The organism is Pseudomonas sp. Tul2A7 (assembly GCF_054790505.1).
Genome location: NZ_CP186499.1, coordinates 5,476,075 through 5,591,417, shown reverse-complemented (window position 1 = coordinate 5,591,417; position 115,343 = coordinate 5,476,075). Strand labels below are relative to the sequence as shown.

The 115,343-nt window shown below is 59.3% G+C and carries 89 protein-coding genes, 2 tRNA genes and 2 pseudogenes (1 of these 93 running past the window's edge); 50 read left to right on the top strand and 43 right to left on the bottom strand.

Annotation, left to right across the window (positions count from 1 at the left end; genetic code table 11):
- From ACOYXJ_RS24915 to ACOYXJ_RS24900, 4 genes are all read left to right on the top strand, one after another.
- Positions 1–356, top strand: partial view of an autotransporter domain-containing protein gene (locus tag ACOYXJ_RS24915; protein WP_460372113.1) — the final stretch only. 2,722 nt of this gene lie to the left of the window's left edge; 356 of the gene's 3,078 nt are visible here — the last part of the coding sequence; its start codon lies beyond the left edge, outside the window; it ends in the stop codon at positions 354–356.
- Between the two features lie 57 nt (positions 357–413).
- Complete coding sequence (locus tag ACOYXJ_RS24910) at positions 414–2,102, top strand: polyurethane esterase (protein ID WP_460372111.1); 1,689 nt, start codon at positions 414–416, stop codon at positions 2,100–2,102.
- A gap of 199 nt (positions 2,103–2,301) precedes the next feature.
- Positions 2,302–4,155 (top strand): polyurethane esterase, encoded by a 1,854-nt coding sequence (locus tag ACOYXJ_RS24905; RefSeq protein WP_460372109.1) that lies wholly within the window; start codon positions 2,302–2,304, stop codon positions 4,153–4,155.
- Between the two features lie 241 nt (positions 4,156–4,396).
- Positions 4,397–4,771 carry a hypothetical protein gene (locus tag ACOYXJ_RS24900; RefSeq protein WP_460372107.1) on the top strand — a complete coding sequence of 125 codons (375 nt, stop codon included), beginning with the start codon at positions 4,397–4,399 and terminating at the stop codon, positions 4,769–4,771.
- Between the two features lie 123 nt (positions 4,772–4,894).
- Here the strand turns inward: ACOYXJ_RS24900 and ACOYXJ_RS24895 are convergent, their stop codons facing one another.
- Entirely contained in the window at positions 4,895–5,119 is a 225-nt protein-coding gene (locus ACOYXJ_RS24895; protein WP_095120841.1) for a YgdI/YgdR family lipoprotein, read from the bottom strand.
- A 194-nt stretch (positions 5,120–5,313) separates the two neighbouring features.
- Here ACOYXJ_RS24895 and ACOYXJ_RS24890 point away from each other — a divergent pair, with 194 nt between their 5' ends.
- From ACOYXJ_RS24890 to ACOYXJ_RS24875, 4 genes are all read left to right on the top strand, one after another.
- The gene (locus ACOYXJ_RS24890) at positions 5,314–6,966 is read left to right on the top strand and encodes a VRR-NUC domain-containing protein (RefSeq protein ID WP_460372105.1); all 1,653 of its coding nucleotides are present in this window, start codon (positions 5,314–5,316) and stop codon (positions 6,964–6,966) included.
- Positions 6,963–9,281: an ATP-dependent DNA helicase gene (locus tag ACOYXJ_RS24885; protein ID WP_460372104.1), complete on the top strand. Its 2,319-nt coding sequence runs from the start codon at positions 6,963–6,965 to the stop codon at positions 9,279–9,281. The genes ACOYXJ_RS24890 and ACOYXJ_RS24885 overlap by 4 nt, the downstream gene beginning before the upstream one ends.
- 5 nt (positions 9,282–9,286) lie before the next feature.
- Entirely contained in the window at positions 9,287–11,206 is a 1,920-nt protein-coding gene (locus tag ACOYXJ_RS24880; protein WP_460372102.1) for a hybrid sensor histidine kinase/response regulator, read from the top strand.
- 77 nt (positions 11,207–11,283) lie between these two features.
- On the top strand, positions 11,284–11,820 hold the full coding sequence (locus tag ACOYXJ_RS24875) for a hypothetical protein (RefSeq protein WP_016983364.1): 537 nt from the start codon (positions 11,284–11,286) through the stop codon (positions 11,818–11,820).
- A 391-nt stretch (positions 11,821–12,211) separates the two neighbouring features.
- On the opposite strand, the gene ACOYXJ_RS24870 is transcribed toward ACOYXJ_RS24875, so the two are convergent.
- The 4 genes from ACOYXJ_RS24870 to ACOYXJ_RS24855 form a co-directional block, all read right to left on the bottom strand.
- Positions 12,212–12,508 carry a hypothetical protein gene (locus ACOYXJ_RS24870; RefSeq protein ID WP_016984229.1) on the bottom strand — a complete coding sequence of 99 codons (297 nt, stop codon included), beginning with the start codon at positions 12,506–12,508 and terminating at the stop codon, positions 12,212–12,214.
- Positions 12,509–12,696: 188 nt separating this feature from the next.
- A complete protein-coding gene (locus ACOYXJ_RS24865) occupies positions 12,697–14,040 on the bottom strand; it encodes a cation:proton antiporter (RefSeq protein WP_460372099.1) in 1,344 nt (447 codons plus the stop codon).
- Positions 14,041–14,130: 90 nt separating this feature from the next.
- Positions 14,131–14,988 (bottom strand): glucose 1-dehydrogenase, encoded by an 858-nt coding sequence (locus tag ACOYXJ_RS24860; RefSeq protein ID WP_460372097.1) that lies wholly within the window; start codon positions 14,986–14,988, stop codon positions 14,131–14,133.
- 215 nt (positions 14,989–15,203) lie between these two features.
- Positions 15,204–16,358: a MalY/PatB family protein gene (locus ACOYXJ_RS24855; RefSeq protein ID WP_150793348.1), complete on the bottom strand. Its 1,155-nt coding sequence runs from the start codon at positions 16,356–16,358 to the stop codon at positions 15,204–15,206.
- A gap of 320 nt (positions 16,359–16,678) precedes the next feature.
- On the opposite strand from ACOYXJ_RS24855, the gene fdnG reads away from it, so the two are divergent.
- From fdnG to ACOYXJ_RS24820, 7 genes are all read left to right on the top strand, one after another.
- A complete protein-coding gene (gene fdnG / locus ACOYXJ_RS24850; protein WP_460372095.1) occupies positions 16,679–19,744 on the top strand; it encodes a formate dehydrogenase-N subunit alpha in 3,066 nt (1,021 codons plus the stop codon).
- Positions 19,745–20,680: a formate dehydrogenase subunit beta gene (fdxH, locus tag ACOYXJ_RS24845; RefSeq protein ID WP_134177464.1), complete on the top strand. Its 936-nt coding sequence runs from the start codon at positions 19,745–19,747 to the stop codon at positions 20,678–20,680. It abuts the gene before it with no gap.
- Entirely contained in the window at positions 20,677–21,342 is a 666-nt protein-coding gene (locus ACOYXJ_RS24840) for a formate dehydrogenase subunit gamma (protein WP_460372093.1), read from the top strand. The genes fdxH and ACOYXJ_RS24840 overlap by 4 nt, the downstream gene beginning before the upstream one ends.
- A 3-nt stretch (positions 21,343–21,345) precedes the next feature.
- On the top strand, positions 21,346–22,272 hold the full coding sequence (fdhE, locus tag ACOYXJ_RS24835; protein ID WP_460372091.1) for a formate dehydrogenase accessory protein FdhE: 927 nt from the start codon (positions 21,346–21,348) through the stop codon (positions 22,270–22,272).
- A 45-nt stretch (positions 22,273–22,317) separates the two neighbouring features.
- Positions 22,318–23,721 (top strand): L-seryl-tRNA(Sec) selenium transferase, encoded by a 1,404-nt coding sequence (selA, locus tag ACOYXJ_RS24830; protein WP_460373037.1) that lies wholly within the window; start codon positions 22,318–22,320, stop codon positions 23,719–23,721.
- Positions 23,718–25,634: a selenocysteine-specific translation elongation factor gene (gene selB, locus ACOYXJ_RS24825; RefSeq protein WP_460373035.1), complete on the top strand. Its 1,917-nt coding sequence runs from the start codon at positions 23,718–23,720 to the stop codon at positions 25,632–25,634. The genes selA and selB overlap by 4 nt, the downstream gene beginning before the upstream one ends.
- Positions 25,635–25,640: 6 nt before the next feature.
- Positions 25,641–25,736, top strand: a tRNA-Sec gene (locus ACOYXJ_RS24820).
- Positions 25,737–25,918: 182 nt separating this feature from the next.
- On the opposite strand, the gene ACOYXJ_RS24815 is transcribed toward ACOYXJ_RS24820, so the two are convergent.
- The 3 genes from ACOYXJ_RS24815 to ACOYXJ_RS24805 all read right to left on the bottom strand — a co-directional run bounded on the left by ACOYXJ_RS24815 (position 25,919) and on the right by ACOYXJ_RS24805 (position 31,236).
- Positions 25,919–26,278, bottom strand: coding sequence for a DUF6124 family protein (locus ACOYXJ_RS24815; protein ID WP_460372089.1), 360 nt, complete (start codon positions 26,276–26,278; stop codon positions 25,919–25,921).
- A 404-nt stretch (positions 26,279–26,682) separates the two neighbouring features.
- Positions 26,683–30,609 carry an Ig-like domain-containing protein gene (locus ACOYXJ_RS24810; protein WP_460372087.1) on the bottom strand — a complete coding sequence of 1,309 codons (3,927 nt, stop codon included), beginning with the start codon at positions 30,607–30,609 and terminating at the stop codon, positions 26,683–26,685.
- Positions 30,610–30,876: 267 nt separating this feature from the next.
- Positions 30,877–31,236, bottom strand: coding sequence for a DUF6124 family protein (locus ACOYXJ_RS24805; RefSeq protein ID WP_150795304.1), 360 nt, complete (start codon positions 31,234–31,236; stop codon positions 30,877–30,879).
- Between the two features lie 389 nt (positions 31,237–31,625).
- Between ACOYXJ_RS24805 and ACOYXJ_RS24800 the strand changes: the two are divergent.
- Positions 31,626–31,781, top strand: a pseudogene (locus tag ACOYXJ_RS24800) (SelB domain-containing protein); the annotation flags it as partial.
- Between the two features lie 6 nt (positions 31,782–31,787).
- Positions 31,788–31,883, top strand: a tRNA-Sec gene (locus ACOYXJ_RS24795).
- 144 nt (positions 31,884–32,027) lie between these two features.
- Here ACOYXJ_RS24795 and ACOYXJ_RS24790 read toward each other — a convergent pair.
- The 5 genes and pseudogenes from ACOYXJ_RS24790 to ACOYXJ_RS24770 form a co-directional block, all read right to left on the bottom strand.
- Positions 32,028–35,933, bottom strand: coding sequence for a hypothetical protein (locus tag ACOYXJ_RS24790; protein WP_460372085.1), 3,906 nt, complete (start codon positions 35,931–35,933; stop codon positions 32,028–32,030).
- Between the two features lie 289 nt (positions 35,934–36,222).
- Positions 36,223–36,330 (bottom strand): annotated as a pseudogene (locus ACOYXJ_RS24785) (DUF6124 family protein); the annotation flags it as partial.
- A 366-nt stretch (positions 36,331–36,696) separates the two neighbouring features.
- Positions 36,697–37,992 (bottom strand): OprD family porin, encoded by a 1,296-nt coding sequence (locus ACOYXJ_RS24780; protein ID WP_460372083.1) that lies wholly within the window; start codon positions 37,990–37,992, stop codon positions 36,697–36,699.
- Positions 37,993–38,391: 399 nt separating this feature from the next.
- Positions 38,392–40,095 (bottom strand): amidase, encoded by a 1,704-nt coding sequence (locus ACOYXJ_RS24775; protein WP_460372082.1) that lies wholly within the window; start codon positions 40,093–40,095, stop codon positions 38,392–38,394.
- A gap of 269 nt (positions 40,096–40,364) precedes the next feature.
- Positions 40,365–41,747, bottom strand: a complete 1,383-nt coding sequence (locus ACOYXJ_RS24770) for an aspartate aminotransferase family protein (protein ID WP_460372080.1) — start codon at positions 41,745–41,747, stop codon at positions 40,365–40,367.
- A gap of 158 nt (positions 41,748–41,905) precedes the next feature.
- Here ACOYXJ_RS24770 and ACOYXJ_RS24765 point away from each other — a divergent pair, with 158 nt between their 5' ends.
- Positions 41,906–42,511: a TetR/AcrR family transcriptional regulator gene (locus ACOYXJ_RS24765; RefSeq protein WP_460372078.1), complete on the top strand. Its 606-nt coding sequence runs from the start codon at positions 41,906–41,908 to the stop codon at positions 42,509–42,511.
- A gap of 80 nt (positions 42,512–42,591) precedes the next feature.
- Positions 42,592–46,188, top strand: coding sequence for an AAA domain-containing protein (locus ACOYXJ_RS24760; protein ID WP_460372076.1), 3,597 nt, complete (start codon positions 42,592–42,594; stop codon positions 46,186–46,188).
- A gap of 129 nt (positions 46,189–46,317) precedes the next feature.
- Here ACOYXJ_RS24760 and proP read toward each other — a convergent pair whose 3' ends face one another.
- The 3 genes from proP to ACOYXJ_RS24745 all read right to left on the bottom strand — a co-directional run bounded on the left by proP (position 46,318) and on the right by ACOYXJ_RS24745 (position 49,055).
- Positions 46,318–47,823, bottom strand: coding sequence for a glycine betaine/L-proline transporter ProP (gene proP, locus ACOYXJ_RS24755; protein WP_460372074.1), 1,506 nt, complete (start codon positions 47,821–47,823; stop codon positions 46,318–46,320).
- Between the two features lie 261 nt (positions 47,824–48,084).
- Positions 48,085–48,744, bottom strand: coding sequence for a DUF3313 domain-containing protein (locus ACOYXJ_RS24750; protein ID WP_460372072.1), 660 nt, complete (start codon positions 48,742–48,744; stop codon positions 48,085–48,087).
- The gene (locus ACOYXJ_RS24745) at positions 48,744–49,055 is read right to left on the bottom strand and encodes a hypothetical protein (protein ID WP_095118992.1); all 312 of its coding nucleotides are present in this window, start codon (positions 49,053–49,055) and stop codon (positions 48,744–48,746) included. Before ACOYXJ_RS24745 ends, ACOYXJ_RS24750 begins: the two co-directional genes overlap by 1 nt.
- 147 nt (positions 49,056–49,202) lie before the next feature.
- Here ACOYXJ_RS24745 and ACOYXJ_RS24740 point away from each other — a divergent pair, with 147 nt between their 5' ends.
- The 5 genes from ACOYXJ_RS24740 (at position 49,203) to ACOYXJ_RS24720 (ending at position 54,564) form a co-directional block, all read left to right on the top strand.
- A complete protein-coding gene (locus ACOYXJ_RS24740; protein WP_460372070.1) occupies positions 49,203–49,925 on the top strand; it encodes a response regulator in 723 nt (240 codons plus the stop codon).
- Positions 49,922–51,256 (top strand): ATP-binding protein, encoded by a 1,335-nt coding sequence (locus tag ACOYXJ_RS24735; RefSeq protein ID WP_460372069.1) that lies wholly within the window; start codon positions 49,922–49,924, stop codon positions 51,254–51,256. The genes ACOYXJ_RS24740 and ACOYXJ_RS24735 overlap by 4 nt, the downstream gene beginning before the upstream one ends.
- Before the next feature lie 68 nt (positions 51,257–51,324).
- Positions 51,325–52,614, top strand: a complete 1,290-nt coding sequence (locus ACOYXJ_RS24730) for an NAD(P)/FAD-dependent oxidoreductase (protein ID WP_460372067.1) — start codon at positions 51,325–51,327, stop codon at positions 52,612–52,614.
- Positions 52,615–52,639: 25 nt separating this feature from the next.
- Entirely contained in the window at positions 52,640–53,197 is a 558-nt protein-coding gene (locus ACOYXJ_RS24725; protein WP_460372065.1) for a helix-turn-helix domain-containing protein, read from the top strand.
- 20 nt (positions 53,198–53,217) lie between these two features.
- Positions 53,218–54,564 (top strand): glutamine synthetase family protein, encoded by a 1,347-nt coding sequence (locus tag ACOYXJ_RS24720; protein ID WP_460372063.1) that lies wholly within the window; start codon positions 53,218–53,220, stop codon positions 54,562–54,564.
- A gap of 11 nt (positions 54,565–54,575) precedes the next feature.
- Here ACOYXJ_RS24720 and ACOYXJ_RS24715 read toward each other — a convergent pair whose 3' ends face one another.
- The 3 genes from ACOYXJ_RS24715 to ACOYXJ_RS24705 all read right to left on the bottom strand — a co-directional run bounded on the left by ACOYXJ_RS24715 (position 54,576) and on the right by ACOYXJ_RS24705 (position 56,772).
- Entirely contained in the window at positions 54,576–55,493 is a 918-nt protein-coding gene (locus tag ACOYXJ_RS24715) for an AraC family transcriptional regulator (RefSeq protein ID WP_460373033.1), read from the bottom strand.
- 81 nt (positions 55,494–55,574) lie between these two features.
- The gene (locus tag ACOYXJ_RS24710; protein ID WP_460372061.1) at positions 55,575–55,832 is read right to left on the bottom strand and encodes an Atu4866 domain-containing protein; all 258 of its coding nucleotides are present in this window, start codon (positions 55,830–55,832) and stop codon (positions 55,575–55,577) included.
- 175 nt (positions 55,833–56,007) lie between these two features.
- Positions 56,008–56,772 (bottom strand): SDR family NAD(P)-dependent oxidoreductase, encoded by a 765-nt coding sequence (locus ACOYXJ_RS24705; RefSeq protein ID WP_460372060.1) that lies wholly within the window; start codon positions 56,770–56,772, stop codon positions 56,008–56,010.
- A 220-nt stretch (positions 56,773–56,992) separates the two neighbouring features.
- Here ACOYXJ_RS24705 and ACOYXJ_RS24700 point away from each other — a divergent pair, with 220 nt between their 5' ends.
- The 7 genes from ACOYXJ_RS24700 to ACOYXJ_RS24670 all read left to right on the top strand — a co-directional run bounded on the left by ACOYXJ_RS24700 (position 56,993) and on the right by ACOYXJ_RS24670 (position 68,254).
- A complete protein-coding gene (locus ACOYXJ_RS24700) occupies positions 56,993–57,937 on the top strand; it encodes a helix-turn-helix domain-containing protein (protein WP_460372058.1) in 945 nt (314 codons plus the stop codon).
- 181 nt (positions 57,938–58,118) lie between these two features.
- Positions 58,119–58,853: an SDR family oxidoreductase gene (locus ACOYXJ_RS24695; protein WP_460372056.1), complete on the top strand. Its 735-nt coding sequence runs from the start codon at positions 58,119–58,121 to the stop codon at positions 58,851–58,853.
- Between the two features lie 357 nt (positions 58,854–59,210).
- Positions 59,211–60,785 (top strand): phospholipase D-like domain-containing protein, encoded by a 1,575-nt coding sequence (locus ACOYXJ_RS24690; protein WP_460372054.1) that lies wholly within the window; start codon positions 59,211–59,213, stop codon positions 60,783–60,785.
- Positions 60,786–60,881: 96 nt separating this feature from the next.
- Entirely contained in the window at positions 60,882–61,268 is a 387-nt protein-coding gene (locus ACOYXJ_RS24685) for a YfeK family protein (RefSeq protein WP_150729253.1), read from the top strand.
- A gap of 250 nt (positions 61,269–61,518) precedes the next feature.
- On the top strand, positions 61,519–62,676 hold the full coding sequence (locus tag ACOYXJ_RS24680; RefSeq protein ID WP_150792897.1) for a response regulator: 1,158 nt from the start codon (positions 61,519–61,521) through the stop codon (positions 62,674–62,676).
- Between the two features lie 43 nt (positions 62,677–62,719).
- Positions 62,720–67,099: a response regulator gene (locus tag ACOYXJ_RS24675; protein ID WP_460372052.1), complete on the top strand. Its 4,380-nt coding sequence runs from the start codon at positions 62,720–62,722 to the stop codon at positions 67,097–67,099.
- Positions 67,100–67,891: 792 nt separating this feature from the next.
- Positions 67,892–68,254 (top strand): hypothetical protein, encoded by a 363-nt coding sequence (locus ACOYXJ_RS24670; RefSeq protein WP_460372051.1) that lies wholly within the window; start codon positions 67,892–67,894, stop codon positions 68,252–68,254.
- Between the two features lie 87 nt (positions 68,255–68,341).
- On the opposite strand, the gene alaE is transcribed toward ACOYXJ_RS24670, so the two are convergent.
- Positions 68,342–68,803: an L-alanine exporter AlaE gene (gene alaE, locus ACOYXJ_RS24665; protein ID WP_460372050.1), complete on the bottom strand. Its 462-nt coding sequence runs from the start codon at positions 68,801–68,803 to the stop codon at positions 68,342–68,344.
- A gap of 189 nt (positions 68,804–68,992) precedes the next feature.
- On the opposite strand from alaE, the gene ACOYXJ_RS24660 reads away from it, so the two are divergent.
- Positions 68,993–69,256, top strand: coding sequence for a hypothetical protein (locus ACOYXJ_RS24660; RefSeq protein WP_191622603.1), 264 nt, complete (start codon positions 68,993–68,995; stop codon positions 69,254–69,256).
- A 62-nt stretch (positions 69,257–69,318) separates the two neighbouring features.
- Here the strand turns inward: ACOYXJ_RS24660 and ACOYXJ_RS24655 are convergent, their stop codons facing one another.
- Positions 69,319–70,617, bottom strand: coding sequence for a carbohydrate porin (locus ACOYXJ_RS24655; protein ID WP_460372048.1), 1,299 nt, complete (start codon positions 70,615–70,617; stop codon positions 69,319–69,321).
- Positions 70,618–70,721: 104 nt separating this feature from the next.
- Positions 70,722–73,127 carry a glucose/quinate/shikimate family membrane-bound PQQ-dependent dehydrogenase gene (locus tag ACOYXJ_RS24650; RefSeq protein ID WP_460372046.1) on the bottom strand — a complete coding sequence of 802 codons (2,406 nt, stop codon included), beginning with the start codon at positions 73,125–73,127 and terminating at the stop codon, positions 70,722–70,724.
- A gap of 373 nt (positions 73,128–73,500) precedes the next feature.
- On the opposite strand from ACOYXJ_RS24650, the gene solA reads away from it, so the two are divergent.
- Positions 73,501–74,679 carry an N-methyl-L-tryptophan oxidase gene (solA, locus tag ACOYXJ_RS24645; protein WP_460372044.1) on the top strand — a complete coding sequence of 393 codons (1,179 nt, stop codon included), beginning with the start codon at positions 73,501–73,503 and terminating at the stop codon, positions 74,677–74,679.
- Positions 74,676–75,455 carry a MetQ/NlpA family ABC transporter substrate-binding protein gene (locus ACOYXJ_RS24640; RefSeq protein WP_460372042.1) on the top strand — a complete coding sequence of 260 codons (780 nt, stop codon included), beginning with the start codon at positions 74,676–74,678 and terminating at the stop codon, positions 75,453–75,455. The genes solA and ACOYXJ_RS24640 overlap by 4 nt, the downstream gene beginning before the upstream one ends.
- Positions 75,456–75,498: 43 nt before the next feature.
- On the opposite strand, the gene ACOYXJ_RS24635 is transcribed toward ACOYXJ_RS24640, so the two are convergent.
- The 8 genes from ACOYXJ_RS24635 to ACOYXJ_RS24600 form a co-directional block, all read right to left on the bottom strand.
- Positions 75,499–76,401 (bottom strand): bestrophin family protein, encoded by a 903-nt coding sequence (locus tag ACOYXJ_RS24635; RefSeq protein WP_095118968.1) that lies wholly within the window; start codon positions 76,399–76,401, stop codon positions 75,499–75,501.
- Positions 76,402–76,501: 100 nt separating this feature from the next.
- Positions 76,502–77,197, bottom strand: coding sequence for an acyltransferase family protein (locus tag ACOYXJ_RS24630; protein ID WP_460380854.1), 696 nt, complete (start codon positions 77,195–77,197; stop codon positions 76,502–76,504).
- Positions 77,198–77,406: 209 nt separating this feature from the next.
- On the bottom strand, positions 77,407–78,219 hold the full coding sequence (locus ACOYXJ_RS24625) for a DUF1206 domain-containing protein (protein ID WP_460372040.1): 813 nt from the start codon (positions 78,217–78,219) through the stop codon (positions 77,407–77,409).
- 167 nt (positions 78,220–78,386) lie between these two features.
- Positions 78,387–79,391, bottom strand: coding sequence for an XdhC family protein (locus tag ACOYXJ_RS24620; protein WP_460372038.1), 1,005 nt, complete (start codon positions 79,389–79,391; stop codon positions 78,387–78,389).
- Between the two features lie 12 nt (positions 79,392–79,403).
- Complete coding sequence (locus ACOYXJ_RS24615) at positions 79,404–80,756, bottom strand: c-type cytochrome (protein WP_460372036.1); 1,353 nt, start codon at positions 80,754–80,756, stop codon at positions 79,404–79,406.
- A gap of 17 nt (positions 80,757–80,773) precedes the next feature.
- Positions 80,774–83,026, bottom strand: coding sequence for a xanthine dehydrogenase family protein molybdopterin-binding subunit (locus ACOYXJ_RS24610; protein WP_460372034.1), 2,253 nt, complete (start codon positions 83,024–83,026; stop codon positions 80,774–80,776).
- Positions 83,026–83,481 (bottom strand): (2Fe-2S)-binding protein, encoded by a 456-nt coding sequence (locus tag ACOYXJ_RS24605; RefSeq protein WP_150792871.1) that lies wholly within the window; start codon positions 83,479–83,481, stop codon positions 83,026–83,028. Before ACOYXJ_RS24605 ends, ACOYXJ_RS24610 begins: the two co-directional genes overlap by 1 nt.
- 77 nt (positions 83,482–83,558) lie before the next feature.
- Positions 83,559–84,491 carry an AraC family transcriptional regulator gene (locus ACOYXJ_RS24600; protein WP_460372032.1) on the bottom strand — a complete coding sequence of 311 codons (933 nt, stop codon included), beginning with the start codon at positions 84,489–84,491 and terminating at the stop codon, positions 83,559–83,561.
- A gap of 229 nt (positions 84,492–84,720) precedes the next feature.
- Between ACOYXJ_RS24600 and ACOYXJ_RS24595 the strand changes: the two genes are divergently transcribed.
- Positions 84,721–85,965, top strand: a complete 1,245-nt coding sequence (locus ACOYXJ_RS24595; RefSeq protein WP_460372030.1) for an MFS transporter — start codon at positions 84,721–84,723, stop codon at positions 85,963–85,965.
- A 16-nt stretch (positions 85,966–85,981) separates the two neighbouring features.
- On the opposite strand, the gene ACOYXJ_RS24590 is transcribed toward ACOYXJ_RS24595, so the two are convergent.
- The 3 genes from ACOYXJ_RS24590 to ACOYXJ_RS24580 form a co-directional block, all read right to left on the bottom strand.
- On the bottom strand, positions 85,982–86,443 hold the full coding sequence (locus ACOYXJ_RS24590) for a hypothetical protein (RefSeq protein WP_150792868.1): 462 nt from the start codon (positions 86,441–86,443) through the stop codon (positions 85,982–85,984).
- 283 nt (positions 86,444–86,726) lie between these two features.
- Positions 86,727–87,482 (bottom strand): methyltransferase domain-containing protein, encoded by a 756-nt coding sequence (locus ACOYXJ_RS24585; protein WP_460372028.1) that lies wholly within the window; start codon positions 87,480–87,482, stop codon positions 86,727–86,729.
- A 148-nt stretch (positions 87,483–87,630) separates the two neighbouring features.
- Positions 87,631–88,305 carry a glutathione S-transferase family protein gene (locus ACOYXJ_RS24580; protein WP_460372027.1) on the bottom strand — a complete coding sequence of 225 codons (675 nt, stop codon included), beginning with the start codon at positions 88,303–88,305 and terminating at the stop codon, positions 87,631–87,633.
- Positions 88,306–88,454: 149 nt separating this feature from the next.
- Between ACOYXJ_RS24580 and ACOYXJ_RS24575 the strand changes: the two genes are divergently transcribed.
- A complete protein-coding gene (locus tag ACOYXJ_RS24575) occupies positions 88,455–89,462 on the top strand; it encodes an AraC family transcriptional regulator (RefSeq protein ID WP_460372025.1) in 1,008 nt (335 codons plus the stop codon).
- Positions 89,463–89,523: 61 nt separating this feature from the next.
- The gene (locus tag ACOYXJ_RS24570; protein WP_460372023.1) at positions 89,524–90,006 is read left to right on the top strand and encodes a GNAT family N-acetyltransferase; all 483 of its coding nucleotides are present in this window, start codon (positions 89,524–89,526) and stop codon (positions 90,004–90,006) included.
- Positions 90,007–90,156: 150 nt separating this feature from the next.
- Here ACOYXJ_RS24570 and ACOYXJ_RS24565 read toward each other — a convergent pair whose 3' ends face one another.
- On the bottom strand, positions 90,157–91,071 hold the full coding sequence (locus tag ACOYXJ_RS24565) for a LysR family transcriptional regulator (RefSeq protein WP_460372022.1): 915 nt from the start codon (positions 91,069–91,071) through the stop codon (positions 90,157–90,159).
- A gap of 150 nt (positions 91,072–91,221) precedes the next feature.
- On the opposite strand from ACOYXJ_RS24565, the gene ACOYXJ_RS24560 reads away from it, so the two are divergent.
- On the top strand, positions 91,222–92,232 hold the full coding sequence (locus tag ACOYXJ_RS24560; protein WP_460372020.1) for a zinc-dependent alcohol dehydrogenase family protein: 1,011 nt from the start codon (positions 91,222–91,224) through the stop codon (positions 92,230–92,232).
- A 129-nt stretch (positions 92,233–92,361) separates the two neighbouring features.
- Here ACOYXJ_RS24560 and ACOYXJ_RS24555 read toward each other — a convergent pair whose 3' ends face one another.
- Both ACOYXJ_RS24555 and ACOYXJ_RS24550 read right to left on the bottom strand, forming a co-directional pair.
- Positions 92,362–92,745, bottom strand: a complete 384-nt coding sequence (locus tag ACOYXJ_RS24555; protein WP_460372018.1) for a nuclear transport factor 2 family protein — start codon at positions 92,743–92,745, stop codon at positions 92,362–92,364.
- A 40-nt stretch (positions 92,746–92,785) separates the two neighbouring features.
- On the bottom strand, positions 92,786–93,766 hold the full coding sequence (locus ACOYXJ_RS24550) for an oxidoreductase (protein ID WP_460380852.1): 981 nt from the start codon (positions 93,764–93,766) through the stop codon (positions 92,786–92,788).
- Positions 93,767–93,807: 41 nt separating this feature from the next.
- Between ACOYXJ_RS24550 and ACOYXJ_RS24545 the strand changes: the two genes are divergently transcribed.
- Positions 93,808–94,014 (top strand): winged helix-turn-helix transcriptional regulator, encoded by a 207-nt coding sequence (locus ACOYXJ_RS24545; RefSeq protein ID WP_460372015.1) that lies wholly within the window; start codon positions 93,808–93,810, stop codon positions 94,012–94,014.
- Between the two features lie 152 nt (positions 94,015–94,166).
- On the opposite strand, the gene ACOYXJ_RS24540 is transcribed toward ACOYXJ_RS24545, so the two are convergent.
- A complete protein-coding gene (locus tag ACOYXJ_RS24540; RefSeq protein WP_460372014.1) occupies positions 94,167–95,129 on the bottom strand; it encodes an AraC family transcriptional regulator in 963 nt (320 codons plus the stop codon).
- A 67-nt stretch (positions 95,130–95,196) separates the two neighbouring features.
- Here ACOYXJ_RS24540 and ACOYXJ_RS24535 point away from each other — a divergent pair, with 67 nt between their 5' ends.
- Positions 95,197–96,054 carry a sterol desaturase family protein gene (locus tag ACOYXJ_RS24535; protein WP_150792858.1) on the top strand — a complete coding sequence of 286 codons (858 nt, stop codon included), beginning with the start codon at positions 95,197–95,199 and terminating at the stop codon, positions 96,052–96,054.
- The gene (locus ACOYXJ_RS24530; RefSeq protein ID WP_460372012.1) at positions 96,051–96,644 is read left to right on the top strand and encodes an NADPH-dependent FMN reductase; all 594 of its coding nucleotides are present in this window, start codon (positions 96,051–96,053) and stop codon (positions 96,642–96,644) included. Before ACOYXJ_RS24535 ends, ACOYXJ_RS24530 begins: the two co-directional genes overlap by 4 nt.
- 93 nt (positions 96,645–96,737) lie before the next feature.
- Here the strand turns inward: ACOYXJ_RS24530 and ACOYXJ_RS24525 are convergent, their stop codons facing one another.
- The gene (locus tag ACOYXJ_RS24525; RefSeq protein WP_191630850.1) at positions 96,738–97,640 is read right to left on the bottom strand and encodes a LysR family transcriptional regulator; all 903 of its coding nucleotides are present in this window, start codon (positions 97,638–97,640) and stop codon (positions 96,738–96,740) included.
- A gap of 122 nt (positions 97,641–97,762) precedes the next feature.
- Here ACOYXJ_RS24525 and ACOYXJ_RS24520 point away from each other — a divergent pair, with 122 nt between their 5' ends.
- Complete coding sequence (locus tag ACOYXJ_RS24520; protein WP_460372011.1) at positions 97,763–99,193, top strand: aldehyde dehydrogenase family protein; 1,431 nt, start codon at positions 97,763–97,765, stop codon at positions 99,191–99,193.
- A 71-nt stretch (positions 99,194–99,264) separates the two neighbouring features.
- Here the strand turns inward: ACOYXJ_RS24520 and ACOYXJ_RS24515 are convergent, their stop codons facing one another.
- On the bottom strand, positions 99,265–100,518 hold the full coding sequence (locus ACOYXJ_RS24515; RefSeq protein ID WP_460372009.1) for an MFS transporter: 1,254 nt from the start codon (positions 100,516–100,518) through the stop codon (positions 99,265–99,267).
- A gap of 87 nt (positions 100,519–100,605) precedes the next feature.
- The gene (locus ACOYXJ_RS24510; RefSeq protein WP_460372007.1) at positions 100,606–101,511 is read right to left on the bottom strand and encodes a LysR family transcriptional regulator; all 906 of its coding nucleotides are present in this window, start codon (positions 101,509–101,511) and stop codon (positions 100,606–100,608) included.
- Positions 101,512–101,605: 94 nt separating this feature from the next.
- Here ACOYXJ_RS24510 and ACOYXJ_RS24505 point away from each other — a divergent pair, with 94 nt between their 5' ends.
- On the top strand, positions 101,606–102,772 hold the full coding sequence (locus tag ACOYXJ_RS24505; protein WP_460372006.1) for an MFS transporter: 1,167 nt from the start codon (positions 101,606–101,608) through the stop codon (positions 102,770–102,772).
- 157 nt (positions 102,773–102,929) lie between these two features.
- On the opposite strand, the gene ACOYXJ_RS24500 is transcribed toward ACOYXJ_RS24505, so the two are convergent.
- Positions 102,930–103,385: a type II 3-dehydroquinate dehydratase gene (locus tag ACOYXJ_RS24500; RefSeq protein WP_460372004.1), complete on the bottom strand. Its 456-nt coding sequence runs from the start codon at positions 103,383–103,385 to the stop codon at positions 102,930–102,932.
- Between the two features lie 15 nt (positions 103,386–103,400).
- Complete coding sequence (locus ACOYXJ_RS24495) at positions 103,401–104,756, bottom strand: MFS transporter (RefSeq protein ID WP_460372002.1); 1,356 nt, start codon at positions 104,754–104,756, stop codon at positions 103,401–103,403.
- A 168-nt stretch (positions 104,757–104,924) separates the two neighbouring features.
- Here ACOYXJ_RS24495 and ACOYXJ_RS24490 point away from each other — a divergent pair, with 168 nt between their 5' ends.
- The 5 genes from ACOYXJ_RS24490 to ACOYXJ_RS24470 all read left to right on the top strand — a co-directional run bounded on the left by ACOYXJ_RS24490 (position 104,925) and on the right by ACOYXJ_RS24470 (position 112,300).
- Complete coding sequence (locus ACOYXJ_RS24490) at positions 104,925–105,809, top strand: LysR family transcriptional regulator (protein ID WP_150729229.1); 885 nt, start codon at positions 104,925–104,927, stop codon at positions 105,807–105,809.
- Between the two features lie 62 nt (positions 105,810–105,871).
- Positions 105,872–106,498 (top strand): TetR/AcrR family transcriptional regulator, encoded by a 627-nt coding sequence (locus ACOYXJ_RS24485; RefSeq protein ID WP_150792850.1) that lies wholly within the window; start codon positions 105,872–105,874, stop codon positions 106,496–106,498.
- Between the two features lie 198 nt (positions 106,499–106,696).
- A complete protein-coding gene (locus ACOYXJ_RS24480; RefSeq protein ID WP_460371999.1) occupies positions 106,697–107,968 on the top strand; it encodes an OmpP1/FadL family transporter in 1,272 nt (423 codons plus the stop codon).
- A gap of 136 nt (positions 107,969–108,104) precedes the next feature.
- Positions 108,105–109,214, top strand: a complete 1,110-nt coding sequence (locus ACOYXJ_RS24475) for an efflux RND transporter periplasmic adaptor subunit (protein ID WP_460371997.1) — start codon at positions 108,105–108,107, stop codon at positions 109,212–109,214.
- The gene (locus ACOYXJ_RS24470; protein ID WP_460371995.1) at positions 109,211–112,300 is read left to right on the top strand and encodes an efflux RND transporter permease subunit; all 3,090 of its coding nucleotides are present in this window, start codon (positions 109,211–109,213) and stop codon (positions 112,298–112,300) included. Before ACOYXJ_RS24475 ends, ACOYXJ_RS24470 begins: the two co-directional genes overlap by 4 nt.
- A gap of 39 nt (positions 112,301–112,339) precedes the next feature.
- Here the strand turns inward: ACOYXJ_RS24470 and ACOYXJ_RS24465 are convergent, their stop codons facing one another.
- The gene (locus ACOYXJ_RS24465; protein ID WP_122607364.1) at positions 112,340–113,254 is read right to left on the bottom strand and encodes a LysR family transcriptional regulator; all 915 of its coding nucleotides are present in this window, start codon (positions 113,252–113,254) and stop codon (positions 112,340–112,342) included.
- 214 nt (positions 113,255–113,468) lie between these two features.
- Here ACOYXJ_RS24465 and ACOYXJ_RS24460 point away from each other — a divergent pair, with 214 nt between their 5' ends.
- Positions 113,469–114,800, top strand: coding sequence for a nucleobase:cation symporter-2 family protein (locus ACOYXJ_RS24460; RefSeq protein WP_460371993.1), 1,332 nt, complete (start codon positions 113,469–113,471; stop codon positions 114,798–114,800).
- A 30-nt stretch (positions 114,801–114,830) separates the two neighbouring features.
- Positions 114,831–115,340 (top strand): nucleoside deaminase, encoded by a 510-nt coding sequence (locus tag ACOYXJ_RS24455; protein ID WP_460371991.1) that lies wholly within the window; start codon positions 114,831–114,833, stop codon positions 115,338–115,340.
- The last annotated feature ends 3 nt before the right edge of the window (positions 115,341–115,343 follow it).

Below are 115,343 nucleotides of genomic sequence, written 5' to 3'. Positions count from 1 at the left end.
ACGCCGCCGCGCTGAAGGGCGGTGAGGACAATCGCGATGTGGTGCTGTCGACCCTCGGCGTGCGCGCCAAACGCAGCTTCGCCTTGTCGGATCAGCATCAGTTGGAACTGGGCGCGAGCCTCGGTTGGCAGCACAACCTGAACAACGTCGATGCCGACAGCCATCTGGCCTTCGCCAATGGCAACAGCGCGTTCACCGTGCAGGGCGTGTCGATGGATCGCGATGCGGCGGTGGTCGGCGTGCGCGCAGGTCTAGCGCTCAATCGCGATGTGCGGGTGAACCTGGATTACAACGGCCTGATCGGCTCGAACGAGAAGGACCACGGTGTGGGCCTCACCCTCGACTGGCAGTTCTAAAGCGTACCGGCAGCTCTGCACAGAGCTGCCGGTTTTTGAAGGAAGAGAGAGCACAACATGGGACTGTTCGATTATAAAAATGCCGATGGCAAAGCCTTGTACAGCGACGCCATCGCACTGACGCTGTATGCCTACACGCCGACCGGCAAACCGTTGCCGGCCACCGCTTGGGCGCCGGTCACAGCGACGGCACTGGGTTATCAGGGCAAGGTCGGGCCGCAAGGCACGTTCTTTGGTGAGAAGGATGGCTTCACCAGTGCCGAGGCCGAAGTGCTCGGCAAATACGACGCTGCCGGCAAGTTGATCGGCATCGGCGTGGCCTTTCGTGGCACCGGTGGGCTGGGTTACAGCGATACTTTCGGCGACCTGAAAAACAACCTGCTGGCCGCCATCGGGCCTTCGGATTACGCGAGCAACTATGCGAAAAACGCCTTCGACAATCTGCTCAAGGCTGTCGCCGCGTTTGCCATTGCCAACGGCATCGCCGCCAAGGACGTGCTGCTCAGCGGCCACAGCCTCGGCGGGCTCGGCGTCAACAGCGTGGCCGAGTTGAGCGCGAGCAACTGGGGCGGCTTCTTCAAGGACGCCAACTACATCACCTTCGCCTCGCCGACCCAGAGCAGCACCGGCAATAACGTGCTGAACATCGGTTTCGAGAACGACCCGGTGTTCCGCGTGCTCGACGGCACCACGTTCAGCAGCGCGTCGATGGGCAAGCACGACAAGCCGCACGATTCGACCACCGACAACATCGTCAACTTCAACGACAACTACGCGTCCACCGCGCAGAACCTGGTGCCGTTCAGCATCGTCAACCCGCTGAACTGGTCGGCCCACAGCTCGCTGGGCTATGCCGATGGCTTGAATCGGGTGATCGATTCGACGTTCTACAACCTGACGCATAAAGACTCGACGATCATCGTCTCCAACCTGGAAGAAGCGTCCCGGGGCAAGACCTGGGTTGAAGATCTCGGCCGCAGCGGCGAGCCGCACACCGGCAGCACGTTCATCATCGGCACGCAGAGCATCGACTGGCTCAAGGGCGGCGCGGGTAACGACTTCCTTGAAGGCCTGGGCGGCGATGACCGTTTCCGTGATGACGGCGGCTACAACATCCTGCTCGGTGGCCAGGGCCACAACACCTTCGAACTGCAGAAACCGTTACAGAACTTCAGCTTCGCCAACGACGGTGACGGCACGCTTTACGTGCGCGATGCCTACGGCGGTATCAGCATGACCCGCGACATCGGCGCGCTGGTGAGCAAGGAGTCGGGTTCGTGGTGGGGCAGCAAGGAAATCACTTGGGGCGTCACGGCCAAGGGTTTGACCAATGGCAGCGAGCTGACCCAGTACAACCACTCGCTCAGCGGCGATGGCTACGGCAATGCGCTGAACGCCACGGCTGACGGTGACTGGCTGTTCGGCCTCGGTGGCGATGACAAGCTGATCAGCGACAAGGGGCATGTGACCTTCGTCGGTGGCGCCGGTAACGACGTGATGACCGCGGTGGGTGGCAACAACACCTTCCTGTTCAGCGGCGCGTTCGGTTTTGATGCCATCAACGGCTATCAGGGCAGCGACAAACTGGTGTTCATGGGCGTTGAAGGCGCGAGGCAGGGCTACGACTACAAGCAGCACGCGTCGCAGACCGGCAGCGATACCGTGCTGAAGATTGGCGACTATGCCGTGACCCTGATCGGGGTGGGAGTGGCTAACCTGTCGGACTCCAGTTTCATGTTCGCGTAGATCCAATGTGGGAGCGAGCCTGCTCGCGAATGCGTAGTGTCAGTTGAAGTACTCGTACCTGACGCACCGCTTTCGCGAGCAGGCTCGCTCCCACAGTAAAAACAGCAGTAAGTAGTACTGAAATGCTCCGGGGCGTCCCCGTGGGGCGCCCTGGCTGTGAGCTATCTCTAACAATTCCAACAAGAGAGAGGCAATAGCAATGGGTGTGTATGACTACAAGAACTTCGGCACAGCCGATTCCAAGGCGTTGTTCAGCGATGCCATGGCGATCACGCTGTATTCCTATCACAACCTCGATAACGGCTTTGCCGCCGGTTATCAGCACAACGGATTCGGCCTTGGCCTGCCCGCCACACTGGTCACGGCGCTGCTCGGCGGCACCGATTCGCAAGGGGTGATTCCCGGCATTCCGTGGAATCCCGACTCGGAAAAACTCGCCCTCGACGCCGTGAAACAGGCCGGCTGGACGCCCATCACCGCCTCGCAACTGGGCTACGACGGCAAGACCGACGCGCGGGGAACCTTCTTCGGCGAGAAGGCCGGTTACACCACTGCCCAAGTGGAAATCCTCGGCAAGTACGACACCCAAGGCCATCTCACCGAACTCGGCATTGCTTTTCGCGGCACCAGCGGCCCGCGGGAAAACCTGATTCTCGACTCCATCGGCGACGTGATCAATGACTTGCTCGCCGCCTTCGGCCCCAAGGATTACGCCAAGAACTACGTCGGCGAAGCCTTCGGCAATCTGCTCAATGATGTGGTGGCGTTTGCCAAGGCCAACGGCCTCAGCGGCAAGGACGTGCTGGTCAGCGGCCACAGCCTCGGCGGCCTGGCGGTCAACAGCATGGCCGATTTGAGCGGCGGCAAGTGGGGCGGTTTCTTCGCCGATTCCAACTACATCGCCTACGCCTCGCCAACCCAGAGCAGCACCGACAAAGTGCTCAACGTCGGCTACGAAAACGACCCGGTGTTCCGCGCCCTCGACGGCTCGACTTTCACCGCCGCGTCGGTCGGCGTGCACGATGCGCCGAAAGAGTCGGCCACCGACAACATCGTCAGTTTCAACGATCATTACGCCTCGACCGCGTGGAATCTGCTGCCGTACTCGATCCTCAACATTCCCACCTGGATCTCGCACTTGCCGACCGCGTATGGCGACGGCATGAACCGGGTGATCGACTCAAAATTCTACGACCTGACCAGCCGTGACTCGACGATCATCGTCGCCAACCTCTCGGACCCGGCGCGGGCCAACACCTGGGTGCAGGACCTCAACCGCAACGCCGAAACCCACAAGGGCAGCACGTTCATCATCGGCAGCGACGCCAATGACCTGATTCAGGGCGGCAGCGGCAACGATTATCTGGAAGGTCGCGCCGGCAACGACACCTTCCGCGACAGCGGTGGCTACAACGTCATCCTTGGCGGGCAGGGCAGCAACACCCTCGATCTGCAAAGCGCGGTGAAGAACTTCGACTTCGCCAACGACGGCGCCGGCAATCTCTACGTGCGCGACGCCAACGGCGCGATCAGCATCACTCGCGACATCGGCAGCATTGTCACCAAGGAACCGGGGTTTCTCTGGGGCCTGTTCAAGGACGATGTGACCCACAGCGTCACGGCCAGCGGTTTGAAGGTCGGCAACAACGTCACGGCGTACGAATCCAGCGTCAAAGGCACCGCTGGCGCCGACACGTTGAAGGCGCATTCGGGTGGCGATTGGTTGTTCGGGCTGGACGGTAACGATCACCTGATCGGTGGCACAGGCAATGACGTGTTTGTTGGCGGTGCCGGCAATGACCTGATGGAGTCGGGGGGCGGGTCGGATACGTTCTTGTTCAACGGTGCGTTTGGGCAGGATCGAGTAGTCGGTTACACGTCCAACGACAAACTGGTGTTTCTCGGCGTGCAGGGTGTTTTGCCGGCGGAGGACTTCCGTGCTCATGCCTCTTCAGTAGGACAGGATACGGTGCTGACGTTTGGCAACGATTCGGTGACGCTGGTCGGGGTGTCGCTCAATAGCCTGAGTGCTGACGGTGTTGTGATCGCCTGAGGTTGATGGGGTGCCGGTAAGGGCCCTTTCGCGAGCAAGCTCGCTCCCACACTGGATCTGTGTCGTTTGCAAATCCCCTGTGGGAGCGAGCCTGCTCGCGAAGAACGATAACTCGGTTTCAAAAGTGACTCGACAGCCATTCCCTGACTCAAACCCCTGCGAAAACAGGAAATGCGGCCTAAAGCCAGCACGTGCACACACGTTCTATAGCTAGCCGCCATTGAGTACAGGAGATTCAAACGTGAAAGGTTTCAAGGGGTATGTCGGGTTCGTTGCACTGGCGCTGTGTTCGGCCAATGTCCGGGCCGATCTGCCTCAAAGTTCGATTCTGAGCCGTTACGGCATCACCACCGACCAACTGCCGAGTCCGCCGAAAGCCGAGGCGGTCGAGCCGGTTGAAGAGAAAAGCCGCTTTCAGATTCAGCCCGAACAACCGTTCGTGACCCTGCGCCTGGGTGACGGCAAGCAGCCGCAAACTACCGGCAATCTGAGCATCGATCGCATGGCGCAGCAGGATCTGGACCGCTGCCGGCGTTTGCAGGGTGAAGTGGTCAAGCGCGGTGGCACGTACATGCCTTGCGACGGCAGCATTCCGGGCATGCCGACCTTCGAATAACACGTAATGATCGTTCCCACGCTCTGCGTGGGAATGCAGCCCGGGACGCTCCGCGTCCCATCCAGAGGCGAACGCGGAGCGTCCGTTGAGGCATTCCCACGCAGAGCGTGGGAACGAGCGAATCTAGTCTTCTTCGCGAACCGTGGCGACCTCGTCAGCGCGAACCTTCACCTTGGACCCGGAAATATCCTCGAACTCATAGAAGCCGTCCTTGGTTTTGGTTTTCGGCATGTCCTTGGTCAGATACTGGGTGCCGTTCTGCAGAGTGACCACCGTCGGGGTCGAGCAACCGGCCAGTGCCAGCGCGGCAACGACGGCGAAAGGGATGCCCAGTGACTTGATTTTCATACCCACCTCTAAATCCTCATTCGATGTGATGCCGAGCATTGTCGGCCTTCTAACGCGGTTGGTGCTATCTCCGTGAGAAAAGTTCGATAGCCCGGCGAAAAAATGCCATTGATCATTTTCCGTTTGCACCGGGCGGGCCGCAGCTGTTATCTGTACGCATAACCAGTACTCGCTCGCCATGGCCCAGAATTCCCGTGACTGCCAATCCCCTCGACGACCCGTTCTATTACCTTAACAACTTCCGGCAAGTCCTTGATTGGCTTGAGCTTCGCTATGCCGATGTGATGAGCGAAACGGAATACGCGTTCATCCGCGACTTCACGGCCTTGCCCCGTGCGAGTCAGGGTCTGCTGGTGCGGATGGTCATGCGCAAGGGCGTGCATTTTCGCGCTGGCAAACTCAATTACGTTGAAATCGGTGACATCGCCGAGGCCGCGCAACCTTTGCTGGAGCGTGGCTGGATCGACGAATACGCGCCGCTGGCCCTCGTCGAGTTGTTCGACGTGTTGCTCAAAGCCGAGCTTGTGCAGGCCTTCGGCGCCGCCATCGAACAGCCCAAGGGGCGCAAGGATGACTGGCTGCCGCTGTTGGCCGAGCAGTTCAGTGAATTGCGCAGCCTGCGCGACTGGGCGCCACTGCTCGATGACCGGCTGTTCAGCCTGACCATAATGGACCTGTGCGACCGCTTGCGGCTGATGTTCTTCGGCAACCTGTATCAGGACTGGTCGGAATTCGTCCTCGCCGATCTGGGCATCTTCACCTATGAAAAAGTCGAGTTCTGCGCGGACTCGCGAGGCCTGCGCCGCCGCGAAGACGTCGACGCCTGTCTGTTCCTGCACCACTGTCAATTGCGTTTCGAGGCCGGTGAGCCGCTGGAGACCATCGTCGAGCAGGTCAATGCCTTGCACTTCGACAATCCGTGGCTGCAACGCCGGCGCGGCAAGGTGTTGTTCCAGATCGGCCAGTATTGCGAGCGCATCAGCGAGTTTGCCCTGGCCCTGAGCATCTACCGCGACTGCGCCTATCCCGGCGCCCGCTTGCGCATGATTCGCGTGCTGGAACGCAGTGGCGAATACCCGTTGGCGCTGGAACTCGCCACGCTGGCAGAACAGGCGCCGGAAAGCGCCGCCGAGCAGCAAGGCCTGCAACGGATTCTGCCAAGGGTGCGGCGCAAGCTCGGCGGCCCGCCGCTCAAACGTGCAACCGCCAGGCCGGTCGAGCGTCTGGACCTGCACTTGCCGCGCAGTGATCCCGCGTTGTCCGTGGAGTATTACGTGCAGGCGCATCTGCACGATGATGACGGCCCGGTGCATTACGTGGAAAACAGCCTGATCAACTCGCTCTTCGGCCTGTTGTGCTGGCCGGCGATTTTCGCGCCATTGCCCGGCGCGTTCTTTCACCCGTTCCAGCGTGGCCCGGTGGATCTGCTCAACGAAGACTTTCAGCAACGCCGCGCCGAGCTGTTTCAAGCGTGCCTGAGCGAACTCGACGACGGTCGCTATGCGGCGACGATCCGCGAACGCTTCTTCGCCAAGTGGGGCATACAGTCGCCGTTCGTGTTCTGGGGCGCCTTGAATGAGCAACTGCTGGAACAGGCATTGGCCTGTCTGCCGGCCGAACACCTCAAACACTGGTTCAACCGTTTGCTGCTCGACATCAAGGCCAACCGCACCGGCATGCCCGACCTGATCCAGTTCTGGCCGCAGCACAAGACTTACCGAATGATTGAAGTGAAAGGCCCCGGCGATCGCTTGCAGGACAATCAATTGCGCTGGCTGGAGTTCTGCCATCAACACCAGATGCCGGTCGCCGTGTGTTACGTGCAATGGGCGGAGCAGAGCGCTTGAGCTACAGCATTGCCGTGCGCGCACTGTGCGAGTTCACCGCCAAGACCGGCGACCTCGACCTGCGCTTCACGCCATCGCCCACGGCGCTGGAAGGCATCGCCGGCCACCGCACCGTGGCTTCGCGACGCAGCGAAAAATACCAAAGCGAAGTGGCGCTGGAAGGCGAGTTCCGGCAATTGAAGGTCAAGGGCAGGGCGGACGGCTACGACCCGGCGCAAACCTGCCTGGAAGAAGTCAAAACCTACCGGGGTGACCTGAGCAAACAACCGGCCAATCATCGCCAGTTGCATTGGGCGCAGGCGAAAATCTACGGCTGGTTGATGTGCCGCAAACTCGAGCTTGAACAGATCAATCTGGCGCTGGTGTACTTCGATATCGTCAGCGAGAAAGAGACCTGTCTGGTCGAAGCGTTCAGCGCAGATGCGTTGAAAGCGTTTTTCGAGCAGCAATGCACGCTGTTCCTGCAATGGGCCGAACAGGAAATGGCCCATCGCGAGGCGCGCAATCTGGCGGCGCAACAACTGGCGTTTCCCCATGCTGACTTTCGTCCGGGTCAGCGGCATTTGGCCGAGTCGGTGTTCAAGGCTGTCAGCACCGGGCGCTGCCTGATGGCCCAGGCGCCGACCGGTATCGGCAAAACCCTCGGCACGCTGTTCCCGATGCTCAAGGCTCTGGCGCCGCAGCAACTGGACAAGGTGTTCTTCCTCACTGCCAAGACGCCGGGGCGCAAACTGGCGCTGGATGCCAGTCAGGTGTTGTTCGATCAGTCGCCAGCCTTGCCTTTGCGGGTGCTGGAAATGGTCGCCCGCGACAAGGCCTGCGAACACCCGGACAAAGCCTGCCACGGCGAATCCTGCCCGTTGGCCCAAGGTTTTTATGATCGCCTGCCGGCCGCGCGGGAAGCGGCCAGTCGAATCCGCTTGCTCGATCAAGCGGCCATGCGTGAGGTCGCCGCGCAACACGCGGTGTGCCCGTATTACCTGAGTCAGGAGATGGCCCGCTGGGTCGACGTGGTGATCGCCGACTACAACTATTACTTCGACTTCAGCGCCATGCTGTTCGGTCTCGCCCAGCTCAATCAGTGGAAAGTCGCGGTGCTGGCGGACGAGGCGCATAACCTCGTCGAACGTGGCCGACAGATGTACAGCGCCAATCTCGATCAATTCACTCTGGGCAGCGTGCGCAAAACCGCGCCCGCCGCGCTGAAAAACTCCCTGCAACGGATCAACCGTGAATGGAACGCGCTGCATGCACCGCAAGTGGCGGCGTATCAGGCTTACGACAAGGCCCCGGAAAAACTTCTGCAAGCGATCTCGCTGTGTTGCGCCGCCATTGGCGATTACCTCAATGACCATCCGCAAGGCCTCGACAGCGCCTTGCAGAATTTCTACTTCGACTTGCTGCAGTTCGCCCGGGTGGCGGAGCTGTACGACGAGCATTACCTGTTCGACATCAGCAAGCGCGACCTCGACCGTAAAAAGCCGCTGTCGCAGTTGTGCCTGCGCAACGTAGTGCCGGCCGCGTTCATTGGCCCGCGCCTGAAAGCGGCGCGTAGCAGCGTGCTGTTTTCCGCCACCCTCAGCCCGCGTCACTATTACGCCGATTTGCTCGGCACGCCCGCCGACACCGTGTGGATCGATGTCGAATCGCCGTTTTGCGCCGAGCAGTTGCAGGTGCAGATCGTCAGCCGCATTTCGACGCGCTTCAACCATCGTCAGGCTTCGCTGGAGCCGATCGTCGAATTGATCGCGCGGCAGTTCAGCGAGCGTCCGGGCAACTATCTGGCGTTTTTCAGCAGCTTCGATTACCTGCAACAAGTGGCGTCGTTACTCGCCGAGCGCCATCCGCACATCACCCTCTGGCAGCAATCGCGGGGGATGCTCGAAGGCGCACGGCAGGCTTTCCTCGATCAGTTCACCGCGCACAGCCAAGGCATCGGCTTTGCCGTGTTGGGCGGTGCGTTCGGTGAAGGCATCGATTTGCCCGGTGCGCGCTTGATCGGCGCGTTCATTGCCACGCTGGGGCTGGCGCAGTTCAATCCGGTCAACGAACAACTGAAGCTACGCATGGCGGCCATCTTCGGCGCCGGTTATGACTACACCTACCTTTACCCCGGCGTGCAGAAAGTGGTGCAAGCCGCCGGGCGGGTCATCCGTACCCGCGAGGATCGTGGCGTGGTGATGCTGATTGACGACCGCTTTGCCGAGAGCCGGATCAAACAGCTGCTGCCGCGCTGGTGGGCGATCAATCATGAGACGGCCGCTTCCCAATTCGCCGGATTGCCGCATACTTCTGCTCATGACAATGGCTGGTGAGTGTGATGAGCGAGAAAAACAAGACCGCGGCGATCGAAGAGATGCGTTTTCGTCTGCTGATCGATGCGGTGGTCGACTATGCGATCTACATGATCGATCCCAACGGCATCATCACCAGTTGGAACTCCGGCGCCAAACGCTTCAAGGGTTATGAGGAAGCGGAAATCCTCGGCGAACATTTCTCGCGTTTCTATACTGCTGACGACCGCGCCGCCGGCCTGCCGCAACGGGCGCTCGATACGGCGATCCGTGAAGGGCGCTTCGAAGGCGAAGGCTGGCGGGTGCGTAAGGACGGCACCAATTTCTGGTCGCACGTGGTGATCGATCCGATCATTGATCCCAACGGCAAATTGCTTGGTTTCGCCAAGATCACCCGCGACCTGACCGATCGCAAAATGGCCGAGGAAACCCTCAAGCAAAGCGAGCAGCAGTTCCGCTTGCTGGTGCAGGGCGTCACCGACTACGCCATCTACATGCTCAGCCCTGAAGGCCGGGTCAGCAACTGGAACCAGGGCGCCCAGCGGATCAAGGGTTATCTGCCGGAAGAAATCATCGGTCAGCATTTTTCGATCTTCTATACCCCCGAAGACCGCGAACTCGGCGAACCGCAACGGGCGCTGGAAATCGCCACCCGCGAGGGCCGCTTCGAGAACAAGAGCTGGCGCATGCGCAAGGACGGCACGCGGTTTCTCGCCCATGTGGTGGTTGATGCGATTCGTGGCGATACCGGCACTTTGCTCGGTTTTGCCAAGATCACCCGCGACATCACCGAAGCCCACCAGGCGCAGCAAGCGCTGGAGAAAACCCGGGAAGCGTTGTTCCAGGCGCAGAAGATGCAGGCCATCGGTCAGCTCAGCGGCGGCATCGCTCATGACTTCAATAACCTTTTGACGGTGATTCTCGGCAATCTGGAGATCGTGCAAAAACGCATGGGCGACGATGCGAAAATCAGCCGCCTGCTGGAAAACGCCACCCAAGGTGCATTGCGTGGTGTGTCACTGACTCAGCGTATGCTGGCATTTGCCCGCCGTCAGGAACTGAAAACAGAATCGGTGGATATTGCGCAACTGGTTCAGGGCATTACCGGGTTGCTGCGCAGTTCGCTGGGTCCGGGCATTCGCATCGATACGCGCTTTCCCGAGGATCTGGCGCCGGTGCTGGCGGACACCAATCAGCTGGAACTGGCGTTGCTCAACCTGGCAACCAACGCCCGCGACGCCATGCCCGACGGTGGCGCGGTGAGCATCACCGCTGAACCGCAAGTGGTGCTCGATCTGGGGCATTCTGATCTGCCGGCGGGGCGTTACGTCTGCCTCAGTGTGATCGATACCGGGGAGGGCATGGATGAGCACACGCTGGCGTCGGCCAGAGATCCGTTTTTCACCACCAAAGGCTTGGGCAAGGGCACCGGGCTGGGCTTGTCGATGGTCCACGGCTTCATTGAACAGCTCGGTGGCCGCTTCATTCTCAAGAGCGAAAAGGCCCAGGGCACCACGGCTGAGTTATGGATTCCGGTGGCGGTCGAGGGCACGGCCAGCAAGCCGCTGCTGCCACACGCCGAACCGGTGGTGGTGCCAAGGCTCAGCGTGCTGGTGGTGGATGACGACTCGCTGGTGTTGACCAGCACCAGCCTGTTGCTCGAAGACCTTGGCCATCGGGTGGTCAGTGCGACGTCCGGTGCGCAGGCGCTGGCGCTGTTCGATCAGGGCGAAGTCATCGACCTGATGATCACCGACATGGCCATGCCGCAGATGAGTGGCGCGCAATTGGCCCACGCAGTGCGTCTGCTCAAACCGGATCTGCCGATTATCCTGGCCACCGGTTACGCCGAACGTCTGGAGGGTTTTGCCGCGCAACTGCCACGGCTGCCCAAGCCGTTCACGCAGATGAATCTGGTGGCAATCATTGCTCAATCGATGAAATGAGGTGCCGGTCAATCCGGCTGAACTTGCGCGCCAACGGGGACTTCTAAACGTTTCCCCACTCTTGGAGCGTGCATCTTTTGTCTCGCATACTGACTGAGCCCACCGCTGAAGAAACCCTGACCGAACATGACGCCAAGATGTTCGGTTCACCCAAGGAACGGCTGGATTTCTATCGGCGGGAGATCCAGTACGAAACCAGCATCCTCGCCAACCGCACCGATGCCTATCTGGCGGCGCAGTCGTTTCTAGTGATTGCCTTTGCCTCGTGCATGGCCAATCTCAACCCGGAGTGGGGCAAGTTGTTCACGCTGGTGGTGCCGCCGTTTCTGGCGCTGCTCGGGTTGCTCAGCTCGCTGAATGCCTGGCCGGGGATTCGGGCGGCGTACGACATCATCGATCACTGGCATTTCAAGCAGAGCCACTTGCTGCACAGTGAGCCGCTGATGGGTTTGGCGTATGACGAATCGCCGCTGTTCAGTGAAATGGAGTCGAGCCACAAGGGGTATAGAAAGTCGCTGCTGTTTTCGGTACGCACGCCGTGGATCTTTGCGACGTTCTGGGTGTTGTTGGGGAGTTATGCGGTGTTTATTCAGGTGACCAATCCGGGGGGGTGATTGGTCTTCACGCAAAAGCCCGGCTCATGTAGCCGGGCTTTTTCATTCGCTTGGATTTTGTGGTGTCATTCAGATCGACCCCCCTCACCCCAACCCTCTCCCCCAATGGGGGCGAGGGGGTAGGGAGCAGATCTTCGTTGTATTCAAGATCTGCGTTCGGCTCAATATCTCAGGTCGGCGTATCCCGACCATTCAACCCGGTCAGTTCCCTCTCCCTCTGGGAGAGGGCTAGGGTGAGGGGCTGTCAGGGTTCACTCGAAAAGGAGCCGATCTCCGTTGTGTTCAGAATCTGCGTTCAACTCGGTATCTCAAGTCGGCGTACCTCAACCATTCACCGCGGTCAGTTCCCTCTCCCTTTGGGAGAGGGCTAGGGTGAGGGGGCTGTTCTGGCTCACTCCACGGTCTCAAGCTCTCGACGCAACGCCACCGAGTTTTGCGACGACATCGGGATCGGCGGGAAGTCTTCGTTCAACACGCACAGATGATCGATAGCATCTTCAAACATCGAGTCGGCTTTCTTGCGCAGCGCCCGGTAGTGCTCAAACTGTTCAATATCCATATCAGCCACGTCAAGCAGCGCATTGGCCGCTCGATTAAGCGTATGGGCGTTATCGAACAATTGACGATTGCGTTCCAGAGCCAGTGCTCTGCAAGCCTTGATTTGCGCCGGAGTCGAGCATTCTTTCATGACCGTAACCTTATTCTTCAAGGATTCCTTTAACAGGCTTAAACGCCGCAGTGGAACCGAACCTGCCGGGCCCCGCTGGACACATCCGGCGAGGGGTTATGCTTGTGACTGTGGGCAATTGACGAGGGATCCATTTTTTTAAAGAAAAAAATTCGATCAATCCTCTGAATAAATCCAAGAAACAAAAATCAGTTTTTTTGTTTTTTACGCTGTTCATAGCGAGCCAGGATCGGTTGCGTGCTGATGCCGTGAAGCAAAATGCTCAGCGCCACCACCGACAAGGTCAGGTCAGTGCACACGCTGGCCACGCTATCGGTCAGCCCATGATTCAAGGCATAAAACAGATAGAACAGGCTGCCGATCCCACGAATGCCGAACCAGCCGATCAACAGCCGTTGCCGTCCCTCCATCAGTGCACCCCACGGCATCAGTGCGACGCAGACCGGGCGGATCAGGCAGAACAACACGCCGCCCACCAGCAGCGCCCGCCAATCCCAGTGCGCCACCAGCACCACGCCGAGCAGGGTCACCAGAAACACTTCCATGGCGCGCTCGACCAGACTGCCGAACGACAACATATCGCCCATCATTATTCCTGCAGCCACCTGACTGCTTTCCAGCCGCTCGGTATCGCCGTGCACCGCGTGCTGCGGTTCGACGTTCTGATGGCCGACCACCGGTTGCACCAGATGCTCGGCAGGCGGTTGGCCGGCGCCGGTGGATTTGACTTCGACTTGCCGCAGGCCCAACCCGGCGGCGAATACCGACAGGAAGCCGTAACCGCCGATGGCTTCGGCAACGACATAGGCCAGGGCAATCAACGACAACGCCAGATAATCATTGGGGCTGAGCGTGCTGTCGTCATTGTGGATGCGCAACGAAAGGGTCACGCGCCCGATACCGCGGCCCATCCAGTAACCGGTAAGCAATCCGGCAGGCACTGCCCACAATAAGTTGCGCAACACCCAGCCTTGCCATTCGGCAGCACTGCCGTCGCCGTGCATCAACAGCAGACCGAGAATCACAAACGGAAAGGCAATCCCATCGTTCAACCCGGCCTCACCAGAGAGCCCGAAACGCACGCTGTCGACATCCCGCGCATCGTTGACCTGCACCAGCGCCGCCAGCACCGGGTCGGTCGGCGCCAGAATCGCGCCGATCAACAGCGACGGTCCCCACGGCAAGCGCAAGGCAAAATGCAGCAGCAAACAAACGCCAACGATGGTCAGCACCATCACTGGCCCGGCCAGACCAAAGGCGATCCGCCAACGCTTGTCGCGCAGGGGTAAACGCAATTTCAAACCGCAGACGAACAGGGAAAACAGCACCGCGACTTCCGTCAGGTGCTCCATCCACAGCGAGGCGTTTTCCAGTGACAGTTTCAGCAGATCAAGGCCGCTGGGGCCGATGCCGATCCCCAGCAACAAACACACGGCCGACGTCGTCACCGGCATCCAGCGCAGGTACGACGAGGTCAGTGCCAGGGTCAACAGCACGGCGCCGAGCACCGCCACCCACACGATAAAACTCATGATCTGCCGCCCTCAAGTGGTCGATGTGACGGCAATCGCACCGTGTTCAATGGGCCTTCAGTTTTACTGTAGGCGTTGGCGAAGGGGGCATCACAGCATCGGCTTACCGCCGGTCACGCCATAACGTTGGCCGGTGATGTAACTGGCTTCGTCCGAGGCCAGCAGCACGTAGATCGGTGCCACTTCCACCGGTTGGCCGGGGCGGCCGAGCGGGGTGTTGCCGCCGAAGTTCTGCACTTCTTCATCGGGCATGGTCGAGACGATCAGCGGCGTCCAGATCGGCCCAGGTGCCACGCAGTTCACGCGGATTTCCTTGGGCCCGAGCATCTGTGCCAGCCCGCCGGTGAAGTTGGCAATTGCGCCTTTGGTGGTGGCGTAGGCGAGCAGGGTCGGTTTGGGCATGTCCGAGTTGACCGAGCTGGTGTTGATGATCGACGAGCCGGCGCGCATGTGTTTGATCGCCGCCTGACACAGGCGGAAGATTGCGGTGATGTTGACGTCGAAGGTCATCACCCATTCGTCGTCGGGAATTTCTTCGAAAGTTTCGTGGGTCATCTGGAATGCGGCGTTGTTGACCAGCACGTCGATGCGGCCAAAGCGCTCGACGGTTTTGTCGACCAAGGCCTGACACTGGGCCTTTTGCGCAATATCGCCGGGCAGCAACAGGCACTGACGTCCGGCCTGTTCAACCCAGCGCGCGGTTTCCTTGGCATCTTCGTGCTCATTCAGATAGGCGACCGCAACGTCGGCGCCTTCACGGGCGAAGGCAATCGCCACGGCGCGGCCGATGCCGCTGTCGGCGCCGGTGATCAGGGCGATCTTGCCGGCCAGTCGCCCGGAGCCGACATAGCTTTGCTCGCCGCAATCGGGATAGGGCTCCATTTTGCGTTGCGAACCGGGAACGGCTTGGGCTTGTGCCGGGAAGGGTGGTTTTGGATAGTCGGTCATCGCGGGTCTCCGAGGTCTCATGGCTGGTATGGGCGGTTGACCCGGAGTGTCTGCCGTGAGTTCGATCGGATTTACGCCGCATTTCTGACTTGGAAATGCAAAACCCAATGTGGGAGCGAGCCTGCTCGCGAATGCGGTGTATCAGTCGCCATCATTCATTGAATGACAGACCGCTTTCGCGAGCAGGCTCGCTCCCACAGGGTTTAGGGGGGGGCTCAGGTGTTGCGTTGTGTCAGGGCGCGCTCCATGCGGGCGATGCCTTCTTCGAGCAACGAACGCGGACAGCCGAAGTTCAAGCGCACGAACTGCTGGTGTTGATCGCCGAAGTCGAGACCGGCGCTCAGCCCAACTTTGGCCTGCTCAAGAAAGAACTGCTGCGGATCGTCCAGATCCAGCGCCGAGCAATCCAGCCACGCCAGATAGGTGCCCTGCGGCACATTGATGGTCACGCCCGGCAAGCGGCTGCGCACCGCGTCAACCAGCCAGTCGCGGTTGGCCTGCAGGTAGGTTTTCAACTCGGTCAGCCATGGCCCGCCTTCGCTGTAGGCCACGCGGGTGGCTTCCATGCCCAGCGGGTTGACGCTGTCGACCATGCCGCACCGGGCGTGGTTGACGCGCTCACGCAGGGCCGCATCTTGAATGATCATGAACGAGGTCTTCAGGCCAGCGATGTTGTAGGCCTTGCTCGCCGACATCAGGGTGATCGTGCGCTTGGCAATTTCCGGGCTAAGGGAGGCGGTCGGAATGTGCACGCGACCGTCGAAGCACAGCTCGGCGTGGATTTCGTCGGAGATGATCCACGCGTCCTGCGCCGCACAGATGTCGGCCACGGCTTGCAGCTCGTCACGGTCGAACACTTTGCCGATCGGGTTGTGCGGGTTGCTCAGCAACAGTGCACCGCCACCGTTCAGCGACTCACGCAGTACGTCCAGCGGGGTGGCGTAGGTGCCGTCGGCTTGTGCGACGAACTCCAGCTCGACCTTGTTCAGCCCCCAATGGCCCGGCGCATGGCGCAGCGGCGGGTAGTTCGGAACTTGCACAACGACGTTCTGCTGTGGCTGTACCAGCGCTTTCAAAGCCATGTTGAAGCCTGATTCGACGCCCGGCAGGAAGATCAGCTCTTGCGGTTTGACCTTCCAGGAAAACTTGTTCCAGAGGTCGGCGACGATGGCTTCGCGCAGGTTCTCCTGAGGCACGCTGTAGCCCACCAACGGGTGCAGCAAACGTTGCTGTAAAGCCTCGATTACCACCGGTGGCGCGGCGAAATCCATATCAGCGACCCACATCGGCAACACATCGGCCGAATAGCGGCTCCACTTGGTGCTGCCGGTGTTGTGGCGGTCGAATAGCTGATCAAAATCGAAAGTCATGCGCGGTCTCGTGAAGGCGGGAATGGTCCTGCCGGCCATTCTAAGCGCAACGCGATTCCTGTGGGAGCTGGCTTGCCAGCGATAGCGGTAGATCAGCCACCAAAGATGTTGCCTGTGCCGCCGCCATCGCTGGCAAACCAGCTCCCACAAGGTTTTGTATCAAGTCGTGATATTGCCCGACAAACGGCCGACGGTCGGTTTTCACACAGATCATGTGGTCATTGTCTACAGTAAAAAAGTCGGCACACGTTTGCCGCAACCGTGATTGTCCAGATAAAACCCGGCACAAGTACCGGGTTCCACCTGATCAGGAGTGCACGATGGATCTCAGCCGTCGTCAGTTCTTCAAGGTCGCCGGTATCGGCCTTGCAGGCTCGAGCCTGGGCGCGTTGGGCATGGCCCCGACGCAGGCCTTCGCCGAGCAGGTGCGCCACTTCAAGCTTGCCCACACCCATGAAACCCGCAACACCTGCCCGTATTGCTCGGTCGGCTGCGGTTTGATCATGTACAGCCAGGGCGATACCGCGAAGAACGTAGCGCAAAGCATCATCCATATCGAGGGCGACGCCGACCACCCGGTCAACCGCGGCACCCTCTGCCCGAAAGGCGCAGGCCTGCTCGACTTCATTCACAGCCCCGGCCGTTTGCTCTACCCGCAAACCCGCAAACCGGGCAGCAGCGAATGGACGCGAATCAGTTGGGACGAAGCGCTCGACCGCATCGCCGACCTGATGAAAACCGACCGCGACGCCAACTTCATCGAAAAAAATGCCAACGGGCAAACGGTGAATCGCTGGCTGAGCACCGGTTTCCTCGCGGCATCGGCGGCGTCCAACGAAGCCGGTTACATCACCCAGAAGGTGATTCGCAGTCTCGGCATGCTGGGGTTCGATAACCAGGCGCGTGTCTGACACGGCCCGACGGTGGCAAGTCTTGCCCCGACGTACGGCCGTGGTGCCATGACCAATACCTGGACCGATATCGCCAACGCGAATCTGATCCTGGTGATGGGTGGCAACGCAGCAGAAGCGCATCCGTGCGGCTTCAAATGGGTGACCGAGGCCAAGGCGCATAACGCTGCGCGGCTGATCGTGGTTGATCCGCGTTTTACCCGGACCGCTTCGGTGGCCGACTACTATGCACCGATCCGCACCGGCACCGACATCGCCTTCATGGGCGGCTTGATCAATTACCTGCTGACCGAGGACAAGATCCAGCACGAGTACGTGCGCAACTACACCGACGTGTCGTTCATCGTCAAAGCAGGCTACGGCTTCGAAGACGGCATCTTCAGCGGCTACGACGTTGCCAAGCGCAGCTACACCGACAAGTCCGGCTGGGGTTACGAACTGGGCGAGGACGGTTTCGTCAGAGTCGATCCGACCCTGCAAGACCCGCGTTGCGTCTATCAATTGATGAAGCAGCATTACAGCCGCTACAACATCGACCTCGCCAGTCAGATCTGCGGCATGCCAGTCGACGCCATGCAGAAAATCTGGGAAGAAATCGCCACCTGCTCGATCCCGGGCAAGACCATGACGATTCTCTACGCCCTCGGCTGGACGCAGCACTCGATCGGCGCGCAGATCATCCGCAGCGCAGCGATGGTGCAATTGCTGCTGGGCAACGTCGGCATGCCCGGTGGCGGCGTCAACGCCTTGCGCGGTCACTCGAATATTCAGGGCCTGACTGATCTGGGCCTGCTTTCGAATGCGCTGCCGGGCTATCTGACCTTGGGTCAGGACAGCGAGCAGGACTACAACGCCTTCATCCACAAACGCACGCAAGTCCCGCTGCGCCCGGGGCAATTGTCCTATTGGCAGAACTACAGCAAATTCCACGTCAGCCTGATGAAGTCGTGGTACGGCGCCAACGCCACCGTCGAGAACAATTGGTGCTACGACCATTTGCCGAAACTCGACATTCCCAACTACGACGTTCTGAAAATGTTCGACCTGATGAGCCAGGGCAAGGTCAACGGCTATTTCTGCCAGGGCTTCAACCCGATCGCCGCGCTGCCGGACAAGAACCGCGTGATGGGCGCACTGGCCAAGCTGAAATGGCTGGTGGTGATGGACCCGCTCGCCACTGAAACCTCGGAGTTCTGGCACAACGTCGGGCCATACAACGATGTGAAAACCGACGAAATCCAGACCGAAGTCATTCGCCTGCCGACCACCTGTTTTGCCGAAGAGGACGGCTCGCTGGTCAACAGCAGTCGCTGGCTGCAATGGCACTGGAAGGGTGCCGACGGCCCCGGCGAAGCGCAGACCGACATCCGCATCATGAGCGAATTGTTCCTGCGCCTGCGCAGGCGCTATCAGGCCGAGGGCGGCAAATTCCCTGATCCGCTGCTGAAACTGACGTGGCCGTACAAGATCCCGGACGAGCCTTCGCCGGAAGAACTGGCCAAGGAAATCAACGGCAGCGCTGTGGCTGATTTCACCGATGCTGCAGGCGTTGCGGTCAAGGCCGGCTCGCAACTGGCCGGGTTTGGCTTGCTCAAGGATGACGGCAGCACCGCGTCTGGCTGCTGGATTTTCGCCGGCAGTTGGACCGAGGCCGGCAACCAGATGGCCCGGCGCGACAATAGCGATCCGTTCGGCATGCATCAGCATTTGGGCTGGGCATGGGCGTGGCCGGCCAACCGACGGATTCTCTACAACCGCGCTTCGGCGGACGTCGCCGGCAAACCGTGGGATCCGAAAAAACGTCTGGTGTGGTGGAACGGCAAGGCCTGGGGCGGCACCGATGTGCCGGACTACAAAGCCGATGTGCCGCCGGAAGCCGGGATGAACCCGTTCATCATGAACCCCGAAGGCGTCGCGCGATTCTTCGCCGTCGACAAGATGAACGAGGGGCCATTCCCCGAGCACTACGAGCCGTTCGAAACGCCGATCGGCATCAACCCGCTGCACCCGCAAAACAAGAAAGCCACCAGCAACCCGGCGGCGCGGATCTTCGATTCGGTCTGGGAAACCCTCGGCGAGGCCAAGGACTTCCCGTATGCCGGCACCAGTTACCGGCTCACCGAGCATTTCCACTTCTGGAGCAAGCACTGCAAGTTGAACGCGATTGCTCAACCCGAGCAGTTCGTCGAAATCGGTGAAGTGCTGGCGAAAGAGAAGGGCATTGCTGCCGGTGATCGCGTACGGGTCAGTTGCAAACGCGGCTTTATCGAAGCGGTGGCGGTGGTGACGAAAAGGATCCGGCCGTTGCAGGTCAACGGCCAGGTCGTGCATCAGATCGGCATCCCGCTGCACTGGGGATTCACCGGCCTGACGCGTCACGGTTATTTGACCAACACCCTGGTGCCGTTCCTCGGCGATGGCAATACACAGACCCCGGAATCCAAGTCATTCCTGGTCAACGTGGAGAAACTATAAATGGCCAGCCAAGACATCATTGCCCGCTCGGCCACCACCACGGTGCCGCCATCGGTGAGAAATCAGGAGGCAGTGGCCAAGCTGATCGACACCACCAAATGCATCGGCTGCAAGGCCTGCCAGGTTGCCTGCTCGGAATGGAACGAGCTGCGCGACGAGGTCGGCCACAACCACGGCACCTACGACAACCCGCAAGACCTGAGCGCCGAAACCTGGACGTTGATGCGCTTTACCGAGCACGAAACCGATGCTGGTAACCTCGAATGGCTGATCCGCAAGGACGGCTGCATGCACTGCGCCGAGCCGGGTTGTCTGGCGGCGTGCCCGAGCCCCGGCGCGATTATCAAGCACGCCAACGGCATCGTCGATTTCGATCAGGATCACTGCATCGGCTGCGGCTACTGCATCACCGGTTGCCCGTTCAACATTCCGCGCATTTCGCAAAAAGATCACAAGGCCTACAAATGCACCTTGTGCTCGGATCGCGTGGCGGTAGGGCTGGAACCGGCCTGCGTGAAAACCTGCCCGACCGGCGCCATTGTTTTCGGCACCAAGGAAGACATGAAGGAACACGCCGCCGAACGCATTGTTGACCTGAAAAGTCGTGGCTTTGAAAACGCCGGTCTGTATGACCCGGCTGGTGTTGGCGGCACGCACGTGATGTACGTGTTGCACCACGCCGACACGCCAACCATTTACGCCAACCTGCCGCAGGATCCGGCGATCAGTCCGTTAGTGGGCTTGTGGAAAGGCATCAGCAAACCGCTGGGCCTGCTGGCCATGGGCGCGGCGGTGCTGGCCGGGTTCTTCCATTACGTGCGTATTGGGCCGAACCGGGTTGAAGAGGACGAACATCCAACGCCACCCGACACCTCGGTGCACGTCGTCGATCCGGCAGTGCACACCTTCGATCCACGCGCGGAGGACCGGCCATGAGCAACAAGACGATCCTGCGTTACACCGCCAACCAGCGCACCAATCACTGGCTGGTGGCGATCCTGTTTTTCATGGCCGGACTGTCCGGGCTGGCGTTGTTTCATCCGTCGCTGTTCTGGCTGAGCAACCTGTTCGGCGGCGGGCCGTGGACGCGGATTCTGCATCCGTACATGGGCATCGCCATGTTCGTGTTGTTCCTTGGCTTGGTGTTCAGCTTCTGGCGCAGCAATTTCTTCATCGCCAATGACCGGCGGTGGCTGCGGCGGATCAACCGGGTGATGGTCAACGACGAGGAAAGCGTGCCGCCGGTAGGCAAATACAACGCCGGGCAGAAGCTGCTGTTCTGGACTTTACTCCTGTGCATGCTCGGTTTGCTGTTCACCGGGCTGGTGATCTGGCGCGCCTGGTTCAGTGCGTATTTCGGCATCACCGTGATCCGCTGGGCGATGCTCCTGCATGCGCTGGCCGGGTTTATTCTGGTGCTGAGCATCATCATTCACATCTACGCCGGGCTGTGGATCAAGGGCTCGGTGGACGCGATGATGCACGGCTGGGTCAGCCGCGCCTGGGCGAAGAAACACCATGAACTCTGGTATCGCGACATCACTTGCGATGAACGCCAACCGGACGTGCCGGAGCGACCGATCACCAAAAAGGGCTGACTTTTGCCAACCATTCTGGAACCTGGGGAAATCGAAGCGGCGGCCAGTTCGCCGCCGTTTCTGCATCTGCCGCCGCATAATCTATTTGCCCTGCGGGCCGCTCGACTGGAGCAATTGGCCGAGGGGCATGCGCTGGCAGAGTACCTGCGGCTGATTGCCGGATTGTGCCGGGTGCAGCAGCAGGTGTTTGACGATCCACCGCTGACAGCGCCGTTTGATCAGCAACGGATTGAAGCTTGTCAGCAGCATGGTTTGCCGCCGTTCGCGGCGGACACGTTGGTGCGTGAGGAGGGCTGGCAGGCTTACCTTGAAGCTTTGCTGCAACGTTATGAACCTGCTGAGCAACCTGCCGTCATTGATGCGGTGACGACGTTGCGGGTCGCCAGTTCCGGCCAGTTACGCGCGTGGGCGGTGGCGCTGGTCAGTGGCCAATACTCAATGGTGCCCGCGCAACTGGTGCCGTTTCTCGGTGCGGCGCTGCAAGTGGCGTGGAGTCATTGGTTGCTCAGCGCGCTGGATTTGAAACTTAAACCCGGCGACAGCCTCAGCCAATGTCCGGCCTGCGGTTCGCCGGCGATGGCCGGGGTCATCCGCCATCGCGGCAAGCACAACGGTTTGCGTTATCTGGTCTGCTCGCTGTGTGCCTGCGAATGGCATGTGGTGCGGGTCAAGTGCGTGTATTGCGAGTCGAGCAAGGGCCTGGATTATCTGAGCCTTGAGGATGATCGCCATGCTGCCAATCAGGCGCCGCTTAGGGCGGAGGTCTGCCCGGGCTGTAACAGTTATCTGAAACTGGTGTATCTGGAGAACGATGCCGATGCGGAGGCGTTGTCGGCGGATCTCGGCAGTTTGCTGCTCGACATGCGGCTGGCGCAGGACGGTTATCAGCGCTTGGCGCCGAATCTGTTACTGGCACCGGGAGACGAATGACAGCAGGGTCTACACTCTGGCCGAACGATCTGTTTCCAGGAGTGGCTGATGTCCCTGCGGTTACCTTCCATTGATGGTGTGTTGCGTCACCCGGCGTGTGGGCCTTTGCTTGAGCGTCACGGGCGTGAGTGTTTGCTGGCGGGTTTGCGTCATTTGCTTGATGAACTGCGCCCGAGCGTGTTGAACGGGCAATTGTCAGCCGTAGAAATCAGTCCCGAAGTGCTCGCCGGCCGCGTCGGTGAACGCCTGGCCCAGCAACAGCGCAGTAACGTGCGCCGAGTGTTCAACCTCACCGGCACGGTGCTGCACACCAACCTCGGTCGCGCCTTGTTGCCCGAAGAAGCCATCGAAGCTGTGCAGATGGCCGCGCGTTACCCACTCAATCTGGAATTCGATCTGGCCAGCGGCAAACGCGGCGATCGCGATGACCTGATCGAAGGCCTGATCCGCGAACTGACCGGTGCCGAAGCCGTCACCGTGGTCAACAACAATGCCGCCGCCGTGCTGCTGACGCTCAACAGTCTCGGCGCGCGCAAGGAAGGCATCATTTCCCGTGGCGAGCTGATCGAGATCGGCGGCGCCTTCCGCATCCCCGACATCATGGCCCGCGCCGGCGTACGTCTGCACGAAGTCGGCACGACCAATCGCACCCATGCCCGCGACTATGAAGCGGCGATCAACCCGCGCAGCGGTTTGATCATGCGCGTGCATGCGAGCAACTACAGCATCGAGGGTTTTACCGCCCGCGTGCCGACGTCTGAACTGGCCGAGTTGGCCCATCGACATGGCTTGCCGCTGCTGGAGGACCTGGGCAGTGGCAGTCTTTTGGACTTGACACGCTGGGGTTTGCCGACAGAGCCGACGGTGCGTCAGGCGCTGCTGGATGGCGCGGACATCGTCACCTTCAGCGGCGACAAATTGCTTGGCGGCCCGCAGGCGGGGTTGATCGTTGGGCGCAAAGAACTGATCGCGAAGATCAAGAAAAACCCGCTGAAACGCGCGCTGCGGGTGGACAAGTTGACCTTGGCGGCGCTGGAAGCAGTGCTGGGGTTGTATCGCGATCCGGATCGATTGGCTGAACGTTTGCCGAATCTGCGCCTGCTGACCCGCCCGCAAGCTGACATCTTCGCCCAGGCCTTACGTTTGCAGCCGTTCATGGCTGAGTTGTTGGGTGAGCGCTGGCAGGTCAGTGCAGTCGAGGCCTTGGGCATGATCGGCAGTGGCAGCCAACCGGTCGCGCGTTTGCCGAGTGCGGCGCTGTGTTGTCGCCCGCAAGTCTCCAAGCGCTTGCGCGGGCGTTGTCTATTGAATCTGGAAGCGGCGTTGCGCGCGTTGCAGATCCCGGTGCTCGGGCGCATCGACGACGATGCGCTGTGGCTGGATTTGCGTCAGCTCGACGATGAACCAGGGTGGCTCGCGCAATTGCCGCGCCTGCAGGTCGAGCCGTGATTGTCGGCACGGCGGGGCACATTGACCACGGCAAGACGTCGCTGCTGCAAGCCCTGACCGGACAAACCGGCGACCGCCGCCCGCAGGAACGCGAACGCGGCATGACCATCGACCTTGGCTATCTCTATGCCGAAATGCAACCGGGCGCGGGGCTGACCGGGTTTATCGACGTGCCCGGTCACGAGAAATTCACCCACAACATGCTCGCCGGCGAGCAAGGTATCGATCTGGTGTTGCTGGTGGTCGCGGCGGACGACGGCGTGATGCCGCAGACCCGTGAACATCTGGCGATTGTTGAATTGCTCGGCATTCCCCACGCCTTGGTGGCGATCACCAAATGCGACCGGGTTCAGGCGGGCAGGGTAGAAGAGGTGCAGCGCCAGATTCTCGATCTGCTGGAACCGGGGCCGTTTGCCCAAGCACCAATCTTCACGGCGTCGAGCGTGAGCGGGCAGGGTATCGATGAGTTGCGCCTGGCGTTGCTGCAAACGCAACGAGAAGTGCAGCAACGTAGTCGCGAAGGCGGATTTCGCCTGGCCATTGACCGCGCGTTCAGTGTTGCCGGCGCGGGAATCGTGGTCACCGGGACGGCGTTGTCGGGTGCGGTCGCTGTCGGCGACAAACTCACCCTCGGGCCTTGCGGGAAAACCGTACGAGTGCGCGGCTTGCATGCGCAGAATCAACCCGCCGAACACGCCTTCGCCGGGCAACGGGTGGCGTTGAACCTGAGCGGTGAACGCCTTGAACTGGCGCAGATTCATCGCGGCCATTGGTTGCTGAGCGAGTGGCTGCATGCGCCGACGCAACGGATCGACATTGAATTTCAACTGCTGCCCGGCGAACGCACCTTCGAACACTTTCACCCGGTGCACGTGCACCTTGGCACGCAAGATGTCATCGCCCGCGTGGCCTTGCTCGAAGGTCCACGGTTGAGTCCCGGCGAGCGCATGTTTGCGCAACTGCTGGTCAATGCGCCGGTGCATGCGGTGAAAGGTGATCGACTGATCTTGCGCGACCAAAGTGCGCAACGCACCCTCGGTGGCGGTCAGGTGCTCGATCCGTTCGCCCCGGCACGGCAACGCCGCAGCCCCGAACGTCTGGCGCAACTGCGCACCTTGGCTTCTGGCGAAGAACTCGAACAAGTCTTGCCCGTGCTGCTCAACTACAGCGCCGGCGGCCTCGATCCGCAACGGCTGGAGCGCCAATTCAATCGCCCGCGCTCAACCTGGTCGTTAGCGGAAAACGTGCGCCTGATCGACACCCGCCAAGGCCCGGTGCTGTTCAACGTGCAACGCTGGTCGCAACTGAAGTTCACCCTGCTGGAACAACTCGCGCAGTTTCATGAGCAGGAGCCCGACCAGATGGGCCCCGACCGTGATCGCCTGCGCCGCTTCAGCGGTCTGGCGCTGGAGCGCTCAACGTTTGTGAGTTTGCTGGATGAATTGCTAGCGGCCGGATCGATCCAGGCGAGCGGGCCATGGCTGCATTTGCCGGATCATCAGGTGCGTCTGAATGCCGAGGACGAAAGCCTCTGGCGGCAGTTGCAACCGCTGTTCGAAAACGCCGGATTCGACCCGCCGTGGGTGCGCGACGTCGCGAAAATGCTCGGCCAGGACGACGCCGTTGTACGCCTGCTGCTGCGTAAACTGGCGCGGCTCGGTCTGATGCACCAAGTGGTGCGCGATCTGTTCTTGAGTGACGTGCGATTGCGCCAAATGGCCGATGTCCTACTGAAACTCGCCAAGGAAAATCCGCAGATCCAGGTGACAACCTTCCGCGATGCGCTAGGCTTGGGACGCAAACGCTGTATTCAGTATCTGGAATATTTCGACCGCGTCGGCCTGACCCGACGCCTCGGCGAATCCCGCCAGATCCGCCCCGACAACGCGCTGGCCAACGCCGACGCCCAATGAGTTAAAGGAAGGCAATCGCGCCCGGTGGCGCGGCCGGGCTTCAAACCCGGTTGGGGACGGCATCCGTTCCCGGGCAGGTTCGACTCCGGCTGCCTTCCGCCAGTTTGCCAATTGCAGCCTTTGGCAGTTCCGACACCGGCCTATGCAGGACTGTCGACGGCTTGATCGTTCCCACGCTCTGCGTGGGAATGCAGCCTGGGACGCTCCGCGTCCCTTTCAAAGCCGAACGCGGAGCGTCCGTTGAGGCATTCCCACGCAGAGCGTGGGAACGATCTGTATCCCTGCTACTGCGGCAATTCCAGATTATCCATCACCCGATTCACCGCCAGTTCGCCGAGCATGATCAGCTGTGCAATCCCCAACAAAGTACGACGCTGCGACGCCGGTATGAGATGGGCGAGGTCATGGGCGATGGTTCTGGCTGAGGCAAGTGTTTCGCTGGCATCGGCCAGCAGTTCCTCGTTTTTGAATTCCGCGGTCACGGCGTACATCCGGCGGGTTTTGCGTGGCGGTGGGGTCGAGCCGGGTGGGCAGAGGTAGTGATCGAGGGCGCGGTCGGCGGCTTCGTGGAGTTTTTTTGAATCGAGGGATTCGTAGGGGGCGGTGAGGTCGATTTCGGGCGGGTTTGGCGTTGGTTTGATCATGGTGAAGCTCCTTGAGATGTGGAGCCGTCATTCCATCGCTGCTAAACGGATAGGGTGGCGGCTGTACGCGGGTTAGCAGACCAGGCTCAAGGATCCCGGCGCACCGAAGTGCCCCACGCAAAGCCGCCATAACGTAATGGCGATACTCGCGTGCCTTGAAAATTTCCGAGCTGCTAAACCCGATCGCTGATTCGTCAGCGACCGCACCACAATAGAACCCGACCCCAAGGCGCACAAGCCGGCGGATTCTGGCGTAGCTGTAGGCAATGGCGCAAGAATTTGTAGCCTTGAAGGCGTGTCTGAAGGTGTCCTTTAAACGCCCCTGTTTAGCGGAGGACGGGGGCAGGCCCGATAATTAAATCCGCCCCCCTTTTGATCGTCACTTTTTCAATAAATATTCCTTTTTAGTATTCCATTTTTATATTGTCAAAATACATGTTGCCGCTTCCCTGTATGATTATTTCTAATCGTTTTATGTTTGAGCCAGAGAAGATCGTATTCGTTTCGGTGTTTAGAGTTAGATCTTTAAAGTCTAGAAAATTATCTGCGGTATTGTAATAACTAATTCGAGCGGTTGCAGTGGTTGATACGACTAAGTCGTAAGTTATGCTTAGGCGCGAGCAAGGAGTACCAAGTGTTACCTGAACTTTTAATGTCGGTTCTGGGCCGGGAGATACTCCGCCGGCAAAAAAATATAATTGTTTGCTTGAACGTTCTATAATTTTTCCAATTGTCGATCCTTGAGGGTTCGTTATTTGCCACTTCAGCGTTGTTAATGTGGTTGGGTAGTTGGAGTTTTGAGGGATGTCTCCTAATGCGCATTTCTCAAAATCTTCAATGTCATAATTAATAACGTTAACTTTATATTGCTGCGAAGAGTCCCCGGCACCATACAGTGCTTTGGCTGTGAAGCTATGCGCGTCAATACTCAAGCCTGAAACCAGTCGTTCCCATTTGCCTGTAGTCGGATCGGCAGTCGCGTCACCCTTGGAGGTTCCACCGTCGAACACCCGGACACTCTGGCCCTTTGCGGCGCTGCCGCCCAGGGTGACGGCCGTTTCCAACGTGACCCCGCCGTCGGGGATTTCGACACCGCTGGGAGAGCCTTTGACCGACGTCAAAGTCGGAGCAGTGGCGGCGGTGACGGTCAGTGTTCTGGCGGCAGACACGGCGCCAGAGCCGTACAACGCCTTGGCGGTAAAGCTGTGTCCTGCCACAGTCAGGGCACTGACGAGCAACGTCCACACACCGGTTGTGGGATCTGCAGTTGCCGGACCCTTGGAGACAGCGCCGTCAAAGATTTCGACTTTCTGGCCTTTGGAGGCGACACCACTCAGGGTCACGGCGGTTTCTACGATGAAGCCGTTGTCGGGAATTTCGACGCCGCTTGGCGAGCCTTTGATTGAGTTCAGCGTCGGCACTACCACGGCGACGATGGTGTGTGGTCGAGCGGTGGAGGTTTGCTCCGAACCATACTTCGCCTTGGCGGTAAAGCTGTGCGTGGCGACGCTCAAGCCTGTAATGGTGTGTGTCCAGATGCCCGTTGACGTATCGGCAGTGGGTTGACCTTTGGGCGTTGTGTCGTCGAATACCTCGACTTCTTGACCCTTGGCGGCGGTGCCGGTCAGGATCACTCCCGTTTCCACAGAGGTCTCGTCGGGAGGAACTTCAACGCCACTCGGCGAGCCGTTGACCTTGGTAATTGCAGGCTTCACATCCTCCAGAGCCTTGACCTTGTATATCTTCACCGGCCCGACAATCGCATCCGCTTCGACCTGGCTCAAGGTCAGTGCCAGTTTGTAATGCAACTCCAGATCCGTGTCGTGCCCCAGATCCTTCAAATAACTGTAGGGGATGACCTGCTCGTATTTTCCCGCATTGATCCAGGTCTGATTGACCGAGGCACCGGGCACTCGCCATAACACTCGATTGTGCTCCGCCCCCTGAGAGGTTTTACCTTTAAGCTCCGCCCACACCGGCTGGCCATTTTTCATGAACGCCCATACCCCGGCGCGGAATGTGCCGCCCGCCGCGAGTTGGGTGACATCCAGTTCATTGCCTTGCGCCTGCACGATGCTGAGCTTGTCCAGCTCCGCAGCGGGCAACGGTGTAACCGTCACCGTGAGCGCTAGTGATGGGAATTTGTTGGTTCCCTGCGTCACTTCGTATTGAAGGGTGAAGGTTTTCGCCGTGTTGCCGATGTTGGCGGCAATCGCTTCCGGCGGGATCAGAAATTCAACGCTGCCACTGGCGACCCCCGGTTTGGGCGCGATGGTCGGAGAACCGGCGCCGGGCGTACCGGTCATGGTCAGTTGAATGCTGTGTTTGTCGCTCATGCCGGTGTAGGCCACGATTACCCGGCCGCCGGTTTGGGCATTGAGCGGTGCCAGAGTCGCAGTGGCGCCGCTGCCTATGGCTTGCGGCATCTGCGGGAGCGGCAAGGGGTTTTCCAGCGCCACCCCGACACTGAACTCCAGCGGATTGGCATAGCTGGGTTCACCCCCCGCCGCGCGTTTGATGAAATACGACGCCGTGACCGTGCCGCCTTCATTGCCCTTGATCAGCTCGGCCCCGATGGGGAAGGGCACCGGTTGGCCGGCGGTGAACTCGCTCAGCTTGATCGAGTCGCTGTCGGTGCCGGTTTTCGAGCCGACCCACTGTCTGAAGACCTCATCGCCCTTGACCGTGTTCAGATAAATCACGGTCAGGGTGGTGCCGTCGGTGTCGGCGGGCAGGACGCCGTTCACCACGCCGGCCACTTCCGGTTGCGGCAGTTCCAGGCGGGGTTCGCCGACTTGCAGGATGTCGGCGTGGATCGATTCGCGGATGGCGTGGGTGGCGTTGACCCGGTTCATCGTGCCGAGCAGCGAGTCTTCGATCAGCAGTTGGTAGTACAGCTCCAGTTTGCCGCCGTTGATGGGCGTCAGGTGCGCCGCACCGGGGACGTTGATGCGCAGCGGCTCTTTGGCCTCGATGTCGCCGTTGGTGATCGGGCGCAGCGGCAGGTCGGGCAGGTACGGGGTCAGTTCCGGGCGGGTGCCGAGCCAGAACAGCCTGATCGCCTGGCCGGCGGCGAAAGAGCTGTCGAAGGGGATTTCGATGCGCACCTGGCTCAGCGTCGGGTCGAGCGCACCTGACACGGCGTCCAGTGCCTTCGGGGCTTTGAGCCGTTGTACCTCGCCGATGGCGCTGATGAACTGGGTCCTGGCGCGCAGGTCGTCGGAAGCGTCGTGCTTTTTCAGGCGATAGGACAGCGCAATCTGGGTCTGGGCCAGTTGGCGCAGCACGGCGTTGGGCACAGTAATTTCGGGGATGCTGGGCACGCTGAGGAGGACTTTTGCCGGTAACTCAAGATTGATCGGTGCCCCTTCTTTCGGGGTGCCTTTGATCCGTACAAAAAGGGTGTCGCCGACCTCGAAGTCTTTTGGGGCTGGATGGGGGCGGTTCATGGCCACAACCTGCGCCGTGCCATCGGCCTCGCCGAGTTTGTCGACGTCCAGTTTGTTGTTCAGCGCCTCCTTGAGCAGCGGTGCGCCCAACAGGGTCGTGTCGAGCGCCACCACTACGCGTTGTTCGGCACTCCAGTCCTCGGAGCGGTTATCGACCACATCGTAAACTTCGAAGGCCACGGCCAGACCGGCGTCGCCGGAATCGCCGCCCTCCTTGATCGTGTCTTCGTCGATGTGCACGATGATCGGTGTCTGCCCCGTTGCCTGTTCCTCGGTCAGCGGATCACTGAGGACAAACATGCCGCCCCAGGTCACCTGAATCACGTCGCCGACGGCGGCATTTGGATAAGGCGCCGCGCCAGCGGTGCCGATGGTGATCGGCACGCCAGCGGCGACGTTGTCCTGATCGATGCCGCCGTCGAGGATTTCCCGGGGGATGCTCATGACCAGCCTCGAATGGCCGGGCTCGTCATTATCGTCATCGCCACCGGGGCGGGTGAGTTTGACCCGCACGTTCATCACTTCCGAAGGCTCGGGCGTCTGGTTCAGGCGGGTGACCGCGTAGGACACCGCAAACTGACCCTCGTCAATGCGTGAGGCGGGCACAAACATCTGCAGTTGGGTACCGACTTCACTGCGGTCGATGGTCTCCTGCAGCACCTGCTGGCCGGCGCCCCAATAAATCACCAGCTTGTCGCCCACGCCCATCGGGCTCCACGGCCCGGCGCGGCACAACAGGCCCTGACGTGGAAAGTTGTCTCGCGCGGCGGCCAGGTTGATGCCCCAGACCTTGGGCGTCTCGGACACTGGCCCGGTGCGGCCGGGGATGTCGAGTTCCTTGAAGATCAGGGGGGTGTTGTCGGGCTGTCGGGTGGTTGACATGGGGACTCCAGGGCGCATGGCGGTGGAGTGATTCAACGCTGGATGGGGGATTTGCGCACCTGTCAGATCTGACAGGTGCGCAGGGGTATCCGACGAGCGGTTTGCTTTTCCTGTTTGAGCGATGTGGGGGCTGTGAAGACGCCTTCGCGAGCAGGCTCGCTCCACAGGGATCGGTGTCGATCACCAGGCTGCGTTTACACCGCCGAACCTGTGGGACGGGTTTGCCCGCGAAGGCGTTAGCCGCCCCAACTCATTACTCAAGGCGCGCTACTGCGGCAATTCCAGATTATCCATCACCCGATTCACCGCCAGTTCGCCGAGCATGATCAGCTGTGCAATCCCCAACAAAGTACGACGCTGCGACGCCGGTATGAGGTGGGCGAAGTCATGGGCGATGGTTCTGGCTGAGGCGAGTGTTTCGCTGGCATCGGCCAGCAGTTCCTCGTTTTTGAAGTCCGCGGTCACGGCGTACATCCGGCGGGTTTTGCGTGGCGGTGGGGTCGAGCCGGGTGGGCAGAGGTAGTGATCGAGGGCGCGGTCGGCGGCTTCGTGGAGTTTTTTTGAATCGAGGGATTCGTAGGGGGAGGTGAGGTCGATTTCGGGTGGGTTGGGTGTTGGTTTGATCATCGGTAAAGCCTCTAGAGTAGTGAAGCTGCCACCGTTCGCTGCTAACGAAGGAGGTGGCGGCTGTACGCGGGTTAGCAGACCAGGACTCTAGAACCCGGCGCACCGAAGTGCCCCACGCAAAGCCGCCATAACGGCTACGGACTTTGTGCGTCTAGAGATAACCCGGGCTGCTAAACCCGATCGCTGAAGTAATCAGCGACCGGACCACAATAGAACCCGCCCCCAAGGCGCACAAGCCGGCGGATTCTGGCGTAGCTGTAGGCAATGGCGCAAGGATGTGTAGCCTGTAAGACGTGTCTGGAGGTGTCTTTTAAACACTCCAGTGTAAAAGACAAAAAGTCGGGCGATTATCTGGCTGCAAGCGTGGTCCGTCCCTGAGAGATTCGCAGATCCAGGTGACAACCTTCCACGATGCGCTAGGCTTGGGACGCAAACGCTGTATTCAGTACCTCGAATATTTCGAACGCGTCGGCCTGACCCGACGCCTCGGCGAATCCCGCCAGATCCGCCCCGACAACGCGCTGGTCAACGCCGATGCCCAATGAGATAAAGGGAGGCAATCGCGCCCGGTGGCGCGGCCGGGCTTCAAACCCGGTTGGGGACGGTATCCGTTCCCGGGCAGGTTCGACTCCGGCTGTCTTCCACCATCACTCAAAAATCAAAAGATCGCAGCCTCTCGGCAGCTCCTGTACCGATCCCTGTAGGAGCTGCCATAGGCTGCGATCTTTTGATTGTGAATGCCAGAGAAACGTAGTCTGGCCCGGTTTAGTTGGCCCGGTTTAGTTGCTTCGTTACACGTTGTTTGTGCAGAATATCCAGTTAATCAGGATACTTGAGAAGTGTAGGTTTTTTGCAGGGAAAAGCCTTATTTCCACGCTGTCGAATGATAATCCGCCCAGCAGTTTAATAGTAATCTCTCGCCAAAGACCTGCATCGCCATTGATATTGTACTGATGAACAAGCTCTGTCCCGTTGAAAAAGTCAATGCGTACCAGTACTCCTGTTATAGCTGGCGGGCCTTGATTTAATCTTGGCGACCAGCACAGGCAATGAAATTTGAGAAGTTTGAAGGTTCTTCCTTTAAACCCGATCACCATTTTTACCTCACCAACATTTGGAGAGGAGTTCATTAAGTCTCTCGCCAGCATGCTTGTTGTTCCGCTAATATTCACTCTTGTAACATTGATTTTTTCAAAATGGCGTGTTTCACCATCTCTATATTCTGTATTGGGGCCGAAGTTATCAACATAAAGATCTTTAGGAACAACGTTCAGGGTGCGTATGTTTGAATGAACTGTGCCGATGTGATATCGAGATTGAGCATACAAACGCCGTGCTCCCAGCGGCACGATGATCGGGTGCTCCCAGCTACCCGCCGCATCGGCGGTCGCCGTTCCTTTGAATTCCGCACTCGGCTCACTGCCCTCGAAAATATCCACTTGCTGGCCTTTGCTGGCGGTGCCTTGAAGTTTGAGCGTGGTACTTTCGGTCGTGTAGTCGTTAGGAATGTCTGCGCCTGTATCGTCCAGCACTTTGTCGAGCGTTGGAACAATGACTGCAGTGACGGTCAACGTCCTGACCGCCGACACCGGCTCCGTGCCATACAATGCCTTGGCCGTGAAGTTGTGGACTGTCAGGCTCAGGCCTTTCACTTCCAGTTCCCACTTGCCAGTGAAGCCACTCACCTGCGCTGTGCCTTTCGACGTCGCCCCATCAAAAATCTCGACATGCAGCCGTGACGTCGCGGTGCCGGTAAGCTTGATGTTGGGGTCGAGGGTAATGGTGTTATTGGGTATTTCCGCTCCTTTGGAGTCCTGCACCGAGGTAATAACAGGGGTCAGTACACTCGAATACGTGAATGTTCTGCCGACTGATTCCTGGCCGGACCCATAATCTGCTTTGACCTTGAACGTACGAGTCCCAATGGCGCTCAGCGTGATGGTATATGTCCAGGTGCCGGTGCCGTCGACCGGGTGTTTGCCCTTTGACGCGGCGCCTTCGAATATCTCGACCTGCTGATTGCGCGCGGCGGAACCGGTCAAGGTCACGACGGGATCGACCGTACCACCGCTGTGCACAATTTCTGCGTCTTTGGAGTCCTTCACCGAGGAAATGACCGGTTTCACATCTTCCACAGCCTTGATCGTATAGATACGCAATGGTGCCACCGTCGCCTCGTCCTCCACCTGACTCAGGTCCGACCCCACCTTGAAGGTCAGGGTCAGCGTACTGCCGTCTTTGAGATTGCGGACATCGCTCAATGCCAAAGGTGGTGCCGAATAATACCGCTGACTGATCCACGTCGGATTCACCGCTGCACCTGGAACTTTCCACAATAGTTTCAGGAAGGGTGAGCCATTATTGTTTGTGCCTTGCACCGCCAGCCATACCGGTTGGCCGCTTTTGATAAACGGCCAGTCGCCCATGCGACACTCCAGGTTGGTGGTCAGCGTGCTGACGTCCAGATGGGTGTCGTTACCGGCCTGAACAATCCAGGGCTTGGTGGTGAGGGCTCGTTGCGACAGCTTGAGGATCTTGAAGGGTTGATCCGGGCCGGGAGTTGACCTGCCCTCACGAATCAGTTCACAGCCGAGCACAATGTCCCGACCCAGGTTTGCCGTAATGAAGGCGATGTTCAGTGTGAAATCGGCGACGCCGTTGGCATCGGGCGCTTTGGCGGGCAGGGTCGGCGATCCATCCCCCGCGGCGCCTTTGACGATCAAACGAACAGTGTCGCCCGCGCGATGCCCTCGCACCTCGATCCGGCCGATGGCGCCACTTACGTTATCCATCGGATCGAAAACACCTTGCGTCGACTTCAACAGTTGCGGTGGCTTCAGCTCAAACGCCACCCCGACATCGAACTTCAACGGCTCGGCATAACTCGTCCCGCCGGCGGCGCGTTTGATCTCGTACCGGGCGATCACCGATCCGCCTTCATTGCCCTTGATCAGCTCGGCACCGATGGGGAAGGGCACCGGTTGGCCGGCGGTGAACTCGTTCAGCTTGATCGAGTCGGTATATTCGCCGGTGATCGAGCCGTGCCAGAACATGAAGACTTCATCGCCTTTGACCGTTTCGGTGTACGGCACCGTCAGGGTGGTGCCGGCGGTGTCGGCGGGCAGAACGCCGTCCACCACGCCGGCCACTTTCGGTTGCGGCAGTTCCAGGCGGGCCTCGCCGACTTGCAGGATCGCAGTGTGGATCGACTCGCGAATGGCGCGGGTGGCCTCGTACGTGTCCAGCGTGGCGAGCACCGTCTCGGCGATCAATTGCTGGTAGTAAAACTCGGCCTTGCCGCCGTTGACCGGGGCCAGGTGTTTGCCGTCGATGTTGTACAGCAGCGGTTGGGCCGCGACGATGTCGTTATGGGTGATGGGACGTGAAGGCAGGTCAGGCAGGTAGGGCTTGAGGCCTGGCGTGGTGCCGAGCATGAATATCTTGAGGACCTGGCCTTCGGCAAAGGATTTGTCGAAGGGGATTTTGACACGCACCTGGGGCAGTGCGGGATCCAGTGCTCCGGAGTTCTCGTCCAGCATTTTCGGCGCGGCCAGCCGTTGGACTTCGCCGATGGCGCTGATGAACTGGCCTTTGGAACGTAGATCAGGGGATGCGTCGGCCTTTTCCAAACGGTACGACAAGGTGATCTGCGACTTGGCCAACTGGCGCAGCACGGCGTTGGGAACCTTGTCGTCAGTAACGCTCGGCACGCTTTTCAACGCCGCGCCTTCTACTTCCAGATCAATCGGTGGCCCTTCGACCGGTGTGCCCTTGATCCTGATGTAGGGAATGTCACCGACCGTGAACTTGCTGGTATCCGTGGCGATGATTTGCACGGTGCCGTCGGCGTCGCCCAGCTTGTCGACGTCTAGCACGTTGTTTACCGTTTCCTTGAGCAACGGCGCCCCCAGCCGTGTTGCATCCACCGCCACCACGATGCGTTGCTCGGCACTCCAGTCCTCGGAGCGGTTAAAGACGCAGTCGTACACCTCGAAAACCACGGCCACGCCGGACGTTTCCGCATCACCGGCCTCACGGATGATCGCTTCCGTGATGGTGATGATGATCGGCGCCTTGCCTTCGGCCTGGTCCTGAGTCAGCGCAGTACTGAACACAAAGATGCCGCCCCAGCTGAGGCGACAGACATCGCCCGCCGCCGCGAAGGGGTAGGGCGGTGTGCCGTCGGCCTTGCCAATGCTGATCGGCACGCCAGCGGCGACGTTGTCCTTGTCGATGCCGCCTTCAACGATCTCCTTGGGAATCGTCATGATCAGCTTGGAATGCCCGCCATCATCGTTGTCGTCACGGCCGCCGGGGCGCGTGAGCTTGACCAGCACCTGCATGACTTCGGACGCTTGATCCGTGCCGCCCAAGGGCTTGACCACATAGGACACCGCAAAGCGGCCATCGACCATGTGCTGGGAAGGCACGAACATGCGCAACTGCGTGTTGACCTCGGTCGCGTCGACAGTTTCCACCCAGACGTTCTGCCCGGTGCCCCAGAAGATCGTCAACCTGTCGCCTTGCGCCATGTTGCCCCACGGCCCCGCCTGGCACAGCAGGCCGTTAAGGGGAAAGTTGCCCAGCGCGGCCGCGATGTTGATGCCCCAGATGTCGGGATCCTGCGATACCGGGTCTTTGCTGCGACCGGGGATGTTGAGTTCTGTGAGGGCGAGAGGCTGATCAGGCGTCGACATGGCATCGGCTCCGTGCGGGAAGGGAACGGAGTGATTGAACGGCTAAACGGCAAATTGCGCACCTGTCAGATCTGACAGGTGCACGGGGGTATCCGACGAGCGGTTGTTTGCTTTTTCTTGCTTGAGCGATGTGGGGGCTGTGACGACGCCTTCGCGAGCAGGCTCGCTCCCACAGGGATCGGTGTCGATCATCAGGCTGCGTTTACACCGCCGAACCTGTGGGAGCGGGCTTGCCCGCGAAGGCGTCAGCCGCCCCAACTCATTACTCGAGGCGTGTCACAGAGGCGCGCTACTGCGGCAACTCCAGATTATCCATCACCCGATTCACCGCCAGCTCACCGAGCATGATCAATTGCGCGATCCCCAACAGCGTCCTGCGCTGCGACGCGGGTCGCAGACCGGGACTCTAGAACCGGCAGACCCGAAGGTCTCCCACGTACAGCCGCCATAAACAAGCGGGTGTTGTGCGTCCAGAGATCGACGGGCTGCGAGACCCGATCGCTGATTTGTCAGCGACCGATCCACGATAGAGACCCGGCCCAAGGCGCACAAGCCGGCGGATTCTGGCGTAGCTGTGGGCAAAGGCGCAAGGATATGTAGCCTTCCAAACGACACGAAACCAGCGAATTTTCCTCATCCCCTGTGGAATGAGCCTGCTCGCGATAACGGTGTGTCAGTCAGCATGAATGTTGCGGAAAAGACGCTATCGCGAGCAGGCTCACGCCTACACGGGATAGCGTTTCAAATCGGGATAGGCGGTGGGTTAGAAACCAAGTGGGTACTGGATCACCACGTAAATCCGGTCAATGTCATCGCCGGCCTGCGCTTCATTGGCTCGGTGCGATACATGTGAGACCTGCACCGACAGATCCTTGGCCGCGCCCGACTGCACGACGTATTTCAAATCGATATCCCGTTCCCAGTGCTTGCCGCCGTCACCTTGCTGCGGCTGGTAACTGCCGCTGTCCGCATCAAACGGGTTATAGGCGCCGCCCTTGGGTGCGTGGGTGCCGTCGATGTGGCTGCCGCTGACGTAGCGGGTCATGAAGCTCAGGCCAGGGATGCCCAAGGCGCCGAGGTCGAGGTCGTAGCGCGCCTGCCAGGAGCGTTCGTTGGCGCCGTTGAAGTCGGCGTATTTGATCGAGTTGGCGAGGTAGATCGAGTCGCCACCGACGAAATCGAACGGTGTGTTGCCATTGATCTTTTGCCAGCCGAGCATTACTGCGTGGGGGCCGAAGGCGTATTTGCCGGACAGGCTGAACGCGGTGTTGTCGATGGCGCCGGCCAGCGCTCGGCCGGTGTCGCGGGTGTTATAAAGGTTGGCGTCGAGTAGCACGCCGGACTGCTTGAAGTGCAGGTTGCCGTAGTACTGTTGCCAGGTGTCGCTGAGGTCTGAGGCGTACAGCGCGCCGCCGACGGGGCTGTCGGTGAACAGGTCGGCACCGAGAAAACTGATCCCGCCGGCCTCGGTATTGGCGCCATACCCGTAGAAATCGCCTTTGCCGGATGAGCTGTCCTGATTTTTGAACGCGGTGAAATGCCCGGCTACCAGATTGACGTGGTCGAACTCGGCGCTGTTGAGCAGAAAACCTGTGGCGTACTCCGGTTGCAGGCGTTTGTCGGAGGTGTCGAATACCGGAGTTTCTACGGTCATTTCACCGAAGGCGAGGGTGGTGCGCGAGGCCTTCATCTTGAGCGCACCGCCGGCGCTGGAGTAGTCGTTTTCACTGCGGCCATCGCTGTCGACCGGCAGCAGCCCCGTCCCGGAATGCCCCTTGCCGCCGTCCAGTTTCAGTCCGGCAAAGGCGTGGGCATCAATGCCGAAACCGACTTTGCCGGGGGTGAAACCGGATGAGAAGGTGCCGATAAAGCCTTGAGCCCATTCCTGTTTGTAGCTTTTTCCGGACGCTGAGGGCGAGCGATAGTCGTTGCTCAGGTAGAAGTTGCGGCTGAGAATTTCGCTTTTGGCATCGTCGAAAAAACCGCTGGCGTGGGCAGTGGTGGTCAGACCGCAGAGCAGCGCGAGCAGGGTGAAGCGCGAGGGGGCGCGGTCGATCATGGTCAGTGGCCAGCGGCAATTAAGATGGCTGGGATGATCGCGGGAATGCAGGGCAGGGGATTGAGTGGATGTGCTGAATTTACGGGGCTACACAAAACCTGTGGGAGCGAGCTCGCTCCCACAGGGATTCAGGGGGGGCTCAAGATTAATGGCTACACACAAACCCTTGTAGGAGTGAGCCTGCTCGCGATAGCGGAGTGTCAGTCTGAATAAATGTGACTGACAGACCGCTATCGCGAGCAGGCTCACTCCTACAGGGATTTGTGTTGAATGAGGATTTTGTGGCGGAGCTGAAACCTGTGGGAGCTGGCTTGCCAGCGATGGCGGCGTGTCAGTCAAGTTTATTCAGGCTGACACACCGCCATCGCGAGCAGGCTCGCTCCTACAGTTTTAAGCGCGTTATGCCAGCGGCGGCGTGCGCGGCGGGATCTGGCGCTTGCTGCCGGTCGATTCAAACGCAGCGGCGAAACGCAGCAGGTTAGAGTCGTCGTAGGCGCGGCCGGCGAAGGTCAAGCCAACCGGCATGCCGATGTCGGCCATCACGCCCATCGGCACGGTGACGGTCGGCACGCCGAGGTGGCGGATCGCGAGGTTGCCGTTGGCCACCCAGATGCCGTTGCTCCACGCGATGTCGGCCGACTCAGGGTTTACATCGGCGTCCGCCGGGCCGACGTCAGCGACCGTCGGGAACAGCACGGCGTCGAGGCCCAGTTTGTCCATCCAGTCTTCGAGGTCGATGCGCCGGGTCTGTTCGAGGCCGCGCAGGCCGTCGGGCACGGTGCTGATTTCATTCCAAGGCGTGATGCCGCGCTCGGCCATGCGCACGTATTCATCCATGCCCGCGACCAGATCACCCTCACGGTTAGGCAGCGTACCCGGTTCGTGGGGGAAGATTTTCGGCCCGTCGACGTCGACCAAACGATTGAGTTTCGGGTCGCCGTTGGCTTGCAGGAAATCGTCGAACGCCCATGCGGTCAGGTCCCACAGTTCATGGTGAAGGAACTCTTTGGAGACCAGGCCCCGGGTGAACACAGTCGGCGCGCCGGGACGATCGCCTTCGCAGTTGGAGACCAGCGGGAAGTCGGTTTCGACGACTTCGGCGCCGGCGGCTTCGAGGGCCTGACGCGCCTGCTTCCACAGGTCAATCACGGACGCGCGGGTGTTGATGCGTTGGCCGGTCGGGCCACCGATGCCCGGGGCTTCGCTGGTGCCGGCTTCAGGGTCGGCATTGATAAACATGCGCGGCACGGCGAAACGCTTGCCGGCCAGCGCTTTGGCGTCGGCGGCCAGATCGGCGTAAGCGGCGGGGCGCACTTCGCTGACGCTCGGGATCGGCACCCACGGTTGCAGGCGCCACAGATCGCCACGGGTGTCCGGGTCTTCGGCGACGACGATGTCGAGGACTTCGAGCAGATCGGCCATGGTGCGTGCGTAAGGCACGACCACGTCCATGGTCGGGGTCAACGGCCAGTTGCCGCGCACCGAGATCACCCCGCGTGACGGCGTGTAGGCGCACAAACCATTGTTCGACGCCGGGCCACGCCCGCTTGACCAGGTTTCTTCCGCCAGACCGAACGCGGCGAAACTGGCGGCAGTGGCGGTGCCGGCACCGTTCGACGAACCGGATGCGAACGGCGCGGTCAGGTAGTCGGCGTTGTAAGGACTTTCGGCGCGACCGTAGACGCCGCGTTGCATGCCGCCGTTGGCCATCGGCGGCATGTTGGTCTTGCCCAGGCAGATCGCCCCGGCGGCGCGCAGGCGTTCGATGGTGAAGGCATCGCGATAGGCGACCAGATCGGCAAAAGCCGGGCTGCCGGACGCGGCGGTCAGGCCCTTGACCAGGTAACTGTCTTTGGCGGTGTAGGGAATGCCATCGAGCGGGCCGAGGGTTTTGCCTTTGGCACGGCGGGCATCGGAGGCGCGAGCTTCGTTCAGCGCTTCAGGGTTGCGTACGACCACGGCATTCAGCGCCGTTGGCGTGTCGGCGCCGTCGTAGGCATCGATGCGTGCGAGATACGCCTGCACCAGCTCGACTGAGGTGGTCTCGCCTGATTCAAGGGCGGCACGCAGTTGGGCAATGGAAACTTCGGTGACTTCGATCATGCGCTCACCGCTGTTTGAATTTGGGTGTTTTTCCTGGAATGGGTGTTCATATCGGTTCTCGTTGCACAGCTATAAGCGACAAGGTTAAGACTGGCGCCTATTTAACACCAAGCGGCGTGCGGAGTAATCGGCGGGATTGAATCTTGCCTGTTTTCAACCCGACTGACGCCATCGCGAGCAGGCTCACTCCTACAGGGGAACGCATTCCAAATGTGGGAGCGAGCCTGCTCGCGATAGCGGTATTCCGGCCGCCATATTCCTTCAGTCGATCACAAAACCCCGTACTCCCGCGCCGTCCGATCCACCGCAATCCGCGTCTTGTCGATCAGCTCATCCAGCTCCGTACGCGTAGCAGTCAACGCCGGCGCCATGATCATCCGCCCCAATGTCGAACGAATGATCAGCCCTTCCTCAAAACCAATCGTGCGGCAACGCCAGGCGATATCGTTTTCATTGGCAAAGCGCTTGCGCGTGGCCTTGTCTTCAGCGAACTGCAGCGCAGCCACCAGGCCAACCCCCTGAATCTCACCCACCAACGGGTGATTGCCGAACACTTCGCGCAAGCAATTCTGCAGATACGGGCCGGTGTCGGTTTTCACCTGAGTGACCACGCCTTCATCGCGCAAGGCTTTGAGGTTGGCGATCGCCACAGCGGCCGCGACCGGGTGGCCGGAGTAGGTCAGGCCGTGGGCAAACACGCCGCCTTTTTCTACCAACGCCTCGGCCATGCGCCGCGACAGAATCAAACCGCCCATGGGGATGTAACCCGAGGTCAGGCCCTTGGCGATCGACAGGGTATCGGGTTCAAAACCGAACGCCTGATGGGCGAACCATTCGCCGGTGCGGCCGAAACCGCCAATCACCTCGTCAGCACACAGCAACACATCGTATTGGCGGCAGATGCGCTGAATTTCCGGCCAATAAGTGGCCGGCGGAATGATCATGCCACCCGCGCCCTGGAAAGGTTCGGCGACGAACGCCGCGACCTTGTCGGCGCCCAGTTCGAGAATCTTGTCTTCCAGTTGCCGCGCGGCTTGCAGGCCGAACTCCTCCGGGCTGAGATTGCCTTCATGGGCGAACCAGTACGGCTCATCGATGTGCGCGACATCGGGGATGGTGCCGCCCATCTCGTGCATGAACTTCATCCCGCCCAGCGCCGTCGCCGCGAGGGTTGAGCCGTGATAGCCGTTCCAGCGGCCGATCATGATTTTCTTCTCGGGTTTGCCCATCACCTGCCAGAACTTGCGCACGGTGCGGATCAGCACTTCGTTGGCTTCGGAACCGGAGTTGGTGTAGATCGCGTGGCTGAAGTGCTTGGGCAACAGGCTGAAGAGCAATTCGGACAGCTCGATCACCGCCGGGTGAGTGGTGTGGAAGAACATGTTGTAGTAGGGCAGTTGTTCCAGCTGTGCGGCCGCGGCGGCGGCGAGATCCTTGCGTCCGTAGCCGAGGTTGGTGCACCACAGGCCGGACATACCGTCCAGATAACGCTTGCCGTCGTTGTCCCACAATGCCAGGCGATCGCCGCTGACCATCACTCGCGGGCCTTCCTCGTTTAGGGCCTTCTGATCAACGAATGCGTGGATGTGGTGAGCGGCGTCAGAGGCTTGGTAATCGCTGGTACTGCGGGTCGAATCGAATTCGGCGGACATGGCGGATCTCCAGAGCAAAAGGGCAAGTGAGTGCGTTCGTTGCAGCGCTGCATGGATAAAGTTTTGTCACCTAAAAATATTTTTGTAAAGAAAATATTTGTCGGTGAAAAAAGATCTCAGTACGCTGAGAGCCATTGGCAAGGATCATCAGAGGCAACATGAGCGGACTCAGAGAGCGGCAGAAGGAGCAGCGCAGGGAAGTGATCGCTACGGCGGCGCTGGAGCTGTTCAAAACCAATGGTTTCGCTGCGACAACGCTGGACCAGATCGCCGTGCAGGCCGGCGTGTCCGCGCCGACGGTAGTCAATTACTTCGGCGGCAAGCAGGAGATTCTCCTGGCGCTGCTCAAGCAACCGGACGAGCAGGCCATGCGCGAGGCGCGGGCCAATCTGGATGACGACAGCGATCCACTGGAAGCCTTGTGCGAGTTCGAAGGCCTGATGACCCATTACCAGTTGCAAGCGATGCCGGCTTCGCTGTGGCGTGAACTGGCGCCGTTTCTGTTCACCGGTGAACTGGCTCGGGCGCTGGACCCGTGGAACGCCGCGGTGATCGAGGAAACCAAGGCCTTGCTGGAACATTTTCAGCGCGTCGGCAAGATCCGCGAATCAATCGATATCGATGTCGCGGCGACGTTGTTCAACCAGTATGCGAATGTGGCGTTCATTCGCCTGGCCACTGAAGCGATGCCGGACAGGGAAGCGCATGCGCTGCACATGCGCAGTGTGTTGAGTCTGCTGTGTCACGGCATGTTGGTGAGTTGAGAAAGGGGCAGAGGTGCTATCAATAAGCCATTGCCGTAGAATGACCGCTGATTTTTTTCTGCTTCAATTTGGATGAGTCAATGCAAGGCAATCAGCAAGACAAGGATGTACTTCGCGGTTGGTGTGCTTTTGTCGAGGCGACCGGGCTCGCTAAAAGCCGGATTCAGGATGTGGAGCATGAGCAGGAGATCAGACTCCAAGGCAAAGACATCGAGGAAGATGCCAGCGGGTTCTTCATCTCGCTGTCCAGTGTGCAATCGGAGGCCTTGAGGGTTCGGTTTGCAAAAAGGGACGAAGAGGGACGATTGCAGACTGAACCGCTGCAGATCGGCTTTCCGCTGTTGCGAGTGATCGAAGGTTCCAAATCATTCTTCGTGCCGCTGTTTCGCTACTCAGTCCCGGACCATTGCCTGTCGACAACGGCGTTGCATCTGTGTGTACCGGTGAAGAAAGGCGCTGAAGTCGTTCCCAATATTGCAGCGTTCCGCCAGTACCTCGACATCGACATCGAGGAACTGGGAGCCGAGCGCCACATGATGAGCCTCGCCGCCGCCTGTTCCGGCAAACAGGGCGAGGACTTTGTCAGTGTGTTTCGAACCTTTCTGGCTTGGGTCAATCATCGACTTGCCGGTTTGAAACCTGATCGCGCCGATCTTTCCGACATTTTTCTGGAAAAGCACATTACTGCGCTGGTCTGTCCTGAGGTGAATACCGACTTCAACTCCAGGGAGCAACTCAAGGATTACAAGATCCTGCTTGAGCGGCCGGACGTCCGAACACCCTCGCTGCTCCAGCAATATATTCTGCAGCGCACGCTCACCACTGCAGCGACGCTTGAATTCACGCGTTTCCCCTACGGCCTGTTCGAACGCAAATATCCGTTGGGGCGAGGCCAGATGGCCACGCTGACACAGGTCTCCAGCGGTGCGCCGCTGGTGGCGGTGCAAGGCGCACCGGGCACTGGTAAAACCACCCTGTTCAAATCGCTGATCGCCAGCCAGCTTGTAGAGCGGGCGCTGGCCTGTATCGGTGGGGCAGACCGCAACCTGGGATTGGTGGTGACCTCCACTGCCAAGAAAGCCGTCGAGAATGTCATCGATGATTTTCGCGATGACCCGTCTCTCAAAGACCTCAAATGGTTGTATTTCCTCGGCGGTGACAAGAATCAAATCACTGACGAAGTCGAGCGCGTCAATGCACTGCTGGTGCAATTGAATGAGCAGACGTACGACAAAACCCGGCAGGGTTCGCTTGCCTCCCGGATAACAGCAATCCGACAGCTGATCGACGGGGTTTTCGCTCGTTTCCTCGTTCTGACTCGAACCCTTGATCAGGCGACAGCGGCATTGGCCGCCCCTTCACCCGAAGTGTTCCAGGCGCGCCTGGAAACACTCAAGCGTGAGGTGGTCGAGAAGGGCATCGCGCTGAAAATGCTCGCCGCGCGCGAGCAACCTGCGGAGTTAAGCGTCCTCTCGGCGCAGTGCAAACATGCCCTCGGCGAGGTCGCGGCACATAAAAACCGGCATGCTCAGGCGATGGAATGCTTGTCTCGACACTACAGCAGGCTGATTGATGCTCCGTTCGCCGAAACTGCCTATGAGGAATGGCTCGCCAGTACGCTCAGCGAGACGCTTGAACATCACTACGCCGACTATCCGACAGGATTGTTTGCGCCCTTGCTGGCCTGGATACAACGAAGCAAATACACGCGTGCGCGCAGTCATCTGCAAAGGTCATTTTCGGATGAGTTCTCTCGCTACCAGTTAGCGAGCCTGAGCGATGTCCAGTTCGCCGAGTTGGCGCGCAATCGCAGGGCGCTGTATCAACTCGGTACGACGCAAGAAACCCTGGAGATTTTGCGGTTGGGGCTGCCCGATACCGCGCACGAAGAGCAAATCAAAGCGCTGGCCATGGCCATCGAGCAACTTGTTCAGCGAACCCGCGATTGGGCCAGCTACAAAAAGGCTCATCATGATTTGCACAGTGAGTTCCCTGAAGGGGATTGGGTGGAAGTGCTGCGCAAACGCTTTATTGCGCAACAGCGGGAAATATTCGAATCCGCCGTCGACTACCTATGGCAAGAACTGCTTCGGCAAAAAGCCGCTCTCGCCCAGGTATTGCCCTTGTGGTGCAACCTGTTGAACGGGCAACTCGACAGCGGTTTCTACAAATGGAAGGACAAACTCGACGAGTTCTATCGACTGGTCAGTCTTGCCTATCCGGTGATGGCCTCGACATTGGCCTCGGTGCAGAAACTGGCCGGATACAAACTGGGCGATCTGAACGGTTTTGCTCCGTACGCGCTCAGTCTGGTAGATGAGGCCGGGATGATTTCGGCGGAATCGCTGGTGCCGCTATTGGCCCGCAGCCAACGGGCGATCGTGGTCGGTGACCCGATGCAAATCGAGCCGATTCGCGGATTGGGTAAAGCCACGGCGGACAAACTCAAGGCGCACTATTTCGCCGATAACACCCTGTACGAGGCGGTCTCACCGATGCTGGTCACCGCTTATCATCGCGCCGCTGGCACATTGAGTGGCTCTGTAACCGATATGGGCAACGGTATCGTTCTGGATGAACACAGACGGTGTCAGCCCGCCATTGCCGAGCTGTTCATGCAGATCGCCGGCTATCGGGGTGTACAGGTTTGCACCAGCGCCTCTGAAGCGCGTATTGGCGCCGCTTGTGACAGCATGGGCGGCTTCAACCTCATGTTTTATGGTGTACAGGGCCGCAGAGGCGCCATGCCCAACACCAATCAGGATGAAGTCGAGGCCATCGGGCTGTTATTGGACAAACTGGAAGCGGCCGGCTACGACCTGACTAAAGATGTCGGGATCATCACGCCGTATTCCAACCAGAAAAACCTGCTGATCAAAGCCTACGGTCAGCGAATGAAACAAAGTCAGGCGCTCAAGATCGGATCTGTCCATCAGTTCCAGGGCGTAGGTTTTGAAGTCATCATTTACTCGCCGGTTATTTTTCAGCGCACTGACCGGGACAACTTTCAAAACGGCAAACCCAATCTGCTGAATGTCGCGGTATCGAGGGCAAAACAGCAATTTATCGTGGTCGGTAACCAGCAGCGTCTGCTGGCTGCCGGGAAGTCGCTGAAAAAAATGGCAGAAGTGTGCTCGGCCTCCTTCTTTGTCAGCATGGAACACCAGAGCCCAACCTATGCGAGCGTTAATGCCAACGGCGTGAAGCATTATTTCGACTGTGATCACATCAGCGCATTCGACACATTGCTATCGGCGTCTCAGCGCTCCTTCACGGTGGTGGTGCCCTGGATTCGCCAGGGCATCAACCGCAATCACCCGCCGCTCAAACTGCTGCGCACCGCCCAGGAACGCGGGATCAAGGTCACTGTTTATTACGGCTATGACGGGCTGGGACAGAAAAATGCCGATGATGGCGACGCCGGTCTGATCATTGCGTATCAGCGTGAACTGGGCGCCGAATCTGTCGTGCGTTTACCGGAGGGAACCCACGAGAAAATCCTGCTGGTGGATGATCAGGTGGCAACGGTGGGGAGCTGGAACTGGCTGTCGCACAGCTACTATCAATACTGCGCGACGACCACCCACCGATCATTGGCGTTGCGTCGTGAAACCAGCGTCGAGTTGCGTGATCCAGCGCTGATAAGTGCTTTGAAACAAAGGCTGGGTCAGGCCTGAAATACAGGCTTGCCCCAGCATTGCCGTCGTTGTCCGGCAGGAGCTCCAGTGGTGGTTGTCGCGCCTGCCAAGACCGCAGCCGAACCTTGCGTGTGGGCGCAGGCATGACCGCTGTTCAGGCGGACAACGTCACTCTTTGATCCGCGGATGCTGCTGCACCAGCAACTTGCGCTTCTCCTCCAGTTCGGCAATTTCAGCATCGATGTCTTCGATCTTCTGCTCGATGTTGTCGTGATGCTCTTGCAGCAATTCTTTCGCCTCTTCCAGGTCAGACGCCGCCGGCGCGGCGCCACGCAATGGCTTGTTGGCGGTTTCCTTCATGGTCACACCGGTGACCAGACCGACCACGGCAATCACCATCAGGTAATACGCCGGCATGTACAGATCGTTGGTGCTCTCGACCAGCCACGCGACCACGGTCGGCGTCAGACCGGCAATCAGCACTGAAACGTTGAACGCTGCCGCCAGCGCGCTGTAGCGAATGTGCGTGGGGAACATCGCCGGCAGGGTGGAGGCCATGACGCCGATAAAGAAGTTCAGCAACACCGCCAGCATCAGCAGGCCGGCGAAGATCAAACCGATCTTGCCGCTGTTGATCAGCATGAACGCTGGAATCGCCAGAATGAACAAACCGATGCTGCCGACCACGATAAAAGGTTTGCGGCCAATCTTGTCGCTGACAAAGCCGATCAATGGCTGCACGAACAACATGCCGACCATGATCGCGATGATGATCAGCACGCCACGGTTTTCGCTGTAGTGCAGGTTGTGCGACAGGTAACTCGGCATGTAGGTGAGCAGCATGTAATAGGTGACGTTGGTCACTGCCACCACGCCGATGCAGGTCATCAGGCTGCGCCAGTGTTTGGTCGCGACCTCTTTGAACGAGACTTTCGGGCCACCGGCGAGGCCTTCGCGATCGCCTTGCTCAAGCTTTTCAACGTGCTGCTGGAACGCCGGGGTTTCTTCCAGCGCGTGACGCAAGTAGAGACCGATCATGCCCAGTGGCAAGGCGAGGAAGAACGGCAGGCGCCAGCCCCATTCCTCAAACTTCGCTTCGCCGAGCGTCGTCGAGATCAACACCACCACACCGGCACCGAGGACGAAACCGGCAATCGAGCCGAAATCCAGCCAACTGCCGAGGAAGCCGCGCTTGCGGTCCGGCGCATATTCAGCGACGAAGATTGACGCACCAGTGTATTCGCCACCGACCGAGAAACCCTGGGCCATTTTTGCCAGCAACAGCAGGATCGGCGCCCAGATGCCGATCGAGGCATAGGACGGAATCAGGCCGATGGCGAAGGTGCTGAGCGACATGATCACGATGGTCGCGGCGAGGACTTTCTGTCGTCCGTACTTGTCGCCCAAGGCGCCGAAGAACAAGCCGCCCAGCGGCCGGATCAGGAAGGGCACCGAGAACGTCGCCAGCGCGGCGATCATCTGTGTGCCGGGGTCGGCGCCGGGGAAAAACACTTTGCCGAGTACATAGGCGACGAAGCCGTAGACACCAAAGTCGAACCATTCCATGGCATTGCCCAGTGCGGCGGCGGTGATCGCCTTGCGCATCTTGGCGTCGTCGACAATGGTGATGTCGTTCAGGCCGATCGGCTTGACGGTTTTCTTGCGTGATTTCATCCGGGTCTTCTCTTTGCTGATCCATCGTACCGCGTAGATGCCATCTATTTGATGGCGCGTACTCTTTGGCTCAGATACATGAGGACACGAAATAATTCACTGCCCGGCGCTTTTTTTCCTGACACACCGGTGTAGGAACTGCCGAAGGCTGCGATTGATCGTTCCCACGCTGATCGTTCCCACGCTCTGCGTGGGAATGCAGCCGGGGACGCTCCGCGTCCCAAGATCAAAAGATCGCAGCCTTCGGCAGCTCATATGTGTTTACCGGCGAATGGCCGTATACGATTGCCGCAGGTCGCTAGCCCAGCCATCCAGCACGACTTTGACGTCATCGGCGGTCAGCACCTGCCTGTCGTTCTCCAGTGGCACCCCGGTGCCTTTGCGCACCACTTCGGCAATCACTTCACCGGTCGATCCGTCCTCGAACGACACTTCGGTGGCAACCTCGCTGTCCTGATCACGGATGCCGGTCGCCGTACTGACACCGGCAGCGACGAGGGTGACCGGCAGCCACTCATAAAAGCGCAAACCCTGAGTGCTGGTGGCCACTTGAGTGATAGCAGGGCGCACTATCAGGGTGTTCGGCCCGGGTTGATTGACCAGATGCATCACTTTGCTCAATTCCAGCCGCAGCGCCGCGTCGTAGTAGTCAGTCACGCCGGAAAGGGTGCTCAGCGGAATCCGTTGCGTCGGCTCGGCACTTGGGTAGAACTGACTCGGCGCCAGATAAACCTGCGTGTATCGACCCCGGGCGAGGGCCGGGCTGACCCACGCCAACACGGACTGACCGGACGGCGACTGGCGCTCGGTCAACACGCTGTAGTCATGCAGAAAGCCGCTGTGTTCCGGCGTTTTGTTGGTGCAGGCCGACAGGCTCAACGTGGTGACAATGGACAGCGACAGTGAACGAATACGCGACATCAAACGGCTTCCTTGTTTTGCGCCAGGTTGTCCGAGCATTCGATGTGCAATCGACCATGGGCCATGATCCAGTTCATGAGGTCAGCGGTGTTGACGCTGTGCACGTATTCCACCCAGTGCGCGTTGGTCGGGCTGAAATGCTCGAAGTAACGGCGCAGCACGACTGTGCTTTGATCAGGGGAAACCCCCATGCACGATTCCTGAAACACCACCGGTGTGTCCGGGCCGAGCGCTGCGGTGCGCTGGCTTAGAATCAACGGCCGATTACCGTTGTGCTGCGTGATGCCCGGTTTGCTGTTCAATACCTTCATGCCAATCCCCCCGTTGGAAATAGCTGCAGAGTGCCCGCGCGGTTTTGCCAGAGAATGTCCGCTTGATGTCTGGCACGTAGAAATGTTGCTCGATTGAAATAAATGACCCGGGCGGCAAAATGGCTTTAGATTGGCTTTTTTTGGTGCATGGATCCTGTGACTGTGAGCAGACTGCTGTTCGTCGACGACGACGTGGAAATCCTCGCGCTGCTGAAGAAGTTCTTCGTGCAGCACGCCTATGAAGTCGACGTGGCGCCGCACGGCGAAGCCATGTGGGCGGCGATCGCGCAGAACCGTCCGGACACGATCATTCTTGATCTGATGATGCCCGGCGAAAGCGGCCTGAGCCTGTGCCAGAAGGTGCGCGCGCAGTTGGGCATTCCGATCATCATGCTCACCGCCATGGCCGAGCTCAGTGATCGCATTGTCGGGCTGGAACTGGGCGCGGACGATTACCTGACCAAGCCTTTTGCCCCGCAGGAACTGCTCGCACGGGTGCGTGCCTTGCAGCGTCGCGCCGGTGAACAGCGCAGTCCGGTCGAGCCTTCACGCCCGGTGATCGGCTTCGCCGGTTGGCATCTGGACATCACCTGTCGCGAATTGCGCTCACCGGAAAACGTGATGATTCCGCTGTCCGGCGGCGAGTTCGATTTGCTCGTGGTGTTCCTCGATCACCCGCAGCGCATCCTTACTCGCGAGCAATTGATCGACCTGACCCACGGCCATGGCCATGACGCCTTCGATCGCAGCATCGATGTGCAGGTCAGTCGCCTGCGGCGCAAGATCGAACCCGACAGCAAGCGCCCGGACCTGATTCGTACGGTGCGCAACGGCGGCTATCTGTTCACCGCCAAGGTCACTCGCTCGTGATCCGCCGACTGTGGCGCGGCGACACGCTGCGCCGGCACATCGCCCTGACCATCGTGGCAGCGATGGTCGCTTCGCTGGCGTTGAATGCGCTGTTCGTGCAAGTCGCCGGCATCTGGGCGCGACCACCGATTGAACGCACCGGCCTGCTCGAGCAGATTGCCGCGACATCCCGGGTGATCGAGGCAGCCCCGGCCAACCTGCGCCCGCAACTGGCCGCCGCCGCAAGTAGCGCTATGCTGCAGGTGTCGTGGCAAGCGCAGCGCGCGGATTTCGATCTGCCCAATGACGGGCTTCGCCTGCCAGCCAGCAGGGTGCCGGTGCTGCAGCAACTGCTGGGCATTGATCGAAAAATCGAGGTGTTCAGCCCGGGCGACTGGCCGAACGGCAGTCCCCTGGCGCATTACGCCGCCGTCGTGCAATTGGTCGATGGCAGCTGGTTGTCATTTATCCCGCCGGAGCGCAGTTGGGGTCTGGAATTTGGCGTGCGTATCGCGATCGTCATCGCCTTGGGACTGATTGCCACATTGCTGGTTGCCTGGGTCGCCACCCGGCAACTGGCCAACCCGTTGCAGCGTTTCACGCGGGCCGCCAGACGTTTCGGCACGGATCTGCGCGCGCCGCCGATCAAGCTCGAAGGCCCTGACGAAATTCGCCAGGCGATCATCGCCTTCAACACCATGCAGGCGCAGATTCAGCATTTCATCGCCGAGCGCACGCACATGCTCGCGTCAATTTCCCACGACCTGCGTGCACCGCTGACACGCATGCGCTTGCGCAGCGAATTCATGGAAGACCTCGATCATCAGGGCAAACTGATTCGCGACGTTGAAGAGATGCAGTCGATGATCAACGCTGCGTTGGCGTTCTTCCGCGAAGACACCCACCGCGAGCAGACCACCGCGTTCGATCTGTCGGAGCTGTTGCAGACCATCGTTGACGATTACCGTGATCAACACCTGCACGTCGACTTCGAAGGCCCGGCGCACCTGGTGTACGAAGGTCGACCACTGGGGATCAAACGGGTGATCGTCAATTTGCTGGAGAATGCGCTGAAGTATGCGCAGCATCCGGGCATTACATTGAAGTGTGATGAGTATTCGATCTGCATCGAGATCCGCGACGACGGCCCGGGTATTCCCGAGGCGGCGCTTGAGCAGGTTTTCGATCCGTTCTTTCGCCTCGAAGCTTCGCGCAATCGCGATACCGGGGGCGTTGGTCTGGGGCTTTCAGCGGCGCGGGCGATTGTGCGAGAGCAGGGCGGAGAACTGACGTTGAGCAATCGTAGCGGCCAAGGGCTGCTGGCGCGGGTCGAATTGCCGCGTAACGGATAGTTGCTGGCGTGAAATTTATTCTGTAGATTTTCATGAAATTATAAAAAGATAATTTCATTAGGTCGCGAATGTTCCTGCAATCCAGCCAGCACGTCGACAGCTATTACGCCCAAAGTTGCGCCGATATTCTGAGCCATCGGCCGGCGCTGGAAGGCGAACATGATGCCGACGTGGTGATCATCGGCGCCGGTTTCAGTGGTCTGCACACGGCGTTGCGTCTGGCCTTGGCGGGTAAACGCGTGGTGGTGCTGGAAGCCAGTCGCGTGGCGTGGGCCGCGTCGGGGCGTAACGGCGGACAGGCGATTCTCGGCTGGTCGTGCGACATGCCGCCGCTGGAAGCTGCGTTGGGTCAGGAGCGGGCGAAACGCTTGTGGGACGGCATGCGGTGGGCCGCTGGGGAATTGCGTGAATTGCCGGGTCGTCACGGTTTCGATATCGATTATCGCCCTGGGCACCTGTGGACCTCGGTGATGCCACGGCGCGTCAGCCTGCTCAGGGAATGGCAACACGAGGCCAGCCACAAGTGGGGCCACGATGTGTTGCAGTTCATTCCTTGTGAACAACTGCCGGAATGGGTGGCCACTGACCGCTATCAGGCCGGGCTTTACGACCCTGAGGGCGCGCACCTCAATCCACTGAAACTGGCGCTGGGCCTGGCGGATGCCATCGAGCGAGCCGGCGGGCGTATCCATGAGCAAAGCAAAGCGTTGAGTTATCAGGAGGAGGGTGACGGTTTCCGCGTCAACACCGAGCGCGGCTCGGTGCGCGCCGATGTGTTGGTGCTGGCGTGCAACGCTTATCTCGATGAACTCGACCCGCAACTGTCCAGCTGCATTCTGCCGGTGGGCACGCACCAGGTGGCGACCGCTCCGCTCACGCCTGAGTTGGCCACTGCGCTGTTGCCGCGCAATGTCTGCGTGACCGACAACCAGTTCGTCCTCGATTACTTCCGTCGCACGCCGGATAACCGTTTGTTGTTCGGCGGCGGCTGCACCTATCTCGGTGGCATGCCCAAGGACATCGCGGCGGCAACACGGCCGTTTCTCGAGCGGGTGTTCCCGCAGCTCAAAGGCGTCGGCATCGAGTTTGCCTGGGGCGGGCATATAGACCTGACGATGAACCGCACACCCGATGTCGGCGGCGCGGACAACCGTTATTGGCTGCAAGGCTATTCGGGCCACGGCGTTCTGCCGACATTGGCCGCCGCGCGTGCGGTGTCCGATGCGATTCTCGGCGACGCGGATGAACTGGCGTTGTATCAGGGCCTGAGCAATGGCCGTTTCCCCGGTGGCAAGCATTTTGCGGCACCGCTGGAAGCCATCGGCAAGGCCTGGTACCGACTGCGCGACAGCATTTGATGAGATTTATTTCGGAATCGCGACCATGAACAAGCAAGAAGAAATCGCCGCGCTGGCGATCCTTATCCACGACCTGCGCAAGCACAAGAAGTGGACCCTGAAGGAACTGGCCGACAAGATCGGCCGTTCAGTCGGCTTCCTGTCGCAGGTCGAGCGCGGCTTGTCGCGGCCCACCGTGGCGGACCTGACCGCAATCAGCGAAACCTTCGGCGTGCCGACCACTTATTTCTACAGCCTGCCCAAGCCTAAAGAGCTGCCGTGGGTCACGCGCCCGGACGAGCGCCGCACGTTGTACTACGCCAACGGCATCACCGACATTCTGGTGTCGCCGCAGATCCGCACCTCGTTCTCCATGCTCGAAAGTCATCTCGAAGCCGGTGCTAGCAGCGGCGATCGCCATCTGACCGACAGCTCGGAGCAGGGCGGTTACGTCCTCGAAGGCGAGCTGACCTTATGGCTGGGCGACGACGAAGAACCGACCACGCTGAAGGCTGGCGACAGCTTCCAGTTCGACAGTCACACCCGCTGCCGTTACGGCAACCTCACCGAGCAGCTGACCCGCGTGCTCTGGGTCTACACCTGATTACAACAAGGATAAATATGATGGACGCTGTCTGCGCTGACCTGCTCGCCGAAGTGCGTGCCTTTCGCCAACGCTACCCCGAGGTGCGTTATGTCGACCTGATTTGCCTGGACATTCCCGGGCACTTCTATGGCAAGCGTTATCCAATCGACATGCTCGAAAAAGTCGCCGCAGGCAGCGTCCTGAAGTTGCCGCAGAACTGCGTACTGCTGGGCGTGCAGGGTGGTTTGTTTCCTATCGGCGATTACTGCTTCAACGACGGCGATCCGGATGCCGTGCGCCGACTCGTGCCGGGCACACTGAAGCCGGTGACCTGGGAAGCGCAGCCGCTGGGGCAGATGCTGATCACGTCGGACGGCACCGAAAAACCGATCGAATTCGAACCTCGTGAAGTCCTCGCACAGGTGCTCAAACGCCTGTCGCGCAAAGGCATTCATCCGGTGGTGGCGTTCGAGCTGGAGTTCTACCTGTTCGACAAAAAGCTGCGCGACGGTCTGCCGCAATTCCCCCGCGACGACCTGACTGACGACGCCGATGATCAACCGAACCTGCACATCGAACGCCTCTCACGCTTTGCGCCGGTGCTGGATGACATGGTTGAAGCGACGCGGGCGCAAGGTATCGACGCCACAGTGATCACCGCTGAACTCGGCCCCGGCCAGTTTGAAATCAACTTTGGCCATCTCGACGATGGTCTACGTGCGGCGGATTGGGCGGCGTTGTTCTGCCGCAGCACGCGCGGGGTGGCGCTTAAACACGGCTATCGCGCGAGTTTCATGGCCAAGCCGTACTTGCAGCATCCGGGCAGTGGCATGCACGTGCACGTGAGCCTGTATGACGCTGAAGGCAATAATCTGTTCGCCGCGAATGAGCAGCAGCCGCTACGCCATGCGGTCGCCGGGTGCCTGGAACTGCTGCCGCACAGCATGCCGATCTTTGCGCCGAACCAGAATGCGATGCGCCGTTTGGGCGGCACGGTGAACACCGCAACCAAGGCGAGTTGGGGTTTTGAAGACCGCGATGCGTGCTTGCGGATTCCGGAGTCGGATGTGAAGAACCTGCGGGTCGAATATCGCTTGGCGGGGGCGGATGCCAATCCGTATCTGGTACTGGCGGCGATTCTGGTGGGGTTGGAGCATGGGTTGGAGTCGGGCAAAGAGCCGATCGCACCGCTGAACGAAGACCGCAGCAGCGGGATTGATTTTCCAAAAGAAATGTTCGAGGCCGTGCGCGCGATGCAGCATCAGCCGCAGTTGCGTGAGGGGCTGGGCGCGGAGTTTGTCGATGTGTATTGCGAGAATAAACGCCAGGATCATTTGGCGTTTATGCAGGAGATCAGTGCGCGGGAGTATCGCTGGTATTTGTGAAGGGCGCCGGCTCACGCAGGGCGCCGAATCCGGCTGGCGTCTCTGGAGGGCGGACACCCGAACTGGCGGCTGTACTCTCGGCTGAATTGCGATGGGCTTTCGTAGCCCACTCGATAACAGGCACTCGCCACATCCAGGCCTTCACCCAGCATCAGGCGGCGGGCCTCCTGCAGGCGAAGTTGCTTTTGATATTGCAGCGGACTCATCGCGGTGACGGCCTTGAAGCGATGATGCAGTGTCGAGCTGCCCAGATTGGCGACCCTGGCAAGCTCTTCGATGCGCAAGGGTTGGGTGTAATGGTTATTCAACCAGTCGATTGCCCGCGTGACGCGTCGTGTTTGCGAATCACTCAGGGCCAGCTCATACAACCGCCGTCCGTGCACGCCTCGCAGGAGGCGGTAGTACAACTCTCGTAAAGCGAGCGGCGCAAGCATGCCGATGTCTTTCGGTGTTTCCAGCAGCCGTACCAGCCGCAGCATTGTTTCGAGCAGGGGCACGTCGATTTTCTCGAGGAAAAGACCCAGCTCAGGTTCGTCGGGGACACCCGTTACCGGCGCATCGGCGATGACCTGGGCGATATCCGTGGCCTCGAAATCAAACCGGATACACAGGTAGGGCGCCTCCGGGCTGGCCAGCAGCACGCGCCCGGCAACCGGGAGCGTCACCGAGACCACCAGGTAACTCAGCGGGTCGTACAGGTATTGGTCGTCGCCCAGGCCGATTTCCTTTTGTCCTTGCACAATCAGGCAAAGTGCCGGCTTGTGCACGGTATGGATAAGCTCCGAAGGCGTGTCAAAACGGATGACATGCAGGGGCGCTATGGCGGTCTCGTAGATCCCTGGCGCGGTAAAGCGTTGCGTCAGCAGGCGAACCAGTTCGTCGCGATAGATGGCCGTGTTTTGCAGGATGAAAGCATCGCTCTGTTCCATTTCAAGGCTCTCACAAGTGTTCATGAGCGTCTGCCCGGAACTGTCCAGGCAGACGATATTCATCCGACATCATCAAAGTGCTCATTGCCGATAGAGGATCATGCCGGCGTGATACAGCACGTCGTCATGAAAATGCCCGTCGGCAGTGAAGCCGGTGTCGTCCCAGTACTGGATGTAGTCACCGACCATTTCGTAGCGGCCTTGATAAGCGCTGTTGTTTTTACCACGGGCCTCGTCGTAACGCCCAGAGGCCAGAAGTTCGTGACGGATGAATCCATCCGCGGTGACCCACATGCCTGCGTAACGATGCTCAGGCGCGTTTTGTTTGGCGTTTTTCATTGTTCAGTCCTCATTGACGTTGTTCACCTGAGCGGCCTGCCGTGGCCTGTGTCTGCATCCGTTGCGTGCTTGCAGATTACGTAGCCGAGCGCAGCGGTGTCAGGACGAAACTGCCGCAGATTTGCCTGATCCTCTCGTGCTTGCCGAGCATGCGGCGGCTTTTTCCTGCAGTGGCTCACCCGGCTGTGACAGTCATACCGCCGTCGGCCATGACCACCGAACCGACCATGAAGCTGGCACGGTCGGAGGCGATGAACGCGACCACTTCGGCGATTTCTTCCGGTTGTGCGGCGCGGCCGATCGGTGCGGCTTCGCCATGCTGGGCAAGAAAAGCAGGGCCATCGTCGACCACATGGTTGAGGATGTTGGTTACCACATCCCCGACGCCAACCGCGTTAACGCGGATGCCGTGGCCAATGACCTCAAGCGCCAGGGTGCGCGTCAGTTGCGCCAGTGCGCCTTTGGAGGCGGTGTAGGCGGCAATGGTGGGAAAGGCGAAGTAGGAGGCGTAGGACGCGATGTTGACGATCGAGCCGGATTTATTGGGCATCATCGCTTTGACCGCTTCACGGCTATGCAGGAAGGCCGCCGTGGCATTGACCGCCTGAATGCGTTCCCAGTCCTCGCGAGTCATGTCGATGACCAGCTTGTTGATGATGATGCCGGCGTTATTGACCAGGATGTCCAGCCGGCCAAATTGCTCGACGGCCAACGCGACCGCGCGCTCGGCGGCGCCGTCCTGAGTGATGTCGGCCACCAGTGGTACCAGACCAGGGCGGGCCAGCGCTGCCACCTCAGGGTTTATGTCTTCAGCAATCACTTTGGCGCCGCGGTCATGCAGCAGCAGTGCGATGGCTTTGCCAATACCGCTGGCCGCGCCAGTGACCAAGGCGACTTTACCTGCCACTTCGTTCGGGGTGCAGTTGTTGATAGCGGTCATGATGTTCTCCAGCGTTGTGATCCAGTAGGGGGGATAAGCCGTGTCTTTCAACGGCGACGGGCCTACTGTCTCGCAGCGCGGCGAAGTCGGCTTTCGCGGGATTGCCCACGCTGTCGGGGTTTTGCGCCGAATGTAAATGAAGGTGGTTCGGTGCTCGGTTCAGCCAGCGGAAAAAGCCCGATATCATCGATACGGCCTCCCTTATCAAAAGGACCTGTTCATGGCAACTAACGGGCGAACGTCCCAGGCGCCACTGTCGACATCCCGCCAGGACTTGCGCATCACTGGGGAGTCCATGCGTGAATATCTGCCAGGCGATGCGCAGACGTTTCCACCGCGCCTGGAAATCAAGGACGTTGTGATTCAGCTGTTCACCCATCGCAGCGTCATCGAGCCCATTCTCGTGCCTGCGGTGGTGGAACCGCTGCTCGTGTTGGTACTAGCGGGGGCGGCGAGGGTGGAGGAACGTATGCCGGGTGGGGAGTGGGAGGCGATAGAGGTCAGTACCGGCGATTTTTTCCTGACCAGTTCTGAAGAACCCTATGAAATGCGCTGGCAGACGCACGGCGGCGATACTTTCGAAGTCATGCATCTTTATCTGGGGTTGCCGCTGATCGAGCAAGCGTCACGGGAGTTGTTGGGGAAGCATGCCGGGGATGTTCGATTTCGCGATGTTTCCGGCGCACGGGATGGGCGCGTCGCGTATGTCATGGAGCAGCTGCGCACCGAACTGGTCGGGGAGCGCTTGCCCAGTGCTCTGTTCGTCCGGTCTCTGGCTCAGGCGCTGGCCGTACATCTTGTGCGCAGCTATCGCGCCGAGACCCGACCCGGACGTCGAGTCAGCGCCTTGCAAGCCTACAAGCTGCGCAAAGTCACTGATGCCATGAGTGCGGATCTGGCCGCTGAGTTCAGCCTGGCAAAATTGGCCAGACTGGCCGAACTGAGCGAGTACCACTTCAGCCGCCTGTTCAAGCGTGCGACGGGACTGTCGCCTTCGCAGTACTTCATTCGCTTGCGCATGGTTCGTGCAAGGCACTTGTTGCTGGAGACCCGGCTTAGTGTCATCGAGATCGGGCTGGAGGTCGGCTACTCCAGCCCCAGTCACTTTTCCCAGGTATTTCGTCGCGAAGTGGGCGTAACGCCCAGCGAATTCCGTGGTGCTTGAGTGCCGGTTCGCCACAAAATTTGCGGGTGATGCACACAGACACGAATAGGCAAAAGTTGCGCAGGTTTCGGCACGCGCCGGGCTGTCCAGTGCCTTTAATCTTTTCGACGTACCCCGCAGCAACGCCCGCGTCTTCAGCGGTCGGTGCTGAACTTCAATGCAGACAGCAGGAGCTACGGATATGTCGAACATTCAAAACAAAGTCGTGCTGATTACCGGTGCAAGCAGTGGTATTGGCGAAGCGGCGGCCAGATTGATCGCCGCCAAAGGTGCCCATGTGGTACTCGGCGCCCGCCGCACCGAGCGTCTGGACAAACTGGTCAGCGAAATCCACGCCGAAGGTGGCTCGGCAAGCGCCTGCGCACTGGACGTGACGGATCTGCAATCCATGCACGCCTTCGTGACATTCGCCAAGGCGCAGCATGGCAAGGTGGATGTGATCATCAACAACGCCGGCGTGATGCCGCTGTCGCCTTTGACTTCGTTGAAGGTCGATGAGTGGAACCAGATGCTCGATGTCAACGTCCGCGGCGTGCTGCACGGTATTGCCGCCGTCTTGCCAGACATGGAGGCGCAAGGCTTCGGCCAGGTCATCAATATCTCGTCAATCGGCGGTCTCGCGGTTTCTCCGACAGCCGCGGTGTACTGCGCGACCAAATTTGCGGTCAGGGCGATCTCGGATGGCCTGCGTCAGGAAACGGACAAGATCCGCGTCACGGTGGTGTGCCCTGGGGTCGTCGAGTCCGAACTGGCCGATACGATTTCCGATGAAGTGGCCCGCGAGGAAATGAAAGCCTTTCGGCGTGTAGCGCTCAACGCCGACGCCATTGCGCGAGCACTCGCCTATGCCATCGACCAGCCCGACGATGTCGATGTGAGTGAGATCGTGGTTCGTCCGACGGCCAGCCCACACTGAGTAATCCGTACAGCAAGGTGCGCATGGGTTCGGCGGCGGTGGTTGATTAACGGTTGCTTCCGGACCCTTTGCTGCGGGTGCGATGGGTCGCCAAATCGTAGCGGTTACGGAAATGAGTTGCGGTGTCATTTTGATCAGCTTTGCCTGTTGTGTTTTTTCTTCTGGGCGCTGGCTGCCGACACGCTCTTTTACACCTTGGTCAGCGCCCGCAATTGTCAGCGGGGACTACGCTCCAGAAACAACCCCGCAGATCGAAGAAACAGTGCGCAAGGTCGAGACGACCAGAGTGATGGAGGGAACCAACAGGCCGTTCTTCGGGATCCGGCATCCCTGATCGTCACCATCGGAGTACGCTCCGTGAAAATCCGACAGCCGCTGTTTATGCTCGCTTTGCTCGTTGCCGGTTGTACGACCGTCAATGTTCCTCACGAACCCAGTCAGGCCTTGCCAGCGAACGGTTCAGCGTTCGGCCGTTCTATCCAGGCCCAGGCCGCTCCTCATCAGGGCCGATCGGGCTTTCGTTTGTTATCCGAGAGTGCCGAGGCGTTCTCGGCCCGCGCCGAGCTGATTCGCAACGCGCAAAGCAGCCTCGACTTGCAGTACTACATCGTCCACGACGGCATCAGCACACGAATACTGGTGAGCGAACTGCTGAACGCCGCCGACCGTGGCGTGCGCGTGAGGATTTTGCTGGATGACACCACCAGCGATGACCTCGACCGGATTATCGCGACGCTGGCTGCGCATCCGTTGATTCAAGTTCGCGTATTCAACCCGCTGCACCTGGGCCGCAGCACCGTCGTGACGCGGACGATGGGCCGGCTGTTCGACCTGTCGCAGCAACATCGACGCATGCACAACAAACTGTGGGTGGTGGACAACTGCGTGGCCATTGTCGGTGGGCGCAATTTGGGCGACGAGTATTTTGATGCGCAGCCCGACAAGAACTTCAGAGACATCGACATGCTCAGCGTCGGCCCGGTTGCCGAGCATCTGGGGCATAGTTTTGACCAGTATTGGAACAGTGCGCTGAGCAAGCCCATCGAGCAGTTTCTCTCGATCAGACCGTCGCTCAGGGACCTGAAAAACAGCCGCACCCGGCTGGATGAATCCCTGGAGGAAACGCGCAAGCAGAATCATGCGCTTTACCAGCAACTGATGACCTACACCACGCATCCACGCCTGCAGGTCTGGCGTCAGGAGCTGATCTGGGCCTGGAACACAGCGATGTGGGATGCACCGAGCAAGGTCTTGGCGAAGGGCGAACCCGCCCCGCACTTGCTGTTGGCCACTCAGTTGGCGCCTGAACTCAACGGGGTCAGCAAGGAGCTGATCATGGTGTCAGCCTACATGGTGCCCGGTCAGCCGGGAGTGGTGTACTTGACCGACCGTGCCGACGCTGGCGTGTCGATCAGCTTGCTGACCAACTCACTGGAGGCCACCGATGTGCCCGCCGCACACGGTGCGTACGCCCCGTATCGGCAAACCTTGCTGGAGCATGGCGTGCAGTTGTTCGAGTTACGGCGGCAATCCGGCGCCAATGGTGACAGCGACGACAGAGGCGGCGGGCCGCGCCTGTTTCACAGCGGATCCTCCAACAGTTCCGACTCCAGCCTGCATACCAAGGCGATGATTTTCGACCAGCAGAAAGCATTCCTCGGTTCGTTCAATTTCGACTCGCGCTCACTCTTGTGGAACACCGAAGTCGGGGTGTTGGTCGATAATCCGCAACTCGCCGGACGGGTGCGTGAACTGGCCCTGGAAGGTATGGCCCCGGCGCTCAGTTACCACACCGTGCTGGAAAACCATCAGATGGTCTGGGTCACTGAGGATGACGGCAAACGGCATACGTTGACCAAGGAACCGGGGAGTTGGTGGCGGCACTTCAATGCGTGGCTTAGCAGCACGATCGGGTTGGAGAAGATGTTATAGAGGCTATATCCGGCTTGGGTCATCGATGAACGATGACGGCGTGGTCTCTGTTGACGGCCACAGCGTTGCTTTCACGGTCAGAAAGAGGGTGTGGCGATGAGGGGCACGGCGCGGCTTTTCAGCCTGTTGCTAGTGGTTGCGGGCAGCGGCCTTATCGCCATCGTCCCGCAGGCGCTGAGTCAAACCACCCCTCAAGCTACCCAAGAGATAACGGCCTTGCTGGACTTTGTCGAACACAGCCCGTGTCAGTTTGTGCGCAACGGACTTGAATACCCGGGACCTCGCGCTCGGGCGCATCTGGAGCAAAAGCTGGCTTATCTGGAAGGTAGAAACAGGGTGAACAGCGCAGAAGATTTCATCGACCTTGCAGCCACTGAAAGCAGCATCAGTGGCCGCGCCTATGAAGTGCGCTGCCAGCAAAGCGCAGAACCGGCAAGCACTTGGTTGAAGAGGGAACTGCAGAGGCAGCGGCAACCGCATTGATCTTGGCTCCAGGCTAATTACTCTGGCTTGGTCCATAAGTTACGGGTCAATAGCGACTTCGAGCGTCTGAAACGCGAGACAGGCGCCGCCGAAACGTGATTGCCGACACAAGGGTCGAGAGGGGCTGCTATCGGCTGTGGATTCAACCAATCTCCACCTAGCGATTGCAGCTTTTCTAGCTACGCTTGCCAGCAAGAGATTGGTGCAAGCACGCCGACTCCTTAATTGTCTGGCAAGGGAGCCTACAACCATGGATAGCACTCACGGCGTTTATCCATCAGCGACCGTTCTGGTAGTCGACGATACCCCCGATAACCTGATGCTCATCGCCGAGTTGCTCAAGGACAAATATCGGGTCAAAGCCGCCAACAGCGGCGAAAAGGCCCTGCGCCTTCTACAGGCAGACCCGCTTCCCGACCTGATCCTGCTGGACATCATGATGCCCGGCCTGTCCGGTTATGACGTTGCCGAGCAGCTCAAGCTTGATGCCCGCATTCGCCATATTCCGATCATTTTCCTCACCTCGATGACCGCTACGGAGGACGAGATTCGCGGCTTGAGCCTCGGTGCTGCGGATTACATCACCAAGCCGATCATCCCTCCGGTGCTCATGGCCAGGGTCGAGACTCAGATCAAGCTCAAGGCCGTTGCCGATTTCCTGCGCAATCAGAACGATTTTCTGGAGCAGGAAGTGCAACGGCGTACCCGCGAGGTGATCGCCATCCAGGATGTCACGATCCACGCCATGGCCTCGCTGGCCGAAACCCGTGACAACGAAACCGGCAACCACATTCGCCGCACCCAGCACTACATCAAACGCCTCGCTGAGCTGCTGCGCAATCACCCGCGCTTCCGCGACTTCCTCGACGAGGACACGATCAAGCTGCTCTTCAAATCGGCGCCGCTGCACGATATTGGCAAGATTGGCATTCCCGATCGCATCCTGCTCAAACCGGGGCGGCTCACCGCCGAAGAGTTCGAGATCATGAAGACCCACACTACATTGGGCCGCGACGCCATCCAGCACGCCGAGGATCAATTAGGCATAAACGTCGACTTCCTTCATCTGGCCAAGGAAATTGCCTACGGCCATCAGGAAAAATGGGATGGCAGTGGCTATCCGCAAGGCGTGGCCACCGATGACATACCGATCAGCGCCCGATTGATGGCTGTGGCGGATGTCTACGATGCGCTGATCAGTCGTCGCGTGTACAAGCCCGGCATGCCCCACGAGCAAGCGGTGAAAATCATCCGCGAAGGCCGGGGTTCGCATTTTGATCCGGACATCTGTGACGCGTTTCTGGCCAATGCCGAGCAGTTCCGCGAAATTGCCGAGCGCTTCGCCGACAGCGACCAGGACATGGCCAGGCAGTTAGCTCTGCTTGAGCAGATTGCCGACCGTCCCTGAGCCCCGCGCATCCGTTTGCACATCCAGTTGAAAGAGGCTGTTTATGAACAGACTGTTCGAGATGCTCGAGCGCCTGTCTCTGCGCAATAAATTGATCATCGGCTTCGCTGCGCTGCTGATATTGATCCTGATACTGGGCGCGCAAAGCCTGCGCACCCAGTATTCGCTCAGAAATGAAATGCAGCAGTTGTACCAACAGGATCTGGTGGGCATCCAGCATGTGCAGGAGGTTCGGGTGCAGTTGCCGCATCTGTTGCTCGCCATGCAACGTGCAATCGCTACCAACAACGCGGACATCCGCATCAGCGCCAGAGCCCAGATGAATGTCGCCCAGGCGCGACTCCATGAAGCGCTGGAGCAGGTTCGTCCAACACTGCGCAGACAGAGCAGCATCAGCAGCCTGCTGGAATTCGAACGGGTATTGCAGCGTCTGCAAAAAGATGGCGATGAAGCGTTGGAGTTCGCCGGCAAGGGTTCCTTGGGTCAAGCCTTGATGTTGCTCAACAGCAAGGATTTTCTTGCGCTGGAGCAGGGCGGCGACGGGCTGCTCAACCAGATCGAGAAAAACAAGGAAACCGACATCCACGATACAGCGAAGAACCTGGCTGAATACGCAGAGCGTAGTACTGCGATCACGTACATCTTGCTGTTGGGTGGTTCGACGCTGGCCTTGCTGTTGACCTGGTTGGTCAGCTATTCCATTCGCGTGCCGTTGAATCGCGTACGCGTGGCCGTGGATGAATTGGCGTCGGGCAAGCTGGACGGTCAGATCCCGCACACCGACCTGCGCAATGAAACCGGCGACCTGGCGCGGGCCATTGCGACGCTGCAGGTGGAGGCTTGTCAACTTGAACGCCAGCGTTGGGTGAAAGCTCACGCCTCGCTCCTGCAAGTCGATTTGCAACAGGCCGAGACACCGCAACAATTGGCTCAGGCTTTTTTCAGCCGCGTCGCGCCCCGTTTGGGCATGTGCCAGGGGGCGCTTTACGTGCTCTATGAGGGCGCGTCGCGCCTGCAATTAGTCGGCGGTTATGCGCTGGACAGTGAGCACCCGTTGCCCGCCGAGCTTGAACTCGGTGAAGGGTTGCTTGGCCAGTGCGCACTGGATCGCCAACCCCGTCAGCTTGAGGATCTGCCCGAATCGTTCTGGCATGTGCGCGCGCAGTTGGGCGCAGTTGCCGCCAGCCATCTGCTGGTGCAGCCGGTGCTGCGTGGCGAGCGCCTGCTCGGGGTTGTGGAAATGGCAGGCTTTCGCTCGCTGGAGGAGAACGAGGTATTGCTCTTGCAAGAAGTCCTGCCCAGGCTGGCCGGTGCGATGGCCATTATGGAACGCAGCGAGGCAGCCCAGGCGCTGCTGCAGGAAACTCGACGTCAGGCTGACGAAATGGGCGCGCAAACCTTGCAACTGGAACACCAGGCCAGAGAGCTGGAGGCCCAGCAGGCCGCATTGCGCGCCACCGAGGCCTGGTATCGCGGCATCATCGAGGCAGCACCGGACGGCATGCTGGTGCTGGGAGCCGACGGCCGCATCCTGATGACCAACCCGCAAATGGACACCTTGTTTGGCTACGCCCCCGGCGAGCTGATCGGCGCCAGCATCGAGCGTCTGGTACCGCAGGCTGCCCGCGAGCGCCATGTCAAGTTACGCGACGGCTTCATTGCCAGCGGCGGAACCCGGCAGATGGGCGGCGATCTCGACGATCTGAGCGGGGTACGCAAAGACGGCAGCCTGTTCTCCGTGGAAATCGGCCTTTCTCATCTACCGCGTCTGGAGGGTCGTGGTGTCTGCGTGTGTGCCTCAGTGCGCGACGTGAGTGATCGCCGGGCGATGGAAGCCCGGCTGCGAACCGCCAGCGATCGCCTGAACCTGGCACAGGAGGCTGGTGACATCGGGCTGTTCGACGTCGATCTGGTCAGCGGCACAAATTATTGGACGCCCCAGCTTGAAACCTTGTTCGGACTTGAGCCTGGCGGATTCGGTGGCACGTTGGCGCACTGGCAGGCGCTGATGCATCCCGAGGATGTGGCACGCGTCAGCAGCGCCTTCGAGAGCGCCATCCAGAGTGGCAATGACCGTGTCGAGTTCGACTTCCGGATCGTCCGCAAAAACGATGGACGGGTGCGCACGCTCCGGTCGCTGAACCGCTTCTCACGCACGCCTGAAGGTAAGCCATTGCGCGCAACCGGCATCAACATTGACGTCACCGCACTGGCAGAGGCAAGGGCTGCGGCCGAAGAGGCCACGCAGGCCAAGAGCGAGTTCCTCGCCAACATGAGCCATGAAATCCGTACGCCGATGAACGCCATCATCGGTATGAGCCACCTGGCACTGCGTACCGAACTGGACAAACGCCAGCGCAACTATATTGAAAAGGTCCACCGCTCGGCGGAGAACCTGCTGGGGATCATCAACGACATCCTCGACTTCTCCAAGATCGAGGCCGGCAGGATGAACCTCGAACAGGTGCCGTTCCGTCTGGAAGACGTACTCGACAGCTTCGCTGCCATGATTGGCCTGAAGACCGAGGACAAGGGCCTCGAGTTGTTGTTCCAGATCCCGCCCGACTTGCCCACGGCGCTGCTGGGCGATCCTCTGCGGTTGGGGCAGGTGCTGATCAACCTCGGCAACAACGCGGCCAAATTCACCGAGCACGGCGAGATCGTGGTCGGTCTGGAACAAGTGGGTGCGCACACCGACAGCGTAGAGCTGCATTTCTGGGTGCGCGACACCGGCATCGGCATGACCGTCGAGCAGTGTTCACGCCTGTTTCAGTCATTCAGTCAGGCGGACACTTCGATCACCCGCAAATATGGCGGCACCGGTTTGGGATTATCTATTTCCAAGAAACTGGTGGAGCTGATGGCCGGCCGAATCTGGGTCGAGAGCGAGCCGGGAATCGGCTCCACATTCCACTTCCAGGTTCAACTCGGCGTACAGAAAAATGTTCTGCCGCGTCGCATGTTCAAGGCTGGCGAGCTGTTGGGCATGCGCGTGCTTGTCGTGGATGACAACACCAGTGCCCGTGAAATTCTCTCGGGCATGGCACGCAGCTTTGGCCTGGAAGTGGACGTCGCGCAGAGCGGTAGTCTGGCGCTGCGCATGTTGGCCGACGCCGAGCACAAGGTCCTGCCTTACGATCTGGTCTTGATGGACTGGCGGATGCCCGGCATGGATGGCATGGAAACCGTGAGCAGAATGCATTCCGCCAGTCTGCTGCGTACGCCATCGGTCATCATGGTGACGGCTTTTGGCCGCGAAGAAGCCCGCGAAGAAGCCGAACGCCAAGGCATCCAGCTGCCTGTGGTACTGACCAAACCCGTCACGCCATCCTCTTTGCTCGAAGCCATCGGTGTCGTGCTGGGCAGAGACACGCACAGCGATACTCGGGCTGGCGAACGCTCCCAACACAATGCCAGTACCGTCGCCAGTCTCAATGGCGCGCGGCTGCTTCTGGTCGAAGATAACGAGCTGAATCAGGAGCTGGCCAGCGAACTGCTGGAGAGCGTCGGAATACGCTTGCGACTCGCCACGCACGGCCAGGAGGCCTTGGATATCCTCGGCGAGGATGGTGACTTTGATGGCGTGCTGATGGATTGCCAGATGCCGGTGATGGATGGCTACACGGCTACCCGGCACATTCGCCAGCAACCGCGCTTCAGCACGCTTCCGGTGATCGCCATGACCGCCAACGCCATGGACGGTGACCGCGAGCGCGCGCTCGAATGCGGCATGAACGACCATATTTCCAAGCCACTGAATGTCGAAACCATGTTCGCGACAATGGCAAAGTGGATCAAACCACGAGCCGCTCAAGCATCGTTGAACGCAGGTTTCGCCGATGGCTTGCCAGATCATCTTGAGGGCATTGATTTGGCTGCGGGTCTCGCCACCTGCATGGGCCGGCGGGATCTCTACTTACGTCTGCTCTGCAAGTTTCGCGATACGCAGACGGACTTTGCCGAGCAATTCCAGTCCGCACGGATCGATCCGGATCCTGCTGCCGCCGGGCGGCTGGCGCACAGTTTGCGCGGCACCGCCGGCAGCCTCGGCGCCAAGGCCGTGGCGCAGGCTTGCGCTTTGTTAGAACAGGCCTGCCAGAACGGCGAACCGGCTACGGTAGTGCAAGCGCTAGCGATGCAGGTCGAGCAGTGCTTGCGCCCGACCCTGGCGGCTCTGGCCGACTTTAGGGCGGACACTACGGCCTCCACGGATGGCGACCTGCTGGACCAATCGGCAATCAGCGAGCAGATGAACAGGCTTATTGTTCTGTTGGACGAAGGTGATACGGCGGCTTTGGACGTGCTGGCGGCACTGCGCAACAGGCCACTCGATCATGCGTTGACAGCCCGTCTGACACTCGTCGCGGCGCAGGTGGAACTGTTCGACTTTGATCGCGCCTTGCAGCTTCTTCAGGATAAATGAACCGGGTGAGCAGGTAGGCCGCTCACCTTTAACGGCAGCTGGTTGGGGCCGGCATGCTGCTCTTTGTTGTATGGCGAAAAAAAGCTGAAGCCTAAGCGAAAGAAAACTCTGCTTCAGTCTATTGCTGCCAGCCAGTAGCGGACATTCGTGATGGGCAATTCCCGGTCGGAAGCAGATTCTTCAACCTAAGACTAACTTGCCTATCCCCTGCACGGTCACGTAGTAATATCGGCACTTCACTCGTGACATTGGTACGGAAATGCCAGCAGAAATAATGCAACAGGATGGGCTGAAGCTGACCATCACGCCGTGTAGCAGCCGGATTGGCTGTATCGTCGTTCGACTCGCGGGCACTGATCTACACGCGGAAATTACAACGGAATGGACCTCCTCTGCAGATCACCTGCCTCGACTCGACGGATTCTTCGCGTCGGTTGGGCAGCTTGAGGAAGGGGTTTCTAAAGAGTGGCTTTCTGAGAGCGAGGATTTTGCACTTTCGGCCTGTTTAGATCCTCATTTCCCGGGTTTGGTGTTCTTGCGCGTCTACTTGGGTTCAACGTCAGATGACGACTGTGATTGGCAAATAAATGGGTCTTTGTTGGTCCTCCCCAGCCAGGTTGAGCGCTTTGCAAAAGACTTGTCCGCAATTTAACGGCGCAGTCGGAGTCAAGTCTTTGAACCGCAAATCTGCAACCTGGCGTGTTGATCGCAAGCTTTTTTTTAGCGAGCTTTCGGCCAGAAGCAGACCCTCACCTTGAAACGAGTAGAAGCAAGAAGATTCGGAGTAGGAAAATGCAATGTACCTGCAACGCTAAGGGCGACCTGGTAGAGATTGGTCAGCGTTACACGGCGTTTGTCGCAGGAATGCGCTGCCTTGCAACGGCGGACTGGGTCAAACTATTGCAATGCCCCGGGTGTGGGCAGCTTTGGCGAACCGATGAGTGGGATAAATATCAACCGCTGTACGCGCGCAAACTGGACTCGCCCGAGGGCTGGGAATCAGCTGATATGGAGTCCTTGATCAAGCTACGCATCGTCGAGAATCATGGCGGTCTGGATACGTCTGCTTGTCTGGCGAAGGACTGCAAGCAACATGTACTCAAGGGCCGAGCCTATTGCGTTGACCATTTTTATGAAACCGGAGCGAGAGGTTGAACCGTTGAAACTGGTCAGAAGAGTGGGATTAAAGGACAGATCACGTTTTTCTGAATGTGGGCTGTCCCTGAAATCTCCCCCAGCCACTCACCCCTTCAACGACATCGGTTTTTCCCCACCCGGAGGCAAGCCAAACAGCCTCCGCACCCCGTTAAGAAACGCCCCATAAGGTCGACCGAGCACCAGCATCATCACCGCCGCACCCAGCGTGCCGCGCACCAGACCTTCTCCCGACGCACCACTGAAGGCAATGATCGCCGCATAGATCGGCACCTGAAAACTGACCAGGGCGATGCTGTCCCAGAGCAACCTCGACAGCCGACCCTGACCGGCGCGCGTCATCAGCCAATCGCGCCAGATACCGTAAGGTCGCGCGACGGGAATCATTAGCGCCGCGCCCAGCAGGCGCGCGTGCAGAACCTGATCCCACGTCATGCCGGCAATGAAGCGTTCATTGATGATCCCGGTGGTGGTGAAAAACAGGATCAGCGCCGTGGTGTCTGCGATAAATGCAGCCCGACGCGTTGGCTGATGCAGACGGTGCGGCACATTATTTCTCCTGACAGTTATAGGCCAGTGCTTCATCGTGCTGTGACAGCCACAGCACCGCGAGGTGCAGAGATTCGCCACAGTTTCGCCGTCTGAAAATAATCTGAACCGCTGTCGGACCTGCTCGCCTAATGATTAGCTTGTGGTCAATCGCACAGGCCCCGTGTCAATAACGGCACACTCCGAGAGGTGGTCAACGTGGCTAAAGACGAAAAGAACAGCAAAGACAAAAAAGGTGACGCTTCGAAAGCCAGCAAGGATTTGAAAGACAAAAAGTCATCACCTGAAAAGAAATCAGCGGCGGCTTCGGCGCTTTCAAAGTCCTCCGACAAGGACAAGAAAGACAAGAAAAAAGATGCCGAGCCGAAGAAGTCTGCCAAAAAAGCGGACAGCAAGCCTGAGAAGGCCAAGGATTCAAAGAAGGCTGATAAGCCGGCTAAAAAGAAAAAGTGATCTTGAAAACAATAAAAAACCCGGCATTCAAACCGGGTTTTTTATTGCCTGCTGTTTGGAGATCAGAGCGCCGCTTTGACCTGCAAACCAAACACCAGCGCATTGTCGATGTCCTGCCCGGAGAACGCGCCCGGCTCGATGATGTACTGCACATTCGGTCGCAGGGTCAGCCAAGGCGTGGCCTGATAACCGTAGCCGAGTTCGATCAATTGCTCGGCGCTGTCCAGGTTCGGGAACGCGGTGCCGTTGTTCAATGCGGCATCCTGCAGTACGTCACGGCTGCGCGGGTTCGGCACGGCGCGTCCGTAACCCAGGGCGACGGTGTCACGCGGGCGACCTTCGAATGGTTTGTACAAAACCACCCCGGTGCCATACCACTTGCTGAACGGCGAAGCCGCTTCGCTGGCCGCCGAGTATTGGCCGAAGGCGTGCAGGCTGCGGCCTTCGGACGTTGGCGAGTTCCAGACCGCCTGATCGATCAGCAGGTAATGACCGCCGCGACCGGACACTTCTTTATCGCTGCCAATGCGTTTTACGTCGGAGCTGTCGTAGTAGTAGCCGAGCTTGTATTCGCCGGGCAGCTCACCCGCGTGCTTGTACACCAGCTCGATCGGCACCACGGTGCCGGTGGTGTGTTTTGGCCCAAGGTGCCAGGCGCGGCTGGAGTTGCCGTTGCTTTCCGGATCGACGTTGAACGCGGCCACGCGCAGTTGCCACGAGGACGACAGGTCGTATTTCACCCGCACGCCCAAATGCGCATTGGGATAGTTGGTCCAGCCACTGCCGCCGGACATGTTCAACGGATGGCCACAGAAACCGGCGTTCATGAAGTTGCACAGAATGCCGCTGTCGAGGCCGCCGAGATCGTTGCCCATGGCCATGTAACCGAGTTTCACGTTGAGCGCCGGGGTGAACAGGCTGCGCTCGTAACTCAGTTCGGTCAGGCGCGTGTACAGGCCGCCGTAGTTTTCCTGGATCGGCAGACGGTTGCCGACCAGATCTTCCGAGGCGCTGTTGCCGCGGCGGTCATTGATAGTCAACTGGACCTTGCCGGCGTTGTCGACGCCGTACAGTTTGCTCAGGTCGAACTGCACGCCGAGCTTGATGTTCTGCGAGTAACGCGCCGAGCGATGCAAACCGCCATCGGCGTTGTAAGCCATTTCACCGCTGTAATCGCCGGTGAACTTGATGCCTTGTTCATCCATCTGGTGACGCAAGCCACCCCAGTCACCGGTGAGGGTGCTGCGGGTCAACAGATCGGAATCGTTGTCGGCCAGCGCGGGGAGGGTGGTGGTGCATGCGACGCCCAGCAACAGGCCTTTGAACAGGTCGGAACGGGAAAAACCAACAGCCGATAGCATGTAAATCTTCCTGCAGAAAACTTGAGCAATAGGGGGAAAGCAGCGCGGCACCCGAAGGTGCCGCGCTCAAAGCAAGCGTCCGCGTTTAACGTGGACGCAGTGGTTTACGGCAGTGCGTAAGCCATCACGTAGTCGCCGCGATCGGTCGACTGACGCGCGCCGCCCGCGGTGATGACGATGTACTGCTTGCCGGTTTTCGGCGAAACATAGGTCATCGGGCCGCCCTGGCTGCCGACTGGCAGACGTGCTTTCCAGACTTCTTCACCGTTGCCGCTGTTGAAGGCGCGCAGGTAGAAGTCCTGGGTGCCAGCGATGAAGATCAAACCACCTTGGGTCGACAGTGTGCCGCCGAGGGTTGGCAGACCGATCTTGATCGGCAGGTGCATGCGGATACCCAGTGGACCGGTGTCTTCAACGGTGCCGACCGGAACCTGCCAGGCGATTTTCTGGGTCTTCATGTCGATCGCCGTCAGCGTGCCGAACGGCGGTGCCTGGCACGGAATACCGGCTACCGACAGGAAGCGGTTCTTGTTCACGGCGTACGGCGTGCCTTTCAGCGGCACCGCGCCCATGCCGGTGTTCAGCGCTTCGCCACCGCCAGCGGCCTGGCCTTTGTTCTGCGACGGAATCATCTGAATCCACAGACCCAGACGCATGTCGTTGACGAAGATGAAACCGTGCACCGGATCAGTGGAAATGCTGCCCCAGTTCATGCCACCCAGCGAACCCGGGAAGCTCAGCGATTTGTCCATGCCCGGCGCGGTGTACAGGCCGTCGTAGCGCATGCCTTTGAAATCGATGCGGCAGAGCAACTGGTCGTATGGAGTAGCGCCCCACATGTCCGATTCGGTCAGGTGCTGAGCACCGATTTCTGGCATGCCCACCGATTTCGGCTGAGTAGGGGAGTACGGTTCGTTCGGGATGTTCGCCGCTTTCACCGGCACTTCTTTCACGTCGGTCAGCGGTTTGCCGGTTGCACGGTCGAGCACGTAGATCTGCCCGGCCTTGGTGCCGATGACCAGCGCCGGAATGCTTTTGCCGTCTTTGGTGAAGTCGATCAGGCTCGGCTGCATCGGCAGGTCGAAGTCCCAGAGATCGTTGTGCACGGTCTGGAACACCCAACGCTCGTCACCGCTGGTGGCGTCCAGCGCGAGAATCGAAGCGCCGTAGGTGTGATCGAGTTTGCTGCGCTCGACACCATAGATGTCGGTCGACGAACTGCCCATCGGCAGGAACACGGTGTTGGTCGCCGGGTCATAGGACATCGGCGCCCAGCTGTTCGGCGTGCTGCGCACGTAGGTGCTGCTGTCGGCCGGTGCCTTTTTATCCTGCGGGTTGCCCGGGTCGAAGGCCCAACGCATGGCGCCGGTGATCACGTCGAAACCACGGATCACGCCGCCGGGCATGTCGGTTTGCACGTTGTCAGCCACGCGACCGCCAACCACCACGGTGGTACCGGCCATCAGCGGAGCGGAGGACAACTGGTAGTAGCTGTCCGGGACATTGCCCAGATCCGCCTTCAGATCAACCTGGCCGTTGTTGCCGAAACCCTGGCAGAATTCGCCGGTGTCAGCATCGACCGCGATCAGGCGCGCATCAATGGTGTTGGTCAGCAGACGACGCTGGCAATTGGCGGCCGGCGCAGGCTTGGCTTCGATGATCGACGAGTTGCTCGGCTGAGCAATCGCTTTGGTGGCGTCGAAATAAGCCATGCCACGGCAGCGCTGCCAGACTTTCGACTGGGCGTTGATCGCGTTCTTCCACAGCTCTTTACCGGTGTCGGCATCGAGGGCGATCAGGTTGTTGTGCGGGGTGCAGATAAACACCTTGTTGCCAACCTGCAGCGGGGTGAGCTGGTCTTCAGCACCGTTGCCATCGCTCTCGGCGACGTCACCGGTGTGGTAGGTCCACGCGACTTTCAGCTTGTCGACGTTGCTGCGGTTGATCTGGTCCAGCGCAGCGAAGCGGCTGCCACCTTCGGTATTACCGTAGTGCGCCCAGTCTTTCTGCGCCTTGTCCGGCTCGACCGGAGTCAGGCCCGGGCCGGTACCGGTGGCGGCAACGGTGGGGTGGGCGACGAACATGTTGCCGGCCGCCACAACCACGCCGACCGCCAGCACCGCAGCCACGGCGTAAGCGCCGCGACCCGCAACGCCACCGTTGGCACGCTTGAGCAGCGGATAAACCAGCGCCACGACCAAACCGATCACACTGAACATGAACAGGCGCGAGAACACCGGCCAGAACACCAGGCCAGCATCGCTCACCGCCCAGATCGCGGTGCCCACCAGGAACGCGGCGAACAGCCACGCACCGGCCAGCTTGAAGCGCGCGATCAGCAGACCGGAAACGGCCATGACCAAGCCACCCACCAGGAAGTACCACGAGCCTCCCAGGCTGACCAACTTCACGCCGCCCGCAGCCAGCGCCAAGCCGAGCAGGGCGATGACGACGCCCAGCCCGATCAGAATGAATTTTGATATGCCCGAGAGGCGTTGACTCTGCTTCACGTTGAGTGTCCCGTTGAAATGAGGCGCGCATTATATAGTTAGGTAACTACCTAGTTAAATCACAAATTTCAACGTGAAGCGTAGTTCGAGCTTTCGACTCGCGCCTGCAGAGGGCTCAGATGTGGAAATGTCTGTCGAAATGCGCACTAAAATAGCTGTTCTGTCAGATTGATTGTGATTTGTGACAGACATCGTCTGCCGTGCACTCAGGCGTAAATCATTTGCGCCGGGTTGTAAATGCGACGAATAACCACCCGGTAGCCCGACCCAGAGCGGTCAATGGATGCGCTGAGGTATATGGATATGCTTTTTTAATCTTGGAATTCGCCACGGTTTGCCGCTCAACTGGCGCCTTTTTGATAGGTGGCTATTTATGTCCGAGCGATGTGAGGTGGTGGTTCTGGGCTTGGGCGCCATGGGCGCGGCGACGGTTTATCAATTGGCGAAAGCGGGCGTGAACGTTGTCGGTATTGATCGTCATCACCCGCCGCACAACCTCGGCTCCAGCCATGGCGATACTCGAATCACTCGGCTTTCAGTCGGCGAGGGTGCGCAATATGTGCCCATCGTGCGCAATTCTCATCGCATCTGGCGTGAGCTGGAGGCACTGACCGGGGAATCGCTGTTCGAGCAATCGGGGTTGCTGGTGCTGACGTCGAGCGCCGAATTCGATCCTCAAGACCCGAGCGACTTCACCTTGCGCACCATCGGCCTGGCGCGGACTTACGGCATCGAGCACGAAGTCCTGTCCGCCGAACAGATTCGCCAGCGCTTCCCGCAGTTCGCCAACGTGCACGACTCGGCCATAGGCTATTTCGAACCGGGTGGCGGTTTTGTGCGCCCGGAGCGCTGCATCGATGTACAGCTCAAACTGGCCGAGCAACACGGCGCGACGCTTTATAAAGGCGAGACCGTCACGGCGATCAGCTCGAACGAAGAGGGGGTTACGGTCACGACCAACCAGCGCACATTACGGGCCGACAAACTGGTGATCAGCGCGGGCAACTGGAACGGCGAACTGCTCGGTGCACCGTATGAGAACCTGCTGAGTGTTTACCGACAAAAGCTGTTCTGGTTCGAGCTGGAAGAGAACGCCGGACTGGTCGGCCACTCACCGACGTTCATCTTCACCCACGGGCGCGGCGACGACAAAATCAACTACGGCTTTCCCGCGCTACCCGGCGAAAGCAGCATGAAAATCGCCACCGCGCAGTACCACACCGCAACGTCCGCGCAGGCCATCGACCGTACGGTTTCAGCGGCCGAAGCGCAGGACATGTACGAGCACCAGGTGCACGAGCGCATTGCCGGCGTGACCTCGAAAGTCCTCAAGTCGGCGGTCTGTGCCTACACCGTGACCCCGGATCGCCACTTCATCATCGACGAGCATCCCTCGCTGCAACACACCTTGTTCGTCTCGGCGTGCTCCGGACACGGTTTCAAGCATTCCGCCGCGCTCGGCGAAGCATTTGCGCAGTGGTGCATGCGCGGCTCGAGCGACCTGGATCTGTCCTCTTTCTCCCTGAAACGCTTCGAAGGAAAACTATCGTGAAACGCGTCGCGCTCTCCGTAGCACTGCTGGTCGCCGCCCTGGGCAATGCTTATGCCGAAACCCTGAAAATCGCCGTGGTGCCTGTGCCCCATGCCGAGATCCTCGAGTTCTTGAAGCCGGAACTGGCCAAGGAAGGGGTGACGCTGGATGTCAAAGTGTTCTCTGACTACATTCAGCCCGACCGGCAGACGGATGAAGGCTTGCTCGACGCCAATTACTTCCAGAGCAAACCGTATTACGAGGCCTACAAAAAAGACCGTCCGAGCAGCGATCAAGTGCCGATCGTCGCCGTGCACATCGAACCGTTTGGCGCCTATTCGAAGAAGATCAAAAACATCAGCGAACTCAAGGATGGCGCGACCATTGCCATTCCCAACGACCCGACCAACTCCGGTCGGGCGCTGCTGCTGATCGCCAAACAAGGCCTGATCACCCTGAAGGATCCCGACAACATCATGGCCACGCGCCTGGACATCGTCAGCAATCCCAAGCATCTGAAGTTTCAGGAACTCGAAGCGGCGATGTTGCCGCGGGTGGTGAATCAGGTCGACATGGCGTTGATCAACGCCAACTACGCGCTGGAAGCCAAACTGGTGCCGCACAAAGACGCGCTGTTTATCGAAAGTTCGGAGTCGCCGTACGCCAATTACCTGTACGTGCGTCGCGACAAGGCCAATGCTCCAGCGGTGCAGAAGCTCGGCGCGCTGCTCAATTCATCGCAAGTGAAGCAGTTCATTCTTGAGCGTTATCACGGCGACGTGGTGCCGGCGTTCTGACTCCGTCGGGAGCCGCCAGACATGCTGACGGCTCCCCACATCTTCAAGCGTTTTCTTCAATCCGACGCACGTCACCCAGAGAATCACGCTGCATCGATTGCAGGTTCTTCTCGATGGTTTCGCAAAGGGCTTCCATCTGAATCTGGTGTTCGCTGTGGCGAAACGGGCTTTGCAGATCAGTGCCGATGCGCTCGATGGCCAGCAGCATGAAGCCGACCACGGTCGAGGCCAGCGGCGTAAACCAACCCAGTGACTCGACCAGACCGACCGGCACGATCAGGCAGAACAGCGAAATAAACAGCCGTGGGAAATACACATAAGGGTAGGGCAGCGGCGTATTCGCGATCCGCTCCATGCCGCCCTGACTGTTGGACAGATCCACCAATGTCGATTCCAGCCGCGCCAGGCGAATGCTGTCCAGGCGCCCGGCCTTGTATTCTCGTGCAAGCAAAGTCGCCGATCCGGTGAGGATATCGTTGGCAAAGTTATTGGTCGTGCCACTGCGGGCGAATTCATTGGCGGGAATAAACGCGCGGACTTCCTCAGGGCAAGGCTGGCCTTGCAGGTGCGCCGCGAGGCAATTCACATAGGCGACGTGGCGGCGCAACAAGGTCGACTTGACCGGATTGACCTCGCCATCGGGATCATCCAGCAAAGTCAGCACCTGCCGGGCGAAGCTGCGCGAATTGTTGATCATCGAACCCCACAGCGTGCGTGCTTCCCACCAACGATTGTAAGCGCTGCTGTTGCGGAAACTGATCAGCACGATCAATGCCGAACCCAACAAGGTCAGGGGCATCAATGGCAGATTCAGTTTGGCGTTGAGGAACAGCATGAAGTCGACGGTGACGGCGATGTCCCAGAGCAGCAGCCAGAACAACGCCCAGCCGACATAGCCCAGAGTCTTGATGATCAAACGGTATTTTCTGACGATGGCTGCTTTCAAACGGAAACCTCGTGGTGAGCGGTAAGCGTTAACGCCTTAGCTCGGACGCTGTTTTCGGTGGAAAGGTTCGCTAAAACGCTTCAGCTTTCGTCGCCGCCGGCTAATCGGCCCGGAGACGATTGAAGGAAAATGACAGGGATCTTTTCATCAGTCTGGCCATCGGCGTTTCGATCTTTTCGTGAATGACATAGGACGCAGCGATCATCAAAGCCACGGTGCCCCACAGCAGCAGGTGCGCATTCACCGCTGGATAGGCCATGTTGAAGATGATGAAACCGATCATTTGATGTAACAGGTAAAGCGGGTACGTGAGGGCTCCCAGGTACGTCCAGTTCATTTGTCCGATGGCGGCTGTTTTGTTGGTTGCGATCAGAAGGAAGGTCATGAAGAAAACGATAATGACGCTGCCGATGATCGAGGGATCGTACTCCGTCGCATACTTGCTTTCGATCGACTCGGCCCAAGTAATGGCGGTGAAGGTGGCCAAGGCCAATGCGCCCGCCACCAGGGCAATGCGTGGTTTTGTAATACCTTTCGCCCATATCAGGTAGAACGTCGCACCGGCGATGAAATAGGCCGCGTAATCGGTGATCAATATCGAGCGCAGCTTTTCAAAAGCGAGGACTTCCGCTGTGGCCGACACCAGTAGCCAGAGCACCAGGCAGAGTTCGATTTTGTCTATTTTCTTCAAGGCCAGGAGAATCGAGATCATCAGGTAGAACTTGATCTCTACGAACAGTGACCAGTACACGCCGTCGATGGGCGGGACGCCGAGCAGGTCGCCGAGGAACGTCATGTTGATCAGGTATTGATAAAGATCAGCGCTGAATCGGGGCTGCCCGAAGGCGAGTGCGCTGGCAGACTGGATCGGGTTTTCGCCGCAGATGGAGGTTGAAGCCGGCGTGGAGCAGTTTGTACGCTGGTATCGCGAGTACTATCGGGTGTGAATAAACGGTGGCGTCCCCGCTGACTGGATGACGGGCGCCATGGGGACTGGATTACACCCTACGGTCTCGCCACTCCCGGCACATCCATATTGATCTTGCGCCAGAAAGCTTCCGCCAGACTGTAGACCGAGAACGCAATCAGCCCCAAGGCCATCACCATCAAAATCAGCCAGCCAGCGGGCAGATTCTGCAGCGCATCGAGCGCTTCCTTCATACCCGGTGGATCCATGGCTTGATAAGTGGAACCGCTGACCGCCAGAAGCAATGCAATCTCGATAAACACCACTCCGCGCGCTATCAGACCAAACCGGGAGACCGGTCGGACGTAGCGCATGACGTCCTCGTCGGCCTCGAAATACTTCTCGAACGTCGCTTTCCAGCCCTTGAAGATGTGAGCAATGCCGACCCCAAGCGGAATGAGGGCGATCAGGTACACCAGCCAGTTCGAGTGTTCCCAGGACAGCAGATGCGCCAGCCAGTCTTTGGTTTTTCCTGCGGAATCGCCCGAGCTTTTAATCCCGCTGATGAGTAGACCCAATGCAAAGAACGCCAGAGCAGCGTTGACCAAACCTCCGACAAACAGCCCTGTGCGAATCACCAGACCTTTGAGTTGTTTGCCGTGATGATCGACATCACGCGTTGCCTGCAGGACGCGCCAGGCGGCAAATGCGAGCAGTCCCGCTACGACAAGTCCAACCAGAAAATAGCCGAATGGCTGGCCCAGCAAGGCTTCCAGACTCTTGTGACTGTCCTTCGGTCTGGTCGAATCCTGGGCTGCCAGCAACGCAAAGATGCCGATGATCAGATACAGCATTCCTCGGGCGGCGTAGCCTCCCCGAGCGAGGATGACAAGGTTGCTTTGCGTGGACATGGGACGTATTCCTGAGAGGTCATACCAGAGCAGACCTTTCTCGCCGGAAGGGGTTCTATGACCTGTCGAGGAACGCAGTGTCTTCTCCAGGACATTGGCGCCGAGGCCGTTCACACCACGTCGTTTCGTTGCCGGCCGATAACGACGACGCAGAGTCGCCGCGCGGCTCATTCTGCGAGCGCTTTGGCCCTGGCAATTGAAAACGCTTTCGGCAGGCTGGCACCATTCTTCGCCGCTAGAATCTCGGCCATCACGCTAACGGCGATTTCCGCAGGGGTCTTGCTGCCGATATACAGACCGATCGGCCCGTGCAGGCGTTCAAGCGACGCTTCGGTTTCTCCAAAATGCTCGATCAGGCGTTCCCGGCGCAGTTGGCTGTTGCGCCGCGAGCCGATCGCACCGATGTAGAACGCCGGGCCGTGGAGCGCTTCGAGCAGTGCCAGATCGTCGAGTTTGGGGTCATGACTCAAAGCGACGATGCAGGTGCGCAGATCGACTGCGAAGTCGCGCACCACGTCATCCGGCATGCCGACAATCCGCTCCACACCGTCTACTGCCCACGTCTCAATGTACTCGGGACGCGGATCACATACTGCCACCTTGAAACCGTTGAACAAGGCCATGGTCGCCAGATACTCAGCCAGCGCGCCGGCCCCGATCATCAGCATCCGATAGCCCGGTCCCAAGGTGTTGAGCATCTGCGCGCCATCGAAGCTGAACTGTTCCGGCGTCGCGGTCGGTTCGAGCATCACCTGACCGGACTCCAGCGCCAGACGACGGCGAACCAGTTGCCCGGCGTCCAGTTGCAACAGCAACGCGTCAAGCGACTGCCACGCCGGGTTGAACTCAAGGATCAGTTCCAGCGTGCCACCGCAGGGCAGGCCGAAGCGATGCGCTTCATCGGCACTGACGCCATAGCGCACCACTTGCGGTGCGCTGTCGCTAAAAGCGCTGCCGCCATGGGCCGTGGTATAGCGATGGATCAGATCATCCTCAATGCAGCCGCCGGACACGCTGCCCACCACGCGGCCATCGTCACGCAAAGCCATCATCGACCCCGTCGGACGCGGTGAAGAACCCCAGGTGCGCGCCACCGTGGCGAGCAACACACGCTCGCCAGCGGCAAGCCAGTCCCGCACCGTGCGCAGGACCAGCAAGTCGATGCTTTCCATTAAAACCTCCTCTTAGCGCATCTGCAGAATGATCGGGCTGCTGCTGGCTGGATCAGTGTGTTCACGCAGTTTGCCCACCGTCTGCGCATCAACCGCTGTGCTCTGATTGCCCCAGGTGCTGCGCATGAATGTCAGCACTTCGGCGATCTGCTGATCCGACAACTGCTCACGGAAGGCAGGCATGCGATAGGCGTCCGGCACGCCAGCCGCGACCACACGCTGCGAACCATTGAGGGTGATGTTGATCGCCGAGGCGCTTTCCTTGGCGAGTGCCGCGGTGGCGCCGGCCAGCGGCGGCATCCATTCAGGTTGACCCTTGCCGTCGAGGCCGTGGCAGGAAGCACAGCGCGCCACGTAGGTATGAGCACCGGGCGAGTCCAGACGTTGCGCTGCCGATACCGCTTGATACTGCCAAGGTGCGCCATCCCGTTCGCGATCCCCGGGAAGTGACTTCAGGTAGTGGGCAATCGCGGTCAAATCATCATCGCTCATGAACTGCGTGGAGTTGTTGAACGCCTCGGTCATCGAGCCGTAGACCACTGCGTGTTGATTGCGACCGGTCTTGAGGAATTGCACGATTTCCGCCTCGCTCCAGCGGCCCAGACCGGTGTTGTGGTCATCACGCAGGCTCGGCGCGTACCAGCCATCGAGCAAGGCGCCAGCGAGGTACGGTTTACCGGATTCATCCAGTGCCTTCTCGTTGAACGCCAGGCCGCGCGGCGTGTGGCAACTGCCGCAGTGCCCCGCACCCTGAACGAGGTAAGCGCCACGGTTCCACTGTTCATCCTGCGACGGTTTGGCCGCATACGGTTCGGCATCGACAAACACACCGTTCCACAGTGCAATCGGCCAGCGCAGGTTCAGCGGAAACGGAATAGCGCTGGGGATGTTCGCCTGTTTCACCGGCGCCACGCCTTTCATGAAGAACGCATACAGCGCGCGCACATCATCGTCACTGAGCTTGGCGTAGGACGGGTAGGGCATCGCCGGATACAACCGGCGACTGTCGGGCGCCACACCGTGGCGCACCGCCCGGTCGAAGTCCGCCAGGCTGTAGTGGCCGATACCGGTTTCCGTGTCCGGGGTGATATTGGTCGCATGGATTGAGCCCAGCGGTGTGGCCATTTCCAGGCCGCCGGCGAACGGCGCACCGCCCGGCACGCTATGGCACGCCACGCAATCGCTGAGCCGCGCGACGTATTCGCCACGCGTGACCAGTGCCGGGTCGATGTCGGCCACAGCGATCTGATGGGTTTCAAGGCGCGAGACGGGCTCGCGGGTGACATACCAGGCCAGCAGGCCTGCCGCGACCAGGCACGGCACTGCCAGCCAGCCAGCGGTTCTTGCGAATCGGCGGTTATTCATGGACGCTCCGGCGCTGATCAAGTGAAGGTGTGTCGGCTCATGGGCAGGCTGCGCACCCGCTGACCGGTTAGCCTTGCCACCGCGTTAGCGACGGCGGGGGCGACCGCTGGCAACGGCGGTTCACCGATGCCGCCCATTTTTTCCCCACTCTCGACCACCCGCACATGGACCCGGGCCATCCGCGCAGGCGCCAGGATCGGGTACAAGTCGTAATTGCGCGCCCGGGGTTTGCCATCAATCCACACGGCTTCTTCCACCAGGGTTTGCGACAGCCCCAGCGCCACGGCGCCATTGACCTGAGCCTCGACAATCGCCGGGTTGACGATGCTGCCCGGGTCAATCGCTTGCCAGATGTCGTGCACCTTGACCTGGCCGTTCTCGATGGATACCTCGGCGATCACCGCCGTCTCTGTACCGAACGGCGAAGCCATGGCCACGCCGCGCGCACGTTTGCTGCCATCCTCGGCAGTAAACGGCCCGCGCTTCCAGCCACCCGACAGTTCAGCCACCGCTTGCAGCAGCGTGGTCAGGCGTTTGTTGTCACGCAGCAGATGCACGCGCAGGTCGAACGGGTCTTTGCCGCCCTTGTCGGCCAGTTCGTCGAGGAACGATTCATAGAAGAAGTCATTGAGCGAATTGCCCACCGAACGCCAGTAACCGAGCATGGCCGGGCCTTTGGCGTAAATCTGCGCGATGCGCTTGTTGGGGATCGCGTAGGACTTGCCCGACAAGCCTTCAAGCGCCGTCGGATCGAGCTTCTCGCCCTGTTTGCCGGCCAGGGCTTCGGTCGGGCCTTCGGTGGCACTGATCGCTTCGATTGCCAGCGGCCAGCCTTCGGCGTCCAGAGCGCCACGGAAATTCACCGCGGCAACCGGACGCAGCACATCACGCAGGAACTCTTCTTCGCGGCTCCAGATCAGTTTGACCGGACGGCCAACCGCTTTCGCCAGTGCGATCGCCTGAGGGTAGGGACTGGCCGAGTCGTAGAGGAAATGCCGGCCGAAAAAGCCACCCAGCAACGGCGAATGCAAGGTGATGCGCGACGTATCGAGGCCCGTGCGTTTGGCGATGTCGGCGCGGAACATGTCCGGCGCCTGATTCGGCAGCCAGACTTCGAGCGAACCGTCCGGATTGAATCGGGCCAGGGCTGACGGCGGCTCCAGTTGTCCATGGTTCAGGTATTGATTGTGGTAAGTGGCGTCGATCCGGGTCTTGGTCTCCTTGAGAATCGCCGCCACGTCGCCTTGGTTTTCATCATCTTTGGCCGGGCCTTTGTCTTCAGCGAGGCGCTTGAACCAGGCATCGCTGGAAAAGTCGGCGGGCATCGGCCGCACTTTGCTATCGGCCGTTGGCTCTTGCCAGTCGACCTGGATCGCCTCGACGGCACGTTTGGCGTGCCACCAACGCTCGGCGATCACCGCCACGGCGCCCGGCAGACGATGCACGGAATGCACGCCTTTCATGGCCTTGACCTGGTCTTCGTTGCGCAGGTTGCCCACGGTCATGCCCAGGCGCGGGGCATGTTGCACGGCCGCATGGAGCATGTTGTCGACCTTCAGGTCGATGCTGTACAGCGCCTTGCCGGTGGACTTGTCGTAGGCATCGAGGCGCTTCACCGGTTTGCCGATCCAGCGGAACTGACTCGGATCACGCAGCTTCACAGAAGCGGGATCAGGAACCGGCAGATCCATCGCGCGCTCGGCCAGTTCACCGTAAGCCAACGAGCGGCCCGACTTGGCATGCACGACTTCGCCAGGCTCGGTGCTCAACTCGCTCACCGGCACGCCAAGTTGTTGCGCGCCCGCTTGCAGCAGCATGGCGCGGGCGAGGGCGCCGAGGCGGCGCATGACCGGGTAGCTCATGCGCACCGACATGCTGCCGCCGGTGATGCGCATGCCGTTTTCCAACACCACATAGGCTTCGCCGGGCGGTGCGGCTTCGACCAGAAAGGTCGACGGATCGGCATCCAGCTCTTCACCGACAATCTGCGCCATCGCGGTGAACGTGCCTTGTCCGCCCTCCATGAACGGGCAGAGCAGACGTACGCGGTTGTCCGGACGGATCTCGAGAAACGCCGGCACCTGCGTGCCGCGTTCGGCCGTCGCCGCTGCAACGGCAGCTTGCACGCGTGTCGCACCCAGCGGCAGACCGAAACCGAGGACCAGCGCGCCGACGGCGGTACCGGTGAGAAAACGTCTGCGCGATACATTGATCGGTTCGTGTAGATCCAGTGCTGAGGCTTGCAGTGAAGGGTCGATTCGAACGTTCATCACGCTTCTCCCTTGCCGGCCAGCTCATGCATGGCGGCATGAATGGCGTTGTAGGTACCGCAGCGGCACAGATTGACCATCGCCGCCTCGATCTGCGCATCACTCGGCTTGGGGTTCTGTTTGAGCAACGCGGTGGCGGCCATTACCTGCCCGGACTGGCAGTAGCCGCACTGGGCGACCTGCAGATCGACCCAGGTCGAGACCACCCGTTTGCCGACTTCATCGCTTTCGATGGCCTCAATGGTGGTGACCTCGCGGCCGACCACACCGGCCACCGGCGTGACGCACGAGCGCACCACATTGCCGTCCACCAGCACCGAACAGGCGCCGCATTGCGCCAGGCCGCAGCCGTACTTGGTCCCGGTCATGCCCAGATCATCGCGGATCACCCACAGCAAGGGCGTATCGGCGTCGGCATCGACCTGATAGGTCTTCTGGTTGATTCGTAGTTCCATGATTCACCCGCTGATCATCGGTTGACGTGCATTGTTATGAGCGGTGATACGCGGCGAGGCGCATCAGCGTTTTTCGTTCAATTCGCTACTGTGCCGAGGGCTTCTGCCTCGAATGGCTGCCCGCGCAGAAGGGCGATGTCACGACTCGGCGCGGTGCCGAACAGGCGGCCATATTCGCGGCTGAACTGCGAGGGGCTTTCATAGCCGACCGCAAACGCCGCTCGCGAAACGTCGAGGCGCTCGACCAGCATCAGCCGCCGCGCTTCGTTGAGCCGCAGCCATTTCTGGTACTGCAGCGGGCTCATGCCGGTGAGCTGACGGAAATGATGGTGAAAGGTCGGCGCACTCATCTGCACTCTCGCCGCCAGATCGTCGATGCGCAGTGCGTCGGTGTAATTGACCTTGAGCCAGTCAATCGCCTTGGCGATGCGATAACCCTGACCATCGACGGCCGTGATCTGCCGCAGCCGTGCGCCTTGGTCGGTGTGCAGCAGCCGATAGTGGATTTCACGCAGAATCAGCGGCGCCAGCACCGGGATCGCCTCGGGCTCATCGAGCAATGCCAGCAGGCGATCGAGTGCGCCCTCCAGCGCAGACGACAGGCTGCCAATCGCGGCGCCCGTGCCCGTTGCTGGCTGCCGCTTGGCCGGCAGGCCGCTCTTGGTGATGACCTCGGCGAGCATGCTGACATCCAGTTTCAGCACGAGGCCGACACAGGGCTGCTCGGGACTGGCAAGCATCACTTCGGAGTTGGCGGGCAGGTCCAGTGAGGTCACCAGAAACCGCGAAGGGTCGTAGCTGTAACCCTCGCCACCGACCCACAAACGCTTTTCACCGCGACCGACGAGAATCAGGCTCGGTTCGATCATGCACACCACGGGCGGCGCTGGCTGGTCGCGACGAAACAGCGACAAGCCGGGTATGGCCGTGGCGAAGTCACCCGGCGCGCTCACACGCGGGTCAATGTTCAACGCCAAAGGCGATTCCTGGGGCAGAGGGGTAGGGATCATGTCGGGTCACTCCTGTTGACCGAACTCTAATCCGCGCGCGAGACGTTTCCTATCCATCACCCTGCATCGCCAGAGGATCAGGCAAGCATTCAAGAGGAATGCGCTAGGGAAGGGCCAGATTGACCGGGAGAATGTGTCTATCTGTTACAGGGGCAGCGCCCGAATGGGTTTCAAGCTGCTTGCCCCTGCGCATCACATCCACAGGTTTTTCGCACCACAGGTAGTTCCCATGACGTTTCCTTCTACAGATCCTTCTAAAACAACAGGCGGCTGGAGCGCTGTGCTGGCGATGTCGCTGGCCGCATTCGCCCTGGTCGCTTCAGAATTCATGCCGGTCAGCCTGCTGACACCGATTGCAGCCGACCTGCACATCACCGAAGGCCAGGCCGGGCAGGGGATTTCCGTGTCCGGTGCGTTTGCCTTGATCACCAGCCTGTTGATTGCCTCGGTCGCTGCTCGCGTCGAACGCAAGAAATTGTTGCTGGGCCTGACCTTACTGATGATCGTCTCCGGTACGGTCGTCGCGGTCGCGCCGGGTTACCCGTCATTCATGTTTGGACGTGCATTGATCGGGATAGCGATTGGTGGTTTCTGGTCACTGTCGGCGGCGACTGCAATGCGTCTGGTGAAGCCTGAACAGGTTTCGCGAGCGCTGGCCATCGTCAATGGCGGTAATGCGCTGGCCACGGTCATCGCCGCTCCGGCGGGCAGCTTTCTCGGCTCGCTGATCGGCTGGCGCGGCGCATTCTTCTGTGTGGTTCCGGTCGCAGTGCTTGCCGCCGTGTGGCTGCTGATCAGCCTCCCATCCTTCAAGGCTGAGCGCCAGGCCGGTAGCGGCAACGTTCTGCGACTGATGAAGCAATTGCCAGTGGCCTTGGGCATGGTCGCCGTCAGCGTGTTTTTCATGGGCCAATTCATGCTGTTCACCTACCTGCGGCCCTTTCTTGAGGGCGTGACGGGTGTCAGTGTTTCAACGTTGTCCTTGATGTTGCTGGGGCTGGGACTGGCCGGTTTTATCGGCACCTTTCTGATCGAAAGGTTTATGGGTCGCGGCCTCTACCGCACGTTGACCGTCATCCCGCTGATCATGGCGGCCATCGCGCTGGCGTTGGTCAGCTTCGGCAAATCACCGGTGCTGACTGCCATGTTGCTCGGCTTCTGGGGATTGGTAGCCACGGCCGCGCCGGTCGGCTGGTGGACATGGCTGGCGCAGACGCTGCCGGATGATGCGGAGGCTGGAGGTGGCTTGCTGGTGGCGATTGTTCAACTGGCGATCGCGGGTGGCGCGATCATTGGTGGTCTGGCTTTTGATTTGAGTGGTTATAAAGCTACGTTCGAGCTGAGTGCCGCGGTGTTGGTTGTCGCGTCTGTGCTGGCTTGGTTGGCGGGGCGTAATGCCACAGAGGTTCATTTTGCCGAACCGGCAGCTCATTCGGACGCTGTTTCCGGCGAAGCTGAGTCCCGATTTGTCTGATCGAGCAGAAGGCTGCTCAGTGCGCCAATGACGGTTGGGTCGCGACCGAGACAGTGAAGACCACGACAAACAGCACGACGACTGCCCAGAACATCACCATGACTGTCAGCATGACGACCTTAAGGCCTTGATAAAGCCTGCGCAGCCAATGGCCTTCGGGTTTTGCTTCTGCGCGGGTTCTGAGTACGCCTTTCAAATAAAAACCGAGGAGCGCCAACAGTGCGCCATCGATCGCCAGCGCAGGCAGGCCGGCTAAGGGGAAAATGCTATCCCACCGATAGAAAGAAGACCGGCTCAGGAAGACCACATAACAAGTCAGGCTGCCGTAGGGCAGTGCTCTCCACCATTTGCCGGCCAGCGCGCCGACCATCAGGCACATGATCACCATGAACGGGCTGAGGAGAATATGGAGCATCCACTCCAGTACGTTGGGCAAGTAGTCCGGGGAATGGATGCTGCGCCAGAGGTGTTCCAACATTGATCGGGTTCCTGCCTGCTATGAAGTAAGTGCTGCTGCGGTGCTTCCGTGCCACTGGACGGTATCGGCGTGTTTTCGGGTTACATAAGGGTTGTTATGTGAATCAGCGGCTGTATCCGAGTGGTGAGCAGGCAGTTTGCTTACAGTTGCAGCACTCGAACCTGTCGTCGCTCCAGAACATCATCTCTACCCAGTGGTAAATGGGGATGAACCGGAGGTGGATGAAGTGTCCCGCGTCATGACCGAAACGGCCGATAGATGCCAGTTGTAGTCGGCTGACCACTCACTGCGATTTTTTCGCCCATGCGCCGAAGATCATGTCTCCGATATAGATACCTTCAGATTGGGTACGCTCATCATCTAGCCGCGCTTGCAGGGTTTCTATTTCGATCTCTTCTGCGCTGGCCACGCCGTGCGCAAGGATTCGCGGCAGGCAGGCTCGTACGATATGTCCCAGCGCGTAGGGGCAGCCGGGCGTTTGTATAAGGCATTCTCCACGTACCGTTTCGACGGATAAACCGGCCTGGGTAAAGATGCGATGAAGGTTGAAGCCGATATGCAGATCGACCCCTTCACGCTCGATCATGCGTTGTATCCAGCCCTGGGCCCGTTTGTGTAGCGGGAATCCGTCCAGGCTCGCAGGAACCAGAGTGGTGTCATGCTCTTGAAATACGAGAATGCCTCCAGGCCGCAAGTGTCGCGCCAGTGCACGTACAGCCGCGACGGTATCAGCCTGATACATCAACACCCGCCGACCAACGATTGCGTCGAACACGCCAAGCGACTCGGCAAGTCCGAGCAGATCGCTATCGATGAATTCAGGTTGGGCATGGCCTCGTGGGGCGTTGCGTTGGCGTGCCATGGTCAGTGCATTGGCGTCGTGATCCGCCCCCAACACCGCCCCGGTGCTGCCGACCAGGCGCGCCAGCAAGTAGGTGACATCGCCAGAACCGCAGCCGACGTCCAATACGCGCATGCCTTCGCGGATTCCGGCATTGACAAGCAGGCGTTCGGTGAAGTCGGGTGAAGTGTTCGACACGGCAAAGCTCCTCAGGTGTATTGCAAATGTGCGCCACCCCATCGGTAGGTTCTGGCGGCGCCATCCATTGCGTTGCGGGCGAAGGCGCTTTTTGCGGGTGGTTGCAGCTGCATGGCGCCTTCGGGTCGTCTTCGACAGTTTCCGTTAATCAGGCCGCCGCGAGCAGCGCCTCGTCCTTTGCAACCGCACGTTTATACGCCTCTCGGCCGGTGAGTTTCTCGGCGTAGGCGAGAAATGCTGCCCGGGGCGGCAAGGTGTTCATGGCAAGTCCCCAGCCGATGTGCGAGCCGACATACACGTCCGCCGCAGTGAAGCGCTCACCGGCAATGAAAGGGCTGGCCAGCACCGCGCGCTCGAGCTGGTCCACTGTGCGTTCATAGCTTCCGTAGCCAAAGAAGAACTCTTGCTCAGGCTCAGGGTTGAAGCCCGCGCGGTGGTTGGTTACGGCCTGCTCCACGGGGCCGGCTGCAAAAAACAGCCAACGGTAATAGGCCGCCCGGTCCTCTGGCGCAGGCGCCAATCCGGCTTCGGGAAAGGCGTCAGCCAGATAGGCACAGATGGCAGCAGTTTCTGTTATGGTCTGCCCGTTGTGCACCAGCGCGGGGACTTTTCCCATCGGATTCACGTCGCGGAAAAAAATCGCGCGTGGATCATCAGGGCTGGTATGCACGGGCACTTGCAGCGCAGCACCGCCCCAGCGGTCAGCTCCACTGGCCGACTGGTAATTCAGAATGACCACGTCATAGGTGCAGCCGATTTCTTCAAGCATCCAGCGCACCATGCGGCCGCGAGAATTGGGATTGGTATAGAACGTTGTTGCCATCGTGAGCTCCTCAGCTCGTTTCATTAACGACCATGTTAAGAGCGAAGGCGCATTCCTTCGTGGGCGGTTTACGCCAGAACACTTGCGAAACGCGCCATTGATTGGCGCTGCATTACGCGTTGCCGCTTACGTGCGGCTCGGAGCCTGAAATGTCCCAACCTGAGATCCGCTCCGAGCGGTGCAAACTGCCCAAAGTATTCTGGCAGGCGATAGAGCGACTGGGTCTCAGCCCGGTGGCGGTTCAACAACATGCGCAATTGCCAACCGACCTTCACCTGAACGACGCCGTTGTCTCGATCCATCAGCTATTCGCTGTCTGGCGGGCCATTGAGGCGTTATCTGCAGACCCGGCTTTCGCCATAAAAATGGTCCGCAACACACCCAGCGGGAAACATAAACTGGCGTTTCTCGCCGCGTTATATGCCGCCGATTTTCGCGAAGGGGTGGCGAGGTATTCGCGCTTCATGCGCCTATGCAGCCCGGACCAGATTTGTGTCGAGGAGCGTAATGGCGAGGTGTCGTTCACCATTCTTTGGCCGGCTGGCAGCGGCCCGCAACCTCATCTCGCGGTGGAGGCGTGTTTTGCATTTGTGCTGGAACTCGGTCGGCGCGGCACGGGGGAGCACGTGAGGCCTTTGACAGTGAGCCTGCGACGCCCAGAACAAAACCTGGAAACCCATGCGCATTATTTTGGCTGTCCCATTCGCTATGGCGCAGCTCGTGACCAACTGACAATCAGCGCCAGCGACTTGAGCCTGCCGTTTCTTGCACATAACCCGGAAATGCTCCACGTCATGATGCCTGGCATGACTGCCGCCTTGCAGGAGATCGGCGCGCCAGCTGGATTCCGTGAGCAGGCAATCGGATTGCTGAAACGAGCGTTGGCGGACGGACGACCAACCCTGCAACACTTGGCTCAAGAGCTGCTGCAAAGTGAACGAACGCTGCAACGACGGTTGGCGGCAGAAGGGACAACGTTCAGCGAGCTGCTCAATGAGGCCCGACGCCAAGTGGGCTTTCACTTGCTTGCCGATACAAGCCTTGAACTGAAAGAGGTGGCCTATTTACTCGGGTACGAAGACGCCAATTCTTACTTTCGGGCCTTCCGGCAGTGGGAAAAGATTTCGCCTGGTGAATGGCGACGTGTTAACGCATAAAGAAGCAGGTCGGTCAGTATCTCTATACTGGCCTTCCAGGATGGTAAATAGAGCGCAAAATATGCCCGTCACAGCCAATCAAAATTCCCCAGTCACTTTTGTCATAGCTCAACAAAGCGACCTGGACAATCTTGTAGCCATTCGAATTGAGGCCATGCGCGACAGTCTGGAGCGTGTTGGGCGATTTGATCCGGTGCGTGCGCGTGAGCGGTTTCTTAGCGGTTTTGAAGCTCGCAACACACACTACATCGAGGTATCCGGGGAGAGGGTTGGTTTTGTAGTGGTCAAACATCACCACAATGAACTCTTGCTCGATCACTTGTATGTGAAACCGAGCGCGCAAGGATCTGGTATAGGCTCTGTTGTTCTCACTCAGATTTTCAAAGTGGCGGATGCGGCTGCGCTCCCTGTTAAAGTTGGAGCTCTCAAAGAAAGCGCTTCAAATCGCTTTTATATTCGCCATGGCTTCCAGTTCGTCGAAAGCAGTGAATTCGACAATTATTATGTTCGTCAGAGCGTTCCGGCGGTTGGCCCGGCTTGCTAGCAGGATGTGATGCACCTCAAGTACGTTTTTAAACACTCTGGGCCGAAATCAGCTGCTCCGTGACTAACAGCTATCGCGCCTGTAAAAACCGTTCATGAGCGATCCTTTTTGCCCGACTCAAGTCGATAAAAGAGGGCTTTCTAACGATCACTATTGCTCCAACCACTCTGAATGAATCTGTGGAAGGAGTTCCTGTAACCATTCGACAAACACTTGCACCTGTGGCGCCAAGTGCGTCCGACTGGGGTAGAGCACAGTCACAGGCCGAGGGGTGGGCCGATAGGGCCTTAGTACTTCCACTAAAGCGCCACTGCTCAAATACTCAGCCACGGTGATACCGGGTGCCTGGATTATTCCAAAGCCAGCTACGCAGCACTTAACGTATGCATTGGACTCGGTGACAGAGATGCCAGCGTTACTGGTAAATGCCTGATCGGTACCCTTTATCGAAAAGTGCCAAGGCAACGTTCTGTTGTTTTGACCGGAAAGGAAATTGACTCCCCGATGGGCGTTCAGATCAGCAATCGTCAGGGGTTCGCCGTGTTCTTGCAGGTACTTCGGCGCAGCACACGTCACCATCGTTGCCATTCCTACAGGGCGAGCGATCAATGTGGAGTCCGGTAAATCGCCGATACGCAAAGCACAGTCGATGCCTTCTCCGACCAGGTCAACGGCGCGATCGGTGACGCCCAGAACCACCTTTATACCGGGGAAGGCGTCGGTGAATCCTTTCAGACTATTGATGAACTCCAGTTGCGCGAAAGCGCTAGGGATATCGACGCGAAGTCGGCCTTCGAGCGTCGCGCCGCTGCGGTCAAACATTGAAGTCGCGGTAGAAATATCCGCGAGAATTTCCTGCACTCGCTCATAGAACAGTTTGCCTTCGGTGGTGAGTGCCACCTTTCTCGTAGTGCGCTGAAACAGACGCACACCCAAGGTTTTTTCCAGTTCTTTAATGTAGCGAGTCACCTGAGGCCGTCCGATGTCCATCGACTCGGCGGCTCTGGTGAAGCTGCCCAGCTCGGCGAGTCTGGCGAAAAGTCGCATCGATTGCAGCAGTTCCATAGATCTTCACCTGGCGATCCTCAATTGTTGCCTCAGAATAGAATAATCATGTCATTTTTTGCGCATTTATTGCGCGCGGCCAAAAGCGAAAGATGCTGCCCTGCGAATCCGTAGCGGTTTGCAGCCATCAAATCGTTTTTGGAGATCTACATGAAAGCCTGGTTATTGAAAGATTTTGGCCTCGAGAACCTGTACCTGGAAGAAACGGCAACGCCGCAACCCAAGGCCGGCGAATTGCTGATTAAGGTTGGCGCCGTATCGCTCAACTTTCGCGACAAAGCAATCGTTGACGGCATCTATGAGCCGCACCTGGTGCCCAAGCCTCTGATACCTGTAAGCGACGCAGCAGGTACAGTCGTAGCCGTCGGAGAAGGCGTCAGCCGTTTCTCCATTGGAGATCGAGTCAACTCTCACCTTTACTCACGTTGGCTGGATGGCATGCCAGGGCCCGATGAGCCGAGCTACTGCTTTGGCTCGCCATTGCCTGGCGGACTGGCGGAGTACATGATCATCCATGAAGACAGCGCGGTACGTGCTCCCGACAACATGTCGGATGAGGAAGCTGCGACCCTTCCAATTGCTGCTCTGACGGCATGGTATGCGCTCGTTGACTTCGGCCGGATCGAGGCGGGTCAAACCGTTCTGGTTCAGGGATCAGGAGGTGTTTCTGTTTTCGCAACACAAATCGCAACGGCACTTGGCGCTAAAGTTATCGTCACCTCCAGTCGAGATCACAATCTGCAAACCCTGAAAAAACTGGGTGCTGTTGCAGGTGTAAATTATCGCAACAGCCCTGAGTGGGCAGAGGAAATCCTAAAGCTCACTGACGGCAAAGGTGTCGATCTGCTGCTGGACGTGGCAGGCGGGGATGGCATCAATCAATCGATTGCGGCGACTAAGGCAGGAGGGCGCATCGCCCAGATCGGCTTCCTGAGCGGCCAGACCACTGCGTTGAACTTGATGCCTTTGATCTTCCGGCAAACCACTATTCGCGGAATCGCCGTTGCTCCTCGCTCCTCATTTGATCGCATGAATGAGTTCTTGAATGAACACAAAATCCGCCCGGTAATCGACCATGTGTATCCTTTTGATCAGGCACGCCAAGCGTATGAGCATTTAGCCAAGGGCGCCTTCGGTAAGGTCGTTATCAAGATTTCATAACTCAATAACAGATCTGGGTCATCCGGCGGTTGAGTACCAACGTCACTGCTTAACGTTGAGCGCTTAATCGGATATTCAGCGCAGAAGCACTGCAGCGTCGAACACAATGCCGACGGACGACCCAAGTCATCAAGGCGTTACATGAGTCTGAAAAATCTTGCTGATCACAGTCCACTTGCCATCAACTTTCAGCAGATGAAAAAAGTCGGTGAAGGCGATGCCGGACATATCGTTGGCGTCGATGCGAGCGCTGGCAGCAGTACCGACGATCTCTATGCGGGTGATCGCGGTCTTTGCGTCAGGGGATGGACGGAAGTCCTTATCTATCCCACTGAACAATATTGGAATCGCACCGCCCGCCAGCTTGCCGTCGCCATCGACACTGAACATGGTTGCTTGCTCACTGAAAACGGGCTCCATGATGCTGCTTTTGGCCTGCTTGCAGCCCTCAATGTACTTGTTAAGTACCTCGGTAATGGCTTGGTATTCTTCCACGTAAGTCGGTTTGCTCATGTGCTTGCTCCTGCTTCATAGGATTAGTGCAACAAAGGCATCAGGCCTTGGTATCGAGCCAGACAGATCCATAACGCGTATAGGCTTTGGGAATCTCAATGATTTCTTTGAGATCATCTGCCGCAGTGCGAACCCAGAAAGGATCTCGGAGCATTTGCCGCCCCACGAACACCAGATCAGCTCGGCCGTTCTGCAAGATTTCTTCCGCCTGACGCCCACTCTGGATCACACCCACAGCGCCTGTCGCAATATGCAACTCCTTTCGCAGTAATTCAGCGGCCGGGACCTGGTAACCCGGGTAGGTTTCGATCTTGACCATCTTGATCCCGCCGGAACTGCAGTCGATCAAGTCAACGCCCTGCGCTTTCATCCAGCGACCATATTCTAGGAACGACTCGGGCGTGTTTCCGCCTTCGGCGTAATCAGAACTGGAGATGCGAACGAATAGAGGGCGATCCCCCCAATGAGATTTAACCTCTTCCAGCACTTCGTGCAGGAAACGATAGCGACGCTTGGCATCACCGCCATATTCGTCGTCGCGGGTGTTAGCCAACGGCGAGAGAAACTCACTCAACAAGTAGCCGTGCGCGGCATGGATTTCAAGCACATCGAAGCCAGCTTCGCTGGCACGACGTGCGGCATCGCCGTACAGCTTTACCAGAGACGGAATCTCATCAGCCGCGAGTTCGCGAGGAACAGGGCTGGTTTGCGTAAATGGAATCGCCGATGGCGCGATGTGAATCAGATCGGGCAGGTCAGCATTGCGCCCCGCATGGCCGATCTGAGCGCCGGCTTTTGCACCAAAACCGTGAAGCAATTCTGTTAGCGCCTTCAAGCCGACAACGTGCTCATCGCTCCAGATGCCAAGGTCACCGGCACCAATACGACCGTCAGCCTGAATGGCCAGCGTTTCGGGAAAAATCAGTGCTGCCTGACCCAGGGCACGAGCTCCGTAATGAACGCGGTGCCATTCAGTCACGAAGCCATCATCCGCCGCCATGTGCATGCACATAGGGGACATGACGACTCGGTTTTTCAGGGTGAGGCCCTTAATTTCATAGGGTGATAGAGCTGGAGACTGACGGGGTGATTCATCGCGAAATCTATCGCGAGGTGCCACCCAAAGTGGAGTATTCGCTTACAGCGTTAGGTGACTCACTCGCGCCATTGGTGAGTGCGATGCGAGAGTGGGGAGCAGTGCATGAACGCACGATCCTGGAACTCAGGCGCTCTGCCATCTGTGACGACAAGTTGGAATCTCTGGCTTGAATCACGCCGATGTTGAGAGGTGGAGGGGGGGGCAATGCGAAGTTTGTTGCCCGCTTGGCGCAGGGTTGAAACTGCACAAGCGAAATCACTCGCGCGTGATGAGGCGAATTTTTGAGGTCGCACTGCCGTTACGAAAAATTCGGGCCGCCACCTTATTTCATGTCACGCCATCGGCTTCGGGCGTGGAGATACGCCGTCAAATCGCTGTAACCTAGTTGCGCTGCAATCTCCGTTAATGACTCTCCCTGCAATTCAAGATGCATTTCCAATTCTGCGCGAATCTGATCGAGCAATTGTCTGAAGGTTGTACCTTGCTCTTCCAGCCGTCTGCGCAACGTCCTTGGCGTCTGGTGCAGCGACTTCGCCAGATTGTCCAGATTGGGAATTTCACGTCTCGCTAGAGATCGTCGCGCTCCTTCAGCAACCTTGGCTGACCAACCGCTGAAATTCCGATGCGCGGCGATCCGTCGATCCAGCTCCTGCGTTAATAATTCCAACATCCCGTGATGACGGGTTTGCATTGGCAGGCTTAAGCTTCGAGGATGAAAATAGAAGCAGTTGATCGAGCAGTCAAACTCGACTCGATCACCAAACCATTGGGTGTACTGCTTGTAATACGACGGACGCGAATGAGTGAACTTTGCCAAAATCGGCTGCACATTGTGTCCTGTACCTCGTCGTAACTGCGCTATGGACATCACCCCGTAGTGTTCGACGACATACCGCGCCAACTCTCCTGGCGCATCGACGTTCAGTTCGACTCCGACGCCGTTTTCGTCATTTACCAACCTTACATTGTCGGTGTCCGAGGCAAGAGGTGCGTACCGGGCCCAAAGGTGCATGGCTGACAAAATATCTGGACTGTACAGGCATAGATAAGCCAGGACATGCCAGTCCTGGGGTGTGAATAGCGCGAACAATTTTAATCCGATCGCCGGATCGATACGTGCCGCTTCGCGCCACAGTTGATCCAGTTCGATGAGGTTGTAATCCGTACTCTTCCGGGCAACCTGGCTATCAAGGAAGCGCTCCAATACCTGGCCCAACCTGCCGCGATGAAAGCGTTGGGGTGGGCGGTTGGCCGGTTCTAGCTCAATTTTGTCCATTCCGCGCATTGGGAGGACTTGCTCGCAGGTTTTTAATGAAAGGGCATTGCCCGGAAGGGCCTAAATCGAGAGTGCCATGAATACAACAATGCTCGTCAATCAACCCATTGTGATAGTAGCCGGGATTTTCCTCTCCTTCATTTTACTGGAACTTGCCTGCTCCTCGCTTCGTCAGCCGTCAGGTAGTAAACGTGACGTACTCATTGAAGTCATCGGCTCCGGAATATTAGTGATGGTCACATTCCCTTTAGTCATGTGGCTAAGTGGCATGATATTGAATCAGGCCATCCCGGAAATGAAGGGCGCGCTGTCCTCTATTCCATGGATCGCAGGATTTGCGTTGTTTCTACTGCTGGATGACATGACCCAATATTGGTGGCATCGCCTGACTCATCGGATTCCCGCTCTTTATGCATTGCATCGCGCACATCATTCCGCGCCCTATATGAGTATTCGCATCGTCTATCGCAACAATAGTTTCTACTATCTCTTGATGCCGGGTATCTGGCTATCTGGCGTATTGATTTATCTGGGACTTGCACCCGTTTATTACGTTTATTTGATTATAAAAATGACTGTAATCTTCGCCGCACACAGCAATGTTGCATGGGACGACAAACTTTATCGCATTCGCGCCTTACGGCCGATCATCTGGGTTCTTGAGCGAACCATCTCCACTCCATCCACTCATTCTGCGCATCACGGTTTGACTGCAGAGGATGGCGTGACTCACTACAAAGGTAATTTCGGTAACCTGTTATTTTTATGGGATGTGTTGTTCGGAACAGCCAAAATTACCCGTAGGCGTCCGCCAGCATACGGTATCGAGCACTTGTCACCGATAACCTGGAAAGAAGAATTGTTCTGGCCAATCGTTCGCTCCCATCGCACGGCACCCAAGGTAAGTGAAGCTAAGCAGAAGGTCGCACAATGAGTCGTCATATCGTTCTGCTGTCTGGATCGAATAGATCCAACAGTCAATCAATCAAAGTTGCCCATTATCTGCGCGACCGGTTAGAAGCACTTGAGCTTTGTGACTCAAGCGAACTAATAGATCTGGCGTCGAGCCCGCTACCGCTGTGGCCAGAAGAAGACACTCAGAAAGCCTGGAGTGTCCAGCAATCCACCCTCAAAAAAGCAACAGCATTGATCGTGATCAGCCCTGAGTGGAATGGCATGGCTTGCCCGGCTCTGAAGAACTTCTTTTTGTACGCAGGGCTCAGCGAACTAGGACATAAGCCCGCGCTTCTAGTTGGCGTTTCGGCTGGACTTGGGGGAGCCTACCCAATTGCAGAGTTACGTGCTTCAAGCTATAAAAATAGCCGGATCCTGTATTTGCCTGAGCAACTGATTATAAGAAACGTTGAATCAATGTTTAATAGTGAGTGCCCTTCAGATGAAAATGATATGCGCATCCGCGCACGTGCCGATTGGGTTTTGCATGTTCTTTGCCAATACAATGACGCCTTGCGTACGATACGAACTGCAATCAAACATCCACCTGAGTTCTCTACGGGGATGTGAGATTGTCGCACCTCAACAAGTTAAAAATGCAACTGTTAAAGCTAAACATTAGTAGCTGCCGGTAAAGGTCAACTATTTTCAACTCAGCCCTGATCAAACCACAGTGGGCCGCAACTCCTGCGCCAGTTCAATCAGTGCGCGCAATCGCGCCGGCACGAAGCGATGGCCCGAGTAGTAGAGCCTCAACCCGCCAAACGACGGGCACCACGGCATCAACACCGGCACCAGGACGCCGCTCGCCAGTTCTTCCTGGATGAACCACTCGGAAATGAACCCAATGCCGAGGCCCGACACCACGGCCTGTTTGATGGCCAGCAACTCGTTGGACGCGAAGCACACCGGCAGATCCATCTGCAGTTTTTGGCCATCGCACTCCAACTCCCACTGGTAGAGGCCACCATGGGCCATACGCATGCCGATGCTCCGGTGGGTGAGCAGATCTCGCGGATGCTCGGGCACGCCGTGGCGTTCGAGGTACTCGGGCGTGGCCACCACAAGCATCCGGATGTCACCTGAGAGTGCCACGGCAATCATGTCTTGCGGCACAGATTCTGCGAGGCGAATCCCGGCGTCGAAACCACCGGCGATAATGTCGACCATGCTTGATTCGCTGACGATGTCGATGCGCACTTCGGGATAGCGCTGAGCGTACTGCTTCAATAGCGGATCCACCAGCAGGCAGGCCGCGCCATGCGGTGCATTGATGCGCAATGTGCCGCTGGGTTCATCGGGGCCGACGCTGGCTTCTTCGCCGGCACTTTTGATCTGTTCCAACGCAGGGGCGATGCGGGCCACATAGCGTTGGCCGATGTCGGTGAGGGCAACGCTGCGCGTGGAGCGATTGAACAGGCGCACTTTCAGGCGTGCTTCCAGGCCGGCAACCGCGCTGCTCACGGCGGTAGTGGACATCCCCAACTCCTGTGCTGCGCCGCGGAAACTGCTGCGGCGCGCCACGGCCAGTACCACTTCCAGCTCGGTCATTGCTGTTCTGCGCATGGATTGTCCTGAATATAAGGATGCTTCATCAGCCAGAGGATGGCTTATCGGAATAATGAACTCTTCTTAGACTTCATCACAGAGGCTCGATTCAGGCGAGCCATTTTGAGCGAGGAGTCGCCATGCAACGCATTGAACACATCTACATCAACGGCGAGTTCGTCATTCCACACGGTCAGGAATGGTTCGACCTTCATAACCCGAGCACCGAGAAAGTCATTGGTCAGGTTCAATTGGGCGATGCACTGGACGCACAGCGTGCGATCGCAGCCGCCAAGGCTGCGTTCCCGGCGTGGGCTCGTACAAGCAGGGAAGAACGAATTTCGGCATTGCAACGCATGCACCAGGCCGTGGCGGCAAAGGAGGAAGAGTTGCTGGAAGCCATCCTCACGGAATACGGCGCGCCTGCGGTTCGCGGGCGCTGGATGGCGACTTATCCGGCTGACGTGATCGCGCAAGCAATCGATGCCCTGCAGGCGTTCGATTTCGAGGAGCAGGTCGGCATGGCCAGGGTCATTCTGACGCCCGTGGGCGTGACCGGTCTGATCACACCCTGGAACAGCAATGCGGGCTTCATTTGCAACAAGCTGGCCACCGCGCTTGCGACCGGCTGCACCGCCGTCATCAAGCCTAGCGAGATGAGCGCGTTGCAGACGCAGGTGGTGGTCAGGGCGTTGCACGAGGCGGGGCTGCCACCGGGTGTATTCAACATCGTCAACGGGCGAGGCGATGTGGTTGGCGAGGAGATCGCCCGTCATCCCGACGTTGCCAAGATCTCGTTCACGGGTTCGTCCGCTATCGGCCAACATCTAGTCAAAACCGGTGCTGACACGATGAAGCGCGTGACGCTTGAACTCGGCGGCAAGTCGCCCACCGTGGTGCTTGACGATGCGGATTTCCAAGCCGTCATGCCGCTGGTGCTGCAAGCCGGATTTCTCAACAGCGGCCAGGCTTGCATCGCGGGCACTCGCATCCTCGTGCCGCGCCGCCGGCTGGCAGAGTTCGAGCGCATTGCGAAGGAGGGCGTCTCACAGATCCGATCGGGCGATCCACGTAACACCGACACCGACATCGGTCCGATGGTGAGCCAGAAACAATGGGAACGGGTGCAGCGCTACATCCGTACCGGCGAGGAAGAAGGCGCGAGGTTGCTGGCGGGTGGCGAAGGTCGCCCGGAAGGCTTGCATGCCGGATGGTTTGTGAAACCCACGATCTTCACTGATGCCAACAACCGGATGCGCATCGCGCGCGAGGAAATCTTCGGCCCCGTGCTGACGATCATCCCCTACGAGGACGACGCCGATGCGATCAGCATTGCCAACGATACGGACTATGGGCTGAGCGCCCTGGTGCTGGGAAAAAGCGCTGAACGTTGTGTGAATATCGCCCGTCAGATCGACGCGGGACGCGTGCTCATCAACACTCTGGCCCACGAACCACGTGCCCCTTTCGGTGGATTCAAGCATTCAGGCCTTGGGCGCGAAATGGGCAGGTGGGGGATGAGCGCGTATCTGGAGCCGAAGACGTTGATCAGCAATGACCCGGTGAAATGACTGGGTCAGGTTCCTGTCTCGGGGCACTGCATCCGTCGTCCGGGCTATCGGGCACATACTCAGGAGACATTTCATGGAGTCATGATCGCAGCCAGTTTCGGATGGTTTTTTGCGTAATACAGCCCTGACTCAGCCTCATCTTCCAGGAAGTGCCATATCTTTTTTGATCGCATGGAATATATGACGATAATCAGAAATACCCCGAGATAAAGCCACATCAAACTGGTCGCGCCGGATCTGGACATGATGACGCCCGTCATCATGAATGAAACCGAGCTTCCTAGTTGACTGATAACTAATGTAGATGCCATCAGTCGCACGCGTACACCGGAGGGGATCGACATGAGCCTCTTGTCCATTCCGACCATCGTAATGCACGCACTCGCTGCCCCGGCGAAAAACAGGCAAGTACTCAACTGCCAGATTTCGCCGGCTTGTGTCGCTGCACAGAGTGCAAACGTTAATAGGGCCCAACATCCAAGATACTTGTCGCGCTGATTTTCCTTTTTGGTAATCAGCGGGCTTAAAAAGAACAAGCCTGCAACGGCTCCACCCGCGAACACGGCATTGAACAAGCCCACGCTACCTTCAGCCAGACCGCGCGTGTGTATGAGCGCTGGAACCAGCATCGGTACGGTCGCTGTTACGGCCAAACCAAGCAGTAGTCCGGAAAAGGTCAAAAATTGTTCTGGCGGTAGAACGCATTTGAGTTTAAGCCCCAAAAGCATGTCATTAACAAGATCTGCTGATGATTTTCCGGGTTGCAGGGCAGGGGCTGCACTCACCGGTAACACCATGCCTAAAACCACAATGAGCAATCCCACTATCGACACAAATAGCAGCGAGATTTCCAGTGAAGAAACCGTAATCACGATAGCCGCCAACAAAGGCCCAGCAACCCGGCCGACAGTAACAACGATGCGCCGGACGCGAAATGCAGCGTCCGTACGATGTTTATCAACGGTTTCCGCAGGATAGATACCCAAGAGAGGCTGGATCATTCCAAATGCTGATGCAGCGATCACATCGATCAGTATCAGGGCATCAAGCGAATACCAGTTTGCGGCAAAAAAGTAGCGCAATACGCTGGCCATCAAGATCGCAAAACAGCCCACCTTGAGTGCCGCACTGCGGCGCATTGACTCAACACGCGGCGCCAGACACAACATTGAAATGATCGCCGCGAACGCGAGCGCTGTTTCGTAGGCGGCCAGCTCCAGCAGGCTTCCTTGCTGCAGGATGATCAGCGGTAGCGTGGTATTCCAGCAACCGAGGTAGATCCAAAGTAACAAGTCCAGGCAAAGATACTTTCGAAATGTACTCAAAGGGTGACTTCCTTGTTCCGCACCTTGTGTTTGGGATGTCATTCGCACGCGCCGAATTATCCGCAATACAACTGCGCAAATATCAGCTTATACCTGCGCTGACATCCGATGATTCTCCAGCAAGAAGTCCACGAACAACCGCACCCGCGCCGGCATCGCCGCGCCACCGACGAACACCGCATGAATCGGTTCCTGGTCCCCCGGGTTCCAGTCTTGCAACAGCGCAATCAGGTCGCCGCGCTGCAGATCCTCGCTCACGCTGAACGCACCGATACGGGCAATGCCAGCGCCCACTCGGGCGAATTGTGCCAACGCTTCACCACTGCTGCATTCGATGTTGCCGCTGACCTTCAGGGAAAACTCTTTGCCATCGCGGATGAATGGCCAGTTGGGTTCGGCACGCCGGAAGTTGAAGCGCAGGCAGTTGTGCTGTAGCAGGTCTTCCGGTTCCTGCGGGACGCCGTGGCGCTGCAGATACTCGGGCGATGCCACCACGACCTGGCCGGTGGTGCCGATCCTGCGTGCGCTCAGCGGGCTGTCGGGCAGGTGGCCGAAGCGCACTGCGACGTCGGCTTGTCCGGCGAGAATATCGACCACTTCATCGCCGAGGGTGAGGTCGACGACGATGTTCGGGTAACGGGCGCTGAAGGCTGCGACCAAGGGAACGATGGCCAGACGGCCGTGGCCAAGGGCGGCACTGACCCGCAATCGTCCTTTGGGCACGCCTTGGTCGGCAATGGCTTCTTCGACCTCGTCCATGTCGGCGAGGATACGCCGGGCGCCGCGCAGGAACGCTTCGCCCTCGGCCGTGAAGGTGATCGCTCGAGTGGTGCGCAACAGCAGGCGGGTGCCAAGACGTTGCTCGGTGCGCGCGATGATCCGACTGACTGCCGAGGGTGTCAGGCCCAGCGCACGCGCGGCGGCCGACAGACTGCCTTCCTGCGCCACGGTGGTGAACACGCTCATTTCACCTGACCTGCCATTGAAATCCACTTGTGCCTCCTACGCAAAGGTGATTGCCAAAAATGCTATCTACCGCCTGAAAAGACGAGATCGTAGCATTGGCAGCATAGATGAGGAGCTTTCCATGCGTATCAATCCACCACTTGTTGCACTCGCCATCGGTGCCTTCGGCATCGGCGTAACAGAATTCGCCCCCATGGGCATGTTGCCGGGTATCGCTGCGGATCTGGGTGTTTCCATTCCCGCTGCCGGTTTGCTGGTCAGTGCCTATGCGTTGGGCGTATTGCTCGGCGCACCACTGATGACCCTGACCACCGGCAAGATTCCCCGGCGCTATCTGCTGATTGGGCTTATGGCGATTTTCACCCTGGGTAATCTGATGTCTGCCCTGGCCACCGATTACTACAGCCTCATGGTCGCCAGGGTGGTGACCTCACTGAACCACGGCGCCTTTTTTGGCGTTGGCTCCGTCGTCGCCGCCACTTTGGTCGCCCCGGAAAAACGTGCCGGGGCGGTTGCGGCGATGTTCATGGGCCTGACCCTGGCGACCATCGGCGGTGTGCCGCTGGCCGCCTGGTTTGGCGAACTGTTCGGTTGGCGCACGGCTTTCTGGGGGATTACCGGTCTGGGCGTGGCGACCATGGCCGCGTTGTGGTTCGCCTTGCCCAACGTGCGGGCGCCGCAAAGCGTCGGTGTCATGGCGGAAATTCGCGTATTGGGGCGCGGCCCGGTGCTGGCCGCGCTGGCCCTGACCGTGGTCGGCTCGAGCGCCATGTTCACCGTCTTCACCTACATCGCGCCGATCCTCAGCAGCGAGACCCATGCGTCCACCGCCTTCATCACCGCCATGCTGATGCTTTACGGTGTCGGTTTGACGCTGGGCAACATGTGGGGCGGCAAGGCCGCTGACCGCTCGATCGATCGCACCTTGATCGTCTCGCTGAGCGTACTGATTGTGGTGTTGTTGGCGTTCACCGTACTGATGCGCTGGCCACTGCCGGCCGCCGTGGCCATTCTGATTTGGGGTATCGCCAGCTTCGCCCTGGTGCCGCCGCTACAGATGCGTGTTATGGAAGCGGCCAAGGACGCGCCCAATCTGGCCTCGGCGGTGAACATCGGTGCCTTCAACTTCGGCAACGCGATTGGCGCGGCGCTGGGCGGCGCGGTGATCAGCAGCGGGCTGGGTTATCCGGCGATCTCCCTGGCCGGCGCGGCAATGGCGGGCCTGGGGTTGCTGATGGTGTTGGGGTTTGCGTGGCGTTCCAGGACGATTGAAGCGGCGGTGGCGTGACGAAAATGGGGGGGGGGATTCGTTACCCTTGATGAGTGGCGGCAGGTGGTAGGTTCCTGCCGTTGCTGACCGTGAGATATGACCGAAAGCACCTACCGCCCAATCTCCAATGCATCCTGCACATTTTGCTTGGGTGGTAGGAGGGGACGAAGCGGTGTCAGTGATCGCCTGCCTGACGCCGCAACAAGTCATCGACGGCCCTAATGGCAAGGGCATATCCGTCGGCACCCATGCCGCAAATTACCGCATTGGCCACGCCAGACATGATCGAATGGCGGTGTAGCTCGTCCCGTGCATGGATGTTCGACAGGTGCAGTTCAATCAACGGTGCGGCGAGCAACTTCAGCGCATCCAGCACCGGAATCGAGTGGAACGACAGGCCGGCCGGGTTGATGATGACGGCCGCGCCTTGCTCGAACGCCTGTTGAATCCAGTCGACCATCACGCCTTCGTGGTTGGTCTGGCGAAAGTCGCAGATCAGCTCAAGTTCCGCGGCCAGTGTTTCACTGCGTTGCCGGATCTGCTCAAGGGTGGTGTGGCCGTAAATGTGCGGTTCACGGCGACCGAGCAGGTTGAGGTTGGGACCGTTGAGGATGAAGACGGTGCGGTTCATGGTTGTCCTGCTGCGTTATTTGGAAAGAAGGGCGGTAGCGCGTGTGTCGAGGGTGTCGTCGTCGGCGACGGCGTTCAGGTCGATGCCGCGGGTTTCCGGGCCGATGACAATCATGGCCAGGGAGATCAGGTTGATCACCGCGCACAGGGTCACCAGCGGCCACGGCGAGTTGTTCGACTGGCTCATCAGCCACACGGCGATCATCGGCATCGGCCCGCCAATCACCAGGTTGGCGCCGGTGTAGGCCAGTGCCGAACCCGAATAGCGCACCTGGGTCGGGAACGCCTCAGCAAATGCCACAGGCTGGATCCCGCTCTGGAACTGGGTGAAACCCAGAAACAGCCCCATGATTGCCATGATGGCCGCAACGTTCAGCGTGTTGAGGATCGGGAAGTACACGAACAGGATCAGCAGGGTCATGCATGAACCCAGCGCCAAGGCCTTTTTCCGGCCCCAGCGATCAGACAGATAACCGCCGGCCAGCGCACCGAAAATCGCGCAGACGTTAGCCACCATCAGTGACATGAAGCCCGTCGACTGGCTGAAGCCCAGGTGCTTGGTCAGGTAGCTGAGAGAGAAAATCACGATCAGATAGAACAGCGCAGCGGGCGAGCAGAAAAACAGCATCAGGCGCAGGATGGTTTTGTAGTGGTTGCCGACAGCGGACTTGAGCGGGCTTTTTTCCTGTTTGACCGGGGTCTTTTTCAAGGCCACGAACGCCGGGGTCTCATCGACTTTCAGGCGGATGAAAATCGCCACCACGACCAGTACGAAGCTCATCAGGAAAGGAATTCGCCAGCCAAAGCTTTCGAATTGCTCGCTTGACAGGCTCGCGGCCAGGCCCATCAACACACCATTGGCCAATATCTGACTGAGCGGGGAGCACAAGCCGAGCATGCCGGAATAGCGCCCGCGGCGATCAGGGGAGGCGTGTTCCAGCGCCATCAGTTGCGCACCGGTGGACTCGCCGCCCAGCGCAAAGCCTTGAACGATCCGCAGCAACACCAGCAGGATCGGCGCCCAGATACCCACTTGAGCGTAGGTGGGCAACAAACCCATCAGCACCGAAGCCAGACCCATCATGGTCACGGTGGCCAGCATCAGGTTACGGCGGCCGAGTTTGTCACCCAGGTAGCCACAGGTAATAGCGCCCAATGGCCGCGCGGCCAGGCCGACACCGAACGTCGCCAACGACGCGAGCAGGCCGGCAGTCGGCTCCATGGCCGGGAAAAACAACTTGGGCAAAATGGTCGCGGACATCGCGCCATACAGTGTGAAGTCAAACCACTCCAGGGCCGTGCCGATGGTCGCAGCGGTCACCGCTTTGCGCGGCATGCGCGAATCATGAGTCTCGTGACTGATTGTGCTCATAAGGGTGCTCATCATTATTTTTATAGTGTCGGGATGCCCGGACGGTTCTGCGCAGTAACGACGCAATTGGCAGTCATCGTCGAGGTGGCTAGACGTTAGCGCATCTCGCTTGCAGAATAATTATCGAAATCACGATAAATAGATAAGCCAGCCTTATGGATAGCCAATATGGAACTGCGTCACCTGAAAGCCTTTGTCGTTGCCGCTGACCTGCAGCACTTCAGTCGCGCCGCTGAACAATTGGGCGTTGCGCAACCGGCACTGAGCCAGTTGATGCGAACCCTGGAGTCCGAGTTGGGGTTGGCCTTGTTCCGGCGGGAAAACCGTGGCGTCGCGTTGACCGCTGCCGGCGAGGCATTTCTGCCCCATGCGCGGCAGTCCATCGAGTCCAGTGAACTGGCGATCGCTGCCGCACGGCGGGCGCGCCGTGGTGAAGTGGGCGAGATCAACATCGGCTATCACTCGGCGCTGTTCGAGGCCAATCTGCCGCAGTTGTTGCGGCATTACTTCAGCACCTTCCCGGAAGTCAAAGTGTCGCTGGTGGACGCCGGTATTCGCGCGCAGTTCGACATGTTGCTCGAGCACAAGCTTGACCTGGCCTTCGCCCGGGTCTTCAAGGACCACCTGCCGGAGCGCCTGCGTACCCATCATTTCAGCCAGTCGAGGCTGGTCCTGCTGATGCCGGACAACCATGAAATGGCGGACAGTTTTACCGGCGAACTGGCGACGCTGCGTCATGAGAAATTCGTGTTCCTGCAGGACAGCGCCGGCATCGGCCTGACCTCACACACCCTCCAGGCGTGCCGGCAGAACCAGTTGCACCCCGAGAACATCATGCATGTTCCGTCGCTGATGAGCATCCCGGGACTGGTGGCGGCCGGCATCGGCCTGAGCATCGTCCCGGAAACGATGACGCGGTTGACCATGCCGGGCATACGCATCGTGCCGCTGGCTCAAGCGGAAATGGTCAGCGAGCTTTCATTGATTTCGCGGATTGATGAAAGGTCCAGCGCGGTGCTGCACTTCATTGAAGAGGCGCAGGGTTGGGGGTGAAATGCGCTGCTCATAGCGCATCACACATTGTCAGTCGCCGACAGGCTGAGTAAGCTGCGCCCATGAATCAGCCATCCCTAACTGCCTCCTCGCCGAGCACTCGCGGCCCCGCCGAACACGACATCCGTGACCAGATTGTCGCCGCGGCCAACGAGCATTTCAGCCAATACGGCTACGGTAAAACCACGGTTTCCGACCTGGCCAAGGCCATCGGTTTTTCCAAGGCCTACATCTATAAATTCTTCGATTCCAAGCAGGCGATTGGCGAGGCCATTTGCGCCAACTGTCTGGGCCAAATCGCTGCAGCAGTCGAACAAGCGATTAATACCGAAGAGGTTTCAGCGACCGAGCGTTTTCGCAGGTTGGTGAAAACCGTGATCGCTACGGGTGTGGATCTGTTCTTCAACGACCGCAAGCTTTACGACATCGCGGCGTTTTCCGCCTCGGAGCGCTGGAACAGTGCCCAGGTGTATGAGGCGCAGATCAAGGCCTTTATCTTCGACATCGTGCGCCATGGTCGAGAAGCGGGGGAGTTCGAGCGCAAGACGCCGCTGGACGAAACCGTCGAGGCGATCAATCTGGCGTTGCGACCTTTCGTCAACCCGCTGCTGTTGCAACACAATCTGGATCTGATCGAGCAAGCGCCCACGCTGACCACCAACCTCATCCTGCGCAGCCTCATGCCTTGACCCATCGCTGAGCAAGGTTTTCAGGCGATTCGAGTCAAACGACATCCCCTCATTACGTTTCCTGCCCACCGGCACATCAGTGCCGGGAGGGCATTGAATTTAGTCTTGCGTGACCATTGACTGAATCGGTCACATGGATAGTATGGTTTCGCTGTAGTGCTCGATGTTCTATTCCAGTGATCTCCATAGAGTCCAATAATGAAAAAAACAATGCTCAAGAGCCCCGTGGGCTTGGCCTTCGTGCTTGCGTCTTCCAATGTGTTTGCCGGTGGCTTTGCACTCAACGAACAAAGCATCAGCGGGATGGGCTCCGGTTTTGCCGGGCGCTCTTCTTCAGCCGAAGACGCCAGTACGATCTACGGCAACCCGGCGGGCATGGCGCGGCTTAAACGGGAGCAGGTGAGCGTGGGCGCGGCGACGCTATTCGCCAAGTCAGATATCAGTCGTACGCGCAGTACGTTCGGCGGCAATGAAGACGGCGACATGGTGCCGACGACCACCGTACCGATGGGGTATTACGTCAAACCCATTGATGATCACTGGGCATTCGGCGTCGGCTTTTATGTACCGTTCGGCCTGATCACCGACTATGGCAGTGGCTTTGCCGGACGCTATTACGCCAACAAGAGCGAAGTCACCACGCTGACTTTCCAACCGACCATCAGCTACGCCTTTAATGAAAAAGTCTCGATCGGCTTCGGTCCGACCATTAACCGTATCAGCGGCGAGATATCCGGCATGGTGCCCAATCCACTCAGCCCGGGGCGTAATGACGGCAAGCTGAAAAGCACCGGCGATGACACCGCGCTGGGCTTCAACGCCGGTGTGCTGGTGCAGGCGACAGACCAGACTCGTCTGGGGCTGACCTATCACTCCAAGGTCAGTTACCACCTGGATGCGAAAACCAAGGTCACCGATGGCATCTTCAGCGTGCTGGGCGTGAGCGGTCGCAGCTATGACGCGTCGCTGGACGTGGACACGCCGGAGTCGGTGGACGTTTCGGTTACGCATCAATTCAATAACGACTGGACGCTTTATGTCGGCAGTACCTGGACGCGCTGGAGCCGCTTCAAGGAGCTGACGATCGAGAACAGTGGCTTGCCGCCGTTGCTGAGTGGCCAGTTGGGGACGATCAGCGAAGAGCAGAACTGGCACGACACCTGGGCTCACGCGATCGGTGCAGCCTATCAATTGAATAACCAATGGGTGCTGCGTGCCGGTTTCTCGGTTGATCAGTCACCGGCCAACAACACCAATCGGGGGCCGCGCATTCCGACGGGCGACCGCAAGGTGCTCAGCTTCGGGGCAGGCTGGACGCCCATGGAAAATGTCACGATCGACCTGGCTTATTCCTACCTGTGGGAGGAGAGCGTCGAGATCAACGACAGCTCGGCATCGAGAGGTGCCTACAGTGCCCGATACAAGAACAGTGCGAGCGGACTCGGGACTTCGGTGAGCTACCGTTTTTAGTCGGGCATGTGAGTCGATTCGTAGTCCGATGTTGCTGATGGCCAGGATGCAGTTATTTCTCATGAAGTGACCATTGACGATATTGGTCACAAGGCTGAGAATATGATGATCATCCTATTCCTCAGTAAGGGAATCTATGCGCCGGCTCCGACCTTTCCCCATTGCCGCATGCTTGTTACCTCTTGCCCTGGCTGCCTGTGGCGAATCTTCCAGCGTCGCAGATCCTCGAACACAGGCGCCGCTGGTCAGGTCCGCTGCGGTACAAGCGTCACCTGACATCGCTCGGTCTTTCACCGGTGTCGTGGCGGCGCGCGTTCAGGGCGACCTGGGTTTTCGCGTATCGGGCAAGGTGCTCGAACGTCTGGTTGATACGGGGGAGGTCGTCAAGCGGGGTCAGCCGCTGATGCGTCTCGACCCGATCGACCTCGGGCTGCAAGCGCGGGCGCAGCAGGCGGCGGTCATAGCTGCTCGCGCCAGCGCCAAACAGACAGCCGACGATGAGGCTCGCTATCGCAAACTGGTCGGCGTTGGCGCCATTTCGGCATCAGCCTACGACCAGTACAGAGCCGCTGCGGAGACTGCAAAGGCGCAGCTCAATGCCGCGCAAGCGCAAGCCGACGTGGCCCACAATGCTTCGGGTTATGCGCTGCTGGTCGCTGATGCGGACGGCGTGGTGGTGGAAACACTCGCCGAACCGGGCCAAGTGGTCAGCCCGGGACAACCGGTGGTGCGCCTGGCCCGCGCAGGGCAACGCGAAGCCATCGTGCATCTGCCCGAAACCCTGCGCCCGGCCGCTGGCTCTACCGCGCAAGCGAGCCTCTATGGTGTGAGTTCAGCGGCGGTGACGGCAAAACTGCGGCTGCTTTCGGACTCGGCAGACCGTACGACGCGCACGTTTGAGGCGCGCTATGTGCTTGAGGGGCCGCTGGCCAACGCGCCGATCGGTGCGACCGTCACCCTCAGCATTGCCGAGGGCGCCTCCCAGACACAGGCGTTACAAGTCCCCATCGCCGCGATTTACGACCCGGGCAAAGGTCCGGGTGTGTGGGTAATCGCCGGAACACCGGCAACAGTGACCTGGCGAGCGGTGCAGGTGCTGGGGTTGAGCGATGATTCGGCGCGCATCGCCGGCGACCTCGCTGCCGGTGAGCAGGTTGTAGCGTTGGGCGCACATCTGCTGCGCGATGGCGAAGAGGTGCGATTGCCGCAACAGAGCGAAGCCAGCGTTGCCGGGAGCCGTCCATGAGCCACGGGCGATTCAACCTGTCGGCCATCGCTGTGCGCGAGCGGGCGATCACGGTGTTCCTGATTTTTCTGATTGCCGTTGCAGGGACGTTGTCGTTCTTTCAACTGGGACGTGCGGAAGATCCACCGTTTACGGTCAAGCAGTTGACCGTGATTACCGCGTGGCCCGGTGCGACGGCGCAGGAGATGCAGGATCAGGTCGCCGAACCCCTTGAAAAGCGCCTGCAAGAACTCAAGTGGTACGACCGCTCGGAAACCTACACCCGCCCGGGACTGGCGTTCACGATGGTGTCGCTGCTCGATAGCACGCCGCCCGCGCAAGTGCAGGAAGAGTTCTATCAAGCGCGCAAGAAACTCGACGATGAAGCCATCAGGCTGCCGGCCGGTGTGATCGGGCCGATGGTCAACGATGAGTTTTCCGACGTGACCTTCGCGCTGTTCGCCTTGAAAGCCAAAGGCGAGCCGCAGCGCTTGCTGGTGCGTGATGCCGAAGCCATGCGCCAGCGTCTGCTGCACGTGCCGGGGGTGAAGAAGGTCAACATCATCGGTGAGCAAGCCGAGCGCATCTACGTTTCATTTTCCCATGACCGCTTGGCGACCCTCGGCTTGTCGCCGCAGGACATCTTCGCCGCGCTGAACAGTCAGAACGTGCTGACGCCCGCCGGGTCCATCGAAACCAATGGGCCACAGGTGTTTCTGCGTCTCGACGGTGCTTTCGACAAGGTGCAGAAAATTCGCGACACACCGGTCTCCGTGCAGGGGCGCACACTTAAGCTCTCTGATGTCGCGACGGTTGAACGCGGTTACGAAGATCCGGCGACCTTTGTCGTGCGTAATAACGGTGAAGACGCGTTGCTGCTGGGCGTGGTGATGCGCGAGGGCTGGAACGGTCTGGATCTGGGCAAAGCGCTGGATGCGGAAACCGCGCAGATCAATGCGGAAATGCCTTTGGGCATGACCCTCGCCAAAGTCACCGACCAGGCGGTTAATATCGACTCGGCGGTCGGCGAGTTCATGGTCAAGTTTTTTGTCGCGCTGCTGGTGGTCATGCTCGTGTGCTTTCTGAGTATGGGCTGGCGAGTAGGCGTGGTGGTCGCTGCGGCGGTGCCGTTGACCCTGGCGATCGTGTTCGTGGTGATGGCCGCCACCGGCAAGAATTTTGATCGCATCACCCTCGGCTCATTGATTCTCGCGCTCGGGCTGTTGGTCGATGATGCGATCATCGCCATTGAAATGATGGTGGTGAAAATGGAGGAGGGCTACGACCGTATCAAAGCGTCCGCGTATGCCTGGAGCCATACGGCGGCGCCGATGCTGTCCGGTACGCTGGTGACGGCGATCGGCTTTTTGCCCAACGGTTTTGCCCAGTCCACTGCCGGCGAATACACCAGCAACATGTTCTGGATTGTCGGCATCGCGCTGATCGCTTCCTGGGTCGTCGCGGTGGCGTTCACCCCGTATCTGGGCGTGAAGTTGTTGCCGGACATCAAGAAGGTCGAAGGCGGCCACGCGGCGATCTACAACACGCCGAATTACAACCGCTTTCGCCGGCTGCTGACCGCGGTGATCGCTCGCAAATGGCTGGTGGCAGGCACGGTGGTCACGCTGTTTTTCGTCGCCGTGCCAGGCATGGGGCTGGTGAAGAAGCAGTTCTTCCCGACCTCCGACCGCCCCGAGGTGATGATCGAAGTGCAGATGCCCTATGGGACTTCGATCGAGCAGACCAGCGCCGCGGCCGCCAAGGTTGAGGCTTGGTTGCACAAGCAGGATGAGGCAAAAATCGTCACGGCCTATATCGGCCAAGGTGCGCCGCGTTTCTTCCTGGCGATGGCGCCGGAATTACCCGATCCCTCGTTTGCCAAAATCGTCGTGCTGACAGAGAGTCAGGAAGCACGCGAAACCCTCAAGTTGCGCTTGCGCGAAGCGGTTGCTGAAGGACTGGCGCCGGAGGCCCGTGTCAGAGCCACGCAAATTGTCTTTGGTCCTTATTCGCCGTTTCCGGTTGCCTACCGGGTGATGGGGCCTGATCCGGCGAAATTGCGCGACATCGCCGAGCAGGTCCGCGGCGTGCTGCAAGACAGCCCGATGATGAGAACGGTGAACACCGATTGGGGACCGCTGACCCCGACATTGCATTTCAGTCTCGATCAGGACCGCCTGCAAGCCGTGGGGTTGACCTCGAATGCGGTTGCCCAGCAACTGCAGTTCCTGCTGAGCGGAGTGCCGATCACAGCGGTTCGCGAGGATATTCGTTCCGTCCAGGTCGTGGGGCGTGCGGCGGGCAATATCAGGCTCGACCCGGCGCAGATCAAAGGCTTCACCTTGGTCGGCGCGGCGGGACAACGCATCCCGTTGTCGCAGATCGGCGAGGTCGACGTGCGCATGGAGGATCCGATTCTGCGACGCCGTGACCGCACACCGACGATCACTGTGCGTGGCGACATTGCCGAAGGTTTGCAGCCTCCGGATGTGTCGGGTGAGATCCTCAAGCAATTGCAGCCGATCATTGAAAAACTGCCTTCGGGTTACCGAATCGAGCAGGCGGGTGCCATCGAGGAGTCCGGCAAAGCGGGCAAGGCGATCCTGCCTTTGCTGCCGATCATGATCGCCATGACGTTGCTGATCATCATGGTGCAGGTGCGCTCGATCGCGGCGATGATCATGGTCTTCCTCACCTCGCCGTTAGGCTTGATTGGCGTGGTGCCGACGCTGCTGATCTTCAATCAGCCGTTTGGCATCAATGCGCTGGTCGGGTTGATTGCGCTGTCGGGGATCCTGATGCGCAATACGTTGATTCTGATCGGGCAGATCCACCACAACACGCAGGAAGGGCTGGACCCGTTTCACGCCGTGGTCGAAGCCACGGTGCAACGTGCGCGGCCGGTGCTGCTGACGGCGCTGGCGGCCATTTTGGCGTTTATTCCCCTGACGCACTCGGTGTTCTGGGGCACGCTGGCTTACACCCTGATCGGTGGCACGTTCGTCGGCACTATCATGACGCTGGTGTTCCTGCCGGCGATGTATTCGATCTGGTTCAAGATCCGCCCGGAGCACAAGGCTCAGACTGAAACAGTCAGACTGGCCTGAAATCGAGGCCCGCTCCGGCGGGCCTTTTTGTCTCCCACGTCAAAGCGTGGTGATCTGCCCATTGCGATCCAGTTCATACACCTTGTTGCCCTGCAATTTCTCCTTCAACCAACGTTCGGCTTTACCCAGCGGCCGCTGCCGCGCCCAGAGCAAATCCACACCAATCTGCCAGTCGGTATGCGGATACGCCGAGAGCTGCAGTTCCACCAGTTCACCCTTGGCCAGTTCACGCTGAACAAGCTGGCGGGGCAGGGTGGCCCAACCGAGTCCGGCGCGGACCATTTCCAGTAACGCCAGATAGCTTTCCGCCTGCCACAACTGGGTCGAGCGCAGGTATTCACTGCTCGGCAGTTTGCTTGCGTGGGCACTGAAGGCCAGACGGCGATGGACGTGCAGGTCGTCAAAGGTGACGTTATCGAGTTGCGCCAATGGGTGCTCGGGATGGCAGACGTGCAGCATGATCAGTTTGCCCAGTTGCTGAAACGCCAGTTCCTTGGGGTAGCCGGGCTGTGAGAACGCCACGCCGAGTACCGCTTCGCCGCTGCTGACCAGTTCGCTGACGTCGCCGTAAACCGGATGGCGGATGATCAGGTCGACAAAGGGGAACGCGGCTTCGAAGGCTTTGAGCACCGGCATGATCGGCCCGTACGGCGTTTCAATGGCGAGCGTCAGGCTGGTTTCGACGTTGTCCGAAAGGCAATCGGCGTGTGCTTCGAAGGTCATGCAGCGTTCGAGCACGGCTTCGGCCTGCACCAGCAATTTGTGGCCGCTGGCGGTGAGGGCAGGGCTGCGGTTGCTGCGATCGAACAGGTCGACGCCGAGGTCGGTTTCCAGATTGGCAATCGCCGCGCTGATGGTCGATTGGGTCTTGCCCAGTTTGCGCCCGGCGGCGGAGAACGATCCGCTTTTGACCACTTGGACGAACATCAGCAGTTGATCGAGTGAGAAGCGCAAGCGGTGAACTCCCGGATCGAGGATGGGGGGTTAATGCAGATTACCAATGCCAGATTCGTGCCATCGAAAAAAGCGATGGTTGCTAATTTGTTTCATCGTAATAAACGTTCAAATATGGCCCCGCGTCAAACGATCTCCGGGGCGGATCTACCCTTCAACGCCCCTGAGCATGCCCGCGATCTCAACAGATGCCGCACCTTCAGGAGCGTGTGAAATGACCACACAACGCATTCATCCGGTGGACGAGATTTTGCCACTGCGACAGTTGTTCACGTTTGGCTTGCAGCATGTGCTGGTGATGTACGCGGGAGCGGTGGCGGTGCCGCTGATTCTTGGCAGCGCGATGGGGCTGACTTCAGCGCAGGTGGTGTTACTGATCAACGCCAACCTGCTGACCTCAGGCGTGGCGACGCTGATTCAAACCCTCGGCTTCTGGAAATTCGGTGCGCGCCTGCCGCTGATTCAGGGCTGCTCGTTCATTGCCCTGGCGCCGATGATCATGATCGGCAAGGAGTTCGGCCTCAGCCAGATTTTCGGCGCGGTGATCGCGGCGGGCGTTATCACCATTGCGTTGGCACCGGTGTTCAGTCGCTTGCTGCGGTTTTTTCCGCCGGTGGTGATTGGCAGCCTGATCACTATTATCGGCATCTCGCTGATGCCTGCGGCGGCGATCTGGCTGGGCGGCGGCAATCCCGATTCTGCGGATTTCGGCAATCCCGCCAACCTGTTGCTGGGCCTGGCCACGGTCAGCGTGACGCTGGTGATTTACGCCAAATGCAAGGGTTTCCTCGGCAACCTCAGCGTGCTCATCGGCTTGTTTGTCGGCAGTCTGATCGCAGCGGCTTGCGGCATGACTCACTTCAATCGGGTCAGCGAAGCGGCGTGGTTTGAGCTGAGTGCGCCGATGGCCTTCGGCGCCCCGGAATTCGCGCCGGTGCCGATTCTGATCATGACCCTGGCGATGCTGGTGATCATGGCCGAGACCACCGGCAACTGCCTGGCGATCGGCAAACTGACCGGCAAACCGACCACGCAGCAGACCCTCGGCAACGCATTTCGCGCCGACGGCTTGTCGACCATGCTCGGCGGCTTGTTCAACAGCTTTCCCTACAACGCCTTCACCCAGAACACCGGTTTGATTGCGCTCTCAAACGTGAAAAGCCGCTTCGTCGTGGCCGCCGCCGGGGCAATCATGGTGCTGATGGGTTTGTTCCCCAAACTCGGTGCGTTGATCGCCGCAGTGCCGACGCCGGTGCTCGGCGGCTGTGCGATCGTTATGTTCGGCATGACCACGGTGGCGGGCATTCAAGAACTGTCGCGGGTGCAATTCGAGGGCACTCGCAACGGCATCATCGTCGCCGTATCGATAAGTGTCGGCGTGCTGCCGATGTCCTTTCCGGCGCTGTTCGAACACGTTGGGCCAACGCTGAAACTGGTGCTCGACAGCGGGATTTTCCTCGGCGCGATCACCGCCATTGTTCTCAACATCCTGCTCAACAACGACAAAAAATCGACCGAAACCATCGGCGCTGAACTCGCCGACTGACTTTTGTTTTCCACTGCCCAGGAGTTACCCATGAATCAATTCACTCAGATCATCCCGGCCGGCGTCAGCGAGCTTGATCTCATCTTGCTGCGCCAGACCATCGCCTTGTCCGAGGCATCGAAGCAACGCGGTCGCCATCCATTCGCGGCATTGGTGGCCGACCGCAACGGCAAAGTGATTGTCGAAGCGGGGAACAACTCGATGCCGCCTGAAGGCGATCCGACTCAGCACGCGGAGCTGGTGGCAGCAGCGGCAGCGGCAAAACTGCTGTCACCGCAAGAGCTGGAACTGTGCACGCTGTACACCAGCGCCGAACCTTGCTGCATGTGTGCCGGCGCGGTGTATTGGACGGGGATCGGGCGGGTGGTTTATGCCTTGTCGGAGCATGCGTTGCTGGGGTTGACGGGCGACCATCCGGAGAACCCGACGTTCTCGCTGCCATGCCGCGAGGTGTTCGCCAAGGGGCAGCGCAAGGTCAGTGTGTTGGGGCCGATGTTGGAGGGCGAGGCGGCTGAGCCGCACAAGGGTTTTTGGTTGTAACCA

Bases quoted from the DNA above. Each gene is read 5' to 3' on its own strand.
- ACOYXJ_RS24910 (WP_460372111.1), top strand. From the start codon at position 414: ATGGGACTGTTCGATTATAAAAATGCCGATGGCAAAGCCTTGTACAGC.
- ACOYXJ_RS24905 (WP_460372109.1), top strand. From the start codon at position 2,302: ATGGGTGTGTATGACTACAAGAACTTCGGCACAGCCGATTCCAAGGCG.
- ACOYXJ_RS24895 (WP_095120841.1), bottom strand. From the start codon at position 5,119: ATGAAAATCAAGTCACTGGGCATCCCTTTCGCCGTCGTTGCCGCGCTG.
- ACOYXJ_RS24880 (WP_460372102.1), top strand. From the start codon at position 9,287: ATGAGCGAGAAAAACAAGACCGCGGCGATCGAAGAGATGCGTTTTCGT.
- ACOYXJ_RS24870 (WP_016984229.1), bottom strand. From the start codon at position 12,508: ATGAAAGAATGCTCGACTCCGGCGCAAATCAAGGCTTGCAGAGCACTG.
- ACOYXJ_RS24865 (WP_460372099.1), bottom strand. From the start codon at position 14,040: ATGAGTTTTATCGTGTGGGTGGCGGTGCTCGGCGCCGTGCTGTTGACC.
- ACOYXJ_RS24860 (WP_460372097.1), bottom strand. From the start codon at position 14,988: ATGACCGACTATCCAAAACCACCCTTCCCGGCACAAGCCCAAGCCGTT.
- ACOYXJ_RS24855 (WP_150793348.1), bottom strand. From the start codon at position 16,358: ATGACTTTCGATTTTGATCAGCTATTCGACCGCCACAACACCGGCAGC.
- fdxH (WP_134177464.1), top strand. From the start codon at position 19,745: ATGGCCAGCCAAGACATCATTGCCCGCTCGGCCACCACCACGGTGCCG.
- ACOYXJ_RS24840 (WP_460372093.1), top strand. From the start codon at position 20,677: ATGAGCAACAAGACGATCCTGCGTTACACCGCCAACCAGCGCACCAAT.
- ACOYXJ_RS24815 (WP_460372089.1), bottom strand. From the start codon at position 26,278: ATGATCAAACCAACGCCAAACCCGCCCGAAATCGACCTCACCGCCCCC.
- ACOYXJ_RS24810 (WP_460372087.1), bottom strand. From the start codon at position 30,609: ATGTCAACCACCCGACAGCCCGACAACACCCCCCTGATCTTCAAGGAA.
- ACOYXJ_RS24805 (WP_150795304.1), bottom strand. From the start codon at position 31,236: ATGATCAAACCAACACCCAACCCACCCGAAATCGACCTCACCTCCCCC.
- ACOYXJ_RS24790 (WP_460372085.1), bottom strand. From the start codon at position 35,933: ATGTCGACGCCTGATCAGCCTCTCGCCCTCACAGAACTCAACATCCCC.
- ACOYXJ_RS24780 (WP_460372083.1), bottom strand. From the start codon at position 37,992: ATGATCGACCGCGCCCCCTCGCGCTTCACCCTGCTCGCGCTGCTCTGC.
- ACOYXJ_RS24775 (WP_460372082.1), bottom strand. From the start codon at position 40,095: ATGATCGAAGTCACCGAAGTTTCCATTGCCCAACTGCGTGCCGCCCTT.
- ACOYXJ_RS24770 (WP_460372080.1), bottom strand. From the start codon at position 41,747: ATGTCCGCCGAATTCGATTCGACCCGCAGTACCAGCGATTACCAAGCC.
- ACOYXJ_RS24765 (WP_460372078.1), top strand. From the start codon at position 41,906: ATGAGCGGACTCAGAGAGCGGCAGAAGGAGCAGCGCAGGGAAGTGATC.
- ACOYXJ_RS24760 (WP_460372076.1), top strand. From the start codon at position 42,592: ATGCAAGGCAATCAGCAAGACAAGGATGTACTTCGCGGTTGGTGTGCT.
- proP (WP_460372074.1), bottom strand. From the start codon at position 47,823: ATGAAATCACGCAAGAAAACCGTCAAGCCGATCGGCCTGAACGACATC.
- ACOYXJ_RS24750 (WP_460372072.1), bottom strand. From the start codon at position 48,744: ATGTCGCGTATTCGTTCACTGTCGCTGTCCATTGTCACCACGTTGAGC.
- ACOYXJ_RS24745 (WP_095118992.1), bottom strand. From the start codon at position 49,055: ATGAAGGTATTGAACAGCAAACCGGGCATCACGCAGCACAACGGTAAT.
- ACOYXJ_RS24740 (WP_460372070.1), top strand. From the start codon at position 49,203: ATGGATCCTGTGACTGTGAGCAGACTGCTGTTCGTCGACGACGACGTG.
- ACOYXJ_RS24730 (WP_460372067.1), top strand. From the start codon at position 51,325: ATGTTCCTGCAATCCAGCCAGCACGTCGACAGCTATTACGCCCAAAGT.
- ACOYXJ_RS24725 (WP_460372065.1), top strand. From the start codon at position 52,640: ATGAACAAGCAAGAAGAAATCGCCGCGCTGGCGATCCTTATCCACGAC.
- ACOYXJ_RS24720 (WP_460372063.1), top strand. From the start codon at position 53,218: ATGGACGCTGTCTGCGCTGACCTGCTCGCCGAAGTGCGTGCCTTTCGC.
- ACOYXJ_RS24715 (WP_460373033.1), bottom strand. From the start codon at position 55,493: ATGGAACAGAGCGATGCTTTCATCCTGCAAAACACGGCCATCTATCGC.
- ACOYXJ_RS24710 (WP_460372061.1), bottom strand. From the start codon at position 55,832: ATGAAAAACGCCAAACAAAACGCGCCTGAGCATCGTTACGCAGGCATG.
- ACOYXJ_RS24705 (WP_460372060.1), bottom strand. From the start codon at position 56,772: ATGACCGCTATCAACAACTGCACCCCGAACGAAGTGGCAGGTAAAGTC.
- ACOYXJ_RS24700 (WP_460372058.1), top strand. From the start codon at position 56,993: ATGGCAACTAACGGGCGAACGTCCCAGGCGCCACTGTCGACATCCCGC.
- ACOYXJ_RS24695 (WP_460372056.1), top strand. From the start codon at position 58,119: ATGTCGAACATTCAAAACAAAGTCGTGCTGATTACCGGTGCAAGCAGT.
- ACOYXJ_RS24685 (WP_150729253.1), top strand. From the start codon at position 60,882: ATGAGGGGCACGGCGCGGCTTTTCAGCCTGTTGCTAGTGGTTGCGGGC.
- ACOYXJ_RS24680 (WP_150792897.1), top strand. From the start codon at position 61,519: ATGGATAGCACTCACGGCGTTTATCCATCAGCGACCGTTCTGGTAGTC.
- ACOYXJ_RS24675 (WP_460372052.1), top strand. From the start codon at position 62,720: ATGAACAGACTGTTCGAGATGCTCGAGCGCCTGTCTCTGCGCAATAAA.
- ACOYXJ_RS24670 (WP_460372051.1), top strand. From the start codon at position 67,892: ATGCAATGTACCTGCAACGCTAAGGGCGACCTGGTAGAGATTGGTCAG.
- ACOYXJ_RS24655 (WP_460372048.1), bottom strand. From the start codon at position 70,617: ATGCTATCGGCTGTTGGTTTTTCCCGTTCCGACCTGTTCAAAGGCCTG.
- solA (WP_460372044.1), top strand. From the start codon at position 73,501: ATGTCCGAGCGATGTGAGGTGGTGGTTCTGGGCTTGGGCGCCATGGGC.
- ACOYXJ_RS24630 (WP_460380854.1), bottom strand. From the start codon at position 77,197: ATGACGTTCCTCGGCGACCTGCTCGGCGTCCCGCCCATCGACGGCGTG.
- ACOYXJ_RS24625 (WP_460372040.1), bottom strand. From the start codon at position 78,219: ATGTCCACGCAAAGCAACCTTGTCATCCTCGCTCGGGGAGGCTACGCC.
- ACOYXJ_RS24620 (WP_460372038.1), bottom strand. From the start codon at position 79,391: ATGGAAAGCATCGACTTGCTGGTCCTGCGCACGGTGCGGGACTGGCTT.
- ACOYXJ_RS24615 (WP_460372036.1), bottom strand. From the start codon at position 80,756: ATGAATAACCGCCGATTCGCAAGAACCGCTGGCTGGCTGGCAGTGCCG.
- ACOYXJ_RS24610 (WP_460372034.1), bottom strand. From the start codon at position 83,026: ATGAACGTTCGAATCGACCCTTCACTGCAAGCCTCAGCACTGGATCTA.
- ACOYXJ_RS24605 (WP_150792871.1), bottom strand. From the start codon at position 83,481: ATGGAACTACGAATCAACCAGAAGACCTATCAGGTCGATGCCGACGCC.
- ACOYXJ_RS24600 (WP_460372032.1), bottom strand. From the start codon at position 84,491: ATGATCCCTACCCCTCTGCCCCAGGAATCGCCTTTGGCGTTGAACATT.
- ACOYXJ_RS24595 (WP_460372030.1), top strand. From the start codon at position 84,721: ATGACGTTTCCTTCTACAGATCCTTCTAAAACAACAGGCGGCTGGAGC.
- ACOYXJ_RS24590 (WP_150792868.1), bottom strand. From the start codon at position 86,443: ATGTTGGAACACCTCTGGCGCAGCATCCATTCCCCGGACTACTTGCCC.
- ACOYXJ_RS24580 (WP_460372027.1), bottom strand. From the start codon at position 88,305: ATGGCAACAACGTTCTATACCAATCCCAATTCTCGCGGCCGCATGGTG.
- ACOYXJ_RS24575 (WP_460372025.1), top strand. From the start codon at position 88,455: ATGTCCCAACCTGAGATCCGCTCCGAGCGGTGCAAACTGCCCAAAGTA.
- ACOYXJ_RS24570 (WP_460372023.1), top strand. From the start codon at position 89,524: ATGCCCGTCACAGCCAATCAAAATTCCCCAGTCACTTTTGTCATAGCT.
- ACOYXJ_RS24565 (WP_460372022.1), bottom strand. From the start codon at position 91,071: ATGGAACTGCTGCAATCGATGCGACTTTTCGCCAGACTCGCCGAGCTG.
- ACOYXJ_RS24560 (WP_460372020.1), top strand. From the start codon at position 91,222: ATGAAAGCCTGGTTATTGAAAGATTTTGGCCTCGAGAACCTGTACCTG.
- ACOYXJ_RS24555 (WP_460372018.1), bottom strand. From the start codon at position 92,745: ATGAGCAAACCGACTTACGTGGAAGAATACCAAGCCATTACCGAGGTA.
- ACOYXJ_RS24550 (WP_460380852.1), bottom strand. From the start codon at position 93,766: ATGTCCCCTATGTGCATGCACATGGCGGCGGATGATGGCTTCGTGACT.
- ACOYXJ_RS24540 (WP_460372014.1), bottom strand. From the start codon at position 95,129: ATGCGCGGAATGGACAAAATTGAGCTAGAACCGGCCAACCGCCCACCC.
- ACOYXJ_RS24535 (WP_150792858.1), top strand. From the start codon at position 95,197: ATGAATACAACAATGCTCGTCAATCAACCCATTGTGATAGTAGCCGGG.
- ACOYXJ_RS24530 (WP_460372012.1), top strand. From the start codon at position 96,051: ATGAGTCGTCATATCGTTCTGCTGTCTGGATCGAATAGATCCAACAGT.
- ACOYXJ_RS24525 (WP_191630850.1), bottom strand. From the start codon at position 97,640: ATGCGCAGAACAGCAATGACCGAGCTGGAAGTGGTACTGGCCGTGGCG.
- ACOYXJ_RS24520 (WP_460372011.1), top strand. From the start codon at position 97,763: ATGCAACGCATTGAACACATCTACATCAACGGCGAGTTCGTCATTCCA.
- ACOYXJ_RS24505 (WP_460372006.1), top strand. From the start codon at position 101,606: ATGCGTATCAATCCACCACTTGTTGCACTCGCCATCGGTGCCTTCGGC.
- ACOYXJ_RS24500 (WP_460372004.1), bottom strand. From the start codon at position 103,385: ATGAACCGCACCGTCTTCATCCTCAACGGTCCCAACCTCAACCTGCTC.
- ACOYXJ_RS24495 (WP_460372002.1), bottom strand. From the start codon at position 104,756: ATGAGCACAATCAGTCACGAGACTCATGATTCGCGCATGCCGCGCAAA.
- ACOYXJ_RS24490 (WP_150729229.1), top strand. From the start codon at position 104,925: ATGGAACTGCGTCACCTGAAAGCCTTTGTCGTTGCCGCTGACCTGCAG.
- ACOYXJ_RS24485 (WP_150792850.1), top strand. From the start codon at position 105,872: ATGAATCAGCCATCCCTAACTGCCTCCTCGCCGAGCACTCGCGGCCCC.
- ACOYXJ_RS24480 (WP_460371999.1), top strand. From the start codon at position 106,697: ATGAAAAAAACAATGCTCAAGAGCCCCGTGGGCTTGGCCTTCGTGCTT.
- ACOYXJ_RS24475 (WP_460371997.1), top strand. From the start codon at position 108,105: ATGCGCCGGCTCCGACCTTTCCCCATTGCCGCATGCTTGTTACCTCTT.
- ACOYXJ_RS24470 (WP_460371995.1), top strand. From the start codon at position 109,211: ATGAGCCACGGGCGATTCAACCTGTCGGCCATCGCTGTGCGCGAGCGG.
- ACOYXJ_RS24460 (WP_460371993.1), top strand. From the start codon at position 113,469: ATGACCACACAACGCATTCATCCGGTGGACGAGATTTTGCCACTGCGA.
- ACOYXJ_RS24455 (WP_460371991.1), top strand. From the start codon at position 114,831: ATGAATCAATTCACTCAGATCATCCCGGCCGGCGTCAGCGAGCTTGAT.